At 66.1% G+C, this 115343-nt stretch carries 98 protein-coding genes and 1 pseudogene (2 of these 99 cut by a window edge); 48 read left to right on the forward strand and 51 right to left on the reverse strand.

Going from position 1 to position 115343, the window contains the following annotated elements; all coding sequences use genetic code 11:
* The 4 genes in view from BUE39_RS09185 to BUE39_RS09200 are tightly spaced (at most 47 nt apart) and all read right to left on the reverse strand, a layout consistent with a single transcriptional unit that may run on beyond the window.
* A protein-coding gene (locus BUE39_RS09185; protein WP_227470538.1) for a type III secretion protein HrpB4 crosses the window boundary here: on the reverse strand, positions 1-547 show its 5' portion. The gene continues 227 nt to the left of window position 1, outside the view; 547 of the gene's 774 nt are visible here — the first part of the coding sequence; its start codon is at positions 545-547; its stop codon lies off the left edge, out of view.
* The gene (sctJ, locus tag BUE39_RS09190; protein WP_083082339.1) at positions 502-1323 is read right to left on the reverse strand and encodes a type III secretion system inner membrane ring lipoprotein SctJ; all 822 of its coding nucleotides are present in this window, start codon (positions 1321-1323) and stop codon (positions 502-504) included. Before sctJ ends, BUE39_RS09185 begins: the two co-directional genes overlap by 46 nt.
* Before the next feature lie 3 nt (positions 1324-1326).
* Complete coding sequence (locus BUE39_RS09195; protein ID WP_073428336.1) at positions 1327-1728, reverse strand: type III secretion protein HrpB2; 402 nt, start codon at positions 1726-1728, stop codon at positions 1327-1329.
* 47 nt (positions 1729-1775) lie between these two features.
* Positions 1776-2357, reverse strand: coding sequence for an HrpB1 family type III secretion system apparatus protein (locus tag BUE39_RS09200; RefSeq protein ID WP_073428337.1), 582 nt, complete (start codon positions 2355-2357; stop codon positions 1776-1778).
* A 364-nt stretch (positions 2358-2721) separates the two neighbouring features.
* On the opposite strand from BUE39_RS09200, the gene sctU reads away from it, so the two are divergent.
* The 10 genes from sctU (at position 2722) to BUE39_RS09255 (ending at position 12467) form a co-directional block, all read left to right on the forward strand.
* Complete coding sequence (gene sctU / locus BUE39_RS09205; RefSeq protein ID WP_073428338.1) at positions 2722-3834, forward strand: type III secretion system export apparatus subunit SctU; 1113 nt, start codon at positions 2722-2724, stop codon at positions 3832-3834.
* The gene (gene sctV / locus BUE39_RS09210; RefSeq protein ID WP_073428339.1) at positions 3818-5902 is read left to right on the forward strand and encodes a type III secretion system export apparatus subunit SctV; all 2085 of its coding nucleotides are present in this window, start codon (positions 3818-3820) and stop codon (positions 5900-5902) included. Before sctU ends, sctV begins: the two co-directional genes overlap by 17 nt.
* A 20-nt stretch (positions 5903-5922) precedes the next feature.
* Positions 5923-6594, forward strand: coding sequence for a type III secretion system protein SctP (sctP, locus tag BUE39_RS09215; RefSeq protein ID WP_073428340.1), 672 nt, complete (start codon positions 5923-5925; stop codon positions 6592-6594).
* Positions 6591-7907, forward strand: coding sequence for a type III secretion system cytoplasmic ring protein SctQ (gene sctQ / locus BUE39_RS09220; RefSeq protein ID WP_227470540.1), 1317 nt, complete (start codon positions 6591-6593; stop codon positions 7905-7907). Before sctP ends, sctQ begins: the two co-directional genes overlap by 4 nt.
* Entirely contained in the window at positions 7891-8541 is a 651-nt protein-coding gene (gene sctR, locus BUE39_RS09225; RefSeq protein WP_073428341.1) for a type III secretion system export apparatus subunit SctR, read from the forward strand. Before sctQ ends, sctR begins: the two co-directional genes overlap by 17 nt.
* A 43-nt stretch (positions 8542-8584) precedes the next feature.
* Positions 8585-8848, forward strand: a complete 264-nt coding sequence (gene sctS / locus BUE39_RS09230) for a type III secretion system export apparatus subunit SctS (RefSeq protein ID WP_073428342.1) — start codon at positions 8585-8587, stop codon at positions 8846-8848.
* Entirely contained in the window at positions 8845-9744 is a 900-nt protein-coding gene (locus BUE39_RS09235; protein ID WP_073428343.1) for a hypothetical protein, read from the forward strand. The genes sctS and BUE39_RS09235 overlap by 4 nt, the downstream gene beginning before the upstream one ends.
* A gap of 333 nt (positions 9745-10077) precedes the next feature.
* Positions 10078-11328: a secretion protein gene (locus tag BUE39_RS09245; RefSeq protein WP_073428345.1), complete on the forward strand. Its 1251-nt coding sequence runs from the start codon at positions 10078-10080 to the stop codon at positions 11326-11328.
* Positions 11329-11346: 18 nt separating this feature from the next.
* Entirely contained in the window at positions 11347-11589 is a 243-nt protein-coding gene (locus BUE39_RS09250) for a type III secretion protein (RefSeq protein WP_073428482.1), read from the forward strand.
* 410 nt (positions 11590-11999) lie between these two features.
* Positions 12000-12467 (forward strand): CesT family type III secretion system chaperone, encoded by a 468-nt coding sequence (locus BUE39_RS09255; RefSeq protein WP_073428346.1) that lies wholly within the window; start codon positions 12000-12002, stop codon positions 12465-12467.
* Positions 12468-12824: 357 nt separating this feature from the next.
* Here the strand turns inward: BUE39_RS09255 and BUE39_RS09260 are convergent, their stop codons facing one another.
* Positions 12825-13304: a hypothetical protein gene (locus BUE39_RS09260; protein ID WP_143031920.1), complete on the reverse strand. Its 480-nt coding sequence runs from the start codon at positions 13302-13304 to the stop codon at positions 12825-12827.
* Positions 13305-13862: 558 nt separating this feature from the next.
* Here BUE39_RS09260 and BUE39_RS09270 point away from each other — a divergent pair.
* The 4 genes from BUE39_RS09270 to BUE39_RS09285 all read left to right on the forward strand — a co-directional run bounded on the left by BUE39_RS09270 (position 13863) and on the right by BUE39_RS09285 (position 21488).
* Positions 13863-14477 (forward strand): GNAT family N-acetyltransferase, encoded by a 615-nt coding sequence (locus BUE39_RS09270; protein ID WP_073428349.1) that lies wholly within the window; start codon positions 13863-13865, stop codon positions 14475-14477.
* 500 nt (positions 14478-14977) lie between these two features.
* Entirely contained in the window at positions 14978-18409 is a 3432-nt protein-coding gene (locus BUE39_RS09275) for an autotransporter (RefSeq protein WP_073428350.1), read from the forward strand.
* A gap of 1827 nt (positions 18410-20236) precedes the next feature.
* Positions 20237-20419, forward strand: coding sequence for a hypothetical protein (locus BUE39_RS34115; protein ID WP_143031919.1), 183 nt, complete (start codon positions 20237-20239; stop codon positions 20417-20419).
* Between the two features lie 106 nt (positions 20420-20525).
* Positions 20526-21488 (forward strand): alpha/beta hydrolase, encoded by a 963-nt coding sequence (locus BUE39_RS09285; protein WP_073428352.1) that lies wholly within the window; start codon positions 20526-20528, stop codon positions 21486-21488.
* A 606-nt stretch (positions 21489-22094) separates the two neighbouring features.
* On the opposite strand, the pseudogene BUE39_RS09290 reads toward BUE39_RS09285, so the two are convergent.
* Positions 22095-22541: pseudogene (locus BUE39_RS09290) on the reverse strand (lytic transglycosylase domain-containing protein); the annotation flags it as partial.
* 401 nt (positions 22542-22942) lie between these two features.
* Between BUE39_RS09290 and BUE39_RS09295 the strand changes: the two are divergent.
* Positions 22943-23842 (forward strand): helix-turn-helix transcriptional regulator, encoded by a 900-nt coding sequence (locus BUE39_RS09295; protein WP_073428353.1) that lies wholly within the window; start codon positions 22943-22945, stop codon positions 23840-23842.
* A gap of 21 nt (positions 23843-23863) precedes the next feature.
* Here the strand turns inward: BUE39_RS09295 and BUE39_RS09300 are convergent, their stop codons facing one another.
* The 10 genes from BUE39_RS09300 to BUE39_RS09345 form a co-directional block, all read right to left on the reverse strand.
* Entirely contained in the window at positions 23864-24733 is an 870-nt protein-coding gene (locus BUE39_RS09300; RefSeq protein WP_073428354.1) for a helix-turn-helix transcriptional regulator, read from the reverse strand.
* A 652-nt stretch (positions 24734-25385) separates the two neighbouring features.
* Positions 25386-26015 carry an ANTAR domain-containing response regulator gene (locus BUE39_RS09305; RefSeq protein ID WP_073428355.1) on the reverse strand — a complete coding sequence of 210 codons (630 nt, stop codon included), beginning with the start codon at positions 26013-26015 and terminating at the stop codon, positions 25386-25388.
* The gene (locus BUE39_RS09310; RefSeq protein ID WP_073428356.1) at positions 26012-27184 is read right to left on the reverse strand and encodes a transporter substrate-binding domain-containing protein; all 1173 of its coding nucleotides are present in this window, start codon (positions 27182-27184) and stop codon (positions 26012-26014) included. Before BUE39_RS09310 ends, BUE39_RS09305 begins: the two co-directional genes overlap by 4 nt.
* Before the next feature lie 29 nt (positions 27185-27213).
* A complete protein-coding gene (locus tag BUE39_RS09315; RefSeq protein WP_073428357.1) occupies positions 27214-28530 on the reverse strand; it encodes an amidase in 1317 nt (438 codons plus the stop codon).
* Between the two features lie 19 nt (positions 28531-28549).
* Entirely contained in the window at positions 28550-29257 is a 708-nt protein-coding gene (locus BUE39_RS09320; protein WP_073428358.1) for a branched-chain amino acid ABC transporter ATP-binding protein, read from the reverse strand.
* Entirely contained in the window at positions 29254-31119 is a 1866-nt protein-coding gene (locus BUE39_RS09325) for an ABC transporter permease subunit (RefSeq protein WP_073428359.1), read from the reverse strand. The genes BUE39_RS09320 and BUE39_RS09325 overlap by 4 nt, the downstream gene beginning before the upstream one ends.
* Complete coding sequence (locus BUE39_RS09330; RefSeq protein ID WP_073428360.1) at positions 31112-31945, reverse strand: branched-chain amino acid ABC transporter permease; 834 nt, start codon at positions 31943-31945, stop codon at positions 31112-31114. Before BUE39_RS09330 ends, BUE39_RS09325 begins: the two co-directional genes overlap by 8 nt.
* A 74-nt stretch (positions 31946-32019) precedes the next feature.
* Complete coding sequence (locus BUE39_RS09335; protein ID WP_073428361.1) at positions 32020-33189, reverse strand: substrate-binding protein; 1170 nt, start codon at positions 33187-33189, stop codon at positions 32020-32022.
* 55 nt (positions 33190-33244) lie between these two features.
* The gene (locus BUE39_RS09340; protein ID WP_073428362.1) at positions 33245-34132 is read right to left on the reverse strand and encodes a nitrilase family protein; all 888 of its coding nucleotides are present in this window, start codon (positions 34130-34132) and stop codon (positions 33245-33247) included.
* 278 nt (positions 34133-34410) lie between these two features.
* On the reverse strand, positions 34411-36858 hold the full coding sequence (locus tag BUE39_RS09345) for a flavin monoamine oxidase family protein (RefSeq protein WP_084561383.1): 2448 nt from the start codon (positions 36856-36858) through the stop codon (positions 34411-34413).
* A gap of 298 nt (positions 36859-37156) precedes the next feature.
* On the opposite strand from BUE39_RS09345, the gene BUE39_RS09350 reads away from it, so the two are divergent.
* Both BUE39_RS09350 and BUE39_RS09355 read left to right on the forward strand, forming a co-directional pair.
* Positions 37157-37582 carry a hypothetical protein gene (locus tag BUE39_RS09350; RefSeq protein ID WP_073428363.1) on the forward strand — a complete coding sequence of 142 codons (426 nt, stop codon included), beginning with the start codon at positions 37157-37159 and terminating at the stop codon, positions 37580-37582.
* Between the two features lie 121 nt (positions 37583-37703).
* Complete coding sequence (locus BUE39_RS09355) at positions 37704-38072, forward strand: hypothetical protein (protein WP_073428484.1); 369 nt, start codon at positions 37704-37706, stop codon at positions 38070-38072.
* A gap of 34 nt (positions 38073-38106) precedes the next feature.
* On the opposite strand, the gene BUE39_RS09360 is transcribed toward BUE39_RS09355, so the two are convergent.
* The 3 genes from BUE39_RS09360 to BUE39_RS09370 all read right to left on the reverse strand — a co-directional run bounded on the left by BUE39_RS09360 (position 38107) and on the right by BUE39_RS09370 (position 41545).
* Positions 38107-38790, reverse strand: coding sequence for a hypothetical protein (locus tag BUE39_RS09360; protein ID WP_073428364.1), 684 nt, complete (start codon positions 38788-38790; stop codon positions 38107-38109).
* Positions 38790-40190, reverse strand: a complete 1401-nt coding sequence (locus tag BUE39_RS09365) for a selenium-binding protein SBP56-related protein (RefSeq protein ID WP_073428365.1) — start codon at positions 40188-40190, stop codon at positions 38790-38792. The genes BUE39_RS09360 and BUE39_RS09365 overlap by 1 nt, the downstream gene beginning before the upstream one ends.
* Positions 40191-40513: 323 nt before the next feature.
* Positions 40514-41545, reverse strand: a complete 1032-nt coding sequence (locus BUE39_RS09370; RefSeq protein WP_073428366.1) for an AraC family transcriptional regulator — start codon at positions 41543-41545, stop codon at positions 40514-40516.
* Between the two features lie 172 nt (positions 41546-41717).
* Between BUE39_RS09370 and BUE39_RS09375 the strand changes: the two genes are divergently transcribed.
* The 3 genes from BUE39_RS09375 (at position 41718) to BUE39_RS09385 (ending at position 43465) form a co-directional block, all read left to right on the forward strand.
* Entirely contained in the window at positions 41718-42152 is a 435-nt protein-coding gene (locus BUE39_RS09375; RefSeq protein WP_073428367.1) for a GFA family protein, read from the forward strand.
* 86 nt (positions 42153-42238) lie between these two features.
* A complete protein-coding gene (locus tag BUE39_RS09380; RefSeq protein WP_073428368.1) occupies positions 42239-43069 on the forward strand; it encodes a class I SAM-dependent methyltransferase in 831 nt (276 codons plus the stop codon).
* Between the two features lie 258 nt (positions 43070-43327).
* Positions 43328-43465: a DUF3563 family protein gene (locus tag BUE39_RS09385; RefSeq protein ID WP_073428369.1), complete on the forward strand. Its 138-nt coding sequence runs from the start codon at positions 43328-43330 to the stop codon at positions 43463-43465.
* 23 nt (positions 43466-43488) lie between these two features.
* Here the strand turns inward: BUE39_RS09385 and BUE39_RS09390 are convergent, their stop codons facing one another.
* A complete protein-coding gene (locus BUE39_RS09390; protein ID WP_073428370.1) occupies positions 43489-44370 on the reverse strand; it encodes a LysR family transcriptional regulator in 882 nt (293 codons plus the stop codon).
* Between the two features lie 123 nt (positions 44371-44493).
* Here BUE39_RS09390 and BUE39_RS09395 point away from each other — a divergent pair, with 123 nt between their 5' ends.
* The 3 genes from BUE39_RS09395 to BUE39_RS09405 all read left to right on the forward strand — a co-directional run bounded on the left by BUE39_RS09395 (position 44494) and on the right by BUE39_RS09405 (position 46635).
* Positions 44494-45246, forward strand: a complete 753-nt coding sequence (locus tag BUE39_RS09395) for a TerC family protein (protein ID WP_073428371.1) — start codon at positions 44494-44496, stop codon at positions 45244-45246.
* A 145-nt stretch (positions 45247-45391) separates the two neighbouring features.
* Entirely contained in the window at positions 45392-45715 is a 324-nt protein-coding gene (locus BUE39_RS09400; RefSeq protein WP_073428485.1) for a TFIIB-type zinc ribbon-containing protein, read from the forward strand.
* Between the two features lie 194 nt (positions 45716-45909).
* Entirely contained in the window at positions 45910-46635 is a 726-nt protein-coding gene (locus BUE39_RS09405; protein ID WP_073428372.1) for a DeoR/GlpR family DNA-binding transcription regulator, read from the forward strand.
* Positions 46636-46661: 26 nt separating this feature from the next.
* Here BUE39_RS09405 and BUE39_RS09410 read toward each other — a convergent pair whose 3' ends face one another.
* The 7 genes from BUE39_RS09410 to deoC form a co-directional block, all read right to left on the reverse strand.
* Positions 46662-47720 carry an ABC transporter permease gene (locus BUE39_RS09410; RefSeq protein WP_073428373.1) on the reverse strand — a complete coding sequence of 353 codons (1059 nt, stop codon included), beginning with the start codon at positions 47718-47720 and terminating at the stop codon, positions 46662-46664.
* Between the two features lie 14 nt (positions 47721-47734).
* Entirely contained in the window at positions 47735-49288 is a 1554-nt protein-coding gene (locus tag BUE39_RS09415) for a sugar ABC transporter ATP-binding protein (protein WP_073428486.1), read from the reverse strand.
* A 73-nt stretch (positions 49289-49361) separates the two neighbouring features.
* Positions 49362-50366 carry an autoinducer 2 ABC transporter substrate-binding protein gene (locus BUE39_RS09420; protein WP_073428374.1) on the reverse strand — a complete coding sequence of 335 codons (1005 nt, stop codon included), beginning with the start codon at positions 50364-50366 and terminating at the stop codon, positions 49362-49364.
* Positions 50367-50476: 110 nt separating this feature from the next.
* A complete protein-coding gene (locus BUE39_RS09425; RefSeq protein WP_073428375.1) occupies positions 50477-51547 on the reverse strand; it encodes an ABC transporter permease in 1071 nt (356 codons plus the stop codon).
* A 34-nt stretch (positions 51548-51581) separates the two neighbouring features.
* Positions 51582-52544, reverse strand: a complete 963-nt coding sequence (gene rbsK, locus BUE39_RS09430) for a ribokinase (RefSeq protein WP_073428376.1) — start codon at positions 52542-52544, stop codon at positions 51582-51584.
* A 123-nt stretch (positions 52545-52667) separates the two neighbouring features.
* Positions 52668-55055 carry an aldehyde dehydrogenase family protein gene (locus BUE39_RS09435; protein ID WP_073428377.1) on the reverse strand — a complete coding sequence of 796 codons (2388 nt, stop codon included), beginning with the start codon at positions 55053-55055 and terminating at the stop codon, positions 52668-52670.
* A 16-nt stretch (positions 55056-55071) separates the two neighbouring features.
* Positions 55072-56082: a deoxyribose-phosphate aldolase gene (deoC, locus tag BUE39_RS09440; protein ID WP_073428378.1), complete on the reverse strand. Its 1011-nt coding sequence runs from the start codon at positions 56080-56082 to the stop codon at positions 55072-55074.
* A gap of 422 nt (positions 56083-56504) precedes the next feature.
* Here deoC and BUE39_RS09445 point away from each other — a divergent pair, with 422 nt between their 5' ends.
* Positions 56505-58931: a penicillin acylase family protein gene (locus BUE39_RS09445; protein ID WP_073428379.1), complete on the forward strand. Its 2427-nt coding sequence runs from the start codon at positions 56505-56507 to the stop codon at positions 58929-58931.
* Positions 58932-58955: 24 nt separating this feature from the next.
* Here the strand turns inward: BUE39_RS09445 and lipA are convergent, their stop codons facing one another.
* From lipA to BUE39_RS09470, 5 genes are all read right to left on the reverse strand, one after another.
* A complete protein-coding gene (lipA, locus tag BUE39_RS09450; RefSeq protein WP_073428380.1) occupies positions 58956-59951 on the reverse strand; it encodes a lipoyl synthase in 996 nt (331 codons plus the stop codon).
* Positions 59952-59953: 2 nt separating this feature from the next.
* Positions 59954-61066, reverse strand: coding sequence for an acetoin dehydrogenase dihydrolipoyllysine-residue acetyltransferase subunit (locus tag BUE39_RS09455; protein WP_073428381.1), 1113 nt, complete (start codon positions 61064-61066; stop codon positions 59954-59956).
* A gap of 3 nt (positions 61067-61069) precedes the next feature.
* Entirely contained in the window at positions 61070-62074 is a 1005-nt protein-coding gene (locus BUE39_RS09460; RefSeq protein WP_073428382.1) for an alpha-ketoacid dehydrogenase subunit beta, read from the reverse strand.
* 158 nt (positions 62075-62232) lie between these two features.
* Complete coding sequence (locus BUE39_RS09465; RefSeq protein ID WP_073428383.1) at positions 62233-63216, reverse strand: thiamine pyrophosphate-dependent dehydrogenase E1 component subunit alpha; 984 nt, start codon at positions 63214-63216, stop codon at positions 62233-62235.
* Between the two features lie 49 nt (positions 63217-63265).
* Complete coding sequence (locus BUE39_RS09470) at positions 63266-64348, reverse strand: ATP-NAD kinase family protein (RefSeq protein WP_073428384.1); 1083 nt, start codon at positions 64346-64348, stop codon at positions 63266-63268.
* A 450-nt stretch (positions 64349-64798) separates the two neighbouring features.
* On the opposite strand from BUE39_RS09470, the gene BUE39_RS09475 reads away from it, so the two are divergent.
* The 4 genes from BUE39_RS09475 (at position 64799) to BUE39_RS35140 (ending at position 70910) form a co-directional block, all read left to right on the forward strand.
* Positions 64799-66787, forward strand: coding sequence for a sigma-54-dependent Fis family transcriptional regulator (locus tag BUE39_RS09475; protein ID WP_073428385.1), 1989 nt, complete (start codon positions 64799-64801; stop codon positions 66785-66787).
* 306 nt (positions 66788-67093) lie between these two features.
* Positions 67094-69154: a TonB-dependent siderophore receptor gene (locus BUE39_RS09480; protein WP_227470612.1), complete on the forward strand. Its 2061-nt coding sequence runs from the start codon at positions 67094-67096 to the stop codon at positions 69152-69154.
* A gap of 157 nt (positions 69155-69311) precedes the next feature.
* Complete coding sequence (chrA, locus tag BUE39_RS09485; RefSeq protein WP_073428386.1) at positions 69312-70529, forward strand: chromate efflux transporter; 1218 nt, start codon at positions 69312-69314, stop codon at positions 70527-70529.
* Between the two features lie 210 nt (positions 70530-70739).
* Complete coding sequence (locus BUE39_RS35140) at positions 70740-70910, forward strand: hypothetical protein (RefSeq protein ID WP_167363278.1); 171 nt, start codon at positions 70740-70742, stop codon at positions 70908-70910.
* Positions 70911-71051: 141 nt separating this feature from the next.
* Here BUE39_RS35140 and BUE39_RS09490 read toward each other — a convergent pair whose 3' ends face one another.
* Complete coding sequence (locus BUE39_RS09490; RefSeq protein WP_073428387.1) at positions 71052-72248, reverse strand: GNAT family N-acetyltransferase; 1197 nt, start codon at positions 72246-72248, stop codon at positions 71052-71054.
* Positions 72249-72534: 286 nt separating this feature from the next.
* Here BUE39_RS09490 and BUE39_RS09495 point away from each other — a divergent pair, with 286 nt between their 5' ends.
* Positions 72535-73578 (forward strand): rod shape-determining protein, encoded by a 1044-nt coding sequence (locus tag BUE39_RS09495; RefSeq protein ID WP_073428388.1) that lies wholly within the window; start codon positions 72535-72537, stop codon positions 73576-73578.
* A gap of 130 nt (positions 73579-73708) precedes the next feature.
* Positions 73709-75304, forward strand: a complete 1596-nt coding sequence (locus BUE39_RS09500) for a gamma-glutamyltransferase family protein (protein WP_084561384.1) — start codon at positions 73709-73711, stop codon at positions 75302-75304.
* A gap of 45 nt (positions 75305-75349) precedes the next feature.
* Here the strand turns inward: BUE39_RS09500 and BUE39_RS09505 are convergent, their stop codons facing one another.
* Genes BUE39_RS09505 through BUE39_RS09515 form a run of 3 tightly spaced genes read right to left on the reverse strand, consistent with a single transcriptional unit; the run spans position 75350 to position 77646 of the window.
* Positions 75350-75940, reverse strand: a complete 591-nt coding sequence (locus BUE39_RS09505) for a flavin reductase family protein (RefSeq protein ID WP_073428389.1) — start codon at positions 75938-75940, stop codon at positions 75350-75352.
* A gap of 9 nt (positions 75941-75949) precedes the next feature.
* A complete protein-coding gene (locus tag BUE39_RS09510) occupies positions 75950-76684 on the reverse strand; it encodes a GntR family transcriptional regulator (protein WP_073428390.1) in 735 nt (244 codons plus the stop codon).
* Positions 76681-77646: a polysaccharide deacetylase family protein gene (locus BUE39_RS09515; protein ID WP_073428489.1), complete on the reverse strand. Its 966-nt coding sequence runs from the start codon at positions 77644-77646 to the stop codon at positions 76681-76683. The genes BUE39_RS09510 and BUE39_RS09515 overlap by 4 nt, the downstream gene beginning before the upstream one ends.
* A gap of 316 nt (positions 77647-77962) precedes the next feature.
* Between BUE39_RS09515 and BUE39_RS09520 the strand changes: the two genes are divergently transcribed.
* From BUE39_RS09520 to BUE39_RS09545, 6 genes are all read left to right on the forward strand, one after another.
* Positions 77963-79021: an ABC transporter ATP-binding protein gene (locus tag BUE39_RS09520; RefSeq protein ID WP_073428490.1), complete on the forward strand. Its 1059-nt coding sequence runs from the start codon at positions 77963-77965 to the stop codon at positions 79019-79021.
* A 90-nt stretch (positions 79022-79111) separates the two neighbouring features.
* Positions 79112-80407 carry an ABC transporter substrate-binding protein gene (locus tag BUE39_RS09525; protein WP_073428391.1) on the forward strand — a complete coding sequence of 432 codons (1296 nt, stop codon included), beginning with the start codon at positions 79112-79114 and terminating at the stop codon, positions 80405-80407.
* Positions 80408-80428: 21 nt separating this feature from the next.
* Entirely contained in the window at positions 80429-81343 is a 915-nt protein-coding gene (locus BUE39_RS09530) for an ABC transporter permease (protein ID WP_073428392.1), read from the forward strand.
* Between the two features lie 2 nt (positions 81344-81345).
* Positions 81346-82251 (forward strand): ABC transporter permease, encoded by a 906-nt coding sequence (locus tag BUE39_RS09535; RefSeq protein WP_073428393.1) that lies wholly within the window; start codon positions 81346-81348, stop codon positions 82249-82251.
* Positions 82252-82394: 143 nt separating this feature from the next.
* Positions 82395-83666: an acyl-CoA dehydrogenase family protein gene (locus tag BUE39_RS09540; protein ID WP_073428394.1), complete on the forward strand. Its 1272-nt coding sequence runs from the start codon at positions 82395-82397 to the stop codon at positions 83664-83666.
* Positions 83667-83740: 74 nt separating this feature from the next.
* Positions 83741-84259 carry an SLATT domain-containing protein gene (locus BUE39_RS09545; RefSeq protein ID WP_073428395.1) on the forward strand — a complete coding sequence of 173 codons (519 nt, stop codon included), beginning with the start codon at positions 83741-83743 and terminating at the stop codon, positions 84257-84259.
* An 11-nt stretch (positions 84260-84270) separates the two neighbouring features.
* Here the strand turns inward: BUE39_RS09545 and BUE39_RS09550 are convergent, their stop codons facing one another.
* Positions 84271-84975 carry a YceH family protein gene (locus BUE39_RS09550; protein WP_073428396.1) on the reverse strand — a complete coding sequence of 235 codons (705 nt, stop codon included), beginning with the start codon at positions 84973-84975 and terminating at the stop codon, positions 84271-84273.
* Between the two features lie 226 nt (positions 84976-85201).
* Here BUE39_RS09550 and BUE39_RS09555 point away from each other — a divergent pair, with 226 nt between their 5' ends.
* Positions 85202-85774, forward strand: a complete 573-nt coding sequence (locus BUE39_RS09555) for a helix-turn-helix domain-containing protein (protein WP_073428397.1) — start codon at positions 85202-85204, stop codon at positions 85772-85774.
* A 6-nt stretch (positions 85775-85780) separates the two neighbouring features.
* Positions 85781-86308: a GNAT family N-acetyltransferase gene (locus BUE39_RS09560; RefSeq protein ID WP_073428398.1), complete on the forward strand. Its 528-nt coding sequence runs from the start codon at positions 85781-85783 to the stop codon at positions 86306-86308.
* 82 nt (positions 86309-86390) lie between these two features.
* On the opposite strand, the gene BUE39_RS09565 is transcribed toward BUE39_RS09560, so the two are convergent.
* The 3 genes from BUE39_RS09565 to BUE39_RS09575 all read right to left on the reverse strand — a co-directional run bounded on the left by BUE39_RS09565 (position 86391) and on the right by BUE39_RS09575 (position 90668).
* Entirely contained in the window at positions 86391-87023 is a 633-nt protein-coding gene (locus BUE39_RS09565) for a LysE family translocator (protein ID WP_073428399.1), read from the reverse strand.
* A gap of 81 nt (positions 87024-87104) precedes the next feature.
* Positions 87105-88262 (reverse strand): acetate/propionate family kinase, encoded by a 1158-nt coding sequence (locus BUE39_RS09570; protein ID WP_073428400.1) that lies wholly within the window; start codon positions 88260-88262, stop codon positions 87105-87107.
* 12 nt (positions 88263-88274) lie between these two features.
* Complete coding sequence (locus BUE39_RS09575) at positions 88275-90668, reverse strand: phosphoketolase family protein (protein ID WP_073428401.1); 2394 nt, start codon at positions 90666-90668, stop codon at positions 88275-88277.
* Positions 90669-90879: 211 nt separating this feature from the next.
* Here BUE39_RS09575 and BUE39_RS09580 point away from each other — a divergent pair, with 211 nt between their 5' ends.
* Positions 90880-91068, forward strand: a complete 189-nt coding sequence (locus BUE39_RS09580; protein ID WP_073428402.1) for a hypothetical protein — start codon at positions 90880-90882, stop codon at positions 91066-91068.
* Positions 91069-91228: 160 nt separating this feature from the next.
* Here BUE39_RS09580 and BUE39_RS09585 read toward each other — a convergent pair whose 3' ends face one another.
* The gene (locus BUE39_RS09585; protein ID WP_073428403.1) at positions 91229-91930 is read right to left on the reverse strand and encodes a PAAR domain-containing protein; all 702 of its coding nucleotides are present in this window, start codon (positions 91928-91930) and stop codon (positions 91229-91231) included.
* A gap of 294 nt (positions 91931-92224) precedes the next feature.
* Here BUE39_RS09585 and BUE39_RS09590 point away from each other — a divergent pair, with 294 nt between their 5' ends.
* Positions 92225-92767 (forward strand): ankyrin repeat domain-containing protein, encoded by a 543-nt coding sequence (locus BUE39_RS09590; protein ID WP_090518726.1) that lies wholly within the window; start codon positions 92225-92227, stop codon positions 92765-92767.
* 61 nt (positions 92768-92828) lie between these two features.
* On the opposite strand, the gene BUE39_RS09595 is transcribed toward BUE39_RS09590, so the two are convergent.
* The 4 genes from BUE39_RS09595 to BUE39_RS09605 all read right to left on the reverse strand — a co-directional run bounded on the left by BUE39_RS09595 (position 92829) and on the right by BUE39_RS09605 (position 95644).
* Positions 92829-93521, reverse strand: a complete 693-nt coding sequence (locus BUE39_RS09595) for an HAD family hydrolase (protein ID WP_073428405.1) — start codon at positions 93519-93521, stop codon at positions 92829-92831.
* Between the two features lie 27 nt (positions 93522-93548).
* Positions 93549-93701 (reverse strand): hypothetical protein, encoded by a 153-nt coding sequence (locus BUE39_RS34825; RefSeq protein ID WP_159442550.1) that lies wholly within the window; start codon positions 93699-93701, stop codon positions 93549-93551.
* Between the two features lie 31 nt (positions 93702-93732).
* The gene (locus BUE39_RS09600; protein WP_073428406.1) at positions 93733-95055 is read right to left on the reverse strand and encodes a sugar efflux transporter; all 1323 of its coding nucleotides are present in this window, start codon (positions 95053-95055) and stop codon (positions 93733-93735) included.
* 247 nt (positions 95056-95302) lie between these two features.
* Positions 95303-95644, reverse strand: a complete 342-nt coding sequence (locus BUE39_RS09605) for a DUF2628 domain-containing protein (RefSeq protein ID WP_073428407.1) — start codon at positions 95642-95644, stop codon at positions 95303-95305.
* A 340-nt stretch (positions 95645-95984) separates the two neighbouring features.
* Between BUE39_RS09605 and BUE39_RS09610 the strand changes: the two genes are divergently transcribed.
* The 3 genes from BUE39_RS09610 (at position 95985) to BUE39_RS09620 (ending at position 97926) form a co-directional block, all read left to right on the forward strand.
* The gene (locus BUE39_RS09610; RefSeq protein WP_073428408.1) at positions 95985-96305 is read left to right on the forward strand and encodes a thioredoxin family protein; all 321 of its coding nucleotides are present in this window, start codon (positions 95985-95987) and stop codon (positions 96303-96305) included.
* A gap of 62 nt (positions 96306-96367) precedes the next feature.
* The gene (locus tag BUE39_RS09615; RefSeq protein WP_073428409.1) at positions 96368-96787 is read left to right on the forward strand and encodes a secondary thiamine-phosphate synthase enzyme YjbQ; all 420 of its coding nucleotides are present in this window, start codon (positions 96368-96370) and stop codon (positions 96785-96787) included.
* Positions 96788-96906: 119 nt separating this feature from the next.
* Positions 96907-97926 (forward strand): class I fructose-bisphosphate aldolase, encoded by a 1020-nt coding sequence (locus BUE39_RS09620; RefSeq protein ID WP_073428410.1) that lies wholly within the window; start codon positions 96907-96909, stop codon positions 97924-97926.
* A 56-nt stretch (positions 97927-97982) separates the two neighbouring features.
* Here the strand turns inward: BUE39_RS09620 and BUE39_RS09625 are convergent, their stop codons facing one another.
* The 3 genes from BUE39_RS09625 to BUE39_RS09635 all read right to left on the reverse strand — a co-directional run bounded on the left by BUE39_RS09625 (position 97983) and on the right by BUE39_RS09635 (position 104977).
* Positions 97983-102236: a CheR family methyltransferase gene (locus tag BUE39_RS09625; RefSeq protein WP_084561385.1), complete on the reverse strand. Its 4254-nt coding sequence runs from the start codon at positions 102234-102236 to the stop codon at positions 97983-97985.
* Between the two features lie 150 nt (positions 102237-102386).
* Positions 102387-102665, reverse strand: a complete 279-nt coding sequence (locus tag BUE39_RS09630) for a hypothetical protein (RefSeq protein ID WP_073428411.1) — start codon at positions 102663-102665, stop codon at positions 102387-102389.
* Positions 102666-102805: 140 nt separating this feature from the next.
* Entirely contained in the window at positions 102806-104977 is a 2172-nt protein-coding gene (locus BUE39_RS09635) for a hybrid sensor histidine kinase/response regulator (RefSeq protein ID WP_073428412.1), read from the reverse strand.
* A 203-nt stretch (positions 104978-105180) separates the two neighbouring features.
* On the opposite strand from BUE39_RS09635, the gene BUE39_RS09640 reads away from it, so the two are divergent.
* From BUE39_RS09640 to BUE39_RS09660, 5 genes are all read left to right on the forward strand, one after another.
* Entirely contained in the window at positions 105181-106761 is a 1581-nt protein-coding gene (locus BUE39_RS09640) for an FAD-dependent oxidoreductase (RefSeq protein WP_073428413.1), read from the forward strand.
* 84 nt (positions 106762-106845) lie between these two features.
* On the forward strand, positions 106846-107040 hold the full coding sequence (locus tag BUE39_RS09645; protein WP_073428414.1) for a hypothetical protein: 195 nt from the start codon (positions 106846-106848) through the stop codon (positions 107038-107040).
* Between the two features lie 101 nt (positions 107041-107141).
* The gene (locus BUE39_RS09650) at positions 107142-108275 is read left to right on the forward strand and encodes an HlyD family secretion protein (RefSeq protein WP_073428415.1); all 1134 of its coding nucleotides are present in this window, start codon (positions 107142-107144) and stop codon (positions 108273-108275) included.
* Complete coding sequence (locus BUE39_RS09655; protein ID WP_073428416.1) at positions 108272-109861, forward strand: DHA2 family efflux MFS transporter permease subunit; 1590 nt, start codon at positions 108272-108274, stop codon at positions 109859-109861. The genes BUE39_RS09650 and BUE39_RS09655 overlap by 4 nt, the downstream gene beginning before the upstream one ends.
* A gap of 1 nt (position 109862) precedes the next feature.
* Positions 109863-111584, forward strand: coding sequence for an efflux transporter outer membrane subunit (locus tag BUE39_RS09660; protein ID WP_084561386.1), 1722 nt, complete (start codon positions 109863-109865; stop codon positions 111582-111584).
* Here BUE39_RS09660 and BUE39_RS09665 read toward each other — a convergent pair.
* The 3 genes from BUE39_RS09665 to glgX form a co-directional block, all read right to left on the reverse strand.
* Positions 111574-113718 (reverse strand): AI-2E family transporter, encoded by a 2145-nt coding sequence (locus BUE39_RS09665; protein WP_073428492.1) that lies wholly within the window; start codon positions 113716-113718, stop codon positions 111574-111576. The two genes, BUE39_RS09660 and BUE39_RS09665, sit on opposite strands and share 11 nt — an antisense overlap.
* A gap of 78 nt (positions 113719-113796) precedes the next feature.
* On the reverse strand, positions 113797-113988 hold the full coding sequence (locus tag BUE39_RS09670; protein WP_073428417.1) for a DUF2934 domain-containing protein: 192 nt from the start codon (positions 113986-113988) through the stop codon (positions 113797-113799).
* 168 nt (positions 113989-114156) lie between these two features.
* A protein-coding gene (gene glgX / locus BUE39_RS09675; protein WP_073428418.1) for a glycogen debranching protein GlgX crosses the window boundary here: on the reverse strand, positions 114157-115343 show its 3' portion. It continues 1030 nt past the right edge of the window; only the last 1187 of its 2217 coding nucleotides appear in the window; the start codon falls outside the window, past its right edge; its stop codon occupies positions 114157-114159.

Consider the following 115343-nt stretch of genomic DNA (forward strand, 5'->3'; position numbering starts at 1 on the left):
CGAGCGCGGGCAACTGTCCGCGCGAGACGAGGCGCGCCACATCGGGCGCATTCGCCGGGCCCGCCGCGCCTGCCGCCGTCAGCCGTTCGAGCGGCACGCCGACCCATTGCGCGAGGCGCTGACGGCTGCGTTTGTCGATCAGCTTGCGCACGTCCGCGCGCCGCAGCAGCAGCGCGCGCATGCGCAGCACGCGCACGCCGACCTCGACGGGCAAGGCGTCGAGCACGGCGGGATTCGGCGCGCGCAACGTGTCGAAGCCGGGCGCGTTCACGTTGGTCGCGCGCAGCAGCGCGCGCGAGCAGGCGGCGACACATGCACCGTGCGCGGTCGCGAGCGCGCCGCGCAGTCCGTCGAGCGACGCGCCCGACGCGCCCGCCGGCAGGTCGAGCGCCGCTTCGAACCACGACGGATGCGCCCAGCGCGCCGCTTCGCGCGCATTGCGCTCATAGGCGCCGAGCGCCGCCGCGGCGCGCGCGAACGGAAACGACGTCGACGGCGCCGTCATGTCGCCGATGACGATTTCGGCCGCCGCAGCCTGGCGAGCCACGCGCTAATTCGCGGACGAAGCCGGCTCGCCGCGCTGCTCACGGGCAGGCCGCGTTTGAGCCAGAGGAACAGGCTCGCCGCGCCGGCCACCAGCACGAGCGCGGCGGCCACGAGAATCGGCAGCGGCGCGGCCGCATGCATCTGCGACGGCTTCGACAGATCGACCGGATCGGCGGGCACGGTGGTCACGCTCACCGCGTCGTAGGTGAGCCCTTCGACGCTATGCATCACCAGCGTCTTGATCTGCGGCACCAGCGCGCTCGCATCCGAATCCGGCCGGTACTTGATGAACACCGACGCCGAGGACGGCTTGATCTGCTGCGCGAGCGGATCGTTGTTCGGCAAGACGATCTGCACGCGCGCGACGATCACACCATCGATCTTCGACAGCGTCGACGACAGTTCCTGCGACAAGCCGTAGATGAAGCGCACGCGCTCCTCGGTCGGCGTCGACACGAGGCCGTCGCGCTTGAACAGGCTGCCGAGATCGTCGTAGCGGCTGTGCGGCAGGCCGCGCTCGCGCAGCACTTGCATCGCGCGCACCATCTGGTTGCCGTCGACTTCGAGCATCCACGTCTTGCCGGCGTCGGCGGTCGCCTTGGACGCGTCGATGCCCTGTTCGAGCAGCGCCACGACCATCTCGTTCGCGTCCTGTTCGGTCAGGTTGCGGTACAGCTCCTTGTTGCACCCGGCGAGCAGCACGCAGGCGGCCAGCGCCGCGCAACATGCGCCGGTCCGCAGCGCGCGGGCCGTGACGAAGACACTCTGTGCGCGCATGGCCTACTGGTTCTTCATCAGGGTTTCGATCGACGATTTGGACGAGTTGACGACGCCCATCTTGGCCTGCATGTCGAGCTGGGTGGTCGCCAGTTCGAGCGTCGTCTTCATCGCGGCGGCGGTCATCTCGGGCAGCGACATGTTGCCCGCCTGGCTCGACAACGCGACCACGTCGTTCACCGACTGCTGCAACTCCGCGTCCTGCGTGACCGCCATCCTGGCGATGACATTGGTGTTCATGTCGTCGCCGTGGACCGGCGCGGCCATGCGCGGGTTCTGCATCATCGAGGCGAAGCGCTCGCCGGCCTGCTGCAACGCCGGGTCCGCGCCGGGCTGCGTGGCCGGCATGGAGGTGGCGGCCTGCAATGCGGCCTCGAATTGTTTGCTCGTGACGGGAAGTGTCATGTTCAGCCTCTCATCGTTCGATGCCCGCCGGCTTCGGCGGGTCGTGCTCAGATGCGCAGGTAGCCCTGCTGCCCGACGACGTCGTTCTGCGCGGCGGCGGTGGCCGCGGGCGCCGCCACGGGTTGCGCGGATTCGTCGGGCAGTTCGTCGTTCAAGGTCGCGATGGAGAGCGGCACCTCGAAGGTGCCGCCGTTGCGGTAGGTGCGGATCGCCTCGCGCAGATCCTCGCGCGCCGACAGCGCGCGCACCAGTTGGCGCGTGTCGCGGTCGGGATTCTGCGCCAGCGCCGCGCTCGCCCATTGCTGCCAGCCGGTGTCGCCCTTGACGGACAGACAGAAGGCGAGCAGCGCCTTCGCATACGAGAAATGCGGCGCCTCCTCGATCACGCGCGAGAACACGCGGATCGCGTCGTCCCAATGGCCGCGCTGCATGTACAGCACCGCTTCCATCGTGTCCAGTTCCGCCACCTGCGGGCGCAGCAGGCGCAACGCGTCGAGCACCAGTTCGATGTCGTACGGATCGGCTTCGAGCGTCGGGAAATTGTTGAGCAGCGCGCAGGACAGGCTATCGATCAGACCGCCCACGATGGCCTGGCTGCAGTTGAGGTAGTTCGGCGTGACGGTACTCATGGCGCAAGACTCCTGCGGATGAACATGTCGATGGATACGTCGCGAACCGCTGCGGCACGAACGACGTCCAGCCCCGGCCCGCTCCATGCGAGAGCGATGCGCCCAGGATACCGGCTTCGCACCGCCGGCCAACCGCGCGACGCGAAGAGAACACAGTTCGCGCGAAGCAGGAAGCCAAGCAGGGAGAGAAGCAGGAAGAGAAGCGGAAAGCGCCGCGCGAGCCGCGCGGCGTCGCTTCGCTTGCCGCATGCGGGCTTCGCATCGGCTGCGCGCCGCGCCGCCGGCCCCGCTACCGTCAGGCTTCGAGTGCGCCAATCCGCGACACGGCACGGCCTCGCGCACCCGGCCAACAGACCGGACCTCCATGAGCGAACAGAAGACCGAACAGCCTACCGACAAACGGCTGCGCGACGCCCGCAAGGACGGCCAGATATCGAAAAGCACCGATCTGGTCGAGGCGGCGACGATGGCCGTGGTGATCGGTCTGCTCGCGCTCGCGTCGGCGAGCTTCGCCGGCGCGTTGCGCGCGATCGTGATCACCGCGCTCGATTTCGTGCCCGGCCGCCACGACGAGCCGCTGATGTTCGGCCGGCTCTTCGAGCTAGGCAAGGAGGCGCTCGTCATCGTCGTGCCGTGCGCCGGCGCGGCGGCGCTGGCGGCGATCGCCGCGCTGCTTCCGCAGGTCGGCTTCCAGGTCGCGACCAAACCCGTCGTGCCCGATCTGAACCACGCGAGCCCGATCGAGGGCGTCAAGCGGATCTTCTCGTGGCGCACGCTGATCGACCTCGCGAAGATGATGATCAAGGCGGCCGTGATCGGCGTCGTGATGTGGGTGACGATCCGCTGGATGCTGCCGCTCATCGTCGGCTCGCTGTATCAGCCGCTGCCGGAACTGTCGAAGCTGTTCTGGGCGTTGCTGGTGAAGCTCTTCATCGTCGCGGCCGCGGTGTTCGTCGTGATCGGCGTGGTGGACGTCAAGCTTCAGCGCGCGCTTTTCATGCGCAAGATGCGGATGTCCAAGGTCGAGGTGAAGCGCGAGCGCAAGCAGATGGACGGCGATCCGAAGATCAAGGCGGAACGCCGCAAGCTCGCGCGCGAATTCGCGACCACGGCGGCGCCGCAGCAGCGGGTCGGCTTCGCCAACGCGCTGATCGTCAATCCCACGCATTACGCGGTCGCGATCCGCTATGCGCCCGACGAACATCCGCTGCCGCTCGTGATCGCGCGCGGCATGGACGAAAGCGCCGCGCAACTGCGGCGCTTCGCGCGCGAGGCGAACGTGCCGATCATCGGCAATCCGCCGGTGGCGCGCGCGCTCTACAAGGTCGGCGTCGACGAGCCGATTCCCGACGAACTGTTCGAGACCGTCGCCGCGATCCTGCGCTGGGTCGATGCGATCGGCGCACGGCGTGACGACGGCGGCGGCCACGACACGCAGCGCGCCGACATGGAGAATCGCGATGTTCAAGGCACTTAAGCTACCGGCAGGCGGTGAGATCGGCATCGCGATGCTGGTGGTCGCGATCATCTCGCTGATGATCCTGCCGCTGCCGCCGTTTCTCATCGATTTACTGCTCGCCATCAACATCACGATCAGCGTCACGCTGCTGATGGTGACCATGTACGTGCCGAACGTCGTATCGCTCTCGGTGTTTCCCTCGCTGCTGCTGTTCACCACGCTGTACCGCCTGTCGCTGAACATCGCGTCGACCAAGTCGATCCTGCTTCACGCCGACGCGGGCAACATCATCGAGAGTTTCGGCGAACTGGTGGTGGGCGGCAATCTGGTGGTCGGCATGGTGGTGTTCGTGATCATTACGACCGTGCAGTTCATCGTGATCGCGAAGGGTTCGGAACGGGTCGCCGAAGTCGGCGCGCGCTTCACCCTCGACGCGTTGCCCGGCAAGCAGATGAGCATCGACGCCGACTTGCGCGCGAATCTGCTCTCGCCTGAAGAAGCGCGCCGCAAGCGCGCGACGCTCGCGGTCGAGAGCCAGTTGCACGGCGGCATGGACGGCGCGATGAAGTTCGTCAAGGGCGACGCGGTGGCCGGGCTCATCATCACGCTGATCAACATCATCGCCGGCATCGCGGTCGGCATCGCGTATCACGACATGAGCGCGGGCGAAGCCGCCAACCGCTTCTCGATCCTGTCGGTCGGCGACGCGATGGTCTCGCAGATTCCGTCGCTGCTGCTTTCCGTCGCCGCGGGCGTGATGATCACGCGCGTGTCCGACGAGCGCGACGCGCGGCCGCTCTCGCTCGGCGACGAGATCGGCCGGCAGTTGTCGGCCAGCGCGCGCGCCCTCTACTTCGCGAGCCTGCTGCTGCTCGGCTTCGCCGCCGTACCCGGCTTTCCGTCGATGCTGTTCCTGCTGCTCGCCGCGATTCTCGCGTTCTCCGGCTATCGGCTGGGCAAACGTCAGCCGGCCGCGACCTCGCATGCGGGCGAGGCCGTCAGCGCGATGCAACGCGCCGGCTCGAAAGCCGACACGCCCGCGATCCTCACGCGCGCGCCGCAGTTCGCCTGCCCGCTCGGCGTGCGGATTTCGCCGGACCTCGTCGCGCGCCTGTCGAGCGCGGCGCTCGAGCGTTCGTTCGAAGCGGAGCGCGCCCGTCTGCAACAGGTGTTGGGCCTGCCGTTTCCCGGCATCACGATGTGGACGTGCGACACGCTGCCCGCCTCCAGTTGCGAACTGCTGATGCACGACGTGCCGTACTGCGCGATCGAACTGCCGCCGGGCAAGGTGATGCTGCCCGACCCGGCGCTGACGGGCACGCACGAACCGATGCCCGCCGAACTCGCGGCGCTCGCCGAGCGCGGCGAGAAACGGCGCGGGCTCGACGGCGGCGCGGGGCCGACCTGGTGGATCGACGAAAAGACGCTGCCGCCGAAGATGTCCGCGTGGCGCGCGGAGCAGGTGATCGCGCATGCGTCGGTGGCGATGCTGCGCCGGCACGCGTCGCTCTTTCTCGGCATCCAGGAGGTGCAATGGATTCTCGACCAGCAGAACGCCGAGTATCCGGGCCTCGTCGCCGAAGTGCAGAAAGTGCTGCCGCCGCAGCGCATCGCCGACGTGCTGCGCCGGCTGCTCGAAGAACAGATCTCGATTCGCAACGTGCGCAACATTCTCGAAAGTCTCGTGGTGTGGGGCGCGAAAGAGAAGGACATGCTGATGCTCACCGAGTACGTGCGCGGCGACCTCGCGCGCTTTCTCGCGCATCGCGCGGCGGCGGGAAGCCGGCAACTGCCCGCGGTGCTGCTGGATCTGCCGGTCGAGCAGCACATCCGCCAGGCGATCAAGCAGACGCCCACCGGCAATTTCCTCGCGCTGCCGCCCGACGAAGTCGGCTTCCTGATCGACCGGATCCAGTCGTTCGTCGGCGACACCCCGCGCGAAGGCGTCGCGCTCGTCACGTCGATGGACATTCGCCGCTACGTGCGGCGCATGATCGAGGCGCGGCTCGGCTGGCTGTCGGTCTACTCGTATCAGGAACTCGGCGACCATGTCGAACTGCAGCCGCTCGGCCGCGTGACCATCTAGCGCGAACGGCCCACACGCACATGGCGATCATCGAACCGCGTCCGCTGCGCATCATTCCGTCCGCCGCCGATACGCATCCGGCCGCGGATGCGGCGCGCGCGCGCCGCTTCGATTACGCGGCGCTGGTGCGGCGCGGGCGCGCGCAACGGCCGCCCGCCGAGGCCGGTGAAAGCGCCGGGTCCGCGCCCGCCGATGCCTCGGGCAGCGAGGCGGACAGCCGCCGCGCCCAGGCCGGCTGGCTCGCGGATGGACAGGACGACGAGGCCCAGGCCGAAGCGCAGGCGAGCGCTGACGACACCAGCGCGCCCGACGCCGGCGCACTCGCCCACGAAGCGTTGCTGCGCCGGCTGCCGGGCGCCACGCTACCGGCCATCGACGCGCTGTTTCGCACCCAGGGCCATTTTCTCGAACTCGCGCGTTCGCTGGCGCGCGAAGTCGCGGGCTTCTGCGGCGACCCCGCCGTCGCGGACGCCGGCAACTGGGAGGTACGCATGCCGCTCGATAGCCGCATCCTGCCGGACACGACGCTGTATCTGTCTCTTTCGCGTTTCCTGTTGTCGCTTCGGTTCGACACGGGCGGCATCGAGACCCGGCAGCTACTCTTCGACCACAGTGCCATGCTCGAACGCGAGCTGGACTCGCTTCTACGCGCGTGGGGCACGCCCCGCGATATCGAACTGACGGTGTGGTGAGCGCACCGTTTTCCAGGCCGACGCTGGCCGTCACTTCCGCCGACCGCTGCATGGATTATTCGATCGTCGAAATGCCGGGCGCCGACGTTGCCGGAGCGCAACCCGCGGATGCCGCTCATGGCGCTCATCGCGCAAACACCGCCGCCGCGCCGATCACCGCGTTGCCGATCCGCGCGGTGCCGCCGCTCGCGGCGCGCGCCGCGCGGCTCGTGTGCAACGCGCGGACCGCGCAGCTTCTCGGGCATGCGGCGGGCGTCAACGAATGGCAGGCGACGGTCGATGTCTCGCCCTCTCAGGCTCACGCGCGCTTCGAGCAGCCCGGCACGCTCGAACTCGCGCATCCGTCCGGCGAGATCCGGGTCGTGTTCGACCTTGCCGCGCATCCGGCGCTCGAGATCGCCGCGTCTCCGGCCGGCCAGGGTCCGGCCGTGCCCGGCGACACCGCCCGCGCGCTGCGCGCCGCGGTGGCCGGCGTGCTGCTCGATCCGTTGCTGCAGCGGCTCGCGTCGCTCGGGCTGACAGGCGTGCATGTCGCGCAACTGGTGCGAGGCGAGCCGCGCGAGGCCGCCTCCGCCGAGGTCGCCGCGATCGATCTGACGCTCACTTTCGACGGCCGGCCTTACGCGGCCCGCGTTCTGCTTGGCCGCGCGTTGCTCGACACGCTCGAAGCCTTGCATGCGACGCGCGGCGCGGCGCTCGCCGCCGCGACACGCGCGTTGGCGAGCTCGTCCGAACGTTCCGCGGGTCTTGCCGGCAGCCTCATACCGGGAAGGCTGATACTCGGCCGGCGGCGGCTGCCGGTCGACACGCTGCGCGCGCTCGCCCCCGGCGACGTGCTGCTGCGCTCGCTCGCCGGCACGCTGCGCACGGTGCTCGCCCGCGCCGGCGAGGGCGCGAGGGAAGCCGCCACCGGCATCGTGGCCTGGGGCACCCCCGGCCTGATGCGGGTCCATGCACCGGTCAGCATCGACGGTCTCACGCTATCCATCACGAAGGAGCCCACCATGACCGATGAGCTGGATCCCGTTCGTCCGGACGATCTGCTTGCGCCCGATCAACACGCCAACGCGATCGAAATCGGCGAACTCGATCTACCCGTCCAGTTCGAAGTGGATACCGTGGCGCTGCCGCTCTCGCAGCTCTACGCGTTGCGCCCCGGCTATGTGCTCGAACTGCCGACGCCGGTGGCCGACGCGCAGCTCAAGCTCGTCACGCACGGCCAGACGATCGGCTACGGCGAACTCGTCACGGTCGGCGATCACCTCGGCATCCGGATTCTGCGCATGGCGCACGGCGATGGTCCAGTTCAGTGACTTCACGGGCCTGCTGATCGTCATCATCGCGATCAGCCTCGTGCCCTTCGTCGCGATGGTGGTGACCTCCTACGCCAAGATCGTCGTGGTGCTCGGCCTGCTGCGCAATGCGCTCGGCGTGCAGCAGGTGCCGCCGAACATGGTGTTGAACGGCATCGCGATTCTGGTGTCGCTGTACGTGATGGCGCCCGTCGGCATGCAGGCGATGCAGTCGATGCAGGGCCAGCCGGTGGCCGGGCAGCCGACCCAGGCGCTGATCCAGGTGTTCAGCGCCGCGCGCGAGCCGTTCCGCGTGTTCCTGCAGAAGCACACGAACGAGCGCGAGAAGCGCTTTTTCATGCGCTCGGCGAACGTGGTGTGGCCGAAGGAGAACGCGGCCAGCCTGCATGAAAACGACCTGATCGTGCTCGCGCCCGCCTTCACGCTCACCGAACTGACCGACGCCTTCAAGATCGGCTTTCTGCTTTACATCGCGTTCATCGTGATCGACCTGATCATCGCCAACGTGTTGCTCGCGATGGGCCTCAACCAGGTGACGCCGACCAACGTGGCGATCCCGTTCAAGCTGCTGCTGTTCGTCGTGATGGACGGCTGGTCGACGTTGATTCACGGCCTCGTGATGACCTACCGCTAGCGCGGCATCGCACTTATCGCACTGACTCGCGGAAACTGCTCGCATGGATATCGACACGCTTGTTCGCTTCACGACCCAGGGCATGCTGCTGTGCATGTACGTGTCGCTGCCGATCGTGATCGTCGCGGCGCTGGTGGGTCTGGCCGTGTCGTTTCTGCAGGCGATCACGTCGATGCAGGATCAGACGCTGTCGCATGGCGTGAAGCTGATCGCCGTGACGATCGCGATCGTGATCGCCGCGCCGTTCTCGGCGGCCGCCATCCTGCACTTCGCCAACGAAATCATGCACACGGCGGTGCCGCAATGACGCGGATCTCCACGCCGTCCCCCGCGCCGGCGGACCAGCCCGAACTCGCGCGCGAACAGGCCCGCAACGATGCCGGCGCACGCGCCGGCGCGCAGTTCGCCGCGCTGTATCGCGGCACGACCCGCTTCGCCTATGCACGCACGCGCAGCGCGAGCGCGCGCCGCGCGTTGCTCGCGCGGAAGCTCCGCATGGCGGTGCCGCGGCCCCTCGTGGCCGCGGGCGAACCGGCGCGCGGCGCGGGTGCGGGAGGCAGTGGCCGGATCACGCGCGATGGCGGCGGAGGAAGCGGCGGACAGTCACAGCATGGGCACGATGGTGGCGACAGCAGCGGTAACGGCAACGGTAGCGGACACGGCGGCACGGCATCGTCGCGCGGCGAGGTCGGCATACGCAGCAGCGGCAAGACCGAAGTGCCGCTGCCCCGGCGCGGCGCGTTGCAGACGTTTGCCGCGTCGCAGCCGCCCGATGCCGATCTGTCGCAAACATTGCCGAAGCTGTGGTGCGACGCGTTGCTCGCGTTGCGCGACGAGCTTGCGGCCAATCCCGAAGCGCGGATCGATGCGCGTGTGCATGAGCGCTTCATCGATCTGCTTACCGTGCGGCGGCAGTTGGGCGGGGCCGACGCGGCTAGCGGCAGCGACGGCGACCTGGGCGCGTGGCGTCAGCGTCTGATCGACGCCAGCTCGGCGCGGGCGCAGCCGCCGAAGACGATGTCCGCTGCGGGAGCGACGCCAGGAGAACCCGGACGCGTCGGGCGTCTGAACCTGCTGATGCTGCCGCTGCTGCTGATGTACAGCCGGCCGGCGACGCCCGCGATGCGCGAGCGCGCGCTCAACCTTCGCACGCTTCAGCGCGGCGCGGCCGTCGCGGCGGGTGCGGCGGACAAATCGCGCTGACGATACGCCGCGCAGTTTCGCATTCCCGTTACGCGCTTCACATTGCGCGCGAGGCCATCGTGCCGCACGCGTCGCTGCCGGCCGGTCGATCCATCGCGCTTCACATTGCGCGCGAGGTCATCGTGCCGCACGCGTCGCGGCCGGTGCGCCCGACCCATCGCGCTGACGCCGACGTCGACGCCGACGCCGACATGAGGCCAACCGTGACGCCGCGCAGTTTCGCATTCCTGGTACCCGCTTCGCATTGCGTGCTTGCCCGTCATGTCGGACCGCTAGAGTAGGTGTCGATCGGCGCCCCATGCGCGCCGCCCCTTCTCGATCTACAGGCGCTCCATGACGAAGCTGCTGCGAATCCTGACTGGCACGCATGCCGGCGCGGAATTGCGCCTCGGTATCGGCACGCACCGGATCGGCGCGGACGACGATGCCGACATCCGCATCTCCGACTGGCGCGGCGACGACGTGCTGCTGGGCCTCGACGAAGGCGGCATCGTCACCGCGCGCCGCCTGACCCCGGTCACGGTGGAGGCGGACGACGCGGCGAACGCGCGGCAAGGCGAACCGGCCGATCTCGACGAGGAACCGGGCACGGTCATCCTGATCGAGTTCGTGCCGATGCAGTTCGGCGACACGGTGTTGTGCGTGGGCTCGACCGACGCGGCCTGGCCGAGCGACCTCGATTTGCTGTCGACGCTGCTCGTCAAGCCGGACGAAACGCGGCGCGCCGCCGAGCGCTCGCGGCGCCGCAAGATGACCGGCATCGTCTCCGCCTGCGCGATGCTGGGCGGGGTGATCGTGATCGGCTGCGTGCTGCTGACCACCGTGGTGAGCCGCGCGGCCCTGCCGCACGATGCCGGCGATCTCGCGCAGCGTGTGAACGTGGCGCTGCGCGCGGCGCATATGAAGGAACTGAACGCGCAGGCGCGCGGCTCGACGGTGAGCGTCACCGGAATGGTCGCCACGCCCGAGGAAGACACGCAAGTGCGCAAGCTGTTGATGCGGATTTCGTCGACCGGCATCGTGCGGCGCTACGACATCGCGCAGAACGACGTGCGCAACATGGAGGATTCGCTCGCCATGCCGGGCGTGAAGGTCGCCTATGTGGGCCGCGGCGCGTTCGAGATTTCAGGCAAGGTCGCCAATCCGCGCGATGTCGAGAGCGCGCTGTCGCGCATGCGCCGCGATCTCGGCGAGAACGTCAAGGATCTGCGCGTGCGCGTCGTGCAATCCGAGGACGGCATGCCGTTGCCGACGGCCTTCTCGCTCGTGATGTCGTCCGACGATGTGCGCTACGCCGAAACGCCCGATGGCGTGAAGCATATCTACACGACGCCGGAAGCGGCCGCCGCGGCCTCCGGTCCTGAAGCGGCGGCGTCGGCCCCGGCCACCGAGATGTCCGCCGCTGATACACCCGCCGCTGCCGCCACCGACACGCCCGCCGCTGCCGCGGCGGCATCGGGCACGCCCGTCGTCATCACCACGGGCGCGGCGCGCGGCGTGATGCAACCCGTCGAAGACATCGCCGCCGAGCCGCCCGCGCCGGCGCAGGCCAGGACCACGGCGTATCTGCCATTACCGAAGTGAGGTTCCGAGATGACCAACATGTATGCGCCGCTCGAAGCGTGCGCCACCGATTTCAACGATCTGCAGAAGACGCTCGCGGACCCCGACGGCGGTCCGCGGCTCGCCGCGATCCGCGAGGCGCTGGAGGCCACGGCGAAGAACGTCGGCGAAACGAACGGCGCGACCGAACTGGATCGCAACAATCTCGCGAAGCTGTACCGTGGCCTGCTCGCAGCGAGCAGGATCGTCGCGCAGCTCGCGGACAAACGCGGCGCGGCGTGACGCGCGCGGCACCTGGCTAGCCCTGTCAGGCGGCATCCGCGCCGCGAGGCAGAGCAGCATTTTCAACCTGAGAGTGAGGAGGTCTTATGGCTGTCGCAGGCACAATCGGAGCCATGCAGGGGATGGCGGCACAAGGGAGCGCCGGAGCCTTGGGCGCGGCCCAGGCGACGTTGCAACTGTCGCTGGCTGGCGCATTGGCGAACGTCGTGAAAGGGATGGGCCAGGCGGTCCAGAGCGGTACGGGACACTGACGGGCGTTCTTTCGGCTCGACAGCGTTCGACACCCTCGGCATCGTCGGGGTGTGCTCATCCCGCCTTACCGGCCGGCCCGCGGAGCACCGCGCGCGCCGGCCGTTTTCATCGCGCGCGCCGGTCATGCCGGCCGCCCCTCCCTTTGCCCGCACCCGCCCTTGGATACCAACGACACGTCCGAACGCTATGCGCAACTGATCCGCGACCTGTGCGCGACCGTGGGTCTCGCGGACGCCGAGCATGTGCTGCGCACGCGCTCGATCGAAGTGGAAGGCTTCGACGTGCGGCTTGAATACTTCGAGAACGATCTGGAGGCCATGTACGCCAACTTCCACTACGGCACCGTGACGGCGGGCCGCACGCTGGTCGTGTTCCGGCTGATGCTGGAGGCGAATCTGCTGATCTACGCGCAGGACCAGGCGCAACTCGGACTCGATACGGATACGGGCGGGATCGTGCTGGTGCTGCGCGTGCCGATGACCTATGACGTCGACGGCAATACGCTGGCCGATCTGCTCGCCCACTACGCGGAGCATGGGCGGTACTGGCGGCAAAGCATCATCGAGTCGACGGATGAGATGTTCGAAGGCATCGTCGCCGGCGAGTTTGTCTGGCTGCGGGCTTGAAGGGATGATGCGTGCGGTTGCGGTTGCGGGTGCGGGCGCGGGAATGACGGTGATGTGGATGAGGCGTCGCGGCAATGCGGATGGCCGCGCATTGTCGGATGCCGCGGGCATGCGTGGATGAGCTTGTGTTTCTCGGCGGTCGACGGGCCGGGTAGGCGGCAATGCGGATGTGCCGCGATCATCAGATGACGCGGGCATGCGTGGGTGTGCTTGTGTTTCTCGGCGGGCGCCGGCCAGGCAGGCGGCCACGCGAATGGCCGCGGTCATCAGATGCCGCGGCCATACATTGGTGTGCTTGTATTTCTCTGCGGTTGCCGGGCCGGGTGGGCCCGGGCGCGTCGACGGCGTTAGGGATCGTTAGTGCGTCGCACCGTGAATCGTTTCGCCGGCACGTTGCATCACGCTAGCCAGCGCCATGAGGTGCTGGTGCTGGTCGAGTGCGTTGGCCGGGTTGAGACCGGGGTCGAGCATCGGCCCCGCGAGTTGCGGCTGCACATCCGAAGACGGCACCGGCAACGGCACGCGGCGCTGCGTGACCAGGACATCGCGCAGAGCGTCATTCGGCAGGTTATCGCCGGCTTTCACGGCCGCCTGGTTGATCAGCGATTTCTTCGACATCGGCACCGGCAGTCTGTCGCCGTCCGTTGCCGTGCTGAACGCGCCGGGTTTGCGTGCGGCGCCGAGGCCGCGCAACGCGGCGAGTTCGCCGCGCAGCGCGACGGCGGTCGGCGTGACGGGAACGACGGCACTGTCCGCGCCCGTGCGCGCATTGTCGTTCGTGCTGTCGACGCGGCCGACGCTCCCTACGGGCAGCGCGGTGATGGCTTGGGTGCTCACGATTGGACTCTCCATCTCTCCATCATTTCGGCGCGGCAACGAACCCATGCCGCGGATGTCACCACGTTAGCGTTGTGCGTCGGCACGCGGCGAGCGCGGCACGAAGTCGCGACAGGTGATGCGAAGCACGCCGGGACGGTTTGAGGGATACGCGAATCGGTGGGACGCGTGTCGCGCGCCCCGCTCGGCGCCACCGACCGCACTCGACTCACTCGGCTCACTCGACCTCATTCGCCACACTCGACTCATTCGCCACACTCGACTCACTCGGCTCACTCGGCTCACTCGACCTCATTCGCCACACTCAACCTCATTCGCCTCATTCGCCACACTCGCCTCACTCGACTCACTCGCCTCACTCGCCTCACTCGCCTCACTCGACTCACTCGACTCACTCGACCTCACTTGATTCACTCGCCGCGTTCGACCGCGCTCGTGCAACGCCAACCCGCACGTTCGCACTAGCACGTTCGCATTAGCACATGCCGCTTCGCGGCAATCCGCTCAGCACGCCCGCCGGCGCTGACAATGGCTCGATCCGATGCATGGAGGCGACCCATGTCGACATTCCGCTTTCCCGGCCTGATCGAGTCGGACGAGTTGCTGATGCGGCCGCCCGAGCCACGCGACGCGCAAGCCCTGTTCGACGACATGCTGAGCGACGTCGCCACGACACGCGACCTGAGTTTCGCGCGCCACACGCAACTCGACGAGACCCTCGCGTTCATCGACGAAGCGCAGGAAGGCTGGCGTACCGGCACGCTCATCCGCTGGGTGCTCGAAGACCGCGCCAGCGGCCGTCTCACCGGCCTCATCGAACTGCGGCCGCATCCGCCGCGCGTCGAACTCGGCGTCGTCATCAGCCGGCGCGGCGGCGCGCGGCGGCGGCGCGCCGGCCTGTATGCGCTGCGCAAGCTGCTCAAGTGGCTGATCGCGCAGCCGCCGTTCCTGCGCATCTTCGCGTACTGCGCCGTCGACGGCGATGCGCACAGCAGCATGGAGCGGCTCGGCTTCACGCTCGAAGCGAAGCTGAGGAACCACGAATGCCGCCCGAATCTGGGGCTCATCGCCGCCGACAGCTACCTCTATGCGATGACCCGTCCGCTGCATCCGCCGTCCGACACGCCAGCGATCCGCTGGCTCGAAGAGCACACGAGTCTCGAAACGATCTGAGGCGGCAACGCGCGGCTGGAGGTGACAATTGCCGGCCTGCTGACCCCTCACCCCGCTCACCACAACCGAGCGCTCGCCCCAGCGCTTCGCATTTCAGCGCATGCATTCGGGTTGCCTCACACCCGGCGAAAATCGCCGGCCCGCTGCCCCCTCATCCCAGCACGCCGCGACGAACTGCTCACCCGAGCGCTTCGCATTTCAGCGCATGCATTCGGGCTGCCTCGCCCCGGCGAAAATCGCCGGCCCGCTGCCCCCTCATCGCAGCGCGCCGCGACGGAATGCTCGCCACGGCGCTTCGTCTTTCAGCGCATGCATTCGGATCGCCTCGCCCAGGAGACAGTTATCGGCCGGCAGCCCCCTCATCGCAGTTCACCGCAACGGAGCGCTCGCCCCAGCGCTTCGCATTTCAGCGCATACATTCGGATCGCCCCGCACCCCGCAAAACGGCATGACACATTCGAAGACGATAGTGCAACGCGGCTCCCTCCTACCGCGTCGTCATGTCCCGTCATCGCCGTATCGATGTTTCGCCTGTCCCGCACCTGAGCGAGGCCGCAGCCGACGCACCCGCCCCGGTCACGGCCGAAACGGTCAAGCCGACGCCGCGCGGATGGTCCGGCTGGCTGCGCGCCGCGTTGCCGCGTCCGGCGCGGATGACCGGCGCCCGCCGCGTCGAGTTCAGCACCGCGCTGTTTCAGCACAGCACCCACGGACGCTCATCCGGACCGGAACATCATGCGGACGGCGACAGCCGTTTCCCGCCCGCCGGCAAGAGCCGACATGCGCGACGCGAAACGAGCCCGTTCGCGGCCGCCGCGCACGTGACGGCGCCCGCAACGGTGTCGCCGTCCGCATCGAGCGAAACATGCGGGCAGGCAGCCGACCCGCCCGCGCGGGAAGCCGCCGCGTCATGGCGCGCGACGCCGCTCGACGCGATCGTCTCGCGTGACGACCTCGCCGCCTACGTGCAACAGCAATTCACGGACGGCGCGCCGGACCACGCCGGCGAAGCCCACGCACTCGCCGCCCGGCTGCACGATTTGTGCCGCTCGAAAACGTCGCCCGCCGAGCATGCCGCCGCGGCGGTCCTATCCGGACGGCATGCGCGCCCGCCCGAAGCGACCGACGGCGGCTACCCGGACGCGCTCGCGGCATCCCGCGGCGCGTTGCTTGCGCAGGCGCTCAAGCTGGCCGGCGTGACGGATCTCCGCGCCGCGCCTATCGCTTTGCAACGCATCGGCATGCTCGACTTCACGGCGCCGCGCCGTCGTCGTTCAGATGACCCGGCAGAGTGCGAAGCCTGGCGCGCCGCGCGCCTGCTCGCGCGCTCCGGTGTCGGGCGCGAGGTGCTCGACGCCTTGCGCGCAGCGACTCCCCAGACTCCACCGACTCACCACGACGAGCTGCACCGCTTCGGCGTCGAAGCGCTGCTGACGAGCTGCGACGCGCTCGATCCGGCCCGCCACGCCGATCCCCACGCCAGGCCCGATGGCGCGCCAGGCGCCGTCGCCGCGCGCGCGGGGCTGGTCGCGAACCCGCCGCTCACCGCGGACGAGCCCGGCGTCACGGCGCTCGCCAAGCGCGCGTTCGACGCCGCCGCGACCCTGCTCGAACACGGCCGCGACGCGTTGACGCCCGACCAGAAAGGCGCCCTCTTCGCGTGGCGGCAAGCGTTCACCGAAGACGGCCGGCACACCGATCTGTCGCAGGCCAGGCAGCGTCTCGGGCGGTTCGCGGGCAAGACCATTGCGCGAGTCGGCGAAAAGCGCTGGAAGACGCTGCTGCCGCGCATGTTTCGCGGCAAGCACGGTTCGCCGCTGTCCGCGCTGCGCTTCGGCACGCAGGGCGTGCCGCGCAAGACGATCGCGCAGGAGCGCGCGAAGCTGCGCGACACCTTGCAGGCGGCGTTGGCGCAACTCAAGCGCAATCCGGCGATGGACCCGCGCGCTGCGCTCGCTCACGCACGGCCCGAGGCATCGCTGGCGGAACTCGCGGCGCTGCATGTGTGGCTGGAGCGCGGCGGCTTTCCGCCCGGCCGTCTCAGCGACGCGACGCTGCGCGCGATCGCCGAGCGGGCTCACCAGATGGCGGATGAAGCGACGCGGTTGCACGATCCCACGGCGTCGCCGCCCTCGCCTGCCGCCGGCGTCAAGGTGCCGCGCCGCATCCGTGCCCGCGTGCGCGCGACCACCGCGCACTGGCTCGAGATGACGCCGCAGGAACTCGCCAGGACCAAACCATTCCGGTCGATCGCCAAACGGCCGTTCACCGTCGAGCGGCTCGCGGTGTGGGGCAAGGTCGCCCATGTGCCGCACGACGCGCCGTTCTGGAACACGGTCGACGAACTGCGCGCGCTCGTCCGGCACGACGGCGCGTCGAGACCGGCGGACAACGTCGACGACGTTCGCCAGACGCTGCTCGACGTGGTGAGCAATCTGCAGTCGGGGCAGCGTCTGCGGCTCACGGACGGCGGTCGCCAGGGGCTCAGCACGCGCGGCCTGAACGTGACGGTGGAGACGCTGCTGAAAGGGCACGCGGTGCCGGTGTCGCCGCGCGTGGACCTGCGCGCGTCGCGTACCCGCGAGGCCGTCGTCGAGGTGAGCCGTTCGACGCACGGCGTGTCGCTGTTCGTCGGCACGTCGAAGTCGAGCATGCATCACGTCGGCGCCGGCCTGCTGGTCGGCTATGACATCGAGACGGCGCTGACCACCGTGCGCGCGGGCCTCGTCACGAACGTGATCCTGCATGCGCGCGAGTTGTCGGAGCCGCGCGGCGTGTCGCTCAGGGTGGCGCGCCGGCTGCGGCCGGACGGGACCGGTTACGACGACGATGCGATGCGCGCGAAACTCGCGGCGCTGGTCGGGCATCTGTTCGACGAAGCGGCCGGCGCGCACGACGACGGGCCGGCCGGCGTGTGGAACCGCCTCGCACAGCGCTACTGGGACGACCCCGACGTGTCGCTCAGCTGGACCGACGGCCACGCGAGCAACCGGCGCCGCGGCGCCACGCTCGACGTGAACGCAACGGTCAAGGTGGCGAGCCTCGGCGGCGAAGCCGCGCGCGATCCGCACACGGGCAAAAGCGTGCGGCATCTATCGGCGCGCGCCGGTCCGTCGGCGGGCGGCGGCTGGGAACGCTCGCGGCAGAAGGCCGATATCGTGGAGCGCAGCGGCCGTGTGCGGATCGACGAACATCGGGTCGGGCTCGGCAGCCAATGGCAGGTGCGCGGGGCCATCGCGCCGGGCTTTTCGCATCCAGTGGGCGCGGACGGCCGGCGCTCGGTCGGGCTGTTCTCGATCGACGCGCCGGCCGCGACGATGACGCTGCGCGAACGCAACCGCTCGGCCAAACGGCTGCTGGTGCGCGAGGACGGCAGGCTCAGTCATCGCGGCTGCATCCTCGACGTCGAATATCTCGACGCCCGCACGTACACCCGCGCCGTCGACGAGGCGCGCGCCGAACTGGTCGCCCTGTTCGCGGCGCCGATCATCGCGCGACGCCGCAAGGAAGGACCGCCATCGCGCGGCCGTCACGCGCGGCCCGAGCCCGCGCCGGAAGTGCTGGCCGCGCAACGCATCGACACGCATCTGGCGGCCGTGCGCCGGAACCAGCGGGCGAACCTGACCTATGTGCGGCGCTACCGGCTGCGCCGGTACGCCGCGCTGCGGCTCGACGCCAACACCGCGACGCTCGATCAGTCGGGCGACGATCCGCAACTGAAGGAGCGCATCGACGCGGCCAATGCCAGGATTCTCGACGACCCGGCGTCATGGATGCCCATCGAACTGAAGGTGAAGGAGCGCAACGCCAATGCCCGCAGCTTCGGGCCGAACGTGGTGCTGCAACTCACCACGCGCATGGGCGCGGTCGGCGATCGCGAGATCGTCACCGAGGGGGTGCCGTTTAGTGTGCTTGAAGCGCTGGACCGGTAGGAATTGGGCGTTGGTCGGGGCGCTTCGTGACCGAGGGGTGCCGTTTAGCGTGCTTGAAGCGTTGGACCAGCGGGCGGCGGTCCTTGACCGACGCGCTTCGCGACCGAGGGGGGGCCGTTCTGCGTGCTCGAAGCGTTGGATCCGTGGGAGTCGGTCGTTGGCCGGGGCGCTTCGTGACCGAGGGCTTGCCGTTCTGCGTGCTCGAAGCACTGAACCGGTAGGCGCCGCTCATTGGCCGGCGCACTTTCGCGGGCCGCGCGGTTCGCTCGACCGGCGCGGGGTTCGCATCGTCGACACGACGCCGTGCGCCGCTCGCCACAATCGCCAGATTGAGCCGCTCTGGCGGCGCGGGAGAAATCATGTCCACTCCAGTCGGCGACGGCTCGCAAGCACGCGGGTCTCATTGGTCGCAAGGGCCTCAGATGCCCCAAGGGCCGCAGGGACCTCAGGCTCCGCATGGTCCGCATGGACCCTATGGTCCGCACAATCCGGGCGCGCAGCCGGGCGGCGCTCAGCCACGGCCGTCGGCGGGTGCGCGGTTGGACAGTCTTTTGGGCGCGATACGCGCTCGCGCCGCAGGCGCGGGGCAACAGGCCCAGTGGGGGCCGCCGCATCCGCCCGGTGGCGCGGGCGTCCCGCCTCCGGGCGGTATGGGCGCGCAGCAGCCCGGCATGGGCGGTGCGCCGCATCCGGGGGGCGCAGCGGGCGCAACGGGTGCTCCGCCTCCGGGCGGTGCCGGTGCGCCGCAATACGGTGTGGGTGGCGCGCCGCCTCCCGGTGGTCCCGGTGCGGGTCCGTGGAACGCCGGCGCGGCAGGTGGTCAGAACTCCGGCTATCCAGGCGCGCAGTACGGCGGTAACGCGTCGGGTCCCTGGCAGTCGGGCCCTTACGCGCAGCAATACTCGGCCATGGTTCAACCGCAATCCGGGCGACGGAGCTATCGGCCTCTTGCCGCGGTCGCCGGATTTGTTGGCGTTTCATTGCTGTCATTCGGACTAGCGGGCGGTGGCATGGGCTCGTTGGCGATGATCGGGATCATGGGCCTCGGCGCATGGGGTTACTGGAAACAGCACAAGTCGATGGCGCAACGCAGTGATGCCAACGCCTATGGTCCGCGATACGGGGGGTACGGCCAGTGGCAACCGCCCCCTAATGGCGCGCAGCAACAGCAGGGATGGCAATCCGGTGGATGGCAACAGCCGCAGCAGGCGCAACCGCCGTATGGTGCGCCGCAGCCGCAGCCGCAGCCGCCGGCGCAAGCGCCCGCGGGTGCGCCCGCTTCGTGGCCGCAGGCGCAGCCGCCGTATGGCGCACAGCAACCACCAGCCCAGCCGTCCTCGGGCACATCCGCTTCGTGGCGGCAGCCACAGCCGCCCGCGCAGCCGCCCTATGCCCCTCCGCAACCGCCAGCCCAACCGCCCTCGGGCACGCCCGCTTCGTGGCGGCAGCCACAGCCGCAGCCGCCGTATGCCCCTCCGCAACCGCCAGCCCAACCGCCCTCGGGCACGCCCGCTTCGTGGCAGCAGCCACAGCCGCAGCCGCCGTATGCCCCTCCGCAACCACCAGCCCAACCGCCCTCGGGCACGCCCGCTTCGTGGCGGCAGCCACAGCCGCAGCCGCCGTATGTCCCTCCGCAGCCACCGGCCCAAGCGTCCTCGGGTGCCTCCGCTCCGTGGCCGCGGCCACAACCGCAGCCGCCCACGCAGTCACCGTATGGCATGCCGCAACCGCCTTCCCCGCAGCCCTGGGGGACTTCCCAATCGATGCCAATGCGAGGTTCCCCGCCGGTCCCGCCATCGCAGACACCGCCGCCACACGTGGTGCGTCTTGAACGTCTCGACCAGCCGCCACGGCCCGCTCCACCTGTGGAAAGGCTCGCGATCGAAGCCGCTCCCGCCAGCCCGCCGCGCGCCAATCACGATGACGATGACGATCACGGCGACGATCCGCCACCACGCGCATGAGCCTCACCCGGACGCCGCCATGAACCCGCGCATCGTCCGCATCTGATGCCGATGCTTGCCGGTTCGCGAAATCGCATGCGATTTCGCGGGCGGCGATCCCGCGCGTTTGCCGCCCGCTACGCTGAAATCCGGCCAACGCTATTCACATCGCCATGTCGCTTGCCCCCAGCGTGCAGCAGTTCCTCGCGCGGCGCATGAGCGCCGGCGCGCAAAACATCGACGCCATCGAGCTGCGCGATGCGCGCCAACGGTTCGACTACTACACGCCGCTCGGCGACGTGGCGCCGCGTCCGCTCGCGGCGATCGAGGACCTGACGATCGACACGCGTGACCACGCGTCGCTCGACGCGCGCGTCTACTATCCCGCGCCCGCGTGCTGGGCCGATCCGCAGCCGGCGCTGCTGTTCTTCCATTCGGGCGGCTATGTGGTCGGCAGCGTCGCGGCCTCGGATGCGTTGTGCCGCATGCTCGCCGCCGACACCGGTTGCGCGGTGGTGTCGGTCGGCTATCGGCTGGCGCCCGAGTACCGCTTTCCCTATGCGGTCAACGACGCGATCGACGCACTGCGCTGGCTGCATCGGCAGGCTGCATCGCTCGCGATCGACGCCACGCGGCTCGCCGTCGGCGGCGAGAGTTCCGGCGCCACGCTCGCCACCGTTTGCGCATTCAGCGCGCGCGATGCCGGCATACCGCTCGCGCTGCAACTGCTGATCTACCCGGCGGTCTCGGGCGGCATGGACACCGCGGCGCATCGCCTTTACGGCGACGGCTATTTTCTGTCGCTCGATGTGATCCGCTGGATTCAGAGCCACTATCTCGCGAGCGCCGATGATCGCCGCGACTGGCGCTTCGCGCCGCTCGACGGCGATCGCGAGGCGCCGGCGGACTGGCGCGGTCTCGCGCCGGCGTGGATCGTGTCGGCGCAGTACGACCCGCTGCAGGACGAGCACGCGCGCTACGCGGAAAAGCTCGAGCTGCATGGCAACCGGGCGGAGGTGGTGTATTACCCCGGCATGATCCATGGCTTCTTTTCGATGGGCGGGATGATCCCCGAAGCGGCGCTCGCGCATCGCGACGCGGCCCGTGTGTTGCGGACCGCGCTGCGGCTGCCTTGACGTCCTAATGCGTTGACGGGCGAACGCTCTAGCGCCTGGCGCGCGCGGTTCGGGCGAAGCCGCCCGCATTTCGCGTCATTCGCCGCGTCCGCACGCCGGGCGCATCACGCCGCCGTCGGCGTGCCGGGTTTGCTTCGTGCCCACCTGAGCAGAGGGCATGTCACGCAAGGTCGCGGACACCCGCTCCCGTGTGCGGCGGACCGCGCTGCGGCTGCTTGACGCCCTAATGCGTTGACAGGCTAACGCTCTAGCGCCTGGCGCGCACGGTTCGGGCGAAGCTGCCCGCATTTCGCGTCATTCGCCGCGTCCGCACGCCGGGCGCATCACGTCGCCGTCGGCGCGCCGGGTTTGCTTCGTGCCCACCTGAGCAGCGGGCATGTCACGCGACGTCGCGGACACCCGCTCGAAACCCTCGGACACGGCCCGCTCGTCGCCGCGCATGCTCTGCTTCATACCTGCCTGAGCAGCGGGCGTGCCGCGCGAGGTCGCGGACACCCGCTCGAAACCCGCAGACACAGCCCGCTCGTCGCCGCGCACGCTCTGCTTCACACCCGTCTGAGCAGCGCGCATGTCGCGCGGCGTCGCGGACACCCCTTCGATGCCCGCGGACGCGGCCCGCTCGTCGGGCAGCATGTTCCAGCGGCGCAGGATCGCGGCGATCTGCCTCGCGTAGCCGTCGCGCAGCGCGGGCGTGGCCGAGTGATAGGCGCCCACCGCGGCCCAGGTATTGCCGTACTTCACGATCTGCCGCCGCAACTGCCACGCCGCGATGTAGATGTTCTTGCACGGCGACATCAACGCATCGCGCGCGATGCCGTAGCGCGACAGCGTGGCGAGGTGGATCGAATTGATCTGCATCACGCCGTAATCGGTCGAGCCGTTCGCGTTCAGATGGGTCGCGCCGGGCTGGTTGCGCGACTCCTGCCACGCGATCGCGCGCAGGATCAGCGGGTTGACGTGCTGATACGCGGCGGCATCGTCGAAACAGTTCGCGCGGGCCGGCAGCGCCGCGCCCGATCCGCAGACGAGCGCGGCGATCACGCACGCCCGCAGGCGCGCGACGCAGCACACGCGCGTGCGATACGAGCCGCCACGTTGTTCGTGCCGGGACAGGGGATGAAAAGGCGCCACGATGATAGGCCGGATCATGCGGATAGCGGGCATGCGAGTCGTTCTGGTCTCGCATGATGCGCGAAGCCGCGCAACAAGAAACGGCGCACGCGAACACGTGTGCCTCCAATGCGAAGCAGGACTCGACGGCACGTTCACGGGCCGCTTCATCGTGCGTATGATTCCATCGCCACGCTCACGCGAAACGCGTCGCCGGCTACCCGCGACGATCATCGCGCCGGCGCGCGACACGCCGCGAGCAGCACGCGACGCAGGCCATCACTTCCCTGCAAAAACGGGCGCCTGGCCGGCGCACATCGACGGCCATCCGACGAGGTCATCGCATGAATCAGAACATGGAGCGCGATGCCGCCGCGGGCGACGCGATCACGCCTACGCTTTTCGACATCGACGACGTCGTGGTCGATCCGGAAACCGTGGCGTCCACCGCCTTCGTCGCGCCGGGCGCGACGCTCGCTTCGCTCGCGCACGAACTCGCCACCGCGGCCGATGGCGCGACGCGGCGCGCATTGATGGACGCGGCGCTTGCGCGCGCCGGGTTCGACTCGCTGTGCTATGTGCGAATGCTGCGCATCGGCGAGCAGGTCACGCAAGCCGCGTGGCTGGAGAGCTACTCGCCCACCGGCTGGGCAAGCCGCTACTGCCGCGAGAATTTTTTCGCGGTCGATCCACGCATGGCGACCGCTTGCCACGTCGAGTGGCCGTTCACGTGGGACATGAAACGGCTCGCCGAAGCCGCGGCCACCACGCGCAACGCAGCGGCGACACGGCGCTTCGCGGATGCCGCAATCGACGCGGGTCTGCGCAGCGGCGTGTGCCTCGGCATCGTCACCGCCAACCGGTTCGAGCGATGCGTCGTCGCCTTGTCGGGCGCGCAGCCGGCCGACGCCTGGAAAGACTCGAACGCCGGGACCGCCATCGGCGCCGCCTATGCGTTGGCGGTCGGCGTCCATACCCTCGTCGACGCCTACGCGAGCCGGCTGCTGCCGCGCTATCACGCGAACGATCTCAGCGAAATCCAGCGCGCGGTGCTGCGCGATATCGGCCACGGCAAAAACGATCGCGAGATCGCCGCCGCTCTCAAGCTTGCTCCGCGCTGCGTAGCGCAACATGTTCGCGAGTTGCAGGCGCGCTATCACGCGCGAAACCGGACCCAGCTTGCCTACGTCGCGGGCGGCATCCTGAACGGCCAGGCGAGTGATGCGCCGACGCGCCAAACCTGAGCGGCGGCCCCCTTCGCCCCTCTAGCGCAAACCCATGCTGCCGGCGATGAACGCCAGTTCGGCGCGAGTCGTCGCGCGGTATTTCCGGCGCAGCGCACGCAGGTGATAGTCGACCCGGTGTTCGCTCGTGCGCAGCCGCAGCGCGATCTCCCGATTGCCGAGGCCGCTCACGACGCCCATCAGGATGCGCGCCTCCGTATCCGACAGCGCGGCCGGATCGCCGGGCCGCGCGCGGTGCAGCGAGAGACCGATCGTGAGCGCCTGGGCGAGGACCACGTCGCTGATCCAGTCGGAGCGGCTGCGTCCCGCGCCGAGGCTGACGATCGCCCGCACGTCCCGCGCGCCGGTGGTGAACGCGAACATCACGCCGCTGCCGACCTGCTCGCGCGCGAGTTCGTCGAAGAGGCCGTGCAATTCTTTGGGTGAACCGTTGCGCGACCACGCCTGCGCGAGCCAGCGGCTGTCCCAGACGAGCGGCGCGTTGTGGCGCAATGCCGCGCGCAGTCGTGGATCGTGGAGGTGATAGCCGGCGCGAAAATAAGCGCTGCCCGGATGCGCCGGCACGTCCACCCATTTGGAGGACCAGCGCGCCGCGGCGTCGCCCTCGAACTGAACGAAGCCGTTGGCAAACGACGTGAAGCCGATGATGTTCCACATCGCGCTCGCCATTCGCAGACGCTCCTGTGGATGACCCGCGCCGGCGAGATCGAGGGCGAGCCGGGTGTCGGCGATGCATGAGCCCGGACTGTCGAGGCATGCGTTGCCGTCTTCACGCGAAGCCGGCGGCAGGTCCGCGTCCGCGTCCGTTGCCCGAGCCGAGCGCGCACGCTTGAAGCGCGATGCCTGCGGCGGCGACTCGACCCACGCATGAGCTTTTCCCGATCTGACCATCTTCGCGCTCCTCCGACATCGCGCCCCTCTGTGCGCCCATGTGCGTTGTTGAACGAAAGTGCCGGCGCGCGCGGCGTTCGACGGCGCCGCGATCCGCGCGAGGCGTGAACGGGAATTATGGCAGCGGGGTCGACGGCCGGCTTGCTGGAGATTCGTAGTCGATGCGCATCGGAGGAATGTTCGCAACGGACGGCCGCAAGCGCGGGGCGGGGTCGCGTGCGGCCGCGTTGTGGGTTGGGTTGCGGGTCGCGTGGGTGCGCCGAGTCGTGTACCGCGTCGGTGGGCTGAGTTGCGGGACGAGCTACGTGCCGCGTTGGTGGGTTGAATTGCGAGACGAGTCGCGTGCCGCGTTGGTGGGTTGAGTTGCGCGACGAGCTACGTGCCGTGTCGGTGAGTTGAGTTGCGCGACGAGTCACGTGCCGCGTTGGTGGGCCGAGTTGCGCGACGAGTCACGTGCCGCGTCGGTGGGCCGTGTTGCGCGACGAGTCACGTGCCGCGTGGGTGGGCCGTGTTGCGCGACGAGTCACGTGCCGCGTTGGTGGGCCGTGTTGCGCGACGAGCTACGTGCCGCGCCGGTGGCTTGAGCGCGGATCGAGTTACGCGCCGCGTTGGTCGTTAGAACCGCCGAGTCAGCAATTACCAAACCGCCCCTCTACTGATCCGAAGGCCTCGCTCTTTTGCCAAGCCCCAGCTTGTCCATGGCCTCATGCGCATCGATCACGATCGTGGCGATCTCGCCGACCGTGACCCGAAGTTCCGTGGCGCGCGAGCGCATGTGTTCATACGCTTCGTTTTCGCTCAACCGGTGGGCTTCGATGAGGATGCGAATCGCCCGCTCGATATGACGCCGCGCCTTGATGGCTTCCTCGAGCTTGCCGATCTTGTGGTGCAGCCGCTGCTGATAGCCCGAGGAGGCGCGCGCGAGGACGAGCGTGCTCAGAATCCCGGTGGACCGGTAGGGCTTCGTGATCACGCCGTGCGCCTGCGTATCCAGCAGCATCTTCAACGCGGTCGGATTCTCGTAATCGGACAATGCGATCAAGGTGGCTTGCGTATCGGCGGCGCTCCAGTTTCCCGCGCTGCGCGTTTCCGGGCCGACGAGAAAGAAAATCACGTCGGCATCCGCGGGCAACTGCGAAGGTAACGGCCAAAGCGCGTGGATCAGGCAACCGATCCGGCGCAACTGCTCGACCAGAACGTTGCGGTCGTCGCCGGGAGGATGGATCACCACGACGCGTAGCGTGCGCAGATCGTCGAAGAGCCGGCGAGCGCCCGTGTTCATGCCGGTTCTCCGTCGAGCCAGAATTCCGAAAAACCATACGACGTGAGATAAGGATCGGGCTTGATCGGAGCACGGCCCTCCCACACGATGTCGAACGCGCCGTCCGTCCGGCAGACGGCGATGCGCGGCGTCAGGATCGCGTGATTGTTGGCCCGGTCGATTCTCAGCATGCCCTCCGGCGAATCGAATTCGACGTCATGCACGGCCTCCACCAGCTTGGCCGTATCGAGGCTTCGGGTGCGGGCCAATGCCAGCGCAAAGAGATGCACCTGGTTGTACGCCATCTCCGACCACATGCTGGCGGGCTGGTCACCGAAGCGCGCGCGCCACGACTTCAGGAAGCGCTGGTTGCCCGCGAGGTTCAGCGTGTTCACATAGCTCGCGGAAATGATGTGGCTCGCGCACAGTTCAGGGCCGATCATTCGCGTTTCGCCCTCGGTCATCGTCAGGCTGGCGATCGGCACGCGCGCGGGGTCGATGCCATGTTCGCGATACAGGCGGTAAAAGGCGCGCGCGCCGCGGCCGATCAACGTGGAAAACACCACGTCGGGCTCGACGGCCCGGATCTGCCGCACTACCTCCTCCAGCGCCGCGGGGTCCGCGTCGCTCGGCAGATAGACTTCCTCCACGATTTCGCCGCCATGCTGCTCGACCATGTCGCGCATGATGCGGTTCGATTCGCGCGGGTAAATGTAGTCGGCGCCCACGAGGAAAAAACGGCGGCCGTGATTGCGCAGCAAATATGCGGCAAGCTGCATGCTGTTCTGGTTGGGCACGGCCCCGGTGTAGATCACGTTGGGCGAATACTCGAATCCTTCGTAAATCGAGCAATACCAGAGCAGCGCGTTGTTGCGCTCGATCACCGGCAGCACCGCCTTGCGGCTCGACGATGTGGAACAGCCGAAGATCACCGTCACGTCGTCTTCCTGCAGCATGCGCGAGGCGAGCCGGCGGTATTCGTCGGGATCGCTTTTCGGATCGTAGACAACCGGGTCGAGCATGCGCCCGTCGACGCCGCCCGCCGCGTTGACTTCCTCGATCGCGAGGGCGGTGCCGAAAAAGTGTTCCGACTCCGTCGCCGCGGTTACGCCGCTACGGGAGTACAGCACGCCGATACGCCATCCGGCGTCCGCGGGCAGCGCTCTCGCCGGCTGTTGCTTCGCCTCCATTCGATGTTCTCCTTGCATCGTTAAGTCATTCACCGCGCCGCCGGATCAATCGCAGCCGTGGCGGCTATCGCATGCTCGACGAACGCGGCGGCCTGCAGGCATGCGCGATCGTCCCACGGCCGGCAGATCACCTGCACGCCGATCGGACCGCCTCGCTCGCCCCGCAGCCCCGGCACGTTCACGCAAGGGCATCCGAGCAGCGTCCAGTTGCGATTGAACGCGGGGTCGCCCGTCGATCCGAGCCCGTCGAGCGCTTCGTCGAGCGCTTCGTCGGGCGCGCTCGGCGTCAACAAGGCGGTGACGCCGTCGAACAGTTCGGCAAGCCGCGCCTTTCCCTGCTCCATCAGGACACACGCCTCGGCGTAAGAAGCCACATCGACCGCGGCCGCGCGGTCGAGAAAACCGGCGAGCATCGGCGACAGATCGGCGCGATGGTAATCGTACTCGAAGCCGAGCGCCTGCCACGCTTCGTAACGCTGGATCGTATCGTGCGCCGCGATCAGTTCGCTCATCCACGCGCCGAAGCGCACCTGGCGCACGCGCCCGCCCGCCGCTTCGATTGCCCGCACGGCGGTGTCCAGCACTGCGCCGGCATTCGCCGACGGCTCGGTCCAAGGGTAGTTCAGCGGGACGCCGAACACCGGGCCGGCGCGGCTATCGTCCACGGCGAGCCGCCGGCCGGACAACACCTGCGCCAGGTAAGCCACGTCGCGCACGCCGGCGGCGAACAGACCCACCGTATCGAACGACCACGAGAAGCACTTCATGCCCACGGTAGGCAACATGCCGAACGTAGGCTTGAAGCCGGCAATGCCGCAAAACGACGCGGGCCGGATCGTCGAGCCGCCGGTCTGCGAGCCGATCGCGAACGGCACGATGCCGGCCGCCACCGCCGCCGCCGAGCCGGATGACGATCCGCCCGCGGTGCGTTCGAGGTCGCACGGATTGCGCGTCACGGTGGGCGCCATATAGGCGAACTCGCTCGTGACGGTCTTGCCCACGATGACCGCGCCGTTGCGCCGCAACAGCGTGACGAGCGCGGCGTCGGACTTCGGCTGATGACCTTCGTAGATCGGCGAGCCGTACCGGGTGACGAAGTCGGCGGTGTCGAAGATGTCCTTGACCGCAACCGGCATGCCCGCGAGCGGCCCTTTCGCCGCGACCGCCGCGGCCACCGCGTGCTCGCGGCGACCGACGGCCGTCATCGCTCTGACGGCCGGCTCGGCTTTCTCGATGCGCGCGAACGCTTCGAGCATGACGAGGCCGCGCTCGCGCGGGTCGTTCGCCGTGCGCTCCAGCAGATCCACGCCCGAGAGCGGCCGATAAAACGAATGTGCTGTCATCATGCCCCGAGTATCGTGAAGATCACACGCGCAAGTGTTCGAAGATCGACGCCGCCGCGGTTTCGTCCTTGGCGTCGCCGTGGTCGATGATCTCGCCCTGCTTGAGCACGGTGTACCGGTCGGCCACCTTCAACGCGAACGGAACGTTCTGCTCGATCAGCAGAAGCGTGGTGCCGTGACGGTTGCGCTCCCATAACAGCGCGTCGGCCAGCCGGTCGATCACCGACGGTTGCAAGCCCTCGGTGATTTCATCGAGCAGGATGATCGACGGACGCATCATCAGCGCCCTCGCCACCAGCAGCATCTTCTGCTCGCCCCCTGACAGCGTGCCGGCATACTGGCTCAGACGGCTCTTGAACACCGGGAAAACGGGCTCGATCTCAGCGAAGCGTTCGTCGAACACCGACACTTTGGCAAGCCCCAGGCGCAGGTTGTCGCGGATGCTGAGATCCTGGAACAACGCATGCTCCTGCGGCGCGTAGGCAATGCCCGCGCGCGCGATGCGATGCGGCGGCAGGCGCGTGATGTCTTGCCCATGCACATGCACCGCGCCGCTCTTCTTCGGCAGATAACCCATGATCGTCTTGAGCAGCGTGGTCTTGCCCATGCCGTTCTTGCCGAGCAAGGCGACGGCCTCGCTGTTGGCGACGCTCAACGACAGCTTGCGCAGCACGACCGAGGCCTTGTATCCACTCGTGACGTCCTGCAGATTCAATGCGATCTGGCTCACGAGGCCTCCTGATAGGTAGCGGCGCCGCCGGGCGCGTCGGCCTGCGCGGTTCCGGCATAGATCGTCCTGACCAGTTCCGAATTGACCACTTCGTCGAAGTTGCCTTGCATCACGATCTGCCCTTGATGCAGAACCACGATGCGGGTCGCTATCTCGGCGACGAAATCCAGATCGTGCTCGACCAGCAGGCAGCAGAGCCGATACTGATGCGCCAGCGCGGCCAGCACGTTGCCGATCTGCGTGCGCTCGGTTTTGGTGAGCCCCGCTGTCGGTTCGTCGAGCAGCACGATCCGCGGTTCGAGCGCGAGCACCATCGCCAGTTCCAGTGCCTGCTGTTCGCCGTGCGACAGATCCTTCGCCACCGCGCTCAGCTTCCGGTCGAGGCTGGTGGTGCGGACCACCTCCAGCGCATACGGCGGCAAGGCGAGCGTGGCCGACTGTCTGAAGAGCGACGGCGGCTCGATGATCGTCCCCGCGATTCGCAAGCATTCGGCCACCGTGAGCGTTTCGAAGATGTTCGCGTTCTGGAACTTGCGGCCCAGGCCGAAATGCACGCAGCGATCCGGCGGCAGTTGCCGGATATCGTGACCGCACAGCACGACCGTACCGGCGGAGCGTTCCGCGCCGTCGCTCATGCATCGCATCAGCGTGGTCTTGCCGGCGCCGTTCGGACCGATCAGGCCGACCAGCTCGCCGGCGTCGGCGTTCAGGTCGATGCCTTGCAGCACCTTGAGATTGCCGAAATGCCGGGCGACGCCCTCCATTTGCAGCGCGGGCGGAGATGCCGCCGCACGCCCATGCTCCGCCCGCATCACCCGTTCGACCAGTTCCGGTTCGGCGCCGTTGCCGCCCAGATGACGGAACGGTTTCAGAAGCAGCGGCATGAGACCTTGCGGCAGCAGGACGATCACCGCGACGAAGGCGGCGCCGAGTATCAGTTGCCACGCAAAGGGCATGAAGCCGCTGAGATAGGCCGTCCCCACGTTGATCAGCAGCGCGCCGATCACGGGCCCCCACAGCGTCCCCCGGCCGCCGAGCGCAACCCAGATGATGAGTTGCGTACCCAGCACGAAGCCGGTCAGCTCGGGCGCGACCACGCCGCTGAACGAGCCATAGCCGAAGCCCGCAAGGCCCGCGACGGCGGCGGTCGCCACCAGCAGAACGATCTTGACCCGCGACGTATTGATGCCGAGGTACGAACAGCGCGATTCGTTGTCGCGAATGGCCGCGAGCACGCGGCCGCCGTCGCTGCGCACGAATAGCCAGGCCAGCAGGGCGACAACCGCGAGCGCCGCTCCGGCGATCCAGTACCAGGCCTCCAGAGAAAGATCGAAGGTCGGGTAGCCGGTCAGCCCCGAACTCGAACCCGTCCATTCCCCACCCGAGAGCAGCAGTTGGCTGAGGACGATCGGCAAGACCAGCGACATCACCGTCGCGAAGAACGGCGAGGCGCCCCGGTAGAACGAGAGCCAGCCAAGCAGTCCGGCGACGCCCGCGCTCACCGCGACGGCCGCGCCCAGCGCCAACGCCACATAACCGGCGGAGAAGCCGCCGTGCGTGAAGACGAGGCCCGCCGCATACGCGCCGAGACCGAAGAAGGCCGATTGCCCGAACGTCAGATAGCCGGTGTATCCCCAAAGAATGTCCACCGTCACGGCGACGATCGAGAAAAAGAATGCCTGAATCAGCACGTTCAGCAGATAGGAGCCGAACAGCCACGGACCCGCGGCCATCAGCAGAACGCCGATACCGCCGAGCACGACGAGTCCCCTGCCCTGCGCGTTGCGCCGGTCGCGCACCGGCTTGCCGGTCCGTGCCGGATCACCGCCGACATGATTGAGCGATGCGTTCACTTTAGCCATGAGAGAACCCCTTCGGACGGGCACGCAGCGTGAGCGCCGCCAGCACGGCGATGGTCAACCCACCGAGCACCGGACTGACGAACGTGCTGACCAGCACCTGGCAAGCGCCGAACACGAGGCACGTGAACAGCAGGCTCAGCATCGAGTGCCCGGACACCATCACCAGCATGAAAGCGCTCACCAGCCACGGCAGCCCCATGTCGGGATCGACGCTCGACAGCGGCGTGATGAGCGTGCCCGCGAGCGAGCCCAGGGCCGCGCCGAGACTGAACGTGATGAAGCGGATACGGCCCGAGTGAATGCCGAGCCCGCGCGCCAGGTCCTCGTTCATGATCACCGCACGGGTCTTGACGCCGAAGCGGGTGCCCGTGAGCAGCGCCGTCATGAGCGCGCATAGGCCGAGCGCAACGGGTATCAGCAACAGGCGATAGGCGGAATACTCGGTCCCCGCGATGGAAAAGACGCCTTTCAGCGGTGTTTCCACGAACTGGACCTCGCGGCCGAACGCCATCACGATGATCTGTCCGATGACGATGCCGAGCCCCCACGTGGCGAGGATCGCGTCGAGCGGCCGCTTATAGAGAGGCCGCACGATCACCAGTTCGACCAGCATGCCGACCGCGGTGCCGATCACGATCGCCAGCGGCACGCCGATCCACGGATCAAGCTTCAGTTGCGTGATCACGAAGCTCGCGTACGCGCCCATCGTGAGCAACGCGCCGTGAGCGAAGTTGACGATTTTCATCACGCCGAAAATGACCATCAACCCGGCGGTCACGATGAACAGCACCGCCGCGGTTGTCAAAACATCCAATACCAGAACCATTGTCGTCTCCCATCACATCCGCCTTGGCGCCGGTCGGAACCCGCGAGCGGCGGATGTTGCATGTCTGATCGTGCTTACCTGATATTCGGGCACTGAGCGCCGGGGTCCACGTCCGGGAAAGTTTGCAGGATCTTGACCGAACCGTCTGCCTGAATCTGACCCAAACGCATCGCGAGGGGCGTATGCCGGCTTTTGCTCATCTCGACCTGACCGCGCGGGCCGTCGAAAGACACTTGATCGAGCGCCTTGATGACCTTGCCCGAGTCGGTGGAACCCGCTTTCTCGACCGCCGCCTTGTACAGGAAGAAGGCTTCGTATTGCGGCTCGGATAGCTCGTTCGGCGTTTTCACGTTCTTGCCGAACCGTTTGTCCATGGCCGCGAGAAACTTCTTGTTGCCCGACGTATCGATACTCGTCAAGTAGGAGCCGGACATGTAGATGCCGGTCGCGACGTCGCCCATGCTTCTCGCGGTGCCTTCGTCGATAGCCAGGTTGCCGTATGGCACGGCGAGCCCCGAACCCTTCAACTGTTTGGCGAGCGCCACGTTGGGCGCGCCGCCGGCCGTCGCGCTGATCAGCGCGTCGGGATGCGCCGCGCGAATCTTGGAGAGCACCGGCGTCCAGTCGGTGCCGTCGATGGGCAGATACTCTTCGCCGATCACCTTGCCGCCATGCTGCTCGATGTACTTCCTGGTGAACTGCAACATGCCGCGGCCAAACGCGTAATCGTTGCCCACCAGATAGAACGTCTTGGCGTTCTTGCTCTTGGCGAAGTAGTCGACCACCGGCGCGACCTGTTGCTCGGGTACCCAGCCGTTCACGTACATCCACGGGCTGCACGAGCGGCCTTCGTAAAACGACGTATAGATGAGCGGCTTCTTGCCGCGGGCCACGATCGGCAGGGCCGCATTGCGGGCGGCGCTGGTCTCCATCGAAATGATGGCGTCGACGTTCTTCTGGAACACCAACGTGTCGTAGGCTTTTTGCGCGCCGACCGCGCCGGACGCGTCGTCTGTGATTTCAAGCTGGATCGGGCGGCCCATGATGCCGCCGGATGCGTTGATCTCGTCGACCGCAAGCTGCGAGGACTGAACCACCGCGGGCGCGACCACGCTATTGGCGCCGGACAACCCGACTGCGACGCCGATCTTGATCGGCTCGGCGGCAAACGCGTTCATGCAGGCGCAGGCGCCGGCGAGCGCCGCGATCGTGGCAACGAGGAACTGTTTGTCGAACGGTCTCATGGCGTTTCCTTTAATGGATGGAGTGAATCGGGAAGTACATGCGGGCGCCGGTCTTTCACGCGAGACAGAAAGACCGGGCGGTGCCGAGCATCCGGCCATACACGTCGGCGCGCCGATCGCGCAACACATGATTGAACGTGTTGAGCGTGCGCCCGGAGCGCGTGCGCTTCACGTCGATCACCGCGTACAGAATTTCCTCGCGATCGACGCTGGCCGGCCCGGCCACCGGCCAGCCGTCGCCGCCGACGATCAGGCTCTGGCCGATGAACGGCTGACCGCGTTCGGTGCCGATCCGGTTCGCGCAGGCGATCGCAATGCCGTTGCTGTGCGCGGCGGCCATGGTGAGCGTCGCCGCCATCGCCGAGCGGTCGTCAGGCTGCGACGGCATGGGCACCCAGTTCGTCGGCACGCAGACAATGTCCGCGCCTTGCATGGCCGCCAGCCGATAGGTCTCGGGAAACCATCCGTCGTAGCAGATCGCGATCGCGATGCGCCCGAGCGGCGTGCCGAACACCGGCACACCGCGGTCCCCCGCCTCGAAGAACAGGTTTTCGTTATTCCAGAGATGCAGCTTGCGGTACACGCCGATGTAACCCGAAGGACCCGTGAAGAGCGCCGAGTTATACAGACGCTTGCCGGCCCGTTCCGCGATACCGGTGACGAGATGAATGCCGAGACGCTGCGCCGTGTCGGCGAAGATGCGAGCGGTTTCTCCATCGGGCAGCGCTTCCGCCAGCGCGAAAGCCTCCTCGCGATTCGCAAAGGCGTAACCGGTGTTCGCCAACTCGGGCAAGACCACGAGCGATGCGCCGTTTCTCGCGGCGGTTTCGATGTGCCGGATCGCTCGTGCCACGTTATCGCGCTTCGCGCCGACATGCGGCTCCATCTGCACGCATGCGATCACGAGACTTTGAAGCTCAGGTTTTGCGGGGTCGTGCAACATCGCTTTTCTTCTCCCAAAACAAAAAGCCCCCTCACTAGCGTTGGACGCAAGTTCGGGGGCTGCATAGCCTTCCATGTGTGGCACGGCAACGTTGCCGTGGTGTCGCCGGAAAATCATGGCGACTGATTCGGGGTGAATTTATGAAACCAAATTCTCGATGTCAAGAGATTTGGGCAGCTTATAGGGAAAGTACTTCTCTCCAGCTCTCTCAAGCCGCGACGCCGGGACCGTGGAGCCCCGGCATCCGAATCAACTCACAGTTTGCGCGTGACGCGCGATTACAGCAATTCCTGGTGCAGCGGCGAATTCACCGGCAACGTACCGCCGTGACGCACGACGAGCTTCTGCGTCGCGAGAATCGCCGATGCGATTGCGCCGCTCGCGAACCCGCCCTCGTAGGTGAGCTTCTCGCCCATCGGAATCACGCCGTCGTCGTGCCGTTCCGTGAGGAAGCCATAGAGCCGGCGGCTGTTTTCCAGATCGCCCGGTGCGTCCATCTTGAAGGCGGCCCAGACATGCCGCTCTTCCGCCCAGTTCGTGTAGAAGAAGCGGTCGCGATTCGCTTCCACGAGATCGGCGAGCTTGCCGATCTTCTGGTACTCGGGATTGTCCGGCTCACGTGACGCGACGCTGCGCAACAGCTTGATGAATCCGTCTCGCCGATCCTCGACGGTCATCCCCACCGCCTTGTCCGCATTCTTTCCTTGCGCGTACTCGGAATACACCGCACCCGTACCGTCGGGCTGCAGCATCATGTAGACCTGTTGATTGAACTCGTCCGTCTGGATGTTCGCCGGCAATTCGTCGGCCCGGATACTGCCGACCGCGATCCCGAATCCCGCCTTGGTGGCGGACACCAGGTTGGCGTTTTTCAGCGCTGCGACGAATTCATCCGGCAACATCGGCTCCGTGCCTGGCGCGGGCGCATGCAGACCGAGCCGGAGCGCCTCACGCGGACTGCCGGAGAAGAGCAGTTCGTCGTAGACCTTTTCGTCGGTCTTGCCGGTTGTTTTGTCGAGCACCGACACGCGGTACTTGCCATCGACTTTCCTGATCTCGGTGACTTCGGTATTGAGCTTGATGACCTGCTTGTCCTCGAGCGACCCCACGCCTTCGGGCAGCCCCTCGCGGTCCGCGACGAGCTTGTAAAGCGGTGCATCGGCGCCCTCCTTCAGCCCCACGTGATCCTTCAGACGGCCGTCGCTGACGAAGCGCGCTTCCTCGAGAAAGCCGATGTCCGAATAGCCTTTGTATCCGCCCACGCCGATGCCGACCGCACCGAACGTTTGCCATTCCTCCTCGCTCCATTCGATGCCCTGTTCGGCCAGCAACTGGTCCACGCCGGAGCGGAACGAGTGGCTGTCGAAATCCTTCTTCGCCTTGTCCCAGAGTCTGCGGACCTCGGCCGTGTCGCCCGCCTTGCGCGCCTCGTCGATCGGCTTGAAGAAGGGGTCGATCATCGCGCGCTGGATGTCGTGCGCGACCTTGCGCATGACGGGATCGTCGGCCTGCTGGCCGGGCTGAACCGTGGCCACCTTGCCGCCGAGCAGATAGGTGATCGGCACGCCCGGCGAACCCGGATTGGGAAACGGCTCGAATTCGAGGCCGTAGTGTTCGGCCAAACCCCAGTACGCGTTGTTCCGATCCCGGTGGAAACGCATGCCGCCCGGATGAAAGGGCGTCGAAATTCCCTCCCAGTGTTTCGCCGCGATCCGTCCGCCGATCTGGCCCGCCTGTTCGAGCACCTCGATGTTCTTGATGCCGGCCCGGTTGGCCAGGTCCGCCGCCATGATCCCTGCGGGCCCCCCGCCGACGATACCGATGCTGATGTCCTTCTCGCCTTCGGGCAGTTCGCCGACCACACGGTTGGTCCGTTCGAGGAAACCCCGATAGTCGACCTGGTGATCCACCGGCATCGACGCACTCACGTCGGCGAAGCGATCATCGAGCAGCGCCTTCAGACGAGGCTCCGCGTCGACGACTTGCATCGGCGCCGTCAGCGCCTGCTCCGCTTCGGGCGTGCACGAGCCAAGCAGACGCGCGGCTTGCTCCGGCTTCATGTTGACGGCCATGTGGTCGAGCCAGTCGCGCACCGGCGTGCGCGGCAGATCCTGCGACGCCGCGCGCGTGGTGTCGCCGAGCAATGCCGCCTGCTCCGTGCCCAGCGAGTTGAGCACGTCGCCTTTTTCGGCCTCGCACAACGCGAGCCACATCGTCGTGATTTCCATATGCAGCTGGTTGCGCTCCCGCCCTTCTCCCAGCGTGCCCAGCAAGTTCAGATTCTTCGTGACGGCGGGCGCGAGCTTCTCGCGGTCGGCCCGCGGCCATTGGCCGACCGGCTCGCTGAAATCGCAGCCGATGGCCTGCGGCGTGAGTGGCGGCAGCGCACGGCCGCTGGTTTTCAGAGTCGGGTCGCGAAGCAGCGCGTCTGAGTTACCCGCTTTCAGATAGCTCCCCATGAGCGCCTGGCCGTAGGGCCATTTGTCCGTGATCACCGGCCGTGTCGCCTGCGCGCCCTGGCTTGACGAGGCGGGCGGCGGCTGGCGCGGACGGTCGGCGGCGGAGCCTTCTGCTGGACCCGCTTTGCGCCTTTCGGCGGGCCCCGGCATGCCCGGAGGCACTTGCCGCGGCGAGGCGGCCGGCGGTGGAGGTTCCGCTGCAACGTCGCCGAGCGGCGGTATGTCGGGGTTGTTACCGGGGGTGGACGAGCTTGGATTGACGTTCATGTTGGCGATGTCCCTCGTGGGTTGTCTCGTGAGTTATGTCGAACAAAAGCAATCGATCGTTATGAGAACAGGCGAGCGCTCGGCGATAACCGTCACCCCGGAAGAATCGACACGCTATGCGAAACGCCGCACGCTCGTGCTGGCCCGGCCGCGCTTCAAATTACGCGCTTCAAATTACTTTCGAAGCTGCCGTCTTATTTTCGGAAAGGCATTGCGCCGTGGGTCCAGCACTTTCCAGACGGTGCACGTCTTCGGTGCGTCGGATTCGTCGCCCACTACCGAAGATTGGAGAGAAGAGATGAAACGCCTGAATCGATGTGCCGCTTTGCTCACCGCTACCCTGGTAGCGCTGACGTTCGCCACGCATGGCGCGGCCACGTTCGCCGCCACCGCTGCGCGCGGCGCGGCGACGCCCTGCGAGGCCCAGACGGGCAGCGCGCAATCCTCGCCGGGCCCGCTGACGCTGCTGGTCGATCCGCCCGAGGGCGGCACGTTGCGGCTCACCTATGTGCCGCTCGATGGATGGAAGCTCGACACCGCGAACGGCGCATCCACGCAGGCCGAAGGCCGCGTGTCGCCCGTGGGCGCATCGCGTCTCAAGGAAAAGCGTGCCGCGAGCGAGCCGATGACCGTGTTCATCGACGGCCCGAGCGGCTTTGCCTACGTCTGGACACAGGACCGCGGATGGAAATTCACCGGCCGCGTCACCGACCGGATTCGATGAGCGGCGCGCGAACGAGCAACACGACGGGAGTCGCGTGAAGCGTCGCGCGTTTTATCATGCAGGCTCATGCCTGCTTTGGCCGCGCTTCGGCCACGCTTCGGCCACTATCGACTCCACGCCCATGCCTTCTTCGATCAGAAACTCGCTCGTCTGGATCTTCGACGCATTCGAGCGCGATGCAACCTACCTTCGCAAGCGAATGTTCGGCTCCGATGCCGCGTATATCGACGGCCAGTTGTGTCTGGTCGCCGCCGATCGCGCCAAGCCCTGGAACGGCTTGCTCGTATGCACATCGCAAGAACGCCACGCCGCGCTCATCAACGACATGCCCGCGTTGCGGCCGCATCCGGTGTTGCGCAAATGGCTCTATGTGCCGCAAGACGATCCGGCGTTCGAGTCGATCGCGGACCATCTGACCAAGCTCGTGCTCGCGCGCGATCCGCGCGTGGGCGTCGAGCCCAGGCCGCGCAAGTCGAGATTCAAGGCGTGAAGCGATGAGCTGGGCCGTTGCGGGCCGTCGCCCTTCAGCCGTGCTCGGCGCCCGGCAACGCCGCATTCAACACCAGGGCGAGCAGGCCGACCACGATGAGGCTGGAGGCCCAGAACGCATCCAGGTTGAACCAGCTTCGTGAGACGAACTTCAGCCCGAGATAGCGGTAGACCAGCCAGGCGATCAGCCCGCCGACCACGATCATCGCGGCGGCATGCACGCCGGAGACCGCGAGCGCCATCGTCAGATTACTCTGCATCAACGCCTGCGCGGCGCGGTGCCCGCGATCGATGTCGTCAGCGCGGCACAGGCCGAGGTAGACCGGCACGAGCATGAGTCCCGCGCCGTGCGCGATGGCGACCGCGAAGGACCACAGCGCGAGCCGCGACGGCGGAATTCGCGCAAGCACGCGCGGATGACGCCGCCAGATCAGCAGGCCCACGCCGAAGCCGATGACGAGCACGCTCGCGCCGATCTGAATCTCGCGTTGCCACGCGAGCAGCATCGCGAGCATGGCGAACGGCAGCATCACGAGGAACATCGCCAGCACGTGCCCGGCCGCGAGATACAGCAGCGTGGCGAGCAGCGCGCGGGCGCGCCGCTCCATCAAGCCGCTCGACACCGCGAGCGGCCACCCCATCGCCGGATTGACGCCGTGATAGAGACCGCTCGCCACCACGGCCAGCCACAGGCCGGCCTGCGGCCAGCTATTCGCCATCAAGTACCCACCGACGGATAACAGAACGAATCGGTCGAGCAGTCGCCGCCTTCGAGCCGGATCTGATGAGCCCGGTAGCCGTCGGGAAAGTTCACCCAGTATTCTTCGGCCAGCGCGAGGCCGCCGCCGGGTTCGGCGCGCGCCATCACTTGCGCCGCGGGCACGCCGTTCGGATAGAACTGGTCGTCCCACGTGGAGTACAGCGAATTGGTCCAGTAGACGCGCTTGCCGTCGCGGCTGATCTCGACCATCTGCGGGCCGCCCGCGAAGGTCTTGCCGTTCGGGTGCGGCGCGCGCCGCACGATCCCGCCGATGCGAACCGAACCCGCGAGCTTCGGCTTGCGCGGCTCCGTCACGTCGTATTGACGCATCTCGCCGGTTCCCCAGCAGGCGACGTACAGAAACTTGTCGTCGATCGACAGATCGATATCGGTGACGAGCGGCGGCACCGCGCCGAAGCCTTGCAGCAACGGTGGAAGCTCGTCCGCGGCCGCCGGCTCGGGCGGAATCGTCGCGGTCTTTTCGATGTGGAATTGCCCGTCCTCGCGCCACCACGTCCAGATCGAGCCTTCCAGGTTGGTCGTGTCGACCACGACGCCGATGAAGCCATATTCGCGGCTGGGGTCATGCGCGGGCCGCACTTCCAGCGCCATCTGATGATTCGCGCCGAGATCGATGGTCTGCACGTTGCGGCGCGCGCGCAGGTCCCAGAAGTGAATGCGGTGCCCGTATTTGTTCGACAGCAGATCCTCGGGCACGATGCCGTTCTCGAATTGCGGCGGCAACGCCCACTCGCTCGACACCATGTAGTCGCGCGGCAGATTCCACCAGAAATCGTAGTGTTTCTCCTGCGGCCCTCGATCGATCTCCCAGCGGCCGAGCACGTCGAACGTCTCGCAGTCCATGATGAAGATGCCGGGCGGGCCGTCGGTGCCGTCCTTTCCGCCGCCGCCGAGCGTGCTGACATAAATGCCTTCGGGACCGCAATGAACCGTGTGCGGACGCGAGTAGCCCGTCTTGCGAAAGATCTCCTCCGGTTCGATGATCTTGTGGATTCGCGCCTGGGTCGGATGAGGCTTGGTGTCCACGATATAGATGCGCGAGGAACGCATGCCCGGAATGATCAGGTAGCGCCGTTCGAGGAAAGCGTGGCCCGTTAGCGGGGACAGCGCCGACGAGCAAGCATTCCATCCGAAGTGGTGGAATTCGTCGCCCTTGTTCGGCATGGGCACCGTATGCACCACCTGGCTGTAAGTGGGCGAATCCGGCTTCACGTCGAGGACGGCGAGCATGTCCGGCTGCGAGAAGTCGGGACTCAGCAACACCGTGTAGGCGTAGTCTTCCGCCGGCGCATCCATCGCGAGTTTCGGCGATGCGTGGAACGTGGGATCTGGGCGCATGGAGCACCTTGGAGTGAATGAATGATCGAGGGTGGCCGCGCGCGGCGGCGACGCGGATGCTGCATTGCCGAATCTTCTGTTTCCGCATGCGATGTCGCGCAGGCGAGCGGTCGGTCGATTAGATTTGTAGACCACCGTGCTGACGAGGGCAACAGAAATGTTGCGCGCGGTTTGCGCGTTCGCGCGGGTCCACCTGGTTTCCACTTAGTTGTCATGCGCCACGGATAGCCAACGCCCGCCATGCGATGTGACGCAAACCGCACGCACGGTATTCCTATCGTGATCGTGATCGTGAGTACCGCATGCGCGCGTGCGTACTTTCCCTATACGGCCGTCGTCTCGCCGATCGCTCCCGGCGCATTGGCGGGCGCGCTATCGTTTGGCGTCACATGGCTCTTTCGCCATGCGGCCGGCGGCATACCGAACTCGCGCTTGAATGCGCGATTGAACGCCGCCTCGGAGTCGTAGCCGACCTGCTCCGCCAGCGCGGCGAGCGATTTGGCGCCGTCCAGCAGTTCGTGCGAGGCGAGCTGCAAACGCCAGCGCGCCAGGTACTGCATGGGCGGCTGACCCAACAGATCGGTGAACCGTTGCGCCAATGCGGAGCGCGACAGCCCCACTCTTCGCGCGAGTTCGTCGACGGTCCACGAATACGCCGGTTGCGCATGAAGCAGCGATAGCGCGGGCCCGACGAAGCGGTCGCGCACACCCGCGAGCCAGCCCTTGCGGTCCGCCGGCAAGGCGTCGATACAGCGGCGCACCGCTTCGACGAACAGCAGTTCCGACAGCCTCGCAAGAACGATCGCGCTGCCCGCGCGCCACTGCGCCGCCTCGCCGACAGCGAATCGAAGCGACGATTCGAGCCACGCCGAATGAGGATCGTTGCGCATGTCGACTTTGAAGAGCCTCGGCAGCGAGGACAGCAGCGGATTGCCCAACGTATCGTCGCAAGCGAGAAAGCCGCATACGACCCGCGTCGGCGCTCCGCCGCCGCCATAGGAGAGCGTCATCACCTGGCCCGGTGTCGTCTCCATCTGGATCGCGAGAAGCGGTCCTGCCAGCTCGGGGGAGAGATCGAGGGCGCTGCCGAAAACATGCGCCTCGCCTTGCGGCACCACCAGCAGTTCACCGGCCTTGAGATGAATGACGGATGCGGGGTCGCTGGCGAGTCGCGCCGAACAACTGCCCTCGGTGATGAGATGGAATGAAATCACGCGTTGCGAGCCCGGCAGAAAGGCGTCGCAGAGGGCCGAATCCGCCTGGCCAAACAGGCACCACGGGGTCGTGAAGTCTCCGTTGAGGTAGACCGCACCATTGAGCCGCACAACGCGAAGAACGTCGGAAAGCGCATCCATGAACAGCGTCCGTCAATCCCGGCGTTCCGCGCAAGAGATCTGGACGCCTGGTCATTCAACGATATGAACTACGAGCAGATACTAGCACCCACCTGAACGCGCAACAACGCGCGAATCAGGCACCCGGCGACAGTAGCGGCACATGCAATGCAAACCATCAAGGAGACATCTCATGAGCAATGAAAGCACTTACGAGGGCGGCTGTTTTTGCGGCGCGGTTCAATTCACGGTGAGCGGCGAGCCGGCCGGAATGGGCTATTGCCATTGCGATTCATGCCGAAGCTGGTCGGCCGGACCCGTCAATGCGTTCACGCTGTGGCAACCGGAAGCGGTGCGCATCACGCAGGGCGCGGACAACATCGGCACTTACAACAAAACGCCGAACAGTTATCGGAAGTGGTGCAAGACGTGCGGCGGTCACCTCTTCACCGAACACCCCGGCATGGGACTCACCGACGTGTATGCAGCGTCCATTCCACAGTTTCCCTACGAACCCGGCGTGCATGTTCACTACGAGCACACCAGGCTGCGCATGAAGGACGGCTTGCCGAAAATGAAGGACGTGCCGAAGGAAATGGGCGGTTCGGGTATCACGATCGCCGAATAGCGGCCGCACGGCGCGTGCATTGCCGCGCCATGCGACGCGATGCACCGCGGAACATTTCCACTCCATGCTTAACAGGAAGTACAGCCATGTCCACAGTCACTTCTTCCTCGCCCGCCGTCGATCTCGCCGCGCTCAAGAGCCGTCAGCAAGCCGCCTGGTCCTCGGGCAACTATGCCGTGGTGGGCACCACCTTGCAGATCGTCGGTGAACAGTTGTGCGAGGCGCTCGATCTGCGCGCCGGCAGCCGCGTGCTCGACGTCGCCGCCGGCAACGGCAATGCAACGCTTGCCGCCGCACGCCGCTGGTGCGACGTGACCTCCACCGACTACGTCTCGTCGCTGCTCGAAGCCGGGCGCACGCGCGCGCAAGCGGAAGGCCACACGATCCGGTTCCAGCAAGCGGACGCCGAAAGCCTGCCGTTTGCGGACAAATCGTTCGATGTCGTGATGTCCACCTTCGGCGTGATGTTCACGCCGAATCAGGAGCAGGCCGCGAGCGAACTCGCGCGCGTCTGCAAACCCGGCGGGAGAATCGGCCTCGCGAACTGGACGCCCGATAGCTTTATCGGCCAGGTGTTCAGGATGATCGGCAAATACATACCGCCCGCGCCGGGCGTCAAATCGCCGGCACTGTGGGGCACGCAGGCCCGGCTCGCGGAACTGTTCGGCGAAACCGCGCGGGACGTTCGCACGACGAGCCGCGAGTTCGTCTTCCGCTATCTGTCGCCGGCCCACTGGCTCGAAGTGTTCCGCACCTACTACGGTCCGATGAACAGGACGTTCGGCGCGCTCGATGCGGCGCAACAGGCCGCGTTGACCCAGGATCTGCTCTCGCTCATGGAAAGCCGCAATCGTTCCGGCGACGCCACGCTCGTGCTGCCGAGCGAATACCTCGAAGTGGTGATCGAGCGGAACTGATGCCGCGCGATGGCGCTGACGGATACGCGGAGCGTCAAGCCGCGCTGTCTGTCGCGCCCGAACTATTTGCTCAATGAACGTCGTCGAATAAACGACACTTTCCCCCTCGCATCGCCACTGGAAGCCGCAACGCGTTCCAGTCAAGGCTCGTGTAAAGCGCGCATGGTCGATGCTTAGGTACGGCAGTTGAGTTGAACGGCTGCCCGCGATTCGCGGCGGTGGATTCACTCCAGACCGCATCGATTATCGGAGTACACCATGCTCGCCTATCTTGCCAGGATGCTGCGCAATTTGCTCGAACGCGCGGAACATAGCCGCCGTAATGCGTTCCTCGCGTCGTCGGTCGATATAGGCGAGCTGGAGCGGCGCATGCGCTCGTTCGAGATCAACGGTTAGTCGAACGGGGCCTCTTGAGCCGCCTACGCACGCGCGGCGGCAATCACCTGCGACGCGAGCGCATGATGCTGCCCGCGCCGCGAGCGGATTGCGTGAATCTCCTCGATCACGCCTTCCGCACGGCCCAGCGGGCGCAGTCCCCGCAGCAGCGACACATCGTCCGCGCCCAACTCCGCGAGCGGGAACACGCCGAGACCTCGCGCGGCGAACACCGCCATGAGCGCGCTGTCCTCGAATTCTCCGGCGATCCGCGGCCGGATGCCTTCGGTTTCGAACCAGCGTTCGAGCCGCGCGCGCAACGCGCCATGGCCGGTCGGCAGCAGCACCGGCACCTCGGACAGACAGTGCGGAAAACCGGCGCGAGTCGACTTGCGAACGATTTCCGCGGGACCGTACCAGTCGACCGGCGAGCCCACGAGGCGCTGGCTCACGACGCGCAGGTCCGCGTTGTGCGGCGCGGGCTGGCAGGCCAGCACGAGATCGAGCCGATGCAGCGCGAGTTCCGACAGCAATTGCGCGTGTTCGCCTTCATGACATAGCAGCCTGAGCGAAGGCGTGCCGAGCACCGGCGCGAGCAACGCGTGCGCCGCGAGCTTCGAGATGCCGTCGGACAGACCCACCGCGAGCCGCGCGACACGCTCGCCGCCCGCCTCGCGCATCTCGTCGAGCAGCGCCTCACCGAGCTGAAAAATCTGCTCCGCGCGGCTAAACGCGGCCTGCCCTGCTTCGGTCATCGTGACGCCGCGCCCGGCCGGCTTCAGCAACTGGCGCCCAATGGATTTTTCGAGTTCGCGCACTTGCGCGCTGATCGTCTGCACCGCCATGCCGAGACGTTCGGCCGCGCGCGCGAAACCGCCCTCCTTCACGACGATCCAGAAATAGTAGAGATGGCGGTAATTGAGCATGGTGAACAGTCTTCGGGAAAAACGATGTATCGCTCAGGGTAACACTGGTTTATCCGAACCACGAAAACGCGGATCATCAACGAATTCCGGCGTCATTCTCCTTAACCTCAATCACCTATTCCCATGGACTATCTACTCGCACTCGTTACCGACCCCGCTGCATGGGCGGCGCTTCTCACGCTGGTCGTGATGGAAGTCGTGCTCGGCATCGACAACCTGATCTTCATTTCGATTCTCAGCAACAAGCTGCCCGAAGCGCAGCGCGCACGCACGCAGCGCATCGGCATCATGCTTGCGCTCGTGCTGCGGTTGGCCCTGCTCGGCACCGTCGCGTGGATCGCGCAGTTGACCCAGCCTGCCCTCACGCTCTTCGGCCACGGCTTTTCCTGGCGCGATCTGATCCTGCTCGGCGGCGGCCTGTTCCTGGTCTGGAAAGCCACGCGTGAAATGCACCATCACGTCGCCCCCGCCGACGAGGCACAGGGCGCGGCGGGCAAGGTGGTTCAAATGACCGCTTGGGCCGCGATCAGCCAGATTCTGGTGCTCGACATCGTGTTTTCGGTGGACAGCATCATCACCGCGGTCGGCATGACCGAGCATGTGCCGATCATGTTCGTCGCGGTGATTGCCGCGGTCATGGCCATGCTGTTCGCCGCGCATCCGCTTTCGCGCTTCATCGATCGCAATCCCACGATCGTCATGCTCGCGTTGAGCTTCCTGCTCGTGATCGGCATGGCGCTCATCGCGGAAGGCTTCGGTTCGCACATCCCGAAGGCTTACATCTACGCGGCGATGGCGTTCTCCGCGTTCGTCGAGGCGATGAACATGCTGACGCGCCGGGCGCACGCGAAGCGAGCCGCCGTGGCGAAGCAGTGAGGCGTGCACTGAGCGCGGGCATTGCGCCCGCGCATGAAGGGCGGCTCGATCGATCTGGCCGGACTATCGCCGGAGGCCGCCCCCGAATCGAACGGCCCGCCATGTTTGACGTTCGATGTTCTTGGTACTTTTGAGGAGCGACATGATGAAATGCCCCGTTTGCAAGACAACCGACCTGCTGATGACCGAGCGCCGCTCGATCGAAATCGACTACTGCCCGAACTGCCGGGGCGTATGGCTCGATCGCGGCGAACTCGACAAGCTGATCGCGCAGGATGCGGAAAGCCACGAAGCGCCGACTAGCGCGCGCGTGAGCCGGGACGATGACCGCGATCACCGCGATCACCGTGACCACCGCGAGCGTGAGCCGCGATACGAAGGCCACCGCTCGTATGACGATCACCGAAGCGGCTATCAGGGACATAAACGAAAGAAGCGTTCGATTTTCGACGTATTCGATTTCGACTGAACGCCGTGATCGCGCCATGCGCGGCGGTCCCGTTTGCAACGAAGCAGCGGGACCGCATCGCCACCGGAGCACCTTCAATCCAGGCTCGCCGCGCAGGCGAGCTCTTGTTATAATTCTTTCAGCAAGTCGAACAAAACATAACGCCAATTCCAACTGCGCCAACTGCGCGAACCGCACCGCGCGACAGGACCTCCATGCTGAAACCCGACCGCCTCCGCGTCCTCGGCGACGCGCTAGGCAAGCAAAACGTGATGCGTCTGCGCGACGCCGCCAGCCTGCTGGGCGTATCGGAGATGACTGTCCGGCGCGACATCGCGGGCAGCCCGGAACGCTTCACGTATCTCGGCGGCTATATCGTCAGCGCCACTGACGTACCGAACACCGCCGGCTATTCACTCGAAGAAGAAAAAGACCATTTCGCGCAGGCCAAGGCCGAAGCGTCCGCGATTGCGGCGGGGCTGATCGGCAACAACGAAACCCTGTTCATCGACTGCGGCACGACGCTCACCACGCTTGCCCGGCTGATTCCGGTCGAACGCCATGTCACCGTGGTGTGCTATTCGCTGAACGTCGCCGAGATTCTGCGGCGCAAGCCGAATGTGCGAATGATCCTGCTGGGCGGCGTCTATGTGCCTTCGTCCGACTCATTCGCGGGCGAGGAGAGTCTGGAGATGCTGCGCCGCATGGGGATCAACAAGGCTTTTATTTCCGCGGGCGGCGTGGACGCCGCACGCGGCGTCACCTGCTGGAATTTTCACGAAGTCGCGCTGAAACAGGCGGCGATGGCGAGCGCCGTCGAACGGCATCTGGTGGTGGACGAAAGCAAGTTCGGCGTGGTGAAGGCGGTGCGCTTCTCGCAAGTGGACGACTTCGATTCGATCATCACCGAGAAAGGCCAGGCGCTGCGCCAGCGCAAATAAGCGCGCAGGCCGCGCAGCGTCACAATTCAGCGCTTGCGCTGCAACGCGAACAGCGTCCCCGCGATCAGAATGAATGCGCCGATGATCACCTTCTGCCAGGTGCTCGGCACGCCGACCAGTATCAGCACGCTCTTGATCAACGTCACGAGCACCACGCCGAGCAAGGTGCCGACTACCGTACCCGTGCCGCCCGTAATGCGTGCGCCGCCGAGAATCACCGCGGCGATCACATCGAGTTCCGATCCAACCAGATCGAATGGATTCGCGAGCCGGTTGTTCGACACGTGCAGAATGCCGGCGATACCGGCGAGCATGCCCGTATAGCCGAACACGAACAGATGGATCGCGCGCAGGTTGTAGCCGAGCCGCTCCGCAATCGCGAGACTGCCGCCCATCGCATAGACGCCGCGCCCCATCATCGTCCGGTTCAGCAGCCACCATGTGACGAACGCCGCCGCCACCAGCGCCAGCACCGAAACCGGCAGCACCGCGCGCAGCCCGTCGGCCGTGTGATAGAAAAACAGCGGAATGCGGCCGAAATGATCCATGCTGTGCGGAATGTTCATGAAGAACGTCGTGCCGATGAACGTCAGCAACATGCCGCGATAGAGATACTGCGTGCCGATCGTGACGATCAGCGAAGGCGCCTTCAACCGGTGCACGAGCAGCCCGTTCACCACGCCGAGCATCACGCCGCCGAGCGCGCCGGTGATCAGGATCAGCGCAAACGGCGCGTCGGGCCACCACGCGAACACGGCCTTGGTGATGCCGTACATGGTGAGCGCGGCGATCGCGGTGAACGACACGTCGATGCCGCCCGACGCCAGCACGACGAGCGTGCCGAGCGCGAACAGCGACATCGTGGTGGCCGAGTGCAACAGATCGAACAGCGTCGCCAACTGGAAGAAGCGCGGATTGATCGCGCCGACCAGCAGGCACGTCAGCACGATGAGCGCGACCGTAAACCATTCGGGATTGCGCGCGAGCCGGGTCCGCAGGCTCGGCGGTTTGACCTCGGGAGCGACTTCGGCAACGGTCGGGGTGGTCATGGGCTGGTTCATGCGCGGATTCAGGCGCGAGTTCATGGGTGGGGCGTCCTCTATGCCGCTTCGGAAAGCAGCGCGTGATACAGATCGGCTTCGCTCAGTTCGTCGGCGCGGTATTCGCTCGCGACGCGTCCTTTCTTCATCATCAGGATGCGGTCGCAGTTTTGCAGCAGTTCCGGCAAGTCGTCGCTGATCAGAATGATGCCGATGCCGCGTTGCGACAGCCGCTGCATGATGCGGTAGATGATGTCCTTCGATCCGACATCGACGCCGACCGTCGGTCCGTGCAGGATCAGCACGCGCGGATCGATCGCGAGCCAGCGGCCGATCAGCACGCGTTGCTGGTTGCCGCCCGACAGCGATTGCACCGGCTTGTCGACGCCGGGCGTCGCGATCTGCAGATCCTTCACGGTCTGTTCCGCGAGCGCCTGCGCCCGCGCGCGGTCGATCTGGCCGAAGCGGTCGCGCAAGCTGGAAATCATCGCGGTAATCACGTTGTCGCGGATCGGCTTGTCGAGAAACAGCCCTTCGTTCAGGCGGTCTTCCGGCACATAGCCGATGCGATGGCGTTTCGCATCCGACGGCGTGCGCAATGCAATGCGCCTGCCGTCGAGCACCACCTGCCCTGACTGCGCCGGCGCGACGCCCGCGAGCGCCCGCGCGAGTTCGTTGCGCCCCGAGTCGAGCAGACCAGTGATGCCGAGAATTTCCCCGCCATGCAGGCGAAACGACACGTCGCTGAACTGGCCGGCGCGCGTAAAAGCGCGCACGTCGAGCACGACGTCTTGCCCTAGCCCGCCCTCGCGATAACGTTCGTTCGACAGATGGCGCCCCGTCATCAACTCGCTGATCTGCGCTTTCGTGAATTGCGCGATCGGGCCTTGCGCCATTTTCTGTCCGTCGCGCAGCACGATTACTTCGCCGCCGATCGCGTAGCACTCGTCGAGCTTATGGCTCACGAACAGCACCGTCACGCCCTGCGCGCGCAGATTGGCGAGCACGGCAATCAGGTTGTCCACTTCTTTTTGCGTGAGCGAGGTCGTGGGTTCGTCCATGATGACGAACTTCGCCTCGCTGGCGATCGCGCGTGCAATCGCGACGAGTTGGCGCGTTGCGAGCGGCAACTGTTCGATGAGCGTCGCCTGAAACTCCGCGTCGCCGGGCAAGCCGACCGCTTCTAGCGCGCGGGCCGCCGTGCGCGCCAATTCGCGCCGGTCGAAGGTGCGGGCGAGCCGGCCTTCATGCAAAGCCAGTTCGGAAGTCAGCGCGACGTTTTCGGCCACGCTCATGTTGGGCAGCAGCGACAGATCCTGATAGACGGTTTCGATGCCCGCGGCGAGCGCTTCGAGCGCGGAGAGCCGCGCATGCCGCACGCCTTCGATCACGAGCTCGCCTTCATCTGGCGGCTGCGCGCCGGAAATGATCTTGATCAGCGTGCTCTTGCCGCAGCCGTTCTCGCCGAGCAGGTGATAAATCTGCCCGCGCTCGAACGACAGGCTCACGCCGCGCAGCGCATGCACGCCGGTGAACCGCTTATGTACGCCGGCGACCTGCAGGAAAGGCCGCGACGCTTCAGGCTGTACGGATGACGATACGTCTTGATTCATGATGGCGAGCCGCAAGTTGAGGCGTGCCCACCGGGGCACGCCGTGACACATGAAGCAACGGACACAAGCGGAATCAGAACGGATACTGCTTGTAGTTCGACTTGTCGACGTTCACCCAACCCTGGCCGCGCACGATGATCCCCTTGCCCGGTCCCTTCGCGACGGTAACCTTGGTGTAGCCCGGAATGCCGAGATCGGCGCCGTTCTCGACGGTTTTGCCGTCCACCAGCATCTTGGCGACCTTGTTCATCGCCTCGCCCGCGAGCTTGGGGTCCCAGAACGCGATGCCGTTGATAGCGCCGCTTTCGAGGAACTTGCCCGCCTCGGTCGGCAAGCCGGTGCCGTACACGCAGATCTTGCCCTGCATGCCGGCTTCCTCGACCGCGCGGCCGATGCCGATCACGTCCAGCGACGACGAGCCCTGAAAGCCCTTCAGGTCGGGATGCTTGCGCAGCACTTCCTTCGCGACTTCATAGGCGCGCTCGCCGTCGTTATTCGTTTCGAGCTTCGGTTCGACCAGGTTCATCTTCGGGTACTTGCCCTTCGCGTTGCCGATGCCGCCGTCCGCCCACTGCACCTGCGAACGGCTGCCGAGCGAACCGACCAGCACGGCCCACTTGCCGTCGCTGTGCATGCACGAGGCAAGGCGCTCGTTCAGGCCGGCGCCGTAGGCGGTATTGTCGAACGCCTCGATATCGACCATCGTGTTCTTCGCGTTGTCGGCCTCGTGCGTGACCACCTTGATGCCGCGATCCATCGCTTTCTTCAGCGCCGGTTCGAGCGTGGGCGGATCGTAGGGGACCACCGCGATCGCCGTGACTTTCTTCGCGATCAGATCTTCGATGATCTTCAACTGCTGGGCCGCGTCCGCGCGGCCTGGGCCCGTCTGATACGCGCTCACGCCGGGGTTCTCCTTCGCGAACTCCTTCACGCCCTCGTCCATCCGGTTGAACCAGTTGATGCCGGTGACCTTGACGACCGTCACGATCGTTTCGTTCGTTGCCGCCTGCGCGGCGGCGATCACGCCCACCGCGAGGGCGCCGGTAGCCAGCGCGGCACCCAGTCGAGTCAATTTCATGCGATGTCTCCTTTATCGTTCGATGTCGCCCCTCTTCACGGTCGCGGACAACCAGGGCTCGTTGTCCGCCGTGTACTGAATGAAACCGTTCGCAGGCGTTGGGTCGATAGCTAACGCTTCGGCGCGGCGCTCGCGCCAGCCGCACCGCCGCCACCGCCAAAGCCGAAAATCGCCCGCACCCGCTCACCGCCCGCGAACGCCAGCGACAACAGCAACAGAAAACCCCACGCGCAATCGCCGAAGAACTGCGATACGCCGAGCAGATTGAACAGGCTCGACAGAAATTGCAGCACCGTGGCGGCAAAAAACACGCAGATGATGCGGCCATGACCGCCCGCCGGATTCACGCCGCCCATCACCGCGATCAGGATCGCGATCAGCAGATAGGAGTTGCCGTAGTCCCATTTCGCGCTGGACGTATGCGTCGCGCTGATGAGCCCGGCCAGCGACGCGAGCACGCCGCACATCGCATAGGTCGTGATCAGCATCCGCGCGCGCGGAATGCCGGCATAGAACGCGGCTTTGGGATTGGTGCCCATCAGATAGAGGCGCAGGCCGAACGGGCTGCGTTTGAGCAGCCATCCCAGCACGATCACCGCCGCGATGAAAATGCAGAACGCGATCGGCACCTGAAACACCGTGCCGTTACCGATCGCCGACAACGGGTCCACATAGTCGACGTGCACCGAGGCACCGTTGCTGAGCACCACCGCGAAGCCGGTAAACAACAACTGCGTGCCGAGCGTGCAGAGAATCGGCGTGAGCCTGAGCCACGCGATCACCACGCCGTTCAGCATTCCGCCGAGCAGTCCCATCACGACGACGATCGAGCAGAACAGCGCCGTATAGAGCACCGGCGAGTCGTCGCCGTTGACGAAATGCGGCACGGCCAACGCGGCGACCATGCCCGACAGATTGGCAAGCCCGACGCCGGACAGGTCGATCCCGCCATTGCCCGACACCATCGAGAGCATGATGCCGAGCGCGAGCAAGCCGAGCTCGGGCAACTGGCCGCCCATCGATTGCAGATTGTCGATATCGACGAACTGCCCGCGCGAGAGCCACGTCGCGACCAGCACGACGAGCACGTTGACGATCAGCAGGAAATTCAGTTGCCGGTCGGCGAACGGTTTGCCGCCGCCGAACATGGACTCGAGCAAGGACCCCAACGAGGACTTCATGATGATGACGATCTCCTTGAACCGGCGCGAATGGTCAGAGCGCCTGTGAGGTCTGATCCGACTGGCTCAGTACCCGCTTCACTTCATCGAGCGTCGGCATGGACGGCGCGGTGCCCGCGCGCGTCACCGAAATGCCCGCGAGCGCGCAGCCGAAACGCATCGCGGCGATCGCATCGTCGCCGCGCGCGAGCGCCGCCGCGAAGCCGCCCGTGAAGCCGTCGCCGGCCCCGGCCGTTTCCACCACACGGCCGCAGTGATACGCGGGCACGAGCACCGATTGGGTCGCCGAATGCAGCAGCGCGCCGCCCTCGCCGAGCGTGACGACCACCGTGCCGACACCCTTGGCGAGCAGCACGTCGGCGGCGCGGCGTGCATCGTCGGCGTTCGCGATCGGCACGCCGGTGAGCGCGGCGGCTTCGGTTTCATTCGGGGTGATGTAGTCGCACAACGGGAAGATGCCGTCGTCGAGCGGCAACGCGGGCGCCGGATTGAACACGGTGACGACGCCGTGCTTGCGCGCGACCTCGAGTCCGCGGCGCGCGGCGGCGAGCGGCTGCTCCAGTTGCGTGACGAACACTTGCGCGGCGGCGATGTCGGCTTCGATCGCGTCGACGTCGGCGGCATTCAGGGTGCCCGCCGCGCCCGAGGCGACGATGATCGCGTTCATGCCGGTGGTGTCGTCGACGAAGATATGCGCCGCGCCGGTGGACACGCCGTCGATCACCGAGGCGCGCGCCGTGATGCCCTCGGCGGCCCACGTCGCACGGGCGATCGCGCCGAACGCGTCGTTGCCGATGCGGGTGCAGAACACGACCTTGGCGCCGGCACGCGCCGCCGCCACCGCCTGATTCGAGCCCTTGCCGCCCGGCCCCATCGCGAACGCCGAGCCGGCGATGGTCTCGCCGATCAACGGCATGCGTTCGGCGCGAAACGTCAGATCGGTGACGTAGATGCCGAGAATGACGACGCGTCCCGCTCGTTCGTGAGGCGCGTTCATGCGTATGTCCCTCGCGGAGCGTTTGCGAAAGGGGCGTGTTTCAGCAGAGCCAGATTCTTCAGCACGTTGTCTCCTCCATTTACTGGTTGGCGTGCGCGTTGTTCAAGTGCCTGGGACGCCCGGTCAGTCTCCGTAGGGGATCCAGATGTTCTTCACCTGCACGGCCTGGCGCAGAAACGGCAAGCCTTCGCTCGCAGGGTCGAACCAGTCGAACTGGCGCCCATGATCGACAAAGGTCCGCTTCAGGTTGCCGATCGACTCGCGTTCCACCAAAGCCGAATCCGCCGCATTGCCGAAGCACCAGAGCGCGTCGACGTCGTCGTGTCGGGCGAGCGCCGGCAGCAGCGCGGCGCGCTCGCCCGTCACGATGTTCAGCACGCCGCCGGGCACGTCCGAGGTCTCGACCACCTGATAAAAGTCCGTGACCGCGAGCGGACACGCCTCGCTCGGCAACACCACGACGCGATTACCCATCGCGAGCGCGGGCGCGGCCAGCGACACGAAGCCGAGCAACGGCGCCTCGTCGGGACACGCAATGCCGATCACGCCGAGCGGCTCGTGCATCGCCAGCGCGACGCCGCGCAGCGGCGGCGTATGCACGGCGCCGTCGAACTTGTCGGCCCACGCCGCGTAGGTGAAAAGACGCGCGACCGCCACCTCCACTTCCGCGCGCGCCGCGGCCTCGGTCGCGCCGTTTCGCACGACGAGCTGCCGCGCGAATTCGTCCGCGCGCACAGCCAGATTTTCCGCCAGGTAGTACAGCACCTGGGCGCGGTTATGCGTGCTCGCCTGCGACCACTTCTGCGCCGCGCGTGCCGCTTCGACCGCGTTGCGAATGTCCTTGCGATTGCCCTCGCCCACTTCGCCCACGGGCGTTCCATCCGGCGCGTACACCGGCAGCGAATACCCGCTATCCGGGCGCGCCTGCTTGCCGCCGATAAAGAGCTTGGCCGTGCGGTCGATCAGCGCAACGTTCGACGGCTCGCCGCGTTGCTCGACATGCGCCGCGCGCTCCACCGGCCGGCGCTTCGGAAGATTGAGCCACGCGCGCGGTTTCAGATATTCGTAAATGCCCTCACGTCCGCCTTCGCGCCCATAGCCCGATTCGCGATAACCGCCGAAGCCGACCGCCGCGTCGAACAGGTTGGTCGCGTTGATCCACACGACACCGCATTGAAGGCGCGGCGCGATGTCGAGCGCGCGGCCGATGGTTTCGCTCCACACGCTGGCGGCGAGTCCATAGCGCGAATTGTTGGCGAGTGCAATCGCTTCGTCGGGCGTGCGAAAGCTCATCGTCACCAGCACCGGGCCGAAGATCTCTTCCTGCGCGAGCGTGGAAGCCGGCGCCACGCCGGTCACGAGCGTGGGCGGATAGAAGCAGCCGCCCGCGGGCAGCGCCGCATCGGACGACTGCCACACCGCACAGCCTTCGCGCCGCCCGCTCTCCACCAGCGACTCGATGCGTTCGAGCTGCACCGGATCGACGATCGCGCCGATATCGATGCTCTTGTCGAGCGAGGTGCCCGCACGCAACGTCTGCATGCGGCGTTTGAGCTTTGCGATGAAGCGCGCCTCGATGCCTTCCTGCACCAGCAGGCGCGAGCCCGCGCAACAGACCTGCCCCTGGTTGAACCAGATCGCGTCGACCACGCCCTCGACCGCGCCGTCGAGATCGGCGTCGTCGAAGACGATGAACGGCGACTTGCCGCCGAGTTCGAGCGTCAGCGATTTGCCCGAGCCAGCCGTGACCTGGCGAATCAAACGCCCGACTTCCGTCGAACCCGTAAAGGCGATCTTGTCGACTTGCGGATGCGCGACGAGCGCCGCGCCGGTCCGTCCATCGCCGGTGACGACGTTCAGCACGCCCGCCGGCAAGCCCGCGCGATGCGCGAGTTCGGCGAACAGCAACGCGGTAAGCGGCGTGTATTCCGCGGGCTTCAAGACGACGCAGTTGCCGGTGGCCAGCGCGGGCGCGATCTTCCACGCGAGCATCAGCAAGGGGAAATTCCACGGCACGATCTGCCCGACCACACCGAGCGGCGCGTAAGCCGCGAATTCGCTGTCCTGCAACTGCGCCCAGCCCGCGTGATGCAGGAAGTGCCGCGCGACCAGCGGCACGTCGATATCGCGCGTCTCGCGGATCGGCTTGCCGTTGTCGAGCGCCTCCAGCACGGCGAACAGCCGGCTATGGCGCTGGACCATGCGAGCGAGCGCATACAGATGCCGCGCGCGGCCCGCGCCGCCCAACGCGAGCCAGCCCGGCTGCGCGGCGCGCGCGGCGGCGACCGCCGCGTCGATATCGGCCGCATCGCCCTGGGCGATCTCGGCGAGCCGTTCACCCGTGGCGGGCGCGTGCGACACGAAGCGCTCGCCAGCGGCCGGCGCCTGCCACTCGCCGCCGATGAAATGTCCGAAGCTCGCTGCGTGCTGCGCGAGCCATGCGCGCGCGGCTTGATCGTCCTCGGGTGCGGGACCGTACTCCATCGATGAAAAATACTCGGCTACGCTCATGGGATCGGTCTTGTGTTCAGGCTACGGGGTGACGGTTGAAAGCGGAATAACGGCCGCTCACGTGATGTTCGAGCTGGCGTTCGATATCGGCCAGCAGACTCGACGCGCCGATGCGAAAGCGCTCCGGTTCGAGCCACGCGCGGCCGAGTTCTTCCTTCATCAATATCTGATACGACAGCACCGACTTGGCAGTCGACACGCCGCCCGCCGGCTTGAAGCCGATCGGCACGCCGGTGCGCTCCTGGTACTCGCGGATCATGCGCACCATGACGAGCGACACATCGAGCGTGGCGTTCACGCCCTCCTTGCCGGTGGAGGTCTTGATGAAGTCGGCGCCCGCCATCATGCAGACCATCGAGGCGCGCGCCACGTTGGAGAGCGTGCGGATGTCGCCGGTCGCGAGAATCGTCTTCAGATGCGCGGGGCCGCAAGCGGCGCGAAACTCGCGCACTTCGTCGTAGAGCGCCTGCCAGTTGCCGGTGAGCACGTGTTCGCGCGTCACCACGATGTCGATTTCCATCGCGCCGTCCGCCACTGAAGCCTCGATCTCCTTCAGCTTCAGCGGATGCGGGATCAGCCCGGCCGGAAAACCGGTCGATACGGCGGCAACGGGAATGCCGCTGCCCTTGAGCGCATCGACAGCCGCCGCGACGAAGCGGTGATAAACGCACACCGCGCCCGTCGTGATGCCCTGCGGCGCGATGCCGAGCGCGTCGAGCAGATCGGCGCGCACCGGCTGACGCGCTTTCGCGCACAGGCGGCGCACGCGCCCTTCGGTGTCGTCGCCATTGAGCGTGGTGAGGTCGATGCAGGTCACGGCCTTCAACAGCCACGCCGCCTGCGCATCCTTCTTGACGGTCCGGCGCGTGCCGAGCGTGGCCGTGCGCCGTTCGACCGCGGACTGGTTGACGCGCAGCCCGTCGAGCCACGATGCGTCGAAAGGCGTGCCCGGATTGCGCACCGGATGAACGAGCGGCCCGCCGCGCAGCGCGATGACCGAGGAAGACAACGAAGGAGCTTCAGGCATGAGACGTCCGGAAATTTGTGACGCGACGCACAACAGCGGCCGACAGATTTGGTTCGCGTCTATGCTACAACGATTGGGAGAATCATAACAAGCGCTGCGAGCCGATTGTTACATCGCTACCGGGAAAGCCCGTATTGCAACGATGAAATGTGATTGGCGCACCAGAATCATGAAGTAAAGATCACAACAGCGTCACGCGTGGCCGTCGGGTCAAGCAAGGAAATTTTCGTCGTATCGGCGAAAGAGGCATGCCAGATGAGTGAGCCGTGACGGTCACGGCCACTTCATCACATCAGGCTTCGTCGATTCACGGATAGCAGAGTGACGGGCGTGCCGCGTCCGCGATTCCCAAAGTCCTGGCGTGTTGACGGATCGCGTGCAATTGGCTTTGAATGGCGGGACTGCAACAACATGGAGGAAACATGCAGCCGGCCCGCAAGATCATCGCGCTCATCGCATACGCAGGATTCACCGCACTGACAGCGACAGCGCATGCCGCGCGCGCCGCTGAGATTCCCGTGGAAACCATCACCCTCGAAGGCCTCGCTCGACCCTCGGACATCCTGATCGACCGTTGGGGCGTGCCGCATATCTTCGCGGCGAACGAAAGCGACGCGTTCTTCGTGCAAGGCTTCAACGCGGCGCGCGACCGGCTGTTCCAGATCGACCTGTGGCGCCGCCGCGGCCTCGGCCAGCTTGCCGAGGTGTTCGGTCCGGCCTACGTCGAACAGGACAAAGCCGCGCGTCTCTTTCTCTATCGCGGCGACATGAACGCGGAATGGAAACGCTACGGGCCCGACGCAAAACCGGTGGCCTCGCGCTTTGCCGCCGGCGTGAACGCGTATATCGACTGGCTGGCCGCGCATCCCGACCAGATGCCCTATGAGTTTCGCAAGGTCGGCTACTGGCCCGCGAAGTGGTCCGCGGACGACGTCGTGCGCATTCGCAGCCACGGCCTCACGCGCAACCTGACAAGCGAGGTCGCGCGCGCGAAGGTAGCCTGCAAGAGTTCGCTCGCGGCCGATTCGGTGCGCTTCGGCCTTCAGCCGGCATGGCAGCCGCATAGCCCGGAAGGACTCGATCCGTGCCTGCCCGACGATGTGCTCAAGGTCTTCACCCTTGCCACGCAAGGCGTGCGCATCACGCGCGAATCGCTGAAAAGCGCCGACGCATCGGCCACCGTGATCGCCGCCGCGGACAACCCCGAGGAAGTGACGGAAGGCAGCAACAACTGGGTGATCGCGCCGGCGAAATCGGCGACGGGCCGCGCGATCATGGCGAACGATCCGCACCGCGCGTATGCGGCGCCGAGCCTGCGTTATATCCAGCAGATCAGCACGCCGACGCTCGACATCATCGGCGGCGGCGAGCCGTCCGCGCCAGGCGTGTCGATCGGACATAACGGCGCGATCGCGTTCGGCCTGACGATCTTCAACATCGATCAGGAAGACCTGTACGTCTACGAATTGAATCCGGCGAATCCGCGTCAATACCGCTATCGGGATCGCTGGGAGCCGATGCGCGTCGTGCGCGAGACGATTGACGTGCGGGGCGGCGCGCCCGTCGTCGCCGATCTCGCGTTCACGCGGCACGGTCCGGTGATCTATACCGAGGACGCGAAACATCGCGCATTCGCCGTGCGCACCGCGTGGCTCGCGCCGGGCATGTCGCCGTATTTCGATTCCGTGCGCTACATGCGCGCGAAAAATTTCACGCAGTTCAAGCAGGCGCTCTCGACCTGGGGCGCGCCGACCGTCAATCAGGTGTATGCGGATACGCACGGCGACATCGGCTGGGTGCCGAGCGGTCTCGCGCCGAAGCGCCCCAACTGGGACGGCCTGATGCCGGTGCCGGGCGACGGCCGCTACGAATGGGCCGGCTTCTGGCCGCGCGATGAGATGCCCTCGGCCTACGATCCGCCCGACGGCTACTTCACCACGTCGAACGAGATGAATCTGCCGGCCGGCTATTCGTATGGCGAGCGCAAGCTCGGCTTCGAATGGACCAACGGCTCGCGGCATCAACGCATCGACGAAGTGTTGAAGGCGCTGCCGAAGGTGTCGATCGAGGATTCCGAGCGTTTGCAAAACGATATCGAATCGATCCCGGCTCGCCGGCTGGTTGCGCTCGTCGCACCGCTGTCCAGCGACGACCCGGACACGCGCGCCGCGCTCGCGATGCTGAAGGGTTGGGACGCGCAGATGCGCGCCGACTCCCCGCAAGCCGCGCTGGAAGAAATCTGGCTCAGCCGTCACCTGGGCCGCGCCTTCAAGCAAGCCGTGTTGCCGAAGGCCGCGGCGGCGGCGTTCGCCGCGCCCGATACCGCCGTCATGCTCGATTCGCTGGAGCATCCCGAGACGCGCTTCGGTGAGAACGCGGCGACGAAGCGCGACGCCGTGCTGCTGGCGAGCCTGCGCGACGCCTACGCGGAGATGGTGAGCCTGCAAGGCGCGGATGCGGGCCAATGGCAATGGGGCAAGCTGCAAACGAACCTGAACGCGCATCCGCTCGCCGATCTGGTCGACGCGGACATGCGCGCGAAGCTCAACGTCGGCCCCACCGGCAAGGGCGGCAGCGCGTACACGCCGAACCAGTCGACGTATCGCGCGAGCGACTTCCGGCAAACCAACGGACCGTCGTTTCGCGTGATCGTCGACGTGGGCAACTGGGACAACTCGCGCGCGGTGAATCTGCCGGGCGAATCCGGCGATCCCGACAGTCCGCACTATCGCGACCTCGCGACGATGTGGCTCAACGGCGAGTACTTTCCCTTGCTCTATTCGCGCGCGGCAGTGGAAGCCGCCGCCGAAAAACGCATTCGCCTCGTGCCGGGCGCGCAAACCAGGTAGCGACATGGCGCGCCCGACCCAGGCTCATGCCTGCTCGCGAATCAACGCATGGCTAGCCGCGTCCGCCACCCGGTCCGCATGATACGAGGACCGCACCAGCGGACCGGCCACCACCTCGCGAAAGCCCATCTTCAAACCCGCCCCGCGCCACGCGGCAAACTGCTCGGGCGTCGCATACCGGCGCACCGGCAGATGAAAACGCGACGGCGCGAGGTACTGGCCGAGAGTCAGAATATCGACACGATGCGCGCGTAAATCGCGCATCGTGTCGAGCAATTCGTCGTCGGCTTCTCCAAGGCCGACCATCAAACCCGACTTCGTCAATACCGACGCGTTCGCCTCTTTCACACGCGCCAGCAATTGCAGCGAGCCGCGGTAATCCGCGCCGGCGCGCGCCGCCCGATACAGCGACGGCACCGTTTCGAGGTTGTGATTGAAGACATCCGGCCACGCTTGCGAGAGCGCGGCCAAGGCCCGCTCGACACGGCCACGAAAATCCGGCGTCAGCACTTCGACCCGGATGCCCGGCATGCGCTCACGCAACAACGCGACGCAGCGCGCAAAATGCGCGGCGCCGCCGTCGCGCAAGTCGTCGCGATCCACCGAGGTCACGACGACATAGCGCAAGCCGAGCGCCGCGACCGCATGGGCGAGGCGTTGCGGCTCCTCGTCATCGAGCGGCGCGGGGCGGCCGTGCGCGACGTCGCAAAACGCACAACGCCGCGTGCAGATGCCGCCCATGACCATGAAGGTGGCCGTGCGTTGCGCGAAACACTCGCCGATGTTCGGACACATCGCCTCCTCGCAAACCGAATGCAAGCGGTGTTCGCGCAAGACCGCCGCAATGCCGGCCACCGTCTCGCTCATCATCGGTTTCGCGTGCAGCCACGAGGGCTTCGGCAAGACTTCGCCGTCGGACACCGGCACGATCTTCACCGGAATCCGCGCGAGCTTCTCGCCGCTGCGCTTGCCGTGCTGACCGAGCGCGGTAACGCTATCGCCATGCAGTGCGGCGCTCATGATCAACGTCCCAGAAAATCGTCGAGCAGGCGATTGACCTCGGAGGCCGCTTCCATCTGCACCATATGCCCCTTGCCTTCGAGCACATGGACGCGAATGTCGCCCTCCAGGCCTTGCGCATGCGCGGCCGGAATGATCTGATCGTCGGCGCCCCAGATCACCAGCGTGCGAGGCGCAAGCTGAGCGAGCCGGTCGCGATAGCGCGTGCGCTGCACGTTGCCGTCGAAAGCCTCGGATGCGATCTTGCGCAGCGTGTCGTTCACACCTTCGAGCCGCTTGTACTTGACGATATCCTCCACCAGTTGGCGCGTGACGAGCGCCGGGTCGGCAAAGAGTTTCATCAGATGCGGCTTGAGCGCATTGCGGCTGCTGCCCTCGGCAAAGCCGGCGAGGTAGTCGCCGTTGATCTCCTCGCCCAGCCCCGCGCCCGCGATCAACGCCAGCGAAGCGACGCGTTGCGGTGCTTTCGCCGCCACCGTCATCGCGACCAGCGCGCCCATCGAATGCCCGATCAGATGCGCGTTGTCGATGCCGCGATCGTCGAGGAACGCGATCACGCTGTCCGCGAGTTCATCGGCGCTGCCTGTTTCGACCGCCTTGCCGGACTCGCCGTGGCCCGGCAAATCGAGCGCCCATACGGTGCGATGCGCGGCGAGGTCCGCGTGATTGAACAACCAGTTGTTCAGATCGCCGCCGAAGCCATGAATCAGCACCGCGGGCGTGCCGCCTTCGCCGAGTTTCAGATAGCGCACGGTGCGCCCGCCGATTTGCGCCTTCTCCGGTTGCGGGCCGCTCTCGCCCGCTTCCGCGCTGGCCGGCACGAAGTCGCGCTGGAACGCTTCCACCGCCGCGTCGATTTCCGCGTCCGGCGTTTGCGCGTCGGCCACCACGGCGAGCAATGCGCCGATCGGCAGCGTGTCGCCCTCTTGCGCGACCTGCCGCCGCAAGATGCCGTCGAACGCGCACTCGACGCCGGACGAAATCTTGTCGGTCTCCACGTCGAGTATTTCGTCGCCTTTCGCCACCTTGTCGCCGACGTTCTTGAGCCAGCCGTTGACTTGCCCCTGCTCCATCGACAAGCCCCATTTGGGCATCGTGATCATATGAATCGGCATCGCTTAACCTCTCACTTTCAGAACGGCTTCGGCGATCTGCTGCGCCGACGGGATATACATGTCTTCGAGCACGCCGGCAAACGGCGTGGGCGTATGCGGCGCGGTGACCATTTCGATCGGCGCCTTCAGCGAGTGAAACGCGCGCTGCGCAATCAGCGCGGAGATGTCGGTCGCGATAGAGCAACGCGGATTCGCTTCGTCGACCACCACCACGCGCCCCGTGCGAGCGGCGCTCTCGAGGATCGTTTCCTCATCCAGCGGCGAGGTGGTGCGCAGGTCGATCACGTCGACCTCGATGCCGTCTTTCGCGAGCTTCTGCGCGGCCTCGGTGGCGTAATGCACCATGCGTCCATACGTGACGATGGTGGCGTCGTCGCCGTCGCGCACCACGTTGGCCTCGCCGAACGGAATCGCATACGACTCTTCCGGCACGTCGCCTTCGCGGCCGTAGAGCAGTTTGTGCTCGCAGAAAATCACCGGGTCGTTGTCGCGGATCGCCTGAATCAGCAGCCCTTTCGCGTCGTACGGCGTGGACGGGCACACCACTTTCAGGCCGGGAATGTGCGTGAACAACGAAGTCAGCATCTGCGAATGCTGGGCCGCCGCGCGCAAGCCCGCGCCCTGCATCGCGCGAATCACGACGGGCGTCACCGCCTTGCCGCCGAACATGTAGCGGAACTTGGCGGCCTGATTGAAGATCTGGTCGAAGCACACGCCCATGAAGTCGATGAACATCAGCTCCGCCACCGGCCGCATGCCGCATGCGGCCGCGCCCACCGCCGCGCCGATATAGCCGCCTTCGGAGAGCGGCGTGTCGAGCACGCGGCCCGGATATTTGTGAAAGAGGCCCTTCGTCACGCCGAGTACGCCGCCCCACGCGTCCTGTTCGCCGGGCGAGCCTGCGCCGCCCGCGTTGTCCTCGCCCATTACGATGACGGTTTCATCGCGGGCCATTTCCTGGCTCAGTGCTTCGTTGATTGCCTGAGAGAATGTGATCTTGCGTGCCATGTCTGTCTCCTGTCGGCCGGAGTTAGCGCTTTAGCGCTTACTTCGGCCCCACGCAAAGCGAGTCGACAGGAGTTAGCGCTTCAGCGCTTACTCCTGTCCCACGCGTCGCGAGTCTCATAAAAAAAAGGTTGGCAAATCGCTTATGTGCAACGCGTGCGTTAGGGATACGACACGTAGACGTCGCTCAACAAGTCCTCCGCGGTCGGCAGCGGCGCGGCCTTGGCCTGCGTCATCGCGCTGTCGATCAGCGTCTTGACCTCCGCGTCGACGCCCCGCAACTGATCCGCCGAAAGCATCTCCGCGCGCACCACGCGCTCCTCGAACCGCTTCAGGCAATCTTTCTCGTCGCGCAGCTTTTGCACTTCGCCCGGCGCGCGATAGGTTTGCGCGTCGCCTTCGAAATGGCCGAAATAGCGCGAGAACTTCACTTCGACGAGCGTCGGTCCGCCGCCGTGACGCGCGCGTTCGATCGCTTCGCCAAGCGCCTCGTGCACCGCGAAGAAATCGAAACCGTCGACGATCACGCCCGGCATGCCGAAGCCGCTCGCGCGATCCGCGATGTTGTCGGTCGCCACCGACCACGTCGACGAAGTCGCTTCCGCATAACCGTTGTTCTCCGCGACGAAAATCGCCGGCAGGCGCCATACCGAAGCCAGATTCATCGACTCGAAAATCACGCCCTGATTCGACGCGCCGTCGCCGAAAAAGCACACGCCCACGCCGCCCGACTTCTTGTACTTCGCCGCGAGCGCCGCGCCGCAAATCAGCGGCCCGCCCGCGCCGACGATGCCGTTCGCGCCGAGCATGCCCTTCGACAGATCGGCGATATGCATCGAGCCGCCCTTGCCGTGGCACACGCCGGTCTTGCGGCCGTAGATTTCGGCCATCATGCCGTGGACGTCGACGCCCTTGGCGATGCAATGGCCGTGGCCGCGGTGCGTGGTCGCCACATAATCCGCGTCGTTCAGATGCAGCATCGTGCCGACCGCCGACGCCTCCTCGCCCGCGTACAGATGCACGAAGCCGGGAATTTCGCCGGTGGCGAATTCCACATGCAGACGCTCCTCGAACTCGCGGATCGTGCGCATCATGCGATACGCCTTCAGCAGTTCGTCCTTGCTCAAATCACTCGAAACCGACATGGTGTGTCTCCTTTCAGTTAACAGCCTTCGTTTGCTTGCCGACCAACCCCTACTTGTGATGCGCGGCCACGTTCGCCACCTCCCGCACGAGTTGCCGCGACGCCGAATAACGCAGCGTGCGTTCGACGTCGACGGTGAGCGGTCCGTCCCAGTCGAGCGCGATTTCATAACGGTCGCCGCGCTCCAGTTCGATTTCGCGCTCGCCGTCGAAGGCGAGCGTGCCGTGCTCGGTGTCGAGCGGCATCCAGACGCCGACTTCGAAGCGCTCGCAGGTGCGCATGAACACGCGCTCGACGCGGCCAGGCGCGATCGGCGCGACGATCGGCACGCCGATCGCGCCGATGGCACCGACTCCGCCAGGCCGCGCGAAGCGCAAATGCAAGCCGTGCGACGCCGTGCGTTCGACCGGCGCCCACGCGCCGCCGATCGACGACAAGCCGATGCCGTCAGGCGAGGCGAAGGTGAGAAAGAGCGCTTCGATATCGGCCGGATCGGACACGGCTCGCGCGCCCACGAAACGTTGGCGGCTCACGCATACGTCGACCAGCGCGATTTCCTCGCGACCGCGATTCGGCCCGTCGACACAACGCACCACGAGGCGCTTGTTGCGCATGAGCGCCACCTCGGCCGGCACCGCGCCCGAGGCGACCAGGGCGCCGGCGAGGCCCGCGACAGTCGCCTCGCGCAGATCGGGAAACGCGTTGTTGGTGCCGGTCGACAAGGTCAGCAACGGCACCTTGCCGCAATGCGCGGCGACCGCGCGATGCGTGCCGTCGCCGCCGAGCACGGCGATCAGTTCGACGCCCGCTTTCAGCATCGCCGTGACGCCCGCGTGCGTGTCGCTCACGCTGTCGCTGATCGGCTGCTCGATGAACTCGACTTGCGGCCAGCGCTGTTGCGCGGCCACCGCCGCATGCGTGTCGAGCGCGCGCAGCAGCAACGCGGCGACGCCGGTCCGATCGCGCAGCGTCAGCACGCGGTCCACGCCGAGCACGCCGAGTCCCGCGAGCAAGCGCACGACCATGTTGGCTTTTTCAGCGGTCGGAAACACCGACGCATACGTGGTGAGGCGGCGAATGTCGCGACCCGAGGCGGGGTTCGCGATCACGCCGACGGTGACGGGTGATGGCACTGGGCTTGTCTCCTGCCCGCGTCGTGCGCGGACTCGTAATTGGAAGCGCCGTGTTCGAGCAACGGCGCTTGTATCGTGCGGAGAACACTGCAAGGCCTGTGCCAATTTTCGCGGCGAACAGTGAATGTGCCGGAAAGTGCCTTGTTTAAAGGGCTAAAAGCGAACGTCGCGTATTCGACGCCGTCGAAAAACGCCGTGCAACGCAACCTGGGCGGCGTCTCAAGGCCAGGCATTGCGACGATGCGAACGCGAACCCGCGGCCTGCACACAACCCGCAAAACCTTTCCACGCCTGAACGCCACGCATGACAGGCGTGATACCTGCCGTCTCAAGCGCGTGTGAGACGAACGTCTCACGCGTCTCGCGTGCTGCATTGCAGTGTGATTGATGAAGCCGGATGTGCTACAAGAACAGCCTGTACTCACTGGCGTCGCTCGACCGGAGCCGACCATGCCCTACGTTTCGCAGACCCAGCATATCGACCGCGTGCGCGGCGCCATCGAAGGAAGGCTGCCCGCGCCCGCCGATTCCGCGCGCCTCGTCTCGTCGTGGCAGCGATCGTTCGAACAGTACCGGCTCGATCCCGGCGCCGTGATCGGACCGCGTGTGCTGACGTCGGCGGAATTGCGCGAGGTGCAAGGCAGGCAGGAAGCGTTTTTGCGGGCTTCGGGCCAGTGCCTGACGCGCCTGCACGACATGATTCGCGTGGCCGACTATTGCGTGATGCTCACCGACGCGCACGGCGTCACCATCGATTACCGGATCGACCGCGAGCGCCGCGGCGACTTCAAGCATGCGGGGCTGTACATCGGTTCGTGCTGGTCGGAGCGCGAGGAAGGCACCTGCGGCGTGGCGAACGTGCTGACCGATCTCGCGCCGATCACCGTGCACAAGACCGATCATTTTCGGGCAGCCTTCACGACGCTCACCTGCAGCGCCGCGCCGATCTTCGCGCCGACCGGCGAGATGATCGGCGTGCTCGACGCGTCGGCGGTGCAGTCGCCGGATAACCGCGACAGTCAGCGGCTCGTGTTCCAACTCGTGCGCCAAAGCGCCGGCTTGATCGAGGACGGCTACTTCCTCAATCAAACCACGCAGCACTGGATCCTGTTCGGCCACGCGAGCCGCAACTTTGTCGAGGCGCAGCCCGAAATACTGATCGCCTTCGACGAATGCGGCAACCTGGTCGCCGCCAATCGCAAGGCGCGCGAATGCATTCCGGCGCTGAACGGCCCGCGTCATATGGACGAAATCTTCGATACCTCCGACGTGCATCTGCATGACGTGGCGCGCACCGATGCGATTGTCGGACTGCGTCTGCGCGCAACCGGCTCGACGCTGTACGCGCGCATTCGCGCGCCGCTCAAACGCGTCTCGCGTGGAACCGCCGGCGTGGCGGACGGCGTCGCGGGATCGCCGCATTCGGCTTCGCGCAAAGAGCCGCCGATCGGCGCGCTCGGCCGTTTTCTGCACAGCGCGGACCCGCGCATCGCGCGCAACGCGGCGGTGGCGTTGCGCATCATCGGCAAGCGGCTGCCGATTCTGATTCTCGGCGAGACCGGCGTCGGCAAGGAGGTATTCGCGCACGCGCTGCACGATGCGGGCGCGCGGCGCACACGGCCGTTCATCGCGGTGAATTGCGGCGCGATCCCCGAGTCGCTGATCGAGAGCGAACTGTTCGGCTATGTGCCCGGCGCGTTCACCGGTGCGCGCAGCCGCGGCGCGCGCGGCAAGATCGCGCAAGCGCATACCGGCACGCTGTTCCTCGATGAAATCGGCGATATGCCGCTCAATCTGCAAACGCGCCTGCTGCGCGTGCTGGCCGAAGGCGAAGTCGTGCCGCTCGGCGGCGATGCGCCCGTGCGCGTGGATCTGGATGTGATTTGCGCGACCCACCGCGATCTTGCGGGCATGGTCGCCGAAGGATCGTTCCGCGAGGATCTCTATTACCGGCTAAGCGGCGCGAGCCTCGCGATGCCGCCGTTGCGCGAGCGCGCGGATATTCGCGACGTGATCGAAGCGGTGTTCGACGAGGAAGCGCGGATGGCCGCTCACGTGCTCACGCTCGATGCGCGTCTAGCCGACCGGCTGGCCGCGTTTCACTGGCCGGGCAATATTCGCCAGCTACGCAATGTGCTGCGCTACGCCTGCGCGGTTTGCGATTCTTCCCGCGTGGAGTTGCGGCACGTCGCGCCGGATATCGCGGCGCTGCTGGAGCCTGACACCGCGAGCAATCTCACGCTGATGCACGCGAAGCCACTCGCCAACGCACTCGCCAACTCCCAGGACGACCCGCGCGACGAGCGCGCCCGGATCGTCGACGCGCTGACGCGCCATCAATGGCGGCCCAACGCCGCCGCCCAGGCGTTGGGTATTTCGCGCGCGACCTTGTACCGGCGCATTGCGAAGCTCGGCATCGTCGGACCGCATCGCGGTTGATCCTCGCGCTCGATCTTCGTGCTTGCCCCTCACCGACGAGCCATTGCTTGCGCACGCCATCGCCGGTTTTTTTAGAGACTTGTTGATAACGATTCGCATCTACTTTAAGCTTCGGCATCTTTCACTTCCCTTGTACGTTGCTACATCTTCCTTGCTGCGTCCTCGCGCGGGTTGGCGTGCCGTCTCTCCTGACACATGCGTTTTCTGCGAACTTCCGCGCTCCCTGGCCGCCACGGCCGTCATCGTCGTTTTCACATTGGCCTGCGGGCCGCCTTGCTGATGTGCACCGCCACGGCGCACGCGGCGATGGCCGCCACGCCCGATGCCGGCGGCGACCCGCCGTCCAACCCGCAAGAACTGCCCGCGGTGTCGGTGCATGCGTCGCCGGCGGTCGAGCCCACGGCCGGTTACCGGCCGCTCACCAGCGAGACGTCGAGCGGCATCGAGCGCAAGATCAGCGAGATTCCCCAGTCGGTCGCGGTCGTCAGTTCGAGCGTGATGCAGGACCAGCAGGCACGCAGTCTCGACGACGCGCTCGGCAACGTCAGCGGCATCACGCAGACCAACACGCTGGGCGGCACGCGCGACGCGTTCCTGAAGCGCGGCTTCGGTTCGAATAACGACGGCTCGATTCTCGTCGACGGCATCCGCTCGCCGATCCTGCACAACTATCTGGCGACGATCGATCGCGTCGAGGTATTGAAGGGCCCGGCTTCGCTGCTGTACGGCATTCAGGAGCCCGGCGGCGTGATCAACATGATCACGCGCAAGCCGGAGGACACGCTGCAAGGCTCGGTCTCGGCAACCTACACCAGCCACCGCGGCAGCGGCACCAGCTTCGACCTGACCGGCCCGATCGGCCAGCCGGGCCAGGTCGCGGGCGGCACGCTCGCGTTTCGCCTGACCGGCGAGTACAACACCGCGCGTTACTGGCGCAGCTTCGGCCGCCAGCGCGACGCGCTGATCGCGCCGTCGCTGTCGTGGCACGATGCGAATACGTCGATCGACGTGAGCTATCAATATGTCGACTACACGACGCCGTTCGACCGCGGCACGGTGCTGGTCAACGGCCATCCCGACGACGCGCTGCGCTACACCCGCTATGAAGAAGCGTGGGCGCAAAGCTCGGGCTTGCAGGAGACGCTGCGGGCGAAGCTGGAACATCGCTTCTCCGATCAATGGCGCATGCGCGCCACCTACGGATGGAGCCGCGACCGCTACGATCAGTACCTGACGCGCGCGAGCGCATTCAACAGCAGGACCGGCATCATGAGCCGCTCGTCGGATGCGAATCTCGGCCGCAACGATGCCGACGAGATCGCGACGATCGGCGCGATCGGCGATCTGAACCTCGCGGGCATGCGCCACGAAGTCTATGTGGGCGGCGAGTACGAACGCCAGCGCTCGTTCCGCGGCGACACGATCCGCGGCAAGGCGGTGTCCGGCTTCGATCTGTTCGACCCGGTCTACGGCAGGCTCGCCGCGGGCGGCACGCCGAGCGCCACGCAAAGCGACAGTCTGTCGAAGGTCCACACCTACTCGTTGATCACGCAGGACACGGTGCATCTGACCGATCGGTTGATCGCCGTGGCCGGCGTGCGCTGGGAAAACTGGCAGCAGCTTTCGGGTGTCGGGCGGCCGTTCGTCGTCGCGGACCATTCACATGGGCAAGTGTGGCTGCCGCAATTCGGCCTGGTTTATAAGCTGACCCCGGCCTTGTCCGCCTACGCGAACTTCAGCAAGTCGTTCGTGCCGAACGTCGCCACCGAGGTGAGCGAGCCGCTCTCGCCCGAGCGCGGCCGGATCTATGAAGCCGGCCTGAAATTCGACCTGAAGCCCGGCATCACCGGCACGCTCGCGGTCTATCAGATCGACAAGAGCAACGTTGCCGTGACCAACGGCGACGTCACGTCGACCATCGGCAGCGCGCGTTCGCGCGGCGTCGAACTCGACGTGGCCGGCCAGTTGACGCGGCACGTCAGCCTGATTGCCAGCTACGCGTACACGAACGCCACCGACCGCGACGACGGCACGCGCCTCGCCAATGCCGCGCGCCATACGGGCAGCGTGTTCGCCGTGTACGACACGATGCTGCCGTATCTGCCGGGGCAATGGCGTTTCGGCGGCGGTGCGCGGCTGGTCGGCCGGCGCGCCGGCGACACCGCCAACAGCTTCACGCTGCCGGGCTATGTGGTCGCGGATCTGTTCGCCGCCTACGAAACGAAGCTCGGCAAGATTCCGACACGCGTGCAACTCAACGTGAAGAACGTGTTCGACAAGACGTACTACCCGTCGAGCAACAGCAATCTGATCATCGCCGAGGGCGAGGCGCGGCTCGTCATGCTGAATACGACGTTCTCGTTCTGAGGCGGATGTCGTGACGGATGGCTGGCCGACGGCCTTGCCCAAGCGCGGGCAGCGAAGCGGATGGATGCCGGTTGCGTGTGGTATTTTGCAGGGCCGATCAGGCCGCGCGCATCCGGCGCTTCGCCGCTGACTACCCGCATCCGCTCCGTCAATTCGAATGAACCTTGCAGACACCGAGTCGACCGCCGCCGCGCCGGCGCGCACCTCGCCGTGGGCGCTCCTCTTCATCTTTCTGCGTCTCGGACTCACCTCGTTCGGCGGTCCGGCCGCGCACCTGGGCTATTTCCGCGACGAATTCGTCAAGCGGCGCCGCTGGCTCGACGAACACACGTTCGGCGACATCGTCGCGCTGTGCCAGTTCTTGCCGGGGCCGGGCAGCAGCCAGGTCGGCATCGCGATCGGCTGGCTGCGCGGCGGACTCGGCGGCGCGTTGGCCGCGTGGCTCGGCTTCACGCTGCCCTCCGTCGTGCTGCTCGTCGGCTTCGCGTATGGCTTCACGCATCTGACCGACGCAACCTCGCTGCATCTCGTGCACGGACTCAAGCTGGCGGCGGTGGCGGTGGTCGCGCAGGCGGTGTGGTCGATGGGACGCACGCTGTGTCCCGACCGCGCGCGCGCCACCTTTGCCATCGGCGCGGCGGCGGCGGTCGTGATGCTCGGCGCGACCTACGGACAGCTGGCGTCGATTGTCGTAGCCGGCGTGGCCGGCGCGGCGTTCCTGAAGACGTCCACCGAAGTGCCGGGCGCGCCGCTCGGCATGCCCGGCACGAAAGCCGGCGCGTTCGTCTGTCTGTGCGCCTTCGTGCTGCTGCTGTTCGGCCTGCCCGCGTTGGCGGCATCGCTGCGCGTCCATGCGCTCGACCTGTTCGCGGCTTTTTATCGGGTCGGCTCGCTGGTGTTCGGCGGCGGTCACGTGGTGCTGCCCCTGCTGCAAGCCGTGGTCGTGCCGCGCGGCTGGCTCTCGACCAATGAATTCATGGCCGGCTATGGCGCGGCGCAAGCGGTGCCGGGTCCGCTGTTTTCATTCGCGGCCTTTCTCGGCGCGGCCAGCAAGGGTCAGCCGTCGGGCATTGGCGGCGCGCTGATCGCGACGGCGGCGATCTTTCTGCCCTCGTTCCTGCTGGTCGGCGCGGCGCTGCCGCTATGGGGGCAACTGCGGGCGTTCGCCTCGATGCGCCGGGCGATGGCCGGCATCAACGCGGCGGTGGTCGGCATTCTGCTCGCCGCGCTCTACGATCCCGTATGGACGAGCGCGGTGCATGGCGGCGCGGACTTCGTGCTCGTGCTGATCGCGTTGCTGCTGCTCGGATGGTGGCGCGCGCCGTCGTGGGCCGTGGTGCTGATCACCACCGCGCTCGCCTGGTGGGTCGCTTGAGGCGGCGGCGAACGCATGCCGATTGCTCGTTTGACGCTAACGGATAGCGCCGGGGCGGGCGCGGAATCTGCTACTCGATAGAACCGTCGATCGCGCTCGCGCGGCACCGCGAAAGCGGGATAAACGCGCATCGACGGCTCACTCGGCGACCGGCGGCGCTTCCTGACGGGCAGCCCGCTTCGTCCGTCGAATCGAACAAGGGAGAAAACGATGACCCTGGTCATTTACCTGCTCGGCTGGATCATTCTGATCGGCGGCGTGTCGTGGGGATTGCTGGCGCTGCATGTCGCCCAGCATACGATTGCGATCGTGGCGGTCATTCTGCTCGGCGTCGCGGTGATCACCGGCGCCACCCGTGCACGCAGCCGCGACCGCTCCTAGCGGCCGGCGCTTTTGCCCATGTTTTTGCCGACGTGCGCGCCATGTCGGCCGACATGGCGCTCGCACCGGTCGGAGCATGGGCCTGCGGATTACCGTTCCGTTATCCGTGCACCCCTCGCAACTGACCTTCACACGCCTGAATCACGAAACCCGCGTCGCACGCTTGCCGTCACGCGTAAAGACGCGCGCCGCTTCCGGCGAGGCGGCGCCGGCCTCGCGCAAGCCCTTCACGCGCGCGCCGAGATATCGCGCGAGACGCCACCCGCGAATCGCCAGCAGGCCCCACAGCGAATTGACGGTTCGCACGGTCCATGCGGTGGACGCCTCGCCGCGCGACCAGTAAGCCTTGAAGCGTTCGTTTCCCACGCCGAAATCGAGATCGAAGCCATTGTCGAACGCCCATTTGACGCATGCCTCGACCGCGACGAGGCCAGGGCAGCATCGACCGTAGTACGGGTCGTAACCGGCAAAGATCGCGCTTGCCCAGGGGTTGCCCACACTGACGATGATCGCGGCCACCGGCGCTTCGTTCAGCGTGACCACGATCAGGCGCGCCATCGAAGGCACGTCGGGCGAATGGATCAGCTTGGCCAGAAAACACTCGTACTCGGGCGAATCGAGCCACGCGCTACGCTTGCCGACGCGATCGCTCCAACTGCGTTTGCAGTTGAGCATCCATTCGACGATGGACGCGGTTTCGCTCTCCTCGGCCGGATCGACGACGCGCACGGCCACCTTGCCTTCCCTGGACAAGCGTTTCGCAAAGCCGCCGGGCCGCTTGCCGAACAAGGTGCCGAGCGTGCGGCAATAGTCGTCCCAGCCGTTCCGCTCGCCCCGGCCGCGCAGTCTCGCGGCAAACGCGTTGTGGGCCTCGGCAAACAACACGCTGCGTTCCCGCGACACGAGCGTGTACAGCTCGAGCGTCTCCCGCACGTATTGCAGATGGATGAAATCGGCGCCGCAGCGTCGGCGCGCGGTGTCCCACGCGCCGGCAATCAAGGCCGGCGCCGCTTCGCCGTCCCGCACGAGCACGCTCGTGTAGTCGCCGCCTTCGGGCCCGAGCGGCACGAGGTACGTCCAGAGCGCGCGTCTGCACGTCTCCAGCGGCCAGATCATGACCAGTTGCCCGCCCTCGCGGCACACGATGCATTTGAGCCTGCGGCCATGCGGCTTCGACACGTGCCGCCATGCCAGCCAGCAATAGCTGAACGACTGATAGTAGTGGCCGTGCGCCCTCGACCACAGCACGTCCCATTCGTGCTGCAACGCGCGAAATGCGGCTTCGTCGCCGATGACCTCGTAGCGCCGCGCTGTCCGCGCCGCGTGCGCTGGCTGCATGGTTCTCTCTCCCTATCGACTCACGACAAGCCGGGCCGCTTTCGTTGTCCGCGCCCGGTCGATGCGAAGGCACGCCAGCGTGGATCGAAACCGATGAGACGAGCATGCACTGAGCGTGTGCCGCGGTGTGTGCGCCGCCGCACGCTGACCCACGCCGGACCGGCGCTCGCACCCGAAGCTGTTATTCTTCCCACTCTTCCGACCGTCACCTGGTCGCCTGCCGTCCATGAGCGGCATCCCCAAGCGGCGCGCTCACGCGCCCGGCATCCGAGAGACAGGAATTTGCATGTTCGGTTTTCTGCGCGGCTATTTTTCCAACGACCTCGCCATCGACCTCGGCACGTCGAACACGCTCATCTACATGCGCGGCAAGGGCATCGTGCTCGACGAGCCCTCGGTGGTCTCGATCCGTCAGGAAGGCGGACCGAACGGCAAGAAGATCATTCTCGCCGTCGGCAAGGAAGCCAAGCAGATGCTCGGCAAGGTGCCGGGCAACATCGAGGCGATCCGCCCGATGAAGGACGGCGTGATCGCCGACTTCAACATCACCCAGCAGATGATCAAGCGCTTCATTCAGATGGCGCATGAATCGCGAGTCTTCGCGCCGTCGCCGCGCATCGTCATCTGCGTGCCGTGCGGGTCGACCCAGGTGGAGCGGCGCGCGATCAAGGAAGCCGCGCACAGCGCCGGGGCCTCGCAGGTGTATCTGATCGAGGAGCCGATGGCCGCGGCCACCGGCGCGGGCTTGCCGGTCTCGGAAGCCACCGGCTCGATGGTGGTCGACATCGGCGGCGGCACCACCGAGGTCGGCGTGATCTCGCTCGGCGGCATCGTCTATAAAGGCTCCGTGCGCGTGGGCGGCGACAAGTTCGACGACGCGATCGTCAACTACATTCGCCGCAACTACGGCATGCTGATCGGCGAACAGACGGCCGAGTCGATCAAGAAGCAGATCGGCTCCGCGTTTCCCGGCTCCGAAGTCAAGGAGATGGAGGTCAAGGGCCGCAACATGTCGGAGGGGATTCCGCGCAGCTTCACGGTATCGAGCAACGAAGTGCTCGAAGCGCTGACCGATCCGCTCAACCAGATCGTTTCCGCCGTGAAGATCGCGCTCGAACAGACGCCGCCTGAACTGGGCGCCGACATCGCCGAGCGCGGCATCATGCTGGCGGGCGGCGGCGCGCTGCTGCGCGATCTGGACCGGCTGCTCGCCGAGGAAACCGGCCTGCCGGTGTTCGTCGCCGAAGCGCCGCTGACCTGCGTGGTGCGCGGCTCGGGCATGGCGCTCGAACGCATCGACAAGTTCGGCGGCGCGTTCTCTTACGAGTGAAGGCCGCGAGGCGGCCAGCCTCGATAACTTGATCTCTCTCGCGCGCGCCGATTTTTTCCACGGCGCGCGCGAACTTATACTCCGTACTCCCGCGAGCGCACTCGCGCTTCATTTCCGCAGCGGAGCAGCCATGTCCGACACCCAACTCGCCCGCTCGAACGGCGGCATGGTCACCAGCCCGCACGGGTTGGCGAGCGAGGCCGGCCGCGACGTCTTGCGCGCGGGCGGCAATGCGATCGAAGCCGCGATTGCGATCGGCGCGGCGCTCTGCGTGACCTATCCGCATTTCACCGGCTTGGGCGGCGACGCCTTCTGGGTGATCGGCGATGGCGACGGCATGCTGCGCACGCTGTCGGGCATCGGCCAGGCCGCCGCCGAGTTGCCGGCGCAGACAACCTCGCCCGGCGCGATTCCCTTGCGCGGAGCGGCAGCGGCGCTCACCACGGCGGCCACCGTCGATACATGGGCGCAGGCTTACGAGATCAGCAAAAACGCATGGGGTGGCGAGCAGTCGTGGTCGTCGCTGTTCGATCGCGCGCTCGGCCATGCAAGCGAGGGTTTCCCTGTCACGCCCTCGCAGCATTTCTGGCAAAGCCTGCGCGCCGACGAATTGCGCGCGCTGCCCGGCTTCGCGGCGACCTTCGCCCCGACCGGCGTGATCCCCGCGATCGGCGAGCGCTTCGCGCAGCCGGCGCTCGCCCGAAGCCTCGAACGCATTGCCCGCTTCGGCGCGCGCGAATTCTATAACGGCGAACTCGCGGAGCGCATTGCCCGCGGCTTGCAGCAGGCCGGTTCGCCATTGAGCGCGAGCGACCTCGCGAGGACCCGCGCGCGCGACGAAGCGCCATTACGCGTGCCCTATCGCGGCGGCGAACTGGTGAGCCTGCGCCCGCCCACCCAAGGCGTGACCACCTTGCAGATCATGGGCACGCTAGCGCGCTTCGACCTTGGCGCGATTCCCGAAGGCAGCGCCGATTACTACCATCTGCTGGTGGAAGCGGTGAAATGCGCGTTCGTGGATCGCGACCGTTTCGTGTCCGACCCGGAGTTCAACGACGTGCCGGTCGACCACATGTTGTCGCCGGCCACGCTCGACGCGCACGCGCGCTCGATCGACCTGCGCGCGGCGCGTGCATGGCCGCATGTTTTCCGTCCGGGCGACACCGTGTTCATCGGCGCGACCGACCGCCACGGCCGTAGCGTCAGCGTGTTGCAAACGGTGTATTTCGACTGGGGCAGCGGCGTGGTGGCGGGCGACACCGGCATTCTGTGGCACAACCGCGGCGCGTCGTTCAGCACGCACCCCGCGCATCACAACGCGATCGAGCCCGGCAAGCGGCCGTTCCATACGCTCAATCCGGGCATGTATCTGCAAGACGGCCGCCCGCGCTTGCTGTTCGGCACGCAAGGCGCCGATGGTCAGCCGCAAACGCTGGCCGCGGTGCTCACGCGCCTGATCGATTACGGCATGGACCCGCTCAGCGCCCTCGCCCGTCCGCGCTTTCTGCTCGGCAAGACCTTCTCCGATACGCGCGACGCGTTGAAGCTCGAAGAGGACGCCGGCGCCGATGTATTCGCGGCGCTCGCCGCGCGCGGTCACGAGGTGAGTGCGATCGCGGCGCAGAGTCCGTTGGCGGGTCATCCAGGCGTGATTCGAATCGAGCCGGATGGATGGGCCTCGGGCGCGCATGATCCGCGCAGCGATGGGCGCGCGCTCGGCGTGTAGCTCGGCGTCCAGCAACCGCGGCGTTCAGGCTTCGCGCCGGCTGGCTCAACCCAGCGTGAAACGGTCGCGCGTCGTGACATAGTCGCTCGCGCCGAAGCGGCCCACCGGAAAGTAGTGCTGCAAACGCACGCGCCACGTCCCGGTATCGATCAGTTCATCGCGTGCATGCAGCCGATGCACCCGGCCGATGAAAATCTGCCGGCTGGCCGTTTCCAGCGTCTCCCATGTGGTGCATTCGAAGGCCACCGGCGCTTCGGCGATGCGCGGCGGCGCGACGTGCGTGCTCGGCACCGGCGTCAAGCCGACCGCGGCAAGCTCGCTCACATGGGGCGGCAACCGCTCGCCGCAGCGATGCATTTTCTCCGCGATCGCTTCGTCCGCGAGATGCACGACGAATTCGCCCGTGCGCACGATATTCACGGCGGTGTCCTTCAGCGTGCCGTCGGCCACGCGGTTGACGCTGATCATCACGATCGGCGGTTCCTCGCCGAGCATGTTGAACATCGAAAAAGGCGCCGCGTTGATGGTGCCATCCGCGCCGAGCGTGGTGACGAGCGCGATGGGACGCGGCACGATCAGGCTCGCCATCAGCTTGTAGCGCTGGTATTCGGTGATCGCTGCGAAATCGATTTCCATGTTCGTGGCCTAGGTTTGAGTCGCGTGTCCGGCGATGCCGAGCAACTGGCCGAGGCTCTTTTCGCCGCGCATCCGCGATGTTTCGATGCGCTCTTCGAGGTGGCGCAAATGCGCTTCCATATGCGCCATCGCGCCCGCCGCGTCGCGCGCTTCCAGGCAAGCGACGATTGCCGCATGTTCCGCGTGCTCGCACGGCGCATTGCCGGGCGGTTCATATACGCCGAGGATCAGCGAGCAGCGCGAGACCAGTTCCCTCAGGTAGTTCTGCAAAATCGAATTGCCCGCCAGCGTCGCGATCTGCATATGAAAGCCGCTGGCGAGCGTCGCCCATGACGGCTGATCGAAGCGATGCATCGCCTCGTGCTCGCTCGCGAGTTGCTGGCGCAACGCCTCGATGTCTTTCGCGCTCGCGCGCTGCACCGCGAGCTCGACCAGCATCCGCTCGACGGAGCGCCGCGCTTCGAAAATCTCGCGCGTTTCCTCCGGCGTGGGCTCGGCGATGACCGCGCCCTTGTTCGGACGCAGCACGACGATGCCGTCATACGCGAGCTTTTCCAGCACGCGCCGCACCACCGCGCGGCCCACGCCGAACAGGTGGCACAACTCGGGCTCCGGCAGCTTGGTGCCCGGCGTCAGACGATGATTCAGCACGCCGTCGAAGATCGATTGATAGATGCGCGCGTCGACGTCCGCGTCGTCTTTCGGCGCTTTCCTCGCGGCGGCCGCGCCGGCTTTCGCGCTCATGCAAGCGCGGCGCGCAGCGCGCCGTCCCGCTCCAGTTGATCCATGTGCCGCGCGATCGCGCCTGGCGTGGTGAACCAGACGTCGCCTGTGCTGCGCGCCGCGGCGATATGCTGGAGTGCGCGGCGCAAATGCCGCAAGCGATACGGCTGCCCCACCAGATAAGGATGCAGCGCGACGCCCATCACCAGCGCCTGCGGCTGCGCGCCGCGATTGGCCTGTTCGAGCATCTCGTCGAACTGGTCGACGATCATGTCGGCGAACGCGCGGCCATCCATGTGACGGCCCACCATCATCGGCAAATCGTTGAGTTCCTGCGGATATGGAATCGACCAGAGCGGCGCGCCGCGCGTTGTCATGCGCACGGGGCGGTCGTCGTGGCACCAGTTCAGCGTGTAGCGGTAGCCGGTTTCGGCGAGCAGGTCGGGCGTCGAATGCGACTCCGAGATCCACGGTGAGAGCCAGCCGTCTGGAGGCATGGCGGATTCTGCCGCGATACGTTCGCGGCAATGCAGAAGCAACTCGCGTTCGCCGCTTTCGTCGAGGTCGCTCTGGCGCTGGGCGTTCGTGTGGCCGTGGCCGATCAACTCATCGCCGCGCGCCACGCAAGCCGCGATCAGTTCGGGACAGTGATCGTAGAGCGCGGTGTTGATGAGCGTGCCCACGGGCAGATCGAGTTGGTCGAACAGTTCGATGCAGCGCCACGCGCCCACGCGATTGCCGTACTCGCGCCAGCTATGGTTGAGCACATCGGGTTGCGGCGAGACTGGGCCGAGCGCGGCGCCGAGCCCTCCGCCGAAAGCAAAGTGCTCCAGGTTGAAGCCCAGATACACCGCGAGTCCACTGCCGTCGGGCCAGCGGAACGCGTCGCTGTCCGTGATCGGCCGGTAGGCAAAGCGGCCGTGCGTGGCAAGCAAGCGATGCGCGCGGCTCGCGGCTGCGGGCACATTCCGTGTGTCGTTCATTTGAAGAAGCCGAGGGATGACGAAAAGCGACGCGGCGCGCCACGGATGAACCGGCTTGGCCGGTTCATGCCCCGCGACGGACCGAAGACGCACCGTGATCGCGCAAAACAATCCCGCCGATCGCTAACGATCGACGCCGCGGATCGTGTGCAATATGTGAGCCAACTCGTAGACGTTAGGCGCACCGCGCGTTTGCAATCGACGCGCGCGCCGAGGCAACGGATGGCACATGTCTTGCATTTGCATGGCTTCGCTTAAGGCTCCGCGTCGCGTCGACGCTTGCCTGCTCCGCGCCGTTTATGAGGACACCGCCTTCATGAGTCAACCTGCTTCGACCGTGCTCGAAACCAAGGCCGCCGACATCGAACTCGTGCACGTGTCGAAGCAGTACGGCGACGCGCTCGCCGTCGACGCGATCGATCTGCGCATTGCGGGCGGCCAGTACTGCTGCCTGCTGGGCCCATCGGGCTGCGGCAAGACCTCGACGCTACGCATGATCGCCGGGCATGAATCCGTCAGCGAAGGCGACATTCTGATCGCGGGCCGCAATGTGACGCGCGCGGAACCGGCGGCCCGCGGCACCGCGATGGTGTTTCAGAACTATGCGCTGTTTCCGCATCTGAACGCGCTCGACAACGTGGCGTTCAGCCTGAAGATGCGCGGCGTCGCGAAGGACGTGCGCCGCAAGCGCGCGGGCGAATTGCTCGAACTGGTCGCGATGTCCGCGTATGCCGAACGCAAGCCGGCGCAACTCTCCGGCGGCCAGCAGCAACGCGTGGCGCTCGCGCGTGCGTTGCTGAATCAGCCCGGCTGCCTGCTGCTCGATGAACCGCTCTCCGCGCTCGACCCGTTCCTGCGTGTGCAGATGCGCGCCGAACTCAAGCGCTGGCAGAAAGAACTCGGCATCACGTTCGTGCACGTCACGCATTCGCAGGAAGAAGCGATGGCGCTGGCCGATCTCGTCGTCGTGATGAGCCACGGCCGCATCGAACAGAGCGGTACGCCGCATGAAGTATTCAACCGTCCGCGCACCGAATTCGTCGCGCGTTTTCTCGGCGGTCACAACGTCTTCAACACCAATGGCCGCTTGTTCACCGTGCGCGCCGATCATCTGCGGGTCGTGCCGCATGGCGTGACGCCGGTGCAGGCGGCGAGCAGCGACGGCGGCCTGGCTCGCATCGGCGGCGTGCCCTGCACGGTGCGCGAAGCGGAGTACCAGGGCACGCATTTGCGCATGACGCTCGATCCGCTCGACGGTTCGCCCGAACTGGTCTCGCTCGTGAGCGACGGCGACTATGACCCGGCGCGGCTCGGGCCGCAGGCGCGCGTGGTGGTGTGGTGGAACGAAAAGGACGCGCATCCGCTGGCGGCATGAGCGTCGAGCGGCAGCGCCGCGACGCGGCGAACAACGTCCGATCGGGAACCACAAGCAAACGACAAGCGAACGTCAACTGAGGAGAAAGCAATGAGTGAAGCGAACGAGAGCCCGGCAGCGGCCGCAGTGGATGTCAAGGACACAGGCCTGTCGCGCCGCACGTTCATCAAGGGCGCGGTGGCGGCGGCCGGCATTGCCGGCTTTCCCTACGTGCATGCGCAGGAAAAGATCACGTTGCGCTATCTCGGCACGGCGGTCAATCAGAGCGCCGACATCGCGAGGAAATTCAAGGAGGACACCGGCATCGAGATTCAATACGTGCCCGTGACCACCGACGACGTCGCCAAGCGCATCATCACGCAGCCCAACTCGTTCGATATCGTCGACACCGAATATTTCGCGCTCAAGAAGCTGATTCCGGCCGGCACGCTCGCGGGCATGGACGCGAAGCGCATCAAGCTCGCCGACAAGATCACCCCCGTGCTCACGCGTGGCGAAGTGAACGGCAAGAAGATCGGCGACCAGGGCACCGCGCCGAAAAAGGTCATGTTCCTGACCGGCCCGCGCTCCACCGAATTCTCCGCGACGCCCACCGAATGGATGACGCTGATCCCCACCACGTATAACGCGGACACGCTCGGCATTCGCCCCGACCTCATCAAGCGGCCGATCGACAGTTGGGCCGAACTGCTCAATCCGCAGTTCAAGGGCAAGGCCGCGCTTCTGAACATTCCCGCGATCGGCATCATGGATTCGGCCATGGCGATCGAGGCGATGGGTCATGTGAAATACGGCGACAAGGGCAACATGACCAAGGCCGAGATCGACCAGACCATCAAGATCCTGATCGAAGCCAAGCGCGCGGGCCAGTTCCGCGCGTTCTGGAAGGACTTCAACGAAAGCGTGAACCTGATGGCGTCCGGCGAGGTGGTGATTCAGTCGATGTGGTCGCCGGCCGTGACGAAGGTGCGCACGATGGGCGTGGCCTGCAAGTTCCAGCCGCTCAAGGAAGGCTATCGCTCATGGGCGTCGGGTTTCGGGTTTCCGCGCTCGCTGCAAGGCAAGAAGCTCGACGCCGCCTATGAGTTCGTCAACTGGTTCCAGAATGGCTGGGCGGGCGCCTACCTGATGCGCCAGGGCTATTACTCGGGCGTGCTCGAAACCGCGAAAGCGCACATGCAGCCGTATGAGTGGGACTACTGGATCGAAGGCAAGGCGGCGGCCAAAGACATCAAGGCGCCGGACGGCCAGTTGCTCGAAAAAGCCGGCGCCGTGCGCGACGGCGGCTCGTACACCCAGCGCATGGGCGCGATTGCGTGCTGGAACGCGGTGATGGACGAGAACATCTACATGGTTCAGAAGTGGAACGAGTTCATCGCGGCCTGATGAAGAGATAGATACCTTCTCATGGCAACGATCGACCTTCCCTCGCGCGCGCAGGACGAGCCCGTCAAGCACCGGCGCGCGCCGGCGTGGCTGCAGGCCACGCCGCTCTCGCTGACCTTCCTGCTGTTCTTCATCGTGCCGCTCGTCATCACGTTGATCGTCAGCTTCTGGGACTTCAACGAGTATCAGATCATTCCCGCGTTCACGCTGAAGAACTACGCGGCGATTTTCAACGGCTGTTCGTCGACGACCGACCTGTGCGTGACCTTCAAGACCTATTGGTCGACGCTCAGGTTCTGCGCGATCGTGTGGGCCACAACCTTGCTGCTCGGTTTTTCGATCGCTTATTTCCTCGCGTTTCATGTGCGCACGACGAGCATGCAGACGGTGCTGTTCCTCGTCTGCACGATTCCGTTCTGGACCTCGAACGTGATCCGCATGATTTCGTGGATGCCGTTGCTCGGCCGCAACGGCCTCGTCAATCAGGCGCTGCTCGGCGCGCACGTGATCGATCAGCCGCTCGAATGGCTGTTGTATTCGAACTTCTCGGTGGTGCTGGCGTTCGTGCATCTGTACACGTTCTTCATGATCGTGCCGATCTTCAACGCAATGATGCGCATCGACCGGTCGCTGCTCGAAGCCGCGCGCGATGCCGGCGCGAGCGGCTGGCAGGTGGTGCGCAACGTGGTGCTGCCGCTTTCGAAAACCGGCATCGTGATCGGCTCGATCTTCGTCATCACGATCGTGATGGGCGACTTCCTGACCGTCGGCGTGATGGGCGGCCAGCAGATCGCATCGGTCGGCAAGATCATTCAGGTGCAGACCGGCTACCTGCAATTTCCCGCCGCGGCGGCCAACGCGATCATTCTGCTGGCGGTGGTGCTGATGATCGTGTGGGCTTTGACGCGGGTGGTCGATATCCGCAAGGAGCTGTGAGGATGCAGACGGTTCGGCTCAAGCATCGGGAACATCGTCCGGCCAGCTTCTATTGGCTCGCGCTGCTGTTCGGCCTGTTCGTGCTGTTTCTGTACGGGCCGGTGATCACGATTTTCATTCTGTCGTTTCAGGGGCCCGAGGGCGGGCTCACGTTTCCGATGCGCGGCGTTTCGCTGCACTGGTTCGCCGTGCTGCGCGACGGTGTGGGCGACATCGACATCTGGGCCGCGTTCGGGCGCTCGGTGCGGCTTGCGCTCGCCGTCACGATGCTGACCGTGGTGTTTTCCGTTGCCGCGGGATTGGCGTTTCGCCGGCGCTTTCGCGGCGATACGGCCGTGTTTTATGTGTCCGTCGCCAGTTTGATCATGCCGTCCATTATCGTTTCGCTCGGCATCGGCTTGACGTTCCGGCTGCTCGATAACGGCGCGAAGTATCTCGCCACCGCGTGGGGCTATCAGTCGTTTGCCGACAGCTACACGACCTCGATGGGCCTGTTTTCTTCCGCGCTCGGCGCGCATTTGACGTGGACGCTGCCGTTCGGTTTGCTGGTGATGTTCGCGGTGTTCAACCGTTTCAATCCCGCTTACGAAGAAGCGTCGCGCGATCTGGGCGCGACGCCGTGGCAGAGTTTCCGGCATGTGGTGCTGCCGATCATCGGACCTTCGGTGGTGGGCGTGGCGATGTTCGGCTTCACGCTCTCGTGGGACGAAATCGCCCGCACCTCGCAGGCCATCGGCGATCAGAATACCTTGCCGCTCGAACTTCAAGGCCTCACGACTTCGGTGACCACGCCGGTCATTTACGCGCTCGGCACGATGACCACGGTTCTTTCGCTGACTGTCATGGCGGTATGTCTGATTTCGGTGCGCTTACTGGCACGCAGGCGCGCGGTCGCGGGAATGAAATAGCCCGCGTATCCGCGGATGCAAAAACCCAAAAACCATTTCACCGTCTGTTCTAAGAATCGGCCAAATACTTCGTTGCAAGGCAAGCGGCTCGTCCCGTACCGTTCTCTGATTGCGCCTCGCGCGCGCCTAGCATTGGAGAACCCATGTCAGCATCGGAGACGCACGACGGTCCGAGTCACACTATTGCCGACGCCGCTCAACTGTTCGGCGAAGATCATTTGACGCGGCGTTTCGCGGCCAGATTCGCGCCCGTGTTCGAGCGCATCGCGCAGGGCGCCGTGGAACGCGAGCAAAAGCGCGAGCTCGCCTACGCGCCCGTGGAATGGCTGCGTGAAGCCGGCTACACCAAACTGCGTGTGCCCAAGGAGTACGGCGGCGAAGGCGTCTCGCTCACGGAATTCCTCACGCTGGTCACGCGTCTCGGCGAGGCGGATTCGAATCTCCCGCAGATCCTGCGCGTGCACGGCGGCTTCATCGAATCGCTGCTGGAAAACGGCGACGAACCGTTGCGCGACCGCTGGCTCTCGCGTATCGCGCAAGGCCAGATCGTCGGCGGCGCGGTGTCCGAGCGCACCGGCGTCACCAACAACAGCGTGCGCCTCACGCAAGCCGACGGCGCGTGGCATCTCGACGGCGAGAAGTACTACACCACCGGCACGCTGTACGCCGATTGGGTGGACGTCACCGCGCACGACGGACAAAGCGACGTGCGCGTACTCGTGAAGTCGGACGCGCCGGGTCTCGCCCGCATCGACGATTGGGACGGTTTCGGCCAGCGTCTCACCGGCAGCGGCACGGCGCGTTTCGACCATGTGCCGGTCGCGCCCGAGAATCTCTACCGGCGCTTCAACGCCGCGGAGCCGCGCCGCAACAGCCTGCTCACCGCGTATTACCAGGCGCTGCATGTCGCGAATCTCGCGGGCATCAGCCGGGCGGCGCTGCGCGATGCGGTGGCGTTCACGCAAGGCAAGACGCGGACCTTCGGCGTTCCGGGCGAGTCGAGTCCGCGCGAGAATCCGCTGGTGCATCGCGTGGTGGGCCGCCTCGCGAGCCTCGCTTATTCGACGCAGAGCATCAGCACGTCGCTCGCGCGCGCGCTCGACGAAGTTTCGGCCGCGCGGCAGGAAGGCCGCACCGACGAAGCGACCTACATCCGCCTCGACATTCAAACCTTTCAGGCGCAGCAGATCGTGATCGAGCAGACGTTGCAAGCCGCCACGCTGCTGTTCGAAGTGGGCGGCGCATCGGCCACCAGCGAGACGCGCCGCTTCGACCGCTACTGGCGCAACGCGCGGGTGCTGGCGTCGCACAATCCGGCGATCATTCGCGAGGCCGCTATCGGTGATTTTTATCTGAACGGGCGCGCGCATGAGGAGCGCTTCGGCGTGGCGCGGCAGGCGGTGTCGGGGCAATAGCGCGGCACGGTTCATGTGGCACGGCGTCGAGCGCATGCGCTAAGCTTGCGGAATCAACAGCCCTGACGAGCGACATGAAGACCCTGCCCGCTTACGAGCCTCCGGTCGATGAAGAACAGCTTTTGCTGAAGTGGATCCGGCGCGCGCGCGAATCGCAGATGAGCCATTACGACATGGCCGACCTGCTCTCCGCGCGTGAGCGCACGATGGGCTGGCTGGTGACCGCGTTGACCGCCTTCGTGGGCACGGCGGTATTTGCATCGTTGAATTCGACGGCCGTGTCGCCGGCGCTCAGAATCGTCGTGGGCCTCGTGAGCGTGACGGCCGCGGTCTCCGCCGCGCTGCAAACGTTCCTCAAATACGCCGAGCGCGCGGAGAAGCATCGCGCCGCCGGTGCGCGCTATGGCGCGGTGCGGCGCAAACTGGAAGCCGTCTTCGCAGGCGACGCCGACGCGCGCAACGGCCACTATCTGGCCGCGATACGCGAGGAGCTCGACCGGCTCGCCGAAGATTCACCGAACGTGCCGCCGCGCGTGTTTTATCGCACGCAGCGAACGCTCGCCACCGACTCGCAGCGAAGCCGCGATGCGTGACAGCTTCGTTCTCAGGCGCTGCCGCCGAGATCGTCCACGTTGATGCCCAACTCGGCCGCCATGCGCTTCACTACCGTCTGAAGCCGGTTCACTTCGTCGGCGAGCCGCTTCTGCTCGGCCTTCACGGCTTCGAACGCGGAGAGCGGCACCATGTCGTCGTCATCGCCCGGCTGCGCCAGCTCGCTCGCGCTCACCTCGCCGCACAGCAGATGCGTCCAGCGGTTCTCGCGCTCGCCCGGCGTGCGGGCCAGCTTCACCACGCGCGGCGGATCGTTCGCGGCGAGTTCGTCGAGAAATGCTTCCACCGACGAGATGTCGGCGAAACCATGCAAGCGCGCGCTGTTCAGGCGCAACTCCGCCGCGGTTTGCGGACCGCGCAGCAGCAAGGTGGTCAGCAACGCAGCCGATTGACTCGGCAGTCCCAGCACGCGGTTCATGTTGTGCTCGAAGCGCGGCACGCGGCTGCTGCTGCCTTCCATCACGAGGCTTAGCCGCTTCAAGCCGTCGACGGCGGTCAGCACTTCGGCTTCCGTTGCGTTCATGACCGGCGCGCGGCCGGTTTTCTGGTTGCAGCCCAAGGTCAACGCATTCAACGACAGCGGATAGCTGTCCGGCACGGTGTGCTGCTTTTCGACGAGTACGCCGAGCACGCGCCCCTCGAGCAAGGTCAACGCGCGGATGGGGGGACGGGAAGGAGCGTCGGGAGTGGTGTTCATAAATGGATGTTGCGGCATGAGTCGCCGGGTCTCGTGGATGATGTGCCTGACAGTCGCACAGCCGGGCGGCGATTTCTGGTTGGTGGGCATCATGATAAACGGCCCGGCGGTTCGCGGTGGACGAATCGCAGGTGAGCGGATCGTGCGGGCCGACGCGGACGGAATTGGCGGCAGAGACGATTTTGGCGCGTTGACTTCATCTCATATTAGAGATACTTTCCCGGATATGGAAACAGACGCCACCGAAGACAACGCCATCGACCGCCGCATCGCCCAGCGTCTTCGCGCGCTGCGCGCCGAGCGCAACTGGTCGCTCGACGATCTCGCGAAGCTGAGCAACGTGAGCCGCGCGACGCTCTCGCGCCTCGAAAACGCGGCCGTGAGCCCCACCGCGAGCGTGCTCGGCAAACTCTGCGTAGCGTATGGCCTGCCGATGTCGCGCCTCATGCACATGGTGGAAGAAGACTTCGCGGCGCTCGTGCCGCGCGCCGCGCAGCCGCTGTGGACCGACGCCAGCGTGGGCTTCCGGCGCCGTTCAGTGTCGCCGCCTGCGCAAGCGCTGAGCGGCGAAGCGCTGGAATGCGAACTCGACGCGGGCGTGCGCATCGACTACGAGGCGTCGCCGCGGCCCGGGCTTGAACATCATCTGATTTTGCTCGAAGGGCAATTGCAAATCACCGTCGACGGCCAGAGCCATGATCTCGAACCGGGCGACTGTCTGCGTTATCAACTGTTCGGCCCGAGCGCATTCGTGACGCCCGCGCATAGCGCCGCGCACTACATCCTCTTCATCGTGTGAGCCGGCATGAGCGCTATTACCATCACGTCCCTTTCCGCCGACGACCTCGTTCGCCATCTTCCCGAACTCGGCGCGCTGCTGCGTGCCTGTGTGCATGACGGAGCCAGCATCGGTTTTGTGTTGCCGTATGGCGTCGAGGAAAGCGAGGCGTTCTGGAGCGGCAAGGTGCTGCCGTCGCTGCGGGCGGGCGGACTGAAGTTGTTCGTCGCGCGGCTGGGCGATGCGATTGCCGGCACCGTGCAACTGGATTACGACACGATGCCGAATCAGCGTCATCGCGCGGAAGTGCGCAAGCTGCTGGTCCACCCCGCGTTTCGCCGCCGGGGTGTCGCGAGAGCGCTGATGATGGAACTGGAAAGCCACGCGCGGCGACTCGAACGCAGCCTGCTCACGCTCGATACCCGCACCGGCGACAGCGCCGAGCCGCTTTATGCGGCGCTGGGTTATCAGACGGTGGGTGTGATCCCGGCTTATGCGCGCGCACCGCATGACGATGGATTCGATTCGACCACCATCATGTATAAGGCGCTATAGCCGCGGGTTGAGCGTGACAGGGTGTCGATGGCGAGGTCGAACGACATCACGCCATGGCTATCGCTCTCTTCACTCTCTTCGCTCAGCGCCGCGGATCGAGCGCGATACGCACCGCGAGACCGGCCAGCACCGTGCCCATCAGCCAGCGCTGCACTTGCAGCCAAAACGGCCGCCCCGCGAGAAACCCGGCAATCGATCCGGCCATGCTGGCGATCAGCGCATTCACCGTCACCGCGATGACGATCTGCACGCAGCCGAGCGCGATCGATTGCGTCAGCACACTGCCGTGTCCCGGTGAAATGAATTGCGGCAGCAGCGACAGATACATCACCGCGATCTTCGGATTCGCGAGGTTCGTGACGAGGCCCATCGTAAACAGCTTGCGGCTGCTGTCGTGCGGCAGATCGCGCACCTGGAACGGCGAACGGCCGCCGGGCTTGACCGCCTGCCACGCCAGATACAGCAGGTAGAGCGCGCCGCCGAAACGCAATGCGTCGTAGGCGTAGGGCACCGTCAACAGCAACGCGGTAATGCCGAACGCCGCGCAGAACATGTAGAACACGTAGCCGAGCGCCACGCCGCCGAGCGAGACCAGCCCCGCGCGCCGCCCCTGGCAGAGCGATCGGGAGATCAGGTAGATCATGTTCGGCCCTGGCGTCAGCACCATGCCGAACGAGACGAGAGCGAAAGCGAGCAGCGTTGCGGCGGTGGGCACGGCATTCTCCTGGGTGATTGTTGTGAGTCGGACAATGCCGCCAAATATAGCCGATGTGGCGGATTCCAGCTTGCAGGCGAATCAGCCCGAATCCGCTTGCAGCAGTGCCCGGCAATGCCGTGCGATCTGCTTTTCTTCCTCGGTATGAATCGCCCTCACCTTGCCTGCCGGATCGCCTTCGGCGAGTCCGAGGAACGACAGCCCGTCGCATACGCGTTTGCGAATCTCCTGACTGTGCTCGCCGATCCCCCCGGTAAACACCAGCAGATCGATGCCGCCGAGCAACGCCGCATAAGCGCCGATCGTCTTGCGCACGGCGGTGGCGAACGCGTCGAGCGCAAGCGCCGCATTCGCATCGCCGGCCGCGGCGCGTTTTTCGAGCGCCTGCATGTCGCTCTCGCCGTCCGCGTAACCGGCGAGTCCGCTGTGGCGATTCAGGAGCGTTTCCAGCGCGTCGGCATCGAGCTTCTCCACGCGCATCAGATACAGCAGCACGCCCGGGTCGAGGTCGCCGCTGCGCGTGCCCATCGGTACGCCGCCCGTCGGCGTCATACCCATCGACGTATCGACCGATTTGCCGTCGCGCAGCGCGCATACGCTCGACCCGTTGCCCAGATGCGCGAACACGGCGCGCGCCGGTAAGTCGGCACCGAGGCGGGTCACCAGCGATTCATACGACAGACCGTGAAAGCCGTAGCGAATCACGCCCGCCGCCGCATAACGGCGCGGCAATGCGAGCTGTGCGGCAAGCGGCGGCAGCGTCGCGTGAAACGCCGTATCGAAGCAGGCGAAATGCGGCGCGTCGCCGAAAATCTTCGCTGCTTCGTCGATCAAGCCGAGCGCGGGCGGGATATGCAGCGGCGCAAAGTGCACCGCATCCTGCAAGCGCTGGCGCACTTGCGCCGTCAAGCGCTGATGCGTGCGCAGATGCGGCCCGCCATGCACGACCCGGTGCCCCACCGCCGCGGGCCGCGCGTGGTTCTGCTGCGCGAGCACGGTGGCGAGCTTTTGCAGCGCATCGGTTTGCGACTCCAGCACGTGCGCCTGCTGCGCCAGCACGCGGCCGTCGGGCGACTTGATGCGCAAGCTGCCGTCGCGCCGGCCGATGCCTTCGGCGCTGCCTTCCAGCAGCAAGGCTTCGTCGTCGCCCGAGCGCGTGAAGAGCCCGAACTTCAGCGACGACGAACCGCTGTTCAGCACCAGAATCGGCGCGTGGCCCGGATGATCTCGCGTGTTCATGACGGACCTCGCTCAGCTTCGCCACGTCCAGTTGCTGATTTCTTCCTTGTCGATACCCTCGGCATGCGCATGAGCGAGATGCTCGATGATCTGCCCGCGCAGCCATTCCTTCGCATGATCGCCGACGCCGCGCAGCTTCGGCACGCGGTCGATCACGTCGATCGCGAGCGAGAAACGGTCCACCTGATTGATGATCGCCAGTTCGAGCGGCGTATTGATGTTGCCCTTCTCGTGATAGCCGTGCACGTGCAGATTGTCGTGATTGGTGCGGTTATACGTGAGCTTGTGCACGAGCGACGCATACGAATGAAAGTTGAAGATCACCGGCTTGCTGGTGGTGAACAGCGAATCGAAATCGCGATTGCTGAGGCCGTGCGGATGCGCATGCTCGGGCATCAGGCGAAACAGATCGACCACGTTGACGAAGCGGATCTTCAGATCGGCGAAGCGCTCCTTCAGAAGCTGCACGGCGGCGAGCGCTTCCATCGTGGCGATGTCGCCGGCGCAGGCGACCACCACGTCGGGCTCGGCGCCCTGATCGGTCGACGCCCAGTTCCAGATGCCGATGCCCTTGGTGCAATGCGTGACGGCGGCGTCCATGTCGAGATACTGCAAATGCGGCTGCTTGTCGGCCACGATCACGTTGACGTAGTCGCGCGAACGCAGGCAATGATCGGCGACGCTCAACAGGCAGTTGGCGTCCGGCGGCAGATAAATGCGCACGACGTCCGGGCTTTTATTGGTGACGACGTCGAGAAAGCCGGGGTCCTGATGCGTGAAGCCGTTGTGATCCTGGCGCCATACGAGCGACGTGATCAGCAGATTGATCGACGGCACCGGCTGGCGCCAGCGAAGCTCGCGCTTCGACTTTTCCAGCCACTTGGCGTGCTGGTTGAACATGGAATCGATCACGTGCACGAACGCCTCGTAGGTGGCGAACAGGCCGTGCCGGCCGGTCAGCACGTAACCCTCGAACCAGCCTTCGAGCGTGTGCTCGCTGAGCATTTCCATCACGCGGCCGTCCGGCGCGAGCGCGCCGCCGTCCGCGTCGTTCGGCTCGCTCTCCGCGAGCCAGGTTTTCGCCGACGCGTCGTAGATCGCCGTCAGCTTGTTGCTCGCGGTTTCGTCGGGCCCGAACACGCGGAAGTTCGTCATGTTGTGGCGCATCACGTCGCGCAGAAACTTGCCGAGCGCGTCGGTGGGCGAGGTGTAGGCGCCGCCCGGTTTTTTCACGGCCACCGCATAGTCGCGAAACGGCGGCAGATCGAGCGCCTTGCTCAGCAAGCCGCCGTTCGCATGCGGATTGGCGCTGATGCGGCGCGCGCCCTTGGGCGCGAGCTCACGCAACTCTTTCACCAGACGCCCGCTTTCGTCGAATAGCGACTCGGGCTCGTAACTACGCAGCCACTCCTCGACCAGTTTCAGGCTCCTGCCGTTCGCGACCGGATCGAGCACCGGCACCTGATGCGCGCGCCACGAGCCCTCCACCTTGTGGCCGTCCACTTCCTTCGGACCGGTCCAGCCTTTCGGCGAACGCAGCACGATCATCGGCCAGCGCGGGCGCGATGCGTCGTTGGTTTCACGCGCGTGCTGCTGAATCGCGCGAATCTCGCCGATGCATTGATCGAGCGTCGCCGCCATGTGCTGATGCATGGAGTCGGGATCGTCGCCCTCGACGAAATACGGTTTGTGGCCGTAGCCGGTCAGCAGGGCTTCGAGTTCCTCGCGGGGAATGCGCGCGAGAATGGTCGGATTGGCGATCTTGTAGCCGTTCAGATGCAGAACCGGCAGCACCGCGCCGTCGCGGATCGGGTTGAGGAATTTGTTCGAATGCCACGCGGTGGCGAGCGGGCCGGTTTCGGCCTCGCCGTCGCCGATCATCACCGCGACGATCAGATCGGGATTGTCGAACGCGGCGCCGTAACCGTGCGACAGGCTGTAGCCGAGTTCGCCGCCTTCATGAATCGAGCCTGGCGTTTCCGGCGTGCAGTGCGAGCCGATGCCGCCCGGGAACGAGAACTGCCGGAAGAAGCGCCGCATGCCGGCTTCGTCCTCGCTGCGGTCGGGGTAGATTTCGGCGTAATGGCCCTCCAGATAACTATGCGCCAGCGTGGCCGGTGCGCCGTGACCGGGACCGGCCACGTAGATCATGTCGAGATCCAGCTTGTTGATCAGCCGGTTCAGATGCACCAGCAGGAAACTCTGCCCAGGGTCCGAGCCCCAATGGCCCAGCAGGCGGTTCTTGATGTGTTCGGGTTTGAGCGGTTCGCGCAGCAGCGGATTGTCGCGCAGATAGATCATGCCGGCCGAAAGGTAGTTGCAGGCGCGCCAGTAGCGGTCCATGTTGCGCAACGTGTTCGGGTCCAAGGTTTGTGGCGGCGTGGGACGGGAGGTTGCTTCGGCCATGACGTGACTCCTCGAAAGGGACTCTCAGGCAGGTTAGCGGATGCGGCAGCGGTGTGACAGGCGGCGTGCGTCAGCGTTCGATGCAATCGCGCAAAGCTTGATCTGGCTCCGGGTGCGCGTGTTATGCATGCGCGCCGTGCATGCGTCGCCGCAGGCATTGTGCGAGTATTAAGACCATATTAAGCGAATGTGTTTAAGCTCCTCATGCTGAATGCGCGACGGCGGACCGCATCTGGCGTATTCCGCATTGTTCGCCTTTCATATCAACCTCACCATGTCGACTCCCAGCCGCTTCAAGACGCCCCTGATCGTTGTTCTCTCGCTCGTGCTGTTGTGCGCGGGCCTCGCTGTTTTGGTCGGCATCTTTGGGTTGCTGGTTAAGGTGTTTGGTGGTGGGTAGCGCGGTGCTGTTGGGGGTGCGGCGGCGCAGCATGTTTGTGCTGGTTGAGGTCTCCGGCGCCGCCGGCTAGCGGCTGCGCTCCCTATCCATTCATGGGTAGAGAATTCTGCAAGCTTGTGAATGGAGCGCTGCTTAACCAGCGATACCACTCAATGCGCGATCATGCGACCTCGCTTTGGTCGAGCCCTTGCTCTCGCATCCGCGCGTCAGTAACAACCTCGAAACTTTCCGGACTCGCGGCTCCCTTGCGCTCGGGACTATCGGTGATGATGTCGCCGTTATCGAGCACGCTACCCACATACGCGAATCGGGCGAGTTCTGGATCGGTTCGCATCGCGAGCCCGCTAACGACTCGCGCGGTGGTTCCGTCCGCATACTGCACGCGGTCGCCGATCACGCCGACGTTCACCCGCGCACCGTCCACATTCCATTCGCCGCCCGGCTCTCGCAGCACGCCGCCGCGCGCGGTAGTCGATCCACAAAGCGCAAGACGCAAACCCGGCCGATGAGGCGGCGGAACATACGACGGATCGAACAGCCCCTCGGGTGTTTCATCCGCGCCGACGAACAGGCCCGACTCGCCATCGTCCCACGGAGTGGATACGATCCTGTCGCCGTTGCTCAGGCGGCTGCCCACAAGCGCGAAACAGCGATCGCCATCTGACCCGAGCGAGCCCGAGCCATCGATAACGACAGCTTCGCTACCGTCGCGATAGCTGACGATATCGCCGACCAGCGCCACCTGAAGCCCGCCAATAACCCTCTCCGACGACGCGCAAGTGACATAGCCGCCGCGCCCGGTACGCGCGCCAATGGTGGCGAATGCGTACCTCGTGCCTTCAGGTTCCCGTCTGTCCGACATCTCCATCCCTCCACGAAAGGTGCAGCGCAACCGGGCTGAAATCACGACCGGCGCGATAGAGCGGTTTCTCTCCGCTGGCCCGAAATCCTCGGTGGAAGCAAGCCGTCCTCATATCGGACAAGTATGAAAAACGGCACGAATCATGCGTATTGCATCGCGCGCGCATTCAATTGACGTGCGACAAATCCGATATGGTGAATTGGGTGCGCGCGGGCATGCGCATGCATGCGGGGCACGGAATGTGTATGCTGGCTGAGATTCCCTGCGCGCATGACGCGCGCCGACTGAAAGGAGATGCCATTGACGGACCGCACTGAACCTTCCCCGTCCGCGAAACCGCAACTCGATCCCGAGTTGCTCGAACTGGCGCATGAAGTCTTCGACCTTGCGCGGCGCGGCGACGCCACCATGCTCGCCGCCGTGATCGAAAAAGGCGTGCCGCCGAACCTGCGCAACGATAAAGGCGACAGCCTCGTCATGCTCGCGAGCTACCACGGTCATGTGGATGCCGTGCGCACGCTGCTCGAACTCGGCGCCGATCCGAATCTGCGCAACGACAACGGGCAGACGCCGATCGCGGGCGCCGCATTCAAGGGCTTCGATGCGGTGATCGAAACCTTGCTCGCGCATGGCGCGGACGTGGAAGGCGCGTCGCCGGACGGCCGCACCGCGCTGATGGTCGCCGCGATGTTCAATCGCACGGCGATCATGGACTTGCTGATTGCGCACGGCGCGAACCCGCAGGCCCGCGACGCCAACGGCGTGACGGCCACGGATGCGGCGGGCAGGATGGGCGCACGAGACGCGCAAGCGCGCTTGAAGGAACTGGGTTCCTGAGGGTTGCGTTGCGCGCCGGGGTTGGTGTAAGGATCGGCGTCCGGAAACCAACCCCTGCCCGCTACCCTTTCGCGCCCATCAGCGACGCCACATCGATCTCCGCCAATTCGCCGATCCTTTCTATCGTCACATCGGCCGGCGGATTATTCGCAATCTCTTTCGGATCGAAAGCATAGTGGCCCTGGCGGGGAAACACCGTGGTCAATTCCGCGCCCCACGCCTTTTTCATGGCCGCGAGAATCCGCAATTTGTCGTCCACCATCACATAGCGGCGCGCCGGATAACACGCCATCACCTGATCGAGCATCTGCTCCTTATGGACGTAAATCAGCACGCGGCCCTCGACCTCTTCCCATAGGCCCGAACGGGCGATCTTGCGCGGCTGGAACACCACGTCGCCGTCGGAGAGAATCACCGTGGGCCCATGTTTCGCCAGATTCCGAAGCGCATCCAATGCGCCGGGATACAGCCGGTTCGCAAATGGATAGTCGATCAGGAACGACGACATCAACAGCAGGCGCGTATCCCGCGGATGCCCCATCCTGTAACGCTGCAACGCGCCCAGGTAGTCGGCATAGCCGAGCTCGGCGCGCAAGTCCTCGAAAATTTCCCAGTACTGCGCGCTGTTCTCCGCGCCGAATTCGCGCATCATGTGCGCGCGCAAATCCGTCAGCACATGATCGTTGTCGAGCAAGGTGTTGTCGCAGTCGAACAGGAACACGACGTCGTGCGGCGCGGCTTGAGTGGCTTGCATCGCGATTCTCCAGGTTGGCGCTGTCAGTCAGATCTCCGGCCCGCCGTCGGGCGTGGCCGCTTTCTCGAGGTGGCCGCCGAAGTCATGCCGCATCGCCGACAGCACGCGGTTCGCGAAGTCCGCCTCGCGCACAGGACAAAAGTTAGCAGCGTTGCAGCGCCCGTGCAGCGAACCTGACATCGCCCGGCTCATCGGCCACCCCAGCGGCGCGCTATTGCCGCCGCGCCTGCACCCTGCCGTACTGCTCGCGCGCGACACGCCGCAGCGCGCGCCACATCAGCGGATAGCGATAACCCGGCACTGCGAACAGCACCAGCGCGCACAGCGCCAGCAAACCGCAGATCAGAAACGTGCCGCGATAGCTGAACGCCTGCACCAGCAAGCCCGACAACACACCCGAGAGAATCGAGCCGACCCGCGCCGCGTTGAAGAACAACGCGGTGGCGCGGCCGGGCGACTGCGGCATCAGATCCTGCACGTAAGTCATGCCGAGGCACGATGTCACCGCGACGACGAACGCGTTGAGAATCTGCATCGGGATCAGTACATGGACGCTCCCCGCCAGCGACATCGCGACGAAATACGCCGCGTGAACCGCCGCGCACGCCGCGAGCCAATTGGGCTTGTGCAGCGCGGACGACTTCGCGCCCAGCGCGAGCATCATCGGAATTTCCATCAACGCGCCGAGGCCGAGCATGATCGACACGTCCAGGTGCGTGCCCTCAAGGCCGTGCACGATGTAAAGCGGCAGCACGATCATGGTGGCGTTCGCGGCGAGGCCGAGCAGCGTGAGCGCGGCCACCGCGCGGCGAATATCGTTCGGCGACGCGACGCCGGGCAGGTGCTCATGCGCCTCTTCGCCGGGCGTGGTCAGCGGCGGCACGGTAATGGAAGCCGACGGCTCCGAGGCCGTGTCTTCCACCGTGTGATCGCCCAGATGGCCTTGCGGCTCCCGCATGCGCCAGACGATGACCGCGCAGGCCGCGAAACTGGCGGCGGCGAACAGGAACAGCCCATAAAAGCCGGTGCCGGCGAGCACCAGCGCGCCCACTGACGGGCCGAACACCCACGCCGCCGACAGGATGGTCCGCAAGGTCGCGCTGGCGAACGCGCGTTCCGCCGCATCCGGCACGGGCAAGGCTGCGCGGCTGAACGAAAACACCATCGAGATGGCCGAGCCGCCCGCGCCGATAAAGACGATGCCGACCACCAGCAGCAACCGGTAGTCACGCACCACGCACAGACACAGATAGCCGAGCGCGGCGGCCACGAGCGCCGCCAGCAAGAGCGGCCGATGCCGTCCGCTCGCATCGCTCCAGCGGCCGGCAAAGGTGCTGGCGAGCACCCCGCTTGCCGCGATCAGCGTCATGAATACGCCGAGCCTGAACGGCGTCATGTCGGCGCGCTCGACGCCGAACAGCGACAGATAGGGAGCGGTGAAGGACATCGCCACCCCGAGCATCAGCGTGGCGGCGGCGAGCGGCTTGAAGCCGGGAATGCGCAGCAGGTCGAAAAAACGGGAGGTTTTCAACACAGGGGGCGGTGGGGTCAGGGAAAGAGCGCCTGCGGGCGCGACGCGCGCCGCCGACTTCGTGGCCGGAACGACCGGGGCATTATCGGCCGAGGCCGCGCTCGCGTAAACCCGCGTCGCCGCATCCCAACTTATATTTCACGCGCTGATCGGCGAACGGTGGAGGCGGCGTGAGCGACTTGCCGCGCGCAGCGCGCAGGGTTGCGCCGCGGCCTTGCAATCGCCGGCGAGGTGGAACGCGGCATGAGTGTCACGAATGCCTGGCGCCTGGCGATATCCGGTCCCCGCCTGCGTCTTGCAGAAGCGTGTAGCCGCGCCGCTCCAGCGTCCGGCGGTGCCACTCATTGCCATAGGCGCCGCACGCCACGCCGAACACGACCGACAGCACCAGCCCGATCAAGCCGGCCGTTTCACCCCACAGCCCCGCGAAGAACAGCACCGTGCTGATCCCGAACATGACGAACGAGGCGAACCACATTCTCTTCGACAAGGCCCACACGAAACCGAGCAACAACGCGCCCCAACTGAAGCCGGTCGCGACCGCGACGGTTTCGTCCTTGCCCGGATGGCGCAGATAAATCCTTTCTTGCATTTGCCTTCCTGAATCCTTCGTGACCGCTAACGGCGAGTGGACCGCGCGAGTTGACCATCCGAGTTGATCATGCGAGTTGACCATCCGAGCTGACCATGTTCACACGCCGCGTCGGCAAGACCGCAAGTGTGCATCAAATTCGCGCGCCCACGCGTCCCACCGCAAGCCGCCCGACACCGCGCCCCGGCACTCAACGCGGCAAGCGCGGCCTCGCTGACGATCCCGAGCATAGCTGCTACTCTTGACAGATGCCTTATCCAACCACGCGCCAACCCACGCGCGGGCGCTTCCCTGGCAGCGGAAACAGCGCCCGCACGGATCAACGAGCTTCGGAGCAAGCATGGCAACACGAACCGCCTATTCCACCCGCGCCCCCTCGCGAGCCGAACTCGACGCCCTGCCGGGCGCCACGGTGATCGAATTCGGCACGGACTGGTGCGGCTACTGCCAGGGCGCGCAAGCGTCGATTGCCAAGGCGTTCGAGCCGCATGCCGGCGTCAGGCATCTCAAGATCGAGGACGGCCCCGGCCGGCCGCTCGGCCGCTCGTTCAAGATCAAGCTCTGGCCCACGCTGATTTTCATGCGCGACGGCGTCGAAGTCGCGCGCGTCGTGCGTCCGACCAGCGCCACGGAGATCGCGCAAGCATTCGCGTCGCTATGAACCGGGCGCGTCGCGTCGATCGAACCCACTGAAGAACCCACCCGCAGCATCGCCTGCCCATCATGCGACAAGCCCTCCACCACCTGAGCGTCAAGGCCCGCAGCCGCGGGCTCGTCGAATTCACCGACGAAGCGCGCCGCTTCGTCGCCGCGCAGTCGATCGGCACCGGACTCCTCACGCTGTTTTGCCGTCACACGTCCGCCTCGCTGCTGATCCAGGAAAACGCCGACCCCTCGGTGCAGCGCGATCTGGAACGCTACTTCGCGAGCCTCGCGCCCGAGGACGCCGGGCGCTACGAACACAACGCCGAGGGTCCCGACGACATGCCCGCCCACCTGCGCACGGCGCTCACGCAAGTGCAGTTGACGGTGCCGGTCGAGCACGGGCAGATGGTGCTCGGCACATGGCAGGGTTTATATCTGTTCGAGCATCGCCGGCACACGCAGGCGCGCGACATCGTGCTGCATCTGATCGGCGAATAAGGCCAATGAGGCGCTAATCAAGCGCTAAAAAAGCGCGAATAAAGCGGCGCGGGCAACGTTGTTCGAGCTGCGTTTGCTGCAAGATTCATCCGCGAACCGGATCAAAGGGAGCACATCTCATGGACACCCGTAGCGAACTGCAAGCCACCGTCAGTGCAATGGTTCAACCCGGCAAGGGCCTGCTCGCCGCCGACGAAAGCGGCCCGACCATCGCCAAACGCTTCAAGACGATCGGCGTCGAATCCAGCGAGGAGAACCGCCGCGCCTATCGCAACCTGCTGCTTACCACGCCGGGCCTCGGCGAATTCATCAGCGGCGTGATTCTCTACGAGGAAACGCTCGGCCAGAAAGCGGACGACGGCACGCCGTTCCCGCAACTCGCCGCCGCCAACGGCATCGTGCCCGGCATCAAGGTCGACCTGGGCAAGATCCCGCTCGCGCTGGCTCCGGGCGACGAAATCACCCAGGGTCTCGACGGCCTCGCCCAGCGTTTCGTCGACTACAAACGGCAAGGCGCGCGCTTCGCCAAATGGCGCGCGGTGTACAACATCACGGCGAGCTTGCCGAGCCGCCTCGCGATCGAGGCGAACGCCGATTCGCTGGCGCGCTACGCGGCCATCTCGCAGGAAGCCGGCATCGTGCCGATCGTCGAGCCGGAAGTGCTGATGGACGGCGACCATTCGATCGAACGCTGCGCCGAAGTCACCGAGACCGTGCTGCACGAGGTGTTTCATGCGCTGCACCGGCACCGCGTGGCGCTCGAACACATTCTGCTGAAGCCGAGCATGGTGCTCGCCGGCTCCGAACACGCGCAGCAGTCGCCTGTCAGCGACATCGCCGCCTACACCGTGCGGATACTCAAGCGCACGGTGCCGTCGGCGGTGCCGGGCATCGTGTTTCTGTCGGGCGGGCAAACCCCGGAAGAAGCCACCGCCAACCTCGATGCAATGAACCGGCTCGGGCCGCTGCCGTGGAATCTGAGCTTCTCGTATGGCCGCGCGTTGCAGGAACCGCCGCTGCAAGTGTGGCGAGGCGACCCGAGCAAGGTGCTGGAGGCTCAGCAGGCGTTGCTCAAGCGCGCGCGTCTGAATCACGACGCGGCGCTCGGCAAGTACGAGGCGGTGCAGGAAAAGGGCTAGCCTTCCGGCGAGGCGCTGCGCCGGGTGCCGGGTGGCAGGCGGCACTGCGCCCAGGCTCAGGCCATGCCGGTGCGGTTGGTGGTGATGCGCGCGATCTTGTCGAGCAACGCGTGCAGTGAAACCGGCTTGCCGAGATGACCGTCATACCCCGCGCGGATCGCCCGCGCGGCGTCTTGCGGGCGGCCGAAGCCGGTCAACGCGAGCGCCGGCACCGAGGCCGTGCCCGGCAGCTTGCGCAGCGCGGCGATCAGTTCGTAGCCGTCCATGCCCGGCATACCGATATCCGACAGGATCAGATCGAACTGCTGATGCGCGGCGATCGTCAGCGCCGCCGCGCCATTGGTTTGCGGCCACACTTGCGCGCCTTCGAGCTCGAGCAGGCTCTGGAACGCCTGCAAGCTTTCCGCCGCGTCGTCGACCAGCAGAATCTTCATGCCCTTGAGCAAGCTGGCGTCGCAAGGCGTTTCGCGCGCTTCGCTCGGCATCGTCGTGCTGTCGGCCGGCAACCAGACGCGAAAACGCGCGCCCTTGCCGACGCCCGCGGATTCCGCCTGCACATGCCCGCCGTGCATTTCCGTCAGTTGCTTGACGAGCGCGAGTCCGATGCCCAATCCGCCGCTGTGCCGGCGGTGCGCGCCCTCGGCCTGGCTGAACATGTCGAACACGTTCGGCAGGAACGACGGTTCGATGCCGCGCCCGGTATCGCGCACCTCGACGCACGCATAGCCTGCTTCACGCGACAAAGTCAACGCGATGCGCCCGCCCGGCGGCGTGAACTTCACCGCGTTGCTGGCGAGGTTCCACAGAATCTGCTCGAAGCGCACCGGGTCCGCCTCGATGAAGAACGGTTCGCTCACGCCCTTCACGCTCACGCTCACCTGGTGCGCCAGCGCCTCGGCCTCGATCGCGCTGGTTACCGACGCCGTGATCGCCGCGATGTCCACCCGCGAGCGATCGAGCGCCAGCTTGCCGGTTCGCACGCGCGACAGGTCGAGCAGGTCGTCGATGATCTTCGCGAGGCTGATCACTGAACGGCGGATCGCGTCCGCCGCATCGTGCACGACCGGCAGGCCCTGCGTGGAGGGCGCGCGGTCCAGCATGTCGGCCTTCACGTGAATCAGGTTCAGCGGGTTCTTCAACTCGTGCGAGAGCACCGCGAGGAATTCGTCCTTCAGGCGGCTCGCCGCCTCGACCTTCTGCCGGACCGAGCGTTCCAGCGAAATCTTGCGTTGTTCGAGCGCCTCGGTGCCCTTGCGCTGCGTGAGGTCGCGCAAGATCTTCGCAAAGCCGCGGAAACTGTCCGACGCCACCGGCGTGATCACGCCGCTGCAATAGAGCCGCGTGCCGTTCTTGTGAATGTACCAGCGCTCGTCTTCCACGCGGCCGTCGGACTGCGCGCGCTGCCGCTCGGTGGCGGGTTCGTTCGCCTCGCGCTCTTCCGGCAGATAGAGCCGGTCGAGCGTCTGCCCCGTCATCTCGCTCTCGCTATAACCGAAGATCCGCTCCGCGCCCTTGTTCCAGGTCACCACGCGGCCTTCCATGTCCTGCACGATGATCGCGAAGTCGTTGGTGCTTTGCGCGGCGAGATGCAGGCGTTCCTCGCTGACACGCACCAGTTGTTCGGCGCGCCGCAGCGCCGTGATGTCGACGATGGTCAGCACCGCGCCGTCGATGTGGTCGTCGGTGGTGCGGTACGGCGAGAGCCGCGTGAGGAAATAGCGCCCGTCGGTGCCGCGAATCTCGCGCTCGATCAGTTGCAGCGATTCGAAAACGGTCGCCGTGTCGTCGGCGAGTTGCGGGTAATCGAGCCGGTGCGTGATGTCGTGCAGCGGTCGCCCGAGGTCGGAGGGAATCACGTTGAACAGTTCCGTCGCGGCCGGCGTATAGCGCTTGATGCGCATGTCCCGGTCGACGAACAGCGTGGCGATGCCGGTGGAGGCGATCACGTTCTGCAAGTCGTCTTTCGCCTTGCCCGTCTCCTCGATCTTGGCCTGCAACTCCGCGTTGACGGTGAACAATTCCTCGTTCAACGATTGCAGTTCTTCCTTGCTGGTCTCGAGTTCCTCGGTGGCGGCGCGCAGTTCCTCGTTGATCGCCTGCAATTCCTCGTTCGAGGCCTTCAGTTCCTCGGTCGACGCCTCCGATTGCTCGACCGTCGAGCGCAATTCCTGCTTCGTGCGATGCAGCTCGTCCTCCAGATGCACCAGCAACGAATCCTGCACCGTCGGACTCGCGCCCTCGCCTCGCTTCGCGGCGGGCACGACGGCGGCGATCTCCTCGAACAGCACGAGCGCGAATTCCGGCGCATCCTCGGTGCGCCGGTACGCGCGCACGATGATCCGCACGCTCGCCTGCGGCGAGAATTCGATCGCGGGCGTCGTCACCTCCTGATTGCTGCGCAGCGCCTGGAACAGGGCGGCGCGCAGTTGCAGACGCAGCGCCGGATTCACCAGCATGATCAGGTTGTACGACGGCTCGCCGCGCACGAAACGCAGAAAGCGGCCGGCATGCTCGGACATGTGCAGAATGTTCGCGTCGGTGTCGACCACGACGCTCGGCGGCGCATACAGCTCGAGAATCCGATGATGCAGCGCGGAGAACGGCAAGGCCTGCGGCAGCGGCTGCGCCGGTCCCGCGCTGGCGGTGGTGGCCGCGCCGCCATGCTGAACGACCGGCATGCTGATCGGCGGACGCACGGCGCTCGTCACCATGTTCGCGCGATAGATGCGGTGTTTCTTGTCGACCGGCGTGAACAGGTCGCCCGCGGCTTCCGCGGATTCCGAACTGCCGAGCAGCAGATAGCCGCCCGGCTGCAACGCGAAGTGAAACATCTGCAGCACCTGGGTCTGCACGTTGCGGTCGAGATAGATCAGCAGATTGCGGCACGACACCAGATCGACGCGCGAAAACGGCGGATCGCGCAGCACGTTGTGCACGGCGAACAGCACCCGCTCGCGGATCGCCTTGCTCACCCGAAAGCGCGAGCGTTCCGGCGTGAAGAACTGGCGCAGGCGCTGCGCGGACACGTCAGCGGTGATCGACTCGGGGTAGAGGCCCGCGCGGGCGAACGCGATCGCGTGTTCGTCGATGTCGGTGGCGAATACCTGGATCGGTATGTCTTCGTGCCGCTCGGGATGTTCGGCGAGCAGCATGGCGAGCGAATACGCTTCCTCGCCCGTCGCGCAGCCGGCGACCCACGCGCGCACCGGGTCGTCCTCGGATTTCTTGTGAAAGAGCCTCGGCACGATCTCGCGCTCGACGACTTCGAAGGTATCCCGATCGCGAAAGAAATTGGTCACGCCGATCAGCATGTCCTTGAGCAGCGCCGGCGTTTCGTCAGGGTGCGTGAGCACGTAGTCCTGGTAGGCCTGCAGATCGGGAATGCCGTTGACCTGCAGACGGCGTTCGATGCGCCTCAGGATCGTGGCGCGCTTGTAGTGGCGGAAATCGTGGCCGGTGCGGGCGCGCAGCGTGGCGAGCACGCCGAGCAACGCCCGCTCGGCGGTGGAAGCGGGATCGGGCTGCGCGAGCGCGAGCGTTTCGGGTTCGTCGTCCACGGGCGGCAGGTGAATCGCGCGGGCGTTCTCAGCCAGCTCGCGCAGCTTGCGCGGCATCTCCGCGACCGGCAGCACGATGTCGATCATGCCGGTGGCCAACGCGTTCTGCGGCATTTCGGGGTGTTCGGCGTCCGCCGGATCCTGCGCGAACGTCACGCCGCCCTGCTCCTTGACGCGGCCGATGCCGGTCGCGCCGTCCGCGCCCGTGCCCGACAGCACGATGGCGATGGCGCGTTCGCGATGCGCGTCGGCGAGACTGCGGAAAAACAGGTCGATGGCGATGGGCCGGCCACGCGGGCGGTCGGCCTCGATGGGTGTGAGATGGCCGTCGTCGAGCGAAAGATCGTGCGAGGGCGAGATGACATAGACGTGGTTCTTCTGCACCTGAACCCGCTCCCGCACCTGGTTCACCGGCATGCCGGTGGCGTGCTGGAACACCTCGTCCGCGCTGCTCGCATGATCGGGCGACAGATGCAGCACCACGACGAAGGCCATGCCCATGTCAGCCGGTGCGTTCTCGAAGAAGCGCAGCAGCGCCTGCACGCCGCCCGCGGAAGCGCCGATGCCGACGACCGGAAAGTCGAGTGCGCCCGCGCCGCGCGTGACGGATCCCGCCGGCTTGCCGACGGCTTTGCCGGACTCCGCTTCGATGCCTGCCTGTGCGCCTGCCTGCGCGTCTGCACGCGTAGTCGCGTCCGCTTGCGCGTCTGCCCGCGTAGTCGTTGGAGACGCCCCTGCCTCACTGCCGCCCATACTCATCCTTGTGTGCTGCGCCTCTGCCGGCCTCGCCCCGTGGCGCGATGCGCGCCGCCGCCTCCAACCAGTATTGTCGCGTGTGTTGGGGCGCATTGCAAAGGCTGGCATGCCTCCAGCCAGGGACGCATGCCGTGTTCCGTGCGCGCCTTACTGCCCTTTCGTATCGCTGCTGGCGTTGGCGCCCGGTGTGTTGGTCGTATCGGTGGCCGGCTTGGCCGTCTTCGACTTCTTCATGTGATGCATCTTCGACTTCGAATGGCTCATCGCGCCGGAAGCCTGCATGTCGCCGCCTTCGCGCGTCGAAGTGTTGACGCCGGTGCTGGCCGGGTCGGTCCCGGCGGCGCCGCCGCCGGCCCCGCCCTGGGCCATCGCGAGCGACGAAGCGGCGGCCAACGTTGAAACGAGCAATGCATGCCTGATCTTCATGACGGTTCTCCTGTGCAAGAAAAAGCGGGTGCGCGACCCGGTCCACCGGATACGCAATCTCCCGACCTTTTTTCAGCAAGGGATGTGCCGCGCGTCATGCGATGCGCCGAATGCGCCGGCCGGCGCGGCCCGGCCGGCCACTAGGTTTCGCAAGCCACCAGTGCATGAAGTTCGTCGATATTGAACGGCTTCGCGAGGATCGCCACGCCCAGGCGGCGTGCGCGTTCCAGTTCGTCGGCGTAGCCCGTCATCAGCGCGATTTTCTGCGCCGGCCACGCGCTGCGGACTTTCTCCGCCAGATCGATGCCGTTCAGCTTGCCCGGCATCTGGATGTCGGACAGCACGAGTTCGAAGCGCGCGCCGCCCGACAGCACGTCGAGCGCCTGGTCGGCGGTGGGCTCGTGCCGCACCTCGCAGCCGAAGGTTTCCAGCACGGCGGTCACGCCGGCCGCCACGTCCTCGTTGTCTTCCACGAGCAGCACCATGCCGGCCGCGCCGGGCTCCGGTTGCCGCGCCGTTTCGACGTCGGCGGCCGGCGCCGGGCGCGGGCGCTCGCGATAGCGCGGCAAATACAGCCTGACCGTGGTGCCGCGGCCCGGCACGCTGTCGATTTTCGCGGTGCCGCCCGCCTGCTCGCACATCGACAGCACCTGCGCGAGACCGAGCCCCGTGCCCGAACCGCGCAGCTTGGTGGTGAACAGCGGTTCGAACGCGCGCCGGGCGACGGCCTCGGACATGCCCTCGCCGTCGTCGGAACAGGCGATCAGCACATATTCGCCGTCGGGCAACAAGGTGTCGCTGCCGACCAGCCGGTTGTTCTGACAGCGGATCACGAAGCGGCCGCCGTGCGGCATCGCATCGCGCGCGTTGACCGCCAGGTTCATGATCGCGAATTCGAGGTCGGTGGGATCGGCCAGCACCGGCCAGACGTTGTCGACCAGATTCAAGGCCAGTTCGACCTTGTCGCCGAGCGCCGCGTCGATCAGCGGCGTGGCGGCCGGCAGCCATCGGGAAAGATCGAGCGGTTCCTGCTTGAGCGGCTGCTTGCGCGCGACGCTCAAGAGACGCCGCGTGAGCGACTCGGCGGTGGCGGTGGCGCGCTGCATCGCGAGCACTTCCTTCTCGACGTGGTTGTAGCGCTTGAGCCGCGCGAGCTCGATATTGGCCGACACCACCATCAGCAGATTGTTGAAATCGTGCGCCACGTTGGCGACCAGATTGCCGAGCGCGCCCATGCGCTGCAACTGCCGGCTCGACGCTTCCGCCGACAGCCGCATCGCCACCTCGCCTTGCCAGCGCTCCCACGCGCGGCGCTCGGCTTCGAGCTGACGCAACGAGTACAGCACCAGCAGCCAGATCGCGATGCAGGGCGCCGCCGTGAGCGCGGCGATCATCAGGAAATGCCGGCGCCATGCGTCGGCGATGGCGCTCGTCGCGTAGGCGCTCATCACATAGAGCGGATAGTCGCCGACGCGGCGAAACGCGAGCAGACGCTCGACGCCGTCCACCGTCGAATTCAGCCGAACGTGGCCGAACACCTGGCGGTCGCGCAGCGCCGTGGCGAACGCGCTCTGCGCCTTCGGATTCGCGCCCGCGGGCCACGGCGGATAGCGCACCAGCAGATTGCCGTCCTGGCGATACAGGCCCAACGAAAGCGACGGGTCGCCATTGGTCAGGTCACGATAGAAGCGCGAAAAGTAGTCGTTGCGCAGCGCCACCGACACCACCCCGAGAAAGCGCCCGTCCGCGCCCGAGCGGCCGGTCGCGCTGCTGAACACATCGGTTTTCGACAACGGCCCGAACATCGGCAGCGAGAAATAGGTTTGCGGCCGCATGGCTTTCGCGCTCGTGAAGTCCTCGCGCTGCGGGATCGAGCGCGGCGGCGCGGGATATTCGCGGCTCGACACCAGCAGGTCGCCGTTCGCGCCGAGCAGGGAAATCGACGCCACCTGCGGAAAGTCGCCGCCGATTTCCTGCAGGCGCTCGTGCAATTCGGCTTCGCGCGCGCGGATTTGCGCATCGTCCTGATTGTCGACCAACTCGACGATGCGCGAGGCCATCTGCTGGCTCAGATCGAGCACCTTGACGGCCTGCTCTTCGGTCACGCGCGCGAGCCGGTCGATCACGTTGTCCGAATCGGCGATGCGGCGCTGGTAATCGAAATAGCCGTAGCCCGCGAGGCAGGCAAGCGGAAACACGATCGAAACGGCGAGCACGATGAGAAGCATGCGCCGCGTCGCCGCGAAATTGCGCGAGGGCATGGGGAAATCGACTGCGGCACGCTCCGCCCGTTGCACGGTCAGCCTCTCCATCAAAGGTCGATACAGATCAGCAAAGTTGCACACATCGTGCCGCGACGCGATGTTCGTGCGCTATTTCCTTTCTCATGATTTATACCTCACTTCCGCGCTTCTCCAAAGGACGCCTTGCAAGTCGTCCAACGGCGCGAGGCACTGGGTTGGTCGGGCACGTCGATTGCTATTCGTCACACCATCCTCTTGCGAGAGAACCCGTCATGCAAACCATTGCCCGCCGTGTCGCCCGCTTCTCGGACCTGCGGGAGGATCGCGCCGAGCGCGTGGTGGTGGACGGCGAGAACATCCTGCTCGTGCGCCACGGCGACACGGTGCGCGCCTATGCCGCCGACTGCCCGCATGCGGGCGGTCCGCTGGAACAGGGTGGGTTGTGTCACGGCCGCATCATCTGCCCGTGGCACAAGGGCACGTTCGACGCCGCCACCGGCAGTGTGCTCGAACCGCCGCCGCTGGTCGCGCTCGACCGTTACCCCGTGGTGGTGAGCAGCGACGACGTGATCGTCGCGCCGCGAAAGCAGCCGCAAGCGGTGCGCCATGCCGCCGCCGCGCAACCGCATTACGTGGTGATCGGCGCGGGCGCGGCGGGCGCCGCGGCTTGCACGGCGTTGCGCGAATACGGTTTCGGCGGACGCCTCACGCTGATCGGCGATGACCCGCATGCGCCTTACGATTGCACCGCGCTCACGAAGTTCGTGCTGTCCGCCGACATGGCGCCCGCCGACGTGCCGCCGCTGCTCGCGCCGGACTGGCTCGCGCGGCACGACGTGGAGCGGATCGTCGCGAAGGTTGCCCGTCTCGACGTGCCCAGGCGCACGATTCATTTCGCCGACGGCGGCCAACTGACCTACGACACCGCCCTGCTCGCCACCGGCAGCGTGCCGAAACTGCCCGCGATCGCCGGCATCGAACTCGGCGGCGTCCACGTGCTGCGCAATCGCGACGACGCCGCCGCGCTCGTCGAGGCAATCGGTGAGGACGCGGAACACACGCGCGTCGCGATTCTCGGCGGCAGTTTCATCGGACTGGAGACGGCCGCCGCGTTGAGGAAGCGCGGCACGCCGGTCACCGTCATTTCGCCGGAGAAGACGCCTTTCGCGAGGCAGTTCGGCGAACGCGCGGGTGCGATGTTCCGCACGCTGCACGAGCGCAACGGCGTGCTGTTTCACCTCGACACAAAGGTCGTTTCGCTCGAAGGCGAGGCGGGCCGCGTTCACGAAGTCACACTCGAAAACGGCGACCGCGTCGCCGCCGATGTCGTGCTGCTCGACACGGGCGTTGCACCGGCTACCGGTTTCGTCGAGGGACTGCCGCTGCAAAAGGACGGCGGCGTGATCGTCAATGCGGGCATGCAAGCTGCGCCGGGTCTCTATGCCGCCGGCGACATCGCGGTGTTTCCGTTGCACGAGCATCAGGAGCCGTTGCGCATCGAGCATTGGCGAGTCGCGCAGCAGCACGCGCGCATCGCCGCGCAAAACATGTGCGGCGCGCGTCATCGCTACGCCGGGGTGCCATATTTCTGGACGTATCACTTCGGCAAGAATTTTGAATATCTCGGCCATGCCAGCGAGTGGGACGACATCGTGATCGACGGCGAACTCGAACGCCAGCAATTCGTCGCGCTGTATGTGAAAGACGGCAAGGTGGTCGCGGTGCTCGCGTGCGAACGCCAGGCGCACACCGCGCGCCTGATCGACGCGATGCGCGGCGGCGTGTCCTGCGCGGACGCGCTGGCGCTCGTGCAAAGCGTCGTCGCGAGGAACAGCGCGCGGCCCCTCCCCTGACCAACAACTACATGCCCATGTAAAAAGCACCCGCGTCAATCCGTGTAGCTCACCGCTCATTTGATTATTGAAGGAGAAGTCGCCATGACAGACACCAAGGAGAAACATCCGCACGCCGACAAGAGCGAAAAGCAGATCGACGAACAGGTGGAGGAGAGCTTTCCGGCAAGCGACCCGCCTTCCACCGGCGGCACGACCAAAATCGTCCCCGACGAGGACGCCTCGAAAGAAAAGCCGTCGACGGATAAACCGTCGACTGACAAGCCAGCCAGGCGCTAGCCCGCCTCACTGCATCGGGACCGCCGCGCGCACTGCCGCCCGGCGGTTTTTCTCCACGCTCGCATTTGCCATCGATCCGGAAACGACAGGAACGTATCGCCATGTCAGACGAGACCGGCTCCGCTCAGGAACAGCACGATCAACGCGAAACCAGGGACACGAAAGACGGCGGCAAGAACGCCAACGATAAAAGCCGCCGCACGCCCGGCAAGAAGCCGCTGATCATTCTCGCCGCCGTGGTGGCGCTGCTGGCGATCGTCGCCTTCGTCTGGTGGTTCGCGACCCGCAACCAGGTTTCCACCGACGACGCCTACACCGACGGCAACGCCATCATGACGGCGCCGAAAGTCTCCGGCTACGTGGTACAGCTCGCGGTGAACGACAACGTCTACGTCCACAAGGGCGACCTGCTGGTCGTGATCGACAAGCGCGACTATCAGGCGCAGGTCGATCAGGCCGAGGCGCAACTCGGACTCGCGAAAGCGCAACTGAATGCCGCGCTGATTCAGCTCGACATCGCGCGCATTCAGTATCCGGCGCAATACCGGCAAGCCAGGGCGCAGACCTCGTCGGCGGAAGCGAATTTCCGTCAGGCCGAGGCCGCTTATCTGCGCCAGCACGCCGTCGATCAGCGCGCCACCTCGCAACAGAACATCGATACCGCCGACGCCCAGCGCCAATCGGCCGGCGCCGGCGTGCAGCAGGCGCGCGCGCAATTGGCGAGCGCGAGCCTCGTGCCGCAGCAGATCCGTCAGACCGAGGCGAGCGTCGAGGAACGCCGCCAGCAGGTGCAGCAAGCCGAGGCGCAACTCGAACAGGCGCGGCTGAATCTCTCCTACTGCGAAGTGCGCTCGCCCTCCGACGGCTGGATCACGCGGCGCAATGTGCAACTGGGCAGCTTCCTGCAAGCCGGCGTGTCGCTGTTTTCTATCGTCACGCCGCAAGTGTGGGTGACGGCGAACTTCAAGGAATCGCAACTGGAGCGCATGCGTCCCGGCGACAAGGTGAAGGTCGAGGTCGACGCCTATCCGAAGCTCGATTTGCGCGGCCATGTGGATAGCGTGCAACTCGGCAGCGGTTCGCGCTTCTCGGCCTTCCCGGCGGAAAACGCCACCGGCAACTTCGTGAAGATCGTCCAGCGCGTGCCGGTGAAGATCGTCATCGACGAGGGCTTGCCGCGCGATCAGCCGCTTGGGCTCGGCTTGTCCGTCACGCCGAAGGTGTATCTGAAATGAGCGCGTCGAACACCGCGAACGGCGCTCAATCGAACTGGAAGCCCGCGGCGAATCCGTGGCTCATCGCCATCGTGGTGACGCTCGCGGCTTTCATGGAAGTGCTCGACACGACCATCGTGAACGTGGCGTTGCCGCACATCGCCGGCACCATGTCGGCCAGTTACGACGAAGCCACGTGGACGCTCACCTCGTATCTGGTCGCCAACGGCATCGTGCTGCCGATCTCCGGTTTTCTCGGGCGGCTGCTGGGCCGCAAGCGCTACTTTCTGGTGTGCATCATCGCGTTCACCGTTTGTTCGTTCCTGTGCGGGATCGCGACCGACCTGTGGCAACTGATCATCTTTCGCGTCTTGCAGGGCTTTTTTGGCGGCGGCCTGCAACCGAATCAGCAGTCGATCATTCTCGACACGTTCCCGCCCGAACAGCGCGGCCGCGCGTTTTCGATCTCGGCGGTGGCGATCGTCGTCGCGCCGGTGCTCGGACCCACGCTCGGCGGCTGGATCACCGACAACTTCTCGTGGCGCTGGGTGTTCCTGCTGAACGTGCCGGTCGGCATTCTGACCAGTCTCGCGGTGCTGCAACTGGTGGAAGACCCGCCGTGGAAAAAGACCGGCGACACGAAGGTGTCGATCGACTACATCGGCATCACGCTGATCGCCGTCGGGCTCGGCTGCCTGCAAGTGATGCTCGATCGCGGCGAGGACGACGACTGGTTCTCGTCGAACTTCATCCGCACGTTCGCGGTGCTGTCGGCGGCCGGCATTGTCGGCGCGACGTTCTGGCTGCTCTACACCAAAAAGCCGGTCGTCGATCTGCGCTGCCTGAAAGACCGCAATTTCGCGCTCGGCTGCGCGACGATCGCCGCCTTCGCGGCGGTGCTGTACGGCAGCGCGGTGCTGGTGCCGCAGCTCGCGCAACAGCAGCTCGGCTATACCGCGATGCTCGCCGGACTCGTGCTCTCGCCCGGCGCCGTGCTCATCACGATGGAGATTCCGCTCATCAGCAAGCTGATGCCTTATGTGCAGACGCGTTTTCTGGTGGCGACCGGCTTCGCGCTGCTCGCCTGCGCGCTCGCGTATTCGCATACGCTGGTGCCGAACGTCAACTACCCGACGCTCGTGGAAATGCGCAGCGCGCAATCGCTCGCGATCGGCTTCCTGTTCGTGCCGATCACCACGCTCGCCTATCTCACCGTGCCGCAGCGTTTGAACGACGATGCGTCCGCACTCTTCACGATGTTCCGCAACGTGGCCGGCTCGGTCGGCATTTCGCTATCGACGGCGCTGATTCGCGAGCGCAGCCAGGCGCGCATGGCGCATCTGTCCGAACACATGTCGACGCTTTCGCAGAACTACAACGACGCGGTGCAGCGCGGCGCGCAAACCATCGCCGAGATGACCGGCGTGCCGTTTTCGCAAGCGCTGCAAACGGCGACCGGCCGCCTGTACACCACGTTCATTTCGCAGTCGACGATTCTCGCCTACGTCGACGTGTTCGCGATTCTCGCCGTGTTCTGCGCGCTCTGTATTCCGATGACGTTGTTTTTCTCGCCGGTCAAGGCCGCCGGCGGCGCGGGAGGACACTGACATGAGGCGCGCCGTTTTCAGCCTGCGCATGCCGGTGCTTTCGCTCGCGGCGTGGCTCGCCGCATGCACGGTCGGGCCTGACTTCCACGCGCCGAACGCCGACGTGCCGCGGCAGTGGCACGACACGCGGCACACCGCCGCAACGGCTGCGCCCGCTGCGCCCGCTTCCGGCGCGGAGGTGGCATCGGTCCCCACGCTCGATACCGATCCCGATCCGCGCTGGTGGCGCAATTTCAACGACCCCACGCTCGACGCGCTTATCGAGCGCGCCGCGCGCGGCAATCTGGACTTGCAGCAGGCCGTGTTGCGTATCGTCGAAGCGCGGACCCAGGTGCAGAGCGCGGCGGCCCAGGGGTTGCCGAATGTGCGCGCGACAGGCAGCTACCAGCGCGAACAACTCGGCCTGAAAGGCTTTCTCGAATCCAACGGCGTCTACGACAAGGTGAACCGGCTCGGCGCGCCGGATTCGCCGGTCAATGCAATCGCGCCGGGCGCGGGCCCCGCGCTGCAAAACGGCGCCGACAACGTGCTCGATCAGTTGACCTCGCCGACCAATCTCTGGCAAGCCGGCTTCGACGCCTCGTGGGAACTCGATCTGTTCGGCCGGGTGCGCCGCTCGGTGGAAGCCGCGAACGCGCAGACCGAGGCCGCAGTGGAAAGCCGCAACGACGCGCTGCTCTCGCTCGAGGCCGAAGTCGCGCAAACCTACATGCAGTTGCGCGGCGCGCAGGCGTTGCGCGACATCACCACGAGCCTCGTCGAGCAGCAACGCGATGTCGTCCGGTTGACGCAAAGCCAGGCGAAGGTCGGCCTCGCCAGCGAAGCCGACGTGAAAAGCGCGAGCGCGCAGCTTGCGCAGACCCAGGCGCAGTTGCCGCGATTCGAGCAGCAGATCGCGCAGGCGTCGAACGCGCTCGCCTGGCTGGTGGGCGAAGCGCCCGGCGCGCTGGAAGCGGAACTGTCCGCGCCGGCCGCCGTGCCGCCGGTGCCGCCCACGGTGCCGGTGGGCTTGCCGTCGACGCTCGCGCGGCGGCGTCCCGACATTCGTCGCGCGGAAGCCAGCCTGCATGCGGCGACCGCGAATGTCGGCGTGGCGGTCGCGCAGTTTTATCCCGACGTTTCGCTGACGGGCCAGGTCGGAACGCGCGCGACGAACGCGAGCGATCTGTCGCGCTGGTCGCATCTGTTCTATTCGTTTGGCCCGAGTGTTTCGCTGCCGGTTTTTCAGGGCGGCGCACTCGTTTCCAACTTGCGGATGTCGGAAGCCCAGCAAGCCGAGGCGGCGCTCGACTACCGCAAAACGGTGCTGACGGCGCTGCGCGACGTGGACAACGCACTCGTGGTTTATCGCACCGACCAGGCGCGGCGCGATTCGCTGGCGGACAGCGTGGCGGCGAACCAGACTGCGTTTGAACTCGCGCGCGACAGCTACCGCAAGGGGCTCACCAGCTTCATCAATGTGCTCGATGCCGAGCGGCAGTTGGCGCAGGCGCGCCAGCAATATGCGCAGGGGACCATGCAGGTGAGCACCGATCTGGTCGCCTTGTACAAGGCGCTGGGCGGCGGCTGGCAGGATGGTGGTGGTGCGGCGGCGGCGGCGACAACTCAAGCCGCACAGGCTGGCGCGGTTGCGTCGAGCGGCGGCCACGACGTCGCGCTCAAGGGTCGAGGGGTCGAGGTGGTCGAGCCACCGCCCGAAGCGCCGCGCAACGCTAGGCGTTGACCACCGCCAGGCTCTCCCCGCTCGTGGGCGCCTCGATTCGCCCGCACGCGGCGAGCATCTCCTGCAACGACGCGGCATGGCACTCGGCGCCCAACGCGCCTTGCAGGTCGCCGCTCCATTTTTCGACATCCTGCGCGGTCCACAAGCCGACGACGATCGCAACGTTCGGCAAGCGCGCGCGAATGCGCTTGACCAGATTGCGCAGATGCGAGGGAATGCCTTCGATCTGCAGATAGAGGATGCAGATAGTCCCAACGTCGTCCGCATCGAGCGTCTCGATCGACGCCCGCGACACCGCTTCGTGCGGCACCGCGCGCGATACGAAGCCGTGTTTTCCCAGCAGTTGCAACAGGATCGTCGTGGCGAGCGGATCGAGCGGGCCGCGCCCCGGAATGCACAAGACCCGGTTGTTCGCGGCGTGACGCGTTGGTCCGGCGCGTTGGCCTGACGTGTCGCCGGTTGCAGCCGGCGCTGTAGCCTGCATGGTGCTTTCCGCCGCGCCCGCATTCGTATTGCTCGTATTGCTCGTATTGCTCGTATTGCTCGTATTGCGTGGCGTCATGCGTTGCGCCGCGTCGCGGTCCGCATCGCCCGCTTCGGCAACCGGCTTCGCCGCAGGCTCGGCGCCCGCTTCGCGCCAGGGCGCAATCGGCCCCACGAGGTTCATGCTTTCTTGCGTCGGCGTCGTCGACGGCGTCGGCTTCGCGGGCACGCGATCGTCGTAGCCGTCGAGACCATCGACCAGATCGTTCGTCGACGCCTCGATCCGCGCAAGCTGCGCCGCCGTCACGCTGCCGCGCAGCACGTCGTTCGCCGCGAGTTGCAAACCCTTGATCGCCACCTCGTCGTAATAGGACGACAACGAACGCTCACGCAACCACACCTCGGCCTGCTCGATCGCTTCGTCCGGGTCGCCGGCGAGCGCGCGCTGGTAAAAGTTCTCGACCGGCGTAAGCGCGGGCTGGTCGCCGAGCAACACGTCGAGAAACTCCAGCCGTCGCACATGCCGGCCGAGCACGAGCAGGCACAAGGTCAGCGGCGTCGACACGATGAGCCCAATGGGCCCCCAGATCCAGCTCCAGAAAATCGCGGCGACCACCACCGAGAACGGCGACAGCCCGGTGCTGCGTCCGTAGAGCAGCGGCTCGACCACCTGCCCCACCAGTAGCTCCACGATGACGAAGAGCGCAATGGACCAGATCGCCATCGACCATCCTGGACTCACGGCGGCGGCGAGCACCGTGGCCAGCGCGGCGGCGATCCAGATGCCCACGTAAGGCACGAGCCGCAGCAAGGCCGCGAGAATGCCCCACAGGATCGGGCTGGGCACGCCGATCAGAAACAGTCCGCCGCCGATCGCGACCCCCAGGCCCGCGTTCAACCCCAGTTGCGACACGAAGTAACGGCTCAGGCGCCGCGCGGCTTCGTCCATCACCGTGGTCGTGCGGTGCAGGTCGCGCGAACCGAACAGACGGATCGCGCGATCGCGCAGATCGTCGCGTTGCAGCAGGATCACCACCATCACGACGAACACGATAAACGCCGTTTCGAGCGGACTGATCGCCGGCGACAACACGCGCCGCGCGAGTTCGAACGGCGTGGGCGCCGGCTCGCGCACCTCGACCGGCAGGGCGGCGCTCGCGGCGCCGCTCGCCGCCGGTGCGCCATTGCGCGGCGCCTCGCGTTGCGCGGGTTCGACGGTGGCGCGTTGCAGCGCCTGGCCCGCCATGCCGGCCAAATGGCTCAGCCTGCCGATGGTCAGCTTGTGCACGGCTTCCAGCTTGTGCTCGACGGTCACCTGATAGCGCGGCATGCCGGCGGCGAGATCGGTCAGCTGGTTGGCGATCACCGCGCCGAGCAGGCCGATCACCGACACGGAAATCGTCACCGCGGCAAACACGGACGCGACATGGCCCAGCTTCAGGCGGGCGAGCGACTTGGCAAGCGGCGCGACGAGAAAGCTCAGCAGAATCGCGAGCGTCATCGGAATCAGCACGGCTCGCGCGAAGTACAGGCACGCGACCACCGTCACGCCGACGGCGAGCGCGATCAAACCCTCGATGCCGAAGGCGGCGGGCGGAGCCTGAATGCGGGTCGCGGGTCTCGGGCCAGGCTGGTCGGGAGAATCCTTCACTTCGTCGTTCTGCACGGGTTTGCGTCGTCTCGAGGGTGCGAGCGCCGCCAGGCAGCGGCTTCGCATCCGACGCGCGCGTTATTTTTTAGGTTCCTCCGCGATCGGCCCGCTTTCGATCGGCGGCGCTTCCTTTTCGATTTCGGCGCGCGCCCGTTCCCAATACTCGTCGGGCGTGCCCTTCGGCTCGTCGGCGTGCTCCCACAGGTAGTAGGCACGCCGGCGAATCTCTTCCTCTTGCGAGGTCTGTTCGGATTCAGGTTGCTGTTGCATGTGATTACCCTCGGTTGGGACGTGGCGACGAGCGGCATCGGCCGGCACCGCGCGGGTGCCGCGCAAGGCGGCCTCGCGCGCGGGCAACCGCAAGCAAGCAAGCGTTATACCCGGCGCGGGCGCGTCGGTTTATCGTCTGGTGTTGGCGGGCTGTCGCGTCCCGATCCGTCAAGCGTGGGCCGGAGGTTCGCTTTCGTCGGTGGTGAGCTGTTCTTCCAGCCGGTCGAACACGCGTTGCGTCGCGCGGCTCGGCGCTTCGAGCGCGAACAGCAGCAGTGAGCGCGCCGTCACCTGATACGCGTCGCCGGCGCTGAATTGCGGCAACTCGGAGCGCACCGGCATATTGGTGTCGAGCAGACAAGTCCACTGGTCGCCCTCGGGAATCTCGGGCAGCGTGAAATTGACGACGTCGTGATGCGCGTTGAGCACCAGCAGCAAGGTCGCGTCCGATGCGGGACGGCGAATGCCGCTCGCCTGGGCGCGGCCGTCGATCACGAGGCCGAAGCAGCGCATCGCCGGATCGTCCCATTGCTCCGGCGTGAGGTCCGCGCCGTCGGGCGAGAGCCAGCGCGCGTCGGTCACGTCCAGCGCCTCGTTGTATTCGCCGGTGAGAAAGCGACCGCGCCGCAATACCGGCAGACGGTGGCGCAGCGTGGTGAGATTCTTGACGAACTCGGTGAGCGCGCGGCCTTCGTCGTCGACGCTCTCCCAATCCACCCAACTGATTTCGTTGTCCTGGCAATACGCGTTGTTATTGCCCTTCTGCGTGCGGCCGAATTCATCGCCGGCGAGGATCATCGGCGTGCCTTGCGAGAGCAGCAGCGTGGCGAGCAGATTGCGTTTCTGGCGCTCGCGCTGCTGGCGGATCTCGGCGTCGTCGGTCGGACCTTCGACGCCCATGTTCCACGACTTGTTGTCCGAGTGGCCGTCGTTGTTGTCCTCGCCGTTGGCCTCGTTGTGCTTGTCGTTGTACGAGACGAGATCGTTGAGCGTGAAGCCGTCGTGCGCGGCGACGAAGTTTACGCTGGCCCAGGGGCGGCGGCCGCGATGATTGAACCTGTCGCCCGAACCGGTCAGGCGTTTGGCGAGATCGCCGACCTTGCCTTCGTCGCCCTTCCAGTATTCGCGCACGGTGTCGCGAAAGCGGTCGTTCCACTCGGCCCAGCCCGGCGGAAAACCGCCCACCTGATAGCCGCCCGGCCCGCAGTCCCACGGCTCGGCGACAAGGCGCACGCTGTTGAGCACGGGGTCCTGGCGGCAACTGTCGAGAAAGCCGCCGCCTTCGTCGAAGCCGTGCGGCTCGCGGCCCAGGATCGTGGCGAGGTCGAAACGGAAACCGTCCACCTTCATTTCCG

The sequence above is a fragment of the Paraburkholderia terricola genome (assembly GCF_900142195.1).
GTDB lineage: Bacteria > Pseudomonadota > Gammaproteobacteria > Burkholderiales > Burkholderiaceae > Paraburkholderia > Paraburkholderia terricola.

Coding starts and splice junctions, on each gene's coding strand:
- sctJ (WP_083082339.1), bottom strand. CDS start 1,323: ATGCGCGCACAGAGTGTCTTCGTCACGGCCCGCGCGCTGCGGACCGGC.
- BUE39_RS09195 (WP_073428336.1), bottom strand. CDS start 1,728: ATGACACTTCCCGTCACGAGCAAACAATTCGAGGCCGCATTGCAGGCC.
- BUE39_RS09200 (WP_073428337.1), bottom strand. CDS start 2,357: ATGAGTACCGTCACGCCGAACTACCTCAACTGCAGCCAGGCCATCGTG.
- sctU (WP_073428338.1), top strand. CDS start 2,722: ATGAGCGAACAGAAGACCGAACAGCCTACCGACAAACGGCTGCGCGAC.
- sctV (WP_073428339.1), top strand. CDS start 3,818: ATGTTCAAGGCACTTAAGCTACCGGCAGGCGGTGAGATCGGCATCGCG.
- sctP (WP_073428340.1), top strand. CDS start 5,923: ATGGCGATCATCGAACCGCGTCCGCTGCGCATCATTCCGTCCGCCGCC.
- sctR (WP_073428341.1), top strand. CDS start 7,891: ATGGTCCAGTTCAGTGACTTCACGGGCCTGCTGATCGTCATCATCGCG.
- sctS (WP_073428342.1), top strand. CDS start 8,585: ATGGATATCGACACGCTTGTTCGCTTCACGACCCAGGGCATGCTGCTG.
- BUE39_RS09235 (WP_073428343.1), top strand. CDS start 8,845: ATGACGCGGATCTCCACGCCGTCCCCCGCGCCGGCGGACCAGCCCGAA.
- BUE39_RS09245 (WP_073428345.1), top strand. CDS start 10,078: ATGACGAAGCTGCTGCGAATCCTGACTGGCACGCATGCCGGCGCGGAA.
- BUE39_RS09250 (WP_073428482.1), top strand. CDS start 11,347: ATGTATGCGCCGCTCGAAGCGTGCGCCACCGATTTCAACGATCTGCAG.
- BUE39_RS09270 (WP_073428349.1), top strand. CDS start 13,863: ATGTCGACATTCCGCTTTCCCGGCCTGATCGAGTCGGACGAGTTGCTG.
- BUE39_RS09275 (WP_073428350.1), top strand. CDS start 14,978: ATGTCCCGTCATCGCCGTATCGATGTTTCGCCTGTCCCGCACCTGAGC.
- BUE39_RS09285 (WP_073428352.1), top strand. CDS start 20,526: ATGTCGCTTGCCCCCAGCGTGCAGCAGTTCCTCGCGCGGCGCATGAGC.
- BUE39_RS09295 (WP_073428353.1), top strand. CDS start 22,943: ATGAATCAGAACATGGAGCGCGATGCCGCCGCGGGCGACGCGATCACG.
- BUE39_RS09300 (WP_073428354.1), bottom strand. CDS start 24,733: ATGGTCAGATCGGGAAAAGCTCATGCGTGGGTCGAGTCGCCGCCGCAG.
- BUE39_RS09305 (WP_073428355.1), bottom strand. CDS start 26,015: ATGAACACGGGCGCTCGCCGGCTCTTCGACGATCTGCGCACGCTACGC.
- BUE39_RS09310 (WP_073428356.1), bottom strand. CDS start 27,184: ATGGAGGCGAAGCAACAGCCGGCGAGAGCGCTGCCCGCGGACGCCGGA.
- BUE39_RS09315 (WP_073428357.1), bottom strand. CDS start 28,530: ATGATGACAGCACATTCGTTTTATCGGCCGCTCTCGGGCGTGGATCTG.
- BUE39_RS09325 (WP_073428359.1), bottom strand. CDS start 31,119: ATGGCTAAAGTGAACGCATCGCTCAATCATGTCGGCGGTGATCCGGCA.
- BUE39_RS09330 (WP_073428360.1), bottom strand. CDS start 31,945: ATGGTTCTGGTATTGGATGTTTTGACAACCGCGGCGGTGCTGTTCATC.
- BUE39_RS09335 (WP_073428361.1), bottom strand. CDS start 33,189: ATGAGACCGTTCGACAAACAGTTCCTCGTTGCCACGATCGCGGCGCTC.
- BUE39_RS09340 (WP_073428362.1), bottom strand. CDS start 34,132: ATGTTGCACGACCCCGCAAAACCTGAGCTTCAAAGTCTCGTGATCGCA.
- BUE39_RS09345 (WP_084561383.1), bottom strand. CDS start 36,858: ATGAACGTCAATCCAAGCTCGTCCACCCCCGGTAACAACCCCGACATA.
- BUE39_RS09350 (WP_073428363.1), top strand. CDS start 37,157: ATGAAACGCCTGAATCGATGTGCCGCTTTGCTCACCGCTACCCTGGTA.
- BUE39_RS09355 (WP_073428484.1), top strand. CDS start 37,704: ATGCCTTCTTCGATCAGAAACTCGCTCGTCTGGATCTTCGACGCATTC.
- BUE39_RS09360 (WP_073428364.1), bottom strand. CDS start 38,790: ATGGCGAATAGCTGGCCGCAGGCCGGCCTGTGGCTGGCCGTGGTGGCG.
- BUE39_RS09365 (WP_073428365.1), bottom strand. CDS start 40,190: ATGCGCCCAGATCCCACGTTCCACGCATCGCCGAAACTCGCGATGGAT.
- BUE39_RS09370 (WP_073428366.1), bottom strand. CDS start 41,545: ATGGATGCGCTTTCCGACGTTCTTCGCGTTGTGCGGCTCAATGGTGCG.
- BUE39_RS09375 (WP_073428367.1), top strand. CDS start 41,718: ATGAGCAATGAAAGCACTTACGAGGGCGGCTGTTTTTGCGGCGCGGTT.
- BUE39_RS09380 (WP_073428368.1), top strand. CDS start 42,239: ATGTCCACAGTCACTTCTTCCTCGCCCGCCGTCGATCTCGCCGCGCTC.
- BUE39_RS09385 (WP_073428369.1), top strand. CDS start 43,328: ATGCTCGCCTATCTTGCCAGGATGCTGCGCAATTTGCTCGAACGCGCG.
- BUE39_RS09390 (WP_073428370.1), bottom strand. CDS start 44,370: ATGCTCAATTACCGCCATCTCTACTATTTCTGGATCGTCGTGAAGGAG.
- BUE39_RS09395 (WP_073428371.1), top strand. CDS start 44,494: ATGGACTATCTACTCGCACTCGTTACCGACCCCGCTGCATGGGCGGCG.
- BUE39_RS09400 (WP_073428485.1), top strand. CDS start 45,392: ATGAAATGCCCCGTTTGCAAGACAACCGACCTGCTGATGACCGAGCGC.
- BUE39_RS09405 (WP_073428372.1), top strand. CDS start 45,910: ATGCTGAAACCCGACCGCCTCCGCGTCCTCGGCGACGCGCTAGGCAAG.
- BUE39_RS09410 (WP_073428373.1), bottom strand. CDS start 47,720: ATGAACTCGCGCCTGAATCCGCGCATGAACCAGCCCATGACCACCCCG.
- BUE39_RS09415 (WP_073428486.1), bottom strand. CDS start 49,288: ATGAATCAAGACGTATCGTCATCCGTACAGCCTGAAGCGTCGCGGCCT.
- BUE39_RS09420 (WP_073428374.1), bottom strand. CDS start 50,366: ATGAAATTGACTCGACTGGGTGCCGCGCTGGCTACCGGCGCCCTCGCG.
- BUE39_RS09425 (WP_073428375.1), bottom strand. CDS start 51,547: ATGAAGTCCTCGTTGGGGTCCTTGCTCGAGTCCATGTTCGGCGGCGGC.
- rbsK (WP_073428376.1), bottom strand. CDS start 52,544: ATGAACGCGCCTCACGAACGAGCGGGACGCGTCGTCATTCTCGGCATC.
- BUE39_RS09435 (WP_073428377.1), bottom strand. CDS start 55,055: ATGAGCGTAGCCGAGTATTTTTCATCGATGGAGTACGGTCCCGCACCC.
- deoC (WP_073428378.1), bottom strand. CDS start 56,082: ATGCCTGAAGCTCCTTCGTTGTCTTCCTCGGTCATCGCGCTGCGCGGC.
- BUE39_RS09445 (WP_073428379.1), top strand. CDS start 56,505: ATGCAGCCGGCCCGCAAGATCATCGCGCTCATCGCATACGCAGGATTC.
- lipA (WP_073428380.1), bottom strand. CDS start 59,951: ATGAGCGCCGCACTGCATGGCGATAGCGTTACCGCGCTCGGTCAGCAC.
- BUE39_RS09455 (WP_073428381.1), bottom strand. CDS start 61,066: ATGCCGATTCATATGATCACGATGCCCAAATGGGGCTTGTCGATGGAG.
- BUE39_RS09460 (WP_073428382.1), bottom strand. CDS start 62,074: ATGGCACGCAAGATCACATTCTCTCAGGCAATCAACGAAGCACTGAGC.
- BUE39_RS09465 (WP_073428383.1), bottom strand. CDS start 63,216: ATGTCGGTTTCGAGTGATTTGAGCAAGGACGAACTGCTGAAGGCGTAT.
- BUE39_RS09475 (WP_073428385.1), top strand. CDS start 64,799: ATGCCCTACGTTTCGCAGACCCAGCATATCGACCGCGTGCGCGGCGCC.
- BUE39_RS09480 (WP_227470612.1), top strand. CDS start 67,094: ATGGCCGCCACGCCCGATGCCGGCGGCGACCCGCCGTCCAACCCGCAA.
- chrA (WP_073428386.1), top strand. CDS start 69,312: ATGAACCTTGCAGACACCGAGTCGACCGCCGCCGCGCCGGCGCGCACC.
- BUE39_RS35140 (WP_167363278.1), top strand. CDS start 70,740: ATGACCCTGGTCATTTACCTGCTCGGCTGGATCATTCTGATCGGCGGC.
- BUE39_RS09490 (WP_073428387.1), bottom strand. CDS start 72,248: ATGCAGCCAGCGCACGCGGCGCGGACAGCGCGGCGCTACGAGGTCATC.
- BUE39_RS09495 (WP_073428388.1), top strand. CDS start 72,535: ATGTTCGGTTTTCTGCGCGGCTATTTTTCCAACGACCTCGCCATCGAC.
- BUE39_RS09500 (WP_084561384.1), top strand. CDS start 73,709: ATGTCCGACACCCAACTCGCCCGCTCGAACGGCGGCATGGTCACCAGC.
- BUE39_RS09505 (WP_073428389.1), bottom strand. CDS start 75,940: ATGGAAATCGATTTCGCAGCGATCACCGAATACCAGCGCTACAAGCTG.
- BUE39_RS09510 (WP_073428390.1), bottom strand. CDS start 76,684: ATGAGCGCGAAAGCCGGCGCGGCCGCCGCGAGGAAAGCGCCGAAAGAC.
- BUE39_RS09515 (WP_073428489.1), bottom strand. CDS start 77,646: ATGAACGACACACGGAATGTGCCCGCAGCCGCGAGCCGCGCGCATCGC.
- BUE39_RS09520 (WP_073428490.1), top strand. CDS start 77,963: ATGAGTCAACCTGCTTCGACCGTGCTCGAAACCAAGGCCGCCGACATC.
- BUE39_RS09525 (WP_073428391.1), top strand. CDS start 79,112: ATGAGTGAAGCGAACGAGAGCCCGGCAGCGGCCGCAGTGGATGTCAAG.
- BUE39_RS09530 (WP_073428392.1), top strand. CDS start 80,429: ATGGCAACGATCGACCTTCCCTCGCGCGCGCAGGACGAGCCCGTCAAG.
- BUE39_RS09535 (WP_073428393.1), top strand. CDS start 81,346: ATGCAGACGGTTCGGCTCAAGCATCGGGAACATCGTCCGGCCAGCTTC.
- BUE39_RS09540 (WP_073428394.1), top strand. CDS start 82,395: ATGTCAGCATCGGAGACGCACGACGGTCCGAGTCACACTATTGCCGAC.
- BUE39_RS09545 (WP_073428395.1), top strand. CDS start 83,741: ATGAAGACCCTGCCCGCTTACGAGCCTCCGGTCGATGAAGAACAGCTT.
- BUE39_RS09550 (WP_073428396.1), bottom strand. CDS start 84,975: ATGAACACCACTCCCGACGCTCCTTCCCGTCCCCCCATCCGCGCGTTG.
- BUE39_RS09555 (WP_073428397.1), top strand. CDS start 85,202: ATGGAAACAGACGCCACCGAAGACAACGCCATCGACCGCCGCATCGCC.
- BUE39_RS09560 (WP_073428398.1), top strand. CDS start 85,781: ATGAGCGCTATTACCATCACGTCCCTTTCCGCCGACGACCTCGTTCGC.
- BUE39_RS09570 (WP_073428400.1), bottom strand. CDS start 88,262: ATGAACACGCGAGATCATCCGGGCCACGCGCCGATTCTGGTGCTGAAC.
- BUE39_RS09575 (WP_073428401.1), bottom strand. CDS start 90,668: ATGGCCGAAGCAACCTCCCGTCCCACGCCGCCACAAACCTTGGACCCG.
- BUE39_RS09580 (WP_073428402.1), top strand. CDS start 90,880: ATGCGCGACGGCGGACCGCATCTGGCGTATTCCGCATTGTTCGCCTTT.
- BUE39_RS09585 (WP_073428403.1), bottom strand. CDS start 91,930: ATGTCGGACAGACGGGAACCTGAAGGCACGAGGTACGCATTCGCCACC.
- BUE39_RS09590 (WP_090518726.1), top strand. CDS start 92,225: ATGCCATTGACGGACCGCACTGAACCTTCCCCGTCCGCGAAACCGCAA.
- BUE39_RS09595 (WP_073428405.1), bottom strand. CDS start 93,521: ATGCAAGCCACTCAAGCCGCGCCGCACGACGTCGTGTTCCTGTTCGAC.
- BUE39_RS34825 (WP_159442550.1), bottom strand. CDS start 93,701: ATGTCAGGTTCGCTGCACGGGCGCTGCAACGCTGCTAACTTTTGTCCT.
- BUE39_RS09605 (WP_073428407.1), bottom strand. CDS start 95,644: ATGCAAGAAAGGATTTATCTGCGCCATCCGGGCAAGGACGAAACCGTC.
- BUE39_RS09610 (WP_073428408.1), top strand. CDS start 95,985: ATGGCAACACGAACCGCCTATTCCACCCGCGCCCCCTCGCGAGCCGAA.
- BUE39_RS09615 (WP_073428409.1), top strand. CDS start 96,368: ATGCGACAAGCCCTCCACCACCTGAGCGTCAAGGCCCGCAGCCGCGGG.
- BUE39_RS09620 (WP_073428410.1), top strand. CDS start 96,907: ATGGACACCCGTAGCGAACTGCAAGCCACCGTCAGTGCAATGGTTCAA.
- BUE39_RS09625 (WP_084561385.1), bottom strand. CDS start 102,236: ATGGGCGGCAGTGAGGCAGGGGCGTCTCCAACGACTACGCGGGCAGAC.
- BUE39_RS09630 (WP_073428411.1), bottom strand. CDS start 102,665: ATGAAGATCAGGCATGCATTGCTCGTTTCAACGTTGGCCGCCGCTTCG.
- BUE39_RS09635 (WP_073428412.1), bottom strand. CDS start 104,977: ATGGAGAGGCTGACCGTGCAACGGGCGGAGCGTGCCGCAGTCGATTTC.
- BUE39_RS09640 (WP_073428413.1), top strand. CDS start 105,181: ATGCAAACCATTGCCCGCCGTGTCGCCCGCTTCTCGGACCTGCGGGAG.
- BUE39_RS09645 (WP_073428414.1), top strand. CDS start 106,846: ATGACAGACACCAAGGAGAAACATCCGCACGCCGACAAGAGCGAAAAG.
- BUE39_RS09650 (WP_073428415.1), top strand. CDS start 107,142: ATGTCAGACGAGACCGGCTCCGCTCAGGAACAGCACGATCAACGCGAA.
- BUE39_RS09655 (WP_073428416.1), top strand. CDS start 108,272: ATGAGCGCGTCGAACACCGCGAACGGCGCTCAATCGAACTGGAAGCCC.
- BUE39_RS09660 (WP_084561386.1), top strand. CDS start 109,863: ATGAGGCGCGCCGTTTTCAGCCTGCGCATGCCGGTGCTTTCGCTCGCG.
- BUE39_RS09670 (WP_073428417.1), bottom strand. CDS start 113,988: ATGCAACAGCAACCTGAATCCGAACAGACCTCGCAAGAGGAAGAGATT.